The 95267-nt window shown below is 43.4% G+C and carries 84 protein-coding genes and 1 tRNA gene (1 of these 85 cut by a window edge); 25 read left to right on the forward strand and 60 right to left on the reverse strand.

The genetic code is table 11. The annotated features are described in order from the left end of the window. The 5 genes from dld to OH463_RS10300 form a co-directional block, all read right to left on the reverse strand. Nucleotides 1–139: the 5' portion of a D-lactate dehydrogenase gene (dld, locus tag OH463_RS10280; protein ID WP_269991212.1), read on the reverse strand. It extends 1568 nt beyond the left edge of the window; only the first 139 of its 1707 coding nucleotides appear in the window; the start codon lies at nt 137–139; its stop codon lies off the left edge, out of view. 447 nt (nt 140–586) lie between these two features. Next, nucleotides 587–1489, reverse strand: a complete 903-nt coding sequence (locus tag OH463_RS10285; RefSeq protein WP_269991213.1) for a LysR family transcriptional regulator — start codon at nt 1487–1489, stop codon at nt 587–589. Nucleotides 1490–1707: 218 nt separating this feature from the next. Then, nucleotides 1708–1781 (reverse strand) — tRNA-Cys (locus OH463_RS10290). 231 nt (nt 1782–2012) lie between these two features. Further along, nucleotides 2013–3467, reverse strand: a complete 1455-nt coding sequence (gene viaA, locus OH463_RS10295) for an ATPase RavA stimulator ViaA (RefSeq protein WP_269991214.1) — start codon at nt 3465–3467, stop codon at nt 2013–2015. A 9-nt stretch (nt 3468–3476) separates the two neighbouring features. Beyond that, the gene (locus tag OH463_RS10300) at nt 3477–5138 is read right to left on the reverse strand and encodes an ATPase RavA domain-containing protein (RefSeq protein WP_269991215.1); all 1662 of its coding nucleotides are present in this window, start codon (nt 5136–5138) and stop codon (nt 3477–3479) included. Nucleotides 5139–5409: 271 nt separating this feature from the next. Between OH463_RS10300 and OH463_RS10305 the strand changes: the two genes are divergently transcribed. From OH463_RS10305 to OH463_RS10325, 5 genes are all read left to right on the forward strand, one after another. Further along, nucleotides 5410–5925 carry an NUDIX hydrolase gene (locus tag OH463_RS10305; RefSeq protein WP_269991216.1) on the forward strand — a complete coding sequence of 172 codons (516 nt, stop codon included), beginning with the start codon at nt 5410–5412 and terminating at the stop codon, nt 5923–5925. A gap of 24 nt (nt 5926–5949) precedes the next feature. Further along, a complete protein-coding gene (ltaE, locus tag OH463_RS10310) occupies nt 5950–6954 on the forward strand; it encodes a low-specificity L-threonine aldolase (protein WP_009696116.1) in 1005 nt (334 codons plus the stop codon). Nucleotides 6955–7032: 78 nt separating this feature from the next. Next, nucleotides 7033–7359, forward strand: coding sequence for a c-type cytochrome (locus tag OH463_RS10315; protein ID WP_269991217.1), 327 nt, complete (start codon nt 7033–7035; stop codon nt 7357–7359). Between the two features lie 218 nt (nt 7360–7577). After that, nucleotides 7578–9110, forward strand: a complete 1533-nt coding sequence (gene yfcC, locus OH463_RS10320; protein WP_005443800.1) for a putative basic amino acid antiporter YfcC — start codon at nt 7578–7580, stop codon at nt 9108–9110. A gap of 146 nt (nt 9111–9256) precedes the next feature. Then, a complete protein-coding gene (locus tag OH463_RS10325; RefSeq protein WP_269991218.1) occupies nt 9257–10252 on the forward strand; it encodes a succinylglutamate desuccinylase/aspartoacylase family protein in 996 nt (331 codons plus the stop codon). Between the two features lie 112 nt (nt 10253–10364). On the opposite strand, the gene OH463_RS10330 is transcribed toward OH463_RS10325, so the two are convergent. Continuing rightward, nucleotides 10365–11486 carry a multidrug effflux MFS transporter gene (locus tag OH463_RS10330; RefSeq protein WP_269991219.1) on the reverse strand — a complete coding sequence of 374 codons (1122 nt, stop codon included), beginning with the start codon at nt 11484–11486 and terminating at the stop codon, nt 10365–10367. Nucleotides 11487–11622: 136 nt separating this feature from the next. Here OH463_RS10330 and OH463_RS10335 point away from each other — a divergent pair, with 136 nt between their 5' ends. Then, a complete protein-coding gene (locus OH463_RS10335; protein WP_269991220.1) occupies nt 11623–12402 on the forward strand; it encodes an AraC family transcriptional regulator in 780 nt (259 codons plus the stop codon). 17 nt (nt 12403–12419) lie between these two features. Here the strand turns inward: OH463_RS10335 and OH463_RS10340 are convergent, their stop codons facing one another. The 7 genes from OH463_RS10340 to OH463_RS10370 all read right to left on the reverse strand — a co-directional run bounded on the left by OH463_RS10340 (nt 12420) and on the right by OH463_RS10370 (nt 17520). After that, nucleotides 12420–12941: a lipocalin family protein gene (locus OH463_RS10340; RefSeq protein WP_045401649.1), complete on the reverse strand. Its 522-nt coding sequence runs from the start codon at nt 12939–12941 to the stop codon at nt 12420–12422. Between the two features lie 56 nt (nt 12942–12997). After that, nucleotides 12998–13525 carry a histidine phosphatase family protein gene (locus OH463_RS10345; RefSeq protein WP_069687593.1) on the reverse strand — a complete coding sequence of 176 codons (528 nt, stop codon included), beginning with the start codon at nt 13523–13525 and terminating at the stop codon, nt 12998–13000. Between the two features lie 27 nt (nt 13526–13552). Further along, the gene (locus tag OH463_RS10350) at nt 13553–13981 is read right to left on the reverse strand and encodes a hypothetical protein (RefSeq protein ID WP_017818789.1); all 429 of its coding nucleotides are present in this window, start codon (nt 13979–13981) and stop codon (nt 13553–13555) included. Next, entirely contained in the window at nt 13968–14621 is a 654-nt protein-coding gene (locus OH463_RS10355) for an amino-acid racemase (protein WP_017818788.1), read from the reverse strand. The genes OH463_RS10350 and OH463_RS10355 overlap by 14 nt, the downstream gene beginning before the upstream one ends. Before the next feature lie 70 nt (nt 14622–14691). Beyond that, nucleotides 14692–14937: a hypothetical protein gene (locus OH463_RS10360; protein ID WP_005446994.1), complete on the reverse strand. Its 246-nt coding sequence runs from the start codon at nt 14935–14937 to the stop codon at nt 14692–14694. 170 nt (nt 14938–15107) lie between these two features. Continuing rightward, a complete protein-coding gene (locus tag OH463_RS10365; protein WP_047515874.1) occupies nt 15108–15650 on the reverse strand; it encodes a (d)CMP kinase in 543 nt (180 codons plus the stop codon). Between the two features lie 184 nt (nt 15651–15834). Then, nucleotides 15835–17520 carry an immunoglobulin-like domain-containing protein gene (locus OH463_RS10370; RefSeq protein WP_269991221.1) on the reverse strand — a complete coding sequence of 562 codons (1686 nt, stop codon included), beginning with the start codon at nt 17518–17520 and terminating at the stop codon, nt 15835–15837. Between the two features lie 375 nt (nt 17521–17895). Between OH463_RS10370 and OH463_RS10375 the strand changes: the two genes are divergently transcribed. Next, nucleotides 17896–18276, forward strand: coding sequence for a cystatin domain-containing protein (locus OH463_RS10375; RefSeq protein WP_009699049.1), 381 nt, complete (start codon nt 17896–17898; stop codon nt 18274–18276). Between the two features lie 88 nt (nt 18277–18364). On the opposite strand, the gene OH463_RS10380 is transcribed toward OH463_RS10375, so the two are convergent. The 27 genes from OH463_RS10380 to tagH all read right to left on the reverse strand — a co-directional run bounded on the left by OH463_RS10380 (nt 18365) and on the right by tagH (nt 53416). Continuing rightward, nucleotides 18365–21421 carry an AAA family ATPase gene (locus OH463_RS10380; protein ID WP_269991222.1) on the reverse strand — a complete coding sequence of 1019 codons (3057 nt, stop codon included), beginning with the start codon at nt 21419–21421 and terminating at the stop codon, nt 18365–18367. 9 nt (nt 21422–21430) lie between these two features. Then, nucleotides 21431–22570, reverse strand: a complete 1140-nt coding sequence (locus OH463_RS10385; protein WP_269991223.1) for an exonuclease SbcCD subunit D — start codon at nt 22568–22570, stop codon at nt 21431–21433. Between the two features lie 137 nt (nt 22571–22707). Beyond that, nucleotides 22708–22956 carry a hypothetical protein gene (locus tag OH463_RS10390; protein ID WP_269991224.1) on the reverse strand — a complete coding sequence of 83 codons (249 nt, stop codon included), beginning with the start codon at nt 22954–22956 and terminating at the stop codon, nt 22708–22710. An 82-nt stretch (nt 22957–23038) separates the two neighbouring features. Further along, on the reverse strand, nt 23039–23413 hold the full coding sequence (locus tag OH463_RS10395; RefSeq protein ID WP_005447018.1) for a hypothetical protein: 375 nt from the start codon (nt 23411–23413) through the stop codon (nt 23039–23041). Nucleotides 23414–23516: 103 nt separating this feature from the next. After that, on the reverse strand, nt 23517–24230 hold the full coding sequence (locus tag OH463_RS10400) for a GAD-like domain-containing protein (protein WP_269991225.1): 714 nt from the start codon (nt 24228–24230) through the stop codon (nt 23517–23519). 224 nt (nt 24231–24454) lie between these two features. Then, nucleotides 24455–24811, reverse strand: coding sequence for a hypothetical protein (locus OH463_RS10405; protein WP_005447021.1), 357 nt, complete (start codon nt 24809–24811; stop codon nt 24455–24457). A gap of 1 nt (nt 24812) precedes the next feature. Beyond that, on the reverse strand, nt 24813–29051 hold the full coding sequence (locus OH463_RS10410) for an RHS repeat-associated core domain-containing protein (protein ID WP_269991226.1): 4239 nt from the start codon (nt 29049–29051) through the stop codon (nt 24813–24815). A 9-nt stretch (nt 29052–29060) separates the two neighbouring features. After that, nucleotides 29061–29876 carry an NAD/NADP transhydrogenase beta subunit gene (locus tag OH463_RS10415; protein WP_269991227.1) on the reverse strand — a complete coding sequence of 272 codons (816 nt, stop codon included), beginning with the start codon at nt 29874–29876 and terminating at the stop codon, nt 29061–29063. Nucleotides 29877–29885: 9 nt separating this feature from the next. Continuing rightward, the gene (locus tag OH463_RS10420; protein ID WP_005447025.1) at nt 29886–30176 is read right to left on the reverse strand and encodes a PAAR domain-containing protein; all 291 of its coding nucleotides are present in this window, start codon (nt 30174–30176) and stop codon (nt 29886–29888) included. 11 nt (nt 30177–30187) lie between these two features. Then, nucleotides 30188–32023: a type VI secretion system tip protein TssI/VgrG gene (gene tssI, locus OH463_RS10425; protein ID WP_005447027.1), complete on the reverse strand. Its 1836-nt coding sequence runs from the start codon at nt 32021–32023 to the stop codon at nt 30188–30190. Between the two features lie 50 nt (nt 32024–32073). Continuing rightward, on the reverse strand, nt 32074–32553 hold the full coding sequence (locus OH463_RS10430) for an Hcp family type VI secretion system effector (protein WP_005447029.1): 480 nt from the start codon (nt 32551–32553) through the stop codon (nt 32074–32076). Between the two features lie 207 nt (nt 32554–32760). Then, on the reverse strand, nt 32761–35316 hold the full coding sequence (gene tssH / locus OH463_RS10435) for a type VI secretion system ATPase TssH (RefSeq protein WP_172580947.1): 2556 nt from the start codon (nt 35314–35316) through the stop codon (nt 32761–32763). 10 nt (nt 35317–35326) lie between these two features. After that, nucleotides 35327–36292 carry a type VI secretion system baseplate subunit TssG gene (gene tssG, locus OH463_RS10440; RefSeq protein WP_005447032.1) on the reverse strand — a complete coding sequence of 322 codons (966 nt, stop codon included), beginning with the start codon at nt 36290–36292 and terminating at the stop codon, nt 35327–35329. After that, nucleotides 36289–38112 carry a type VI secretion system baseplate subunit TssF gene (gene tssF, locus OH463_RS10445; RefSeq protein ID WP_017190826.1) on the reverse strand — a complete coding sequence of 608 codons (1824 nt, stop codon included), beginning with the start codon at nt 38110–38112 and terminating at the stop codon, nt 36289–36291. The genes tssG and tssF overlap by 4 nt, the downstream gene beginning before the upstream one ends. Beyond that, a complete protein-coding gene (gene tssE, locus OH463_RS10450; protein ID WP_017190827.1) occupies nt 38109–38573 on the reverse strand; it encodes a type VI secretion system baseplate subunit TssE in 465 nt (154 codons plus the stop codon). Before tssE ends, tssF begins: the two co-directional genes overlap by 4 nt. An 8-nt stretch (nt 38574–38581) precedes the next feature. Continuing rightward, nucleotides 38582–39379 (reverse strand): type VI secretion system accessory protein TagJ, encoded by a 798-nt coding sequence (locus OH463_RS10455; protein WP_053052480.1) that lies wholly within the window; start codon nt 39377–39379, stop codon nt 38582–38584. Between the two features lie 9 nt (nt 39380–39388). Further along, a complete protein-coding gene (tssC, locus tag OH463_RS10460) occupies nt 39389–40900 on the reverse strand; it encodes a type VI secretion system contractile sheath large subunit (protein WP_269991228.1) in 1512 nt (503 codons plus the stop codon). A gap of 57 nt (nt 40901–40957) precedes the next feature. Continuing rightward, nucleotides 40958–42451, reverse strand: a complete 1494-nt coding sequence (gene tssC, locus OH463_RS10465) for a type VI secretion system contractile sheath large subunit (RefSeq protein ID WP_005447040.1) — start codon at nt 42449–42451, stop codon at nt 40958–40960. Nucleotides 42452–42453: 2 nt separating this feature from the next. Further along, a complete protein-coding gene (tssB, locus tag OH463_RS10470; RefSeq protein WP_009699036.1) occupies nt 42454–42981 on the reverse strand; it encodes a type VI secretion system contractile sheath small subunit in 528 nt (175 codons plus the stop codon). Between the two features lie 15 nt (nt 42982–42996). After that, nucleotides 42997–44118, reverse strand: a complete 1122-nt coding sequence (gene tssA, locus OH463_RS10475; RefSeq protein WP_061066463.1) for a type VI secretion system protein TssA — start codon at nt 44116–44118, stop codon at nt 42997–42999. Then, nucleotides 44111–44905, reverse strand: a complete 795-nt coding sequence (locus tag OH463_RS10480) for a PP2C family protein-serine/threonine phosphatase (protein ID WP_017818775.1) — start codon at nt 44903–44905, stop codon at nt 44111–44113. The genes tssA and OH463_RS10480 overlap by 8 nt, the downstream gene beginning before the upstream one ends. Before the next feature lie 10 nt (nt 44906–44915). Further along, on the reverse strand, nt 44916–45611 hold the full coding sequence (gene tagF / locus OH463_RS10485; RefSeq protein WP_047515901.1) for a type VI secretion system-associated protein TagF: 696 nt from the start codon (nt 45609–45611) through the stop codon (nt 44916–44918). Continuing rightward, nucleotides 45593–49111: a type VI secretion system membrane subunit TssM gene (tssM, locus tag OH463_RS10490; RefSeq protein WP_269991229.1), complete on the reverse strand. Its 3519-nt coding sequence runs from the start codon at nt 49109–49111 to the stop codon at nt 45593–45595. Before tssM ends, tagF begins: the two co-directional genes overlap by 19 nt. A 14-nt stretch (nt 49112–49125) precedes the next feature. Continuing rightward, nucleotides 49126–50418, reverse strand: a complete 1293-nt coding sequence (tssL, locus tag OH463_RS10495; RefSeq protein WP_017190835.1) for a type VI secretion system protein TssL, long form — start codon at nt 50416–50418, stop codon at nt 49126–49128. Nucleotides 50419–50432: 14 nt separating this feature from the next. Further along, nucleotides 50433–51758, reverse strand: a complete 1326-nt coding sequence (gene tssK, locus OH463_RS10500) for a type VI secretion system baseplate subunit TssK (protein ID WP_074051443.1) — start codon at nt 51756–51758, stop codon at nt 50433–50435. A gap of 20 nt (nt 51759–51778) precedes the next feature. Further along, nucleotides 51779–52234, reverse strand: coding sequence for a type VI secretion system lipoprotein TssJ (tssJ, locus tag OH463_RS10505; RefSeq protein ID WP_009699029.1), 456 nt, complete (start codon nt 52232–52234; stop codon nt 51779–51781). Nucleotides 52235–52243: 9 nt separating this feature from the next. After that, complete coding sequence (gene tagH / locus OH463_RS10510; protein WP_269991230.1) at nt 52244–53416, reverse strand: type VI secretion system-associated FHA domain protein TagH; 1173 nt, start codon at nt 53414–53416, stop codon at nt 52244–52246. Between the two features lie 318 nt (nt 53417–53734). On the opposite strand from tagH, the gene OH463_RS10515 reads away from it, so the two are divergent. The 4 genes from OH463_RS10515 to OH463_RS10530 all read left to right on the forward strand — a co-directional run bounded on the left by OH463_RS10515 (nt 53735) and on the right by OH463_RS10530 (nt 58108). Continuing rightward, nucleotides 53735–55879: a serine/threonine-protein kinase gene (locus OH463_RS10515; protein WP_269991240.1), complete on the forward strand. Its 2145-nt coding sequence runs from the start codon at nt 53735–53737 to the stop codon at nt 55877–55879. 122 nt (nt 55880–56001) lie between these two features. Continuing rightward, nucleotides 56002–57546 carry a response regulator gene (locus OH463_RS10520; protein ID WP_239924807.1) on the forward strand — a complete coding sequence of 515 codons (1545 nt, stop codon included), beginning with the start codon at nt 56002–56004 and terminating at the stop codon, nt 57544–57546. A 3-nt stretch (nt 57547–57549) separates the two neighbouring features. Continuing rightward, nucleotides 57550–57888 carry an Hpt domain-containing protein gene (locus tag OH463_RS10525; protein WP_005447056.1) on the forward strand — a complete coding sequence of 113 codons (339 nt, stop codon included), beginning with the start codon at nt 57550–57552 and terminating at the stop codon, nt 57886–57888. A 40-nt stretch (nt 57889–57928) separates the two neighbouring features. Continuing rightward, complete coding sequence (locus OH463_RS10530) at nt 57929–58108, forward strand: hypothetical protein (protein ID WP_005447058.1); 180 nt, start codon at nt 57929–57931, stop codon at nt 58106–58108. 140 nt (nt 58109–58248) lie between these two features. On the opposite strand, the gene OH463_RS10535 is transcribed toward OH463_RS10530, so the two are convergent. Next, on the reverse strand, nt 58249–58626 hold the full coding sequence (locus tag OH463_RS10535; protein WP_269991231.1) for a MazG nucleotide pyrophosphohydrolase domain-containing protein: 378 nt from the start codon (nt 58624–58626) through the stop codon (nt 58249–58251). Between the two features lie 290 nt (nt 58627–58916). On the opposite strand from OH463_RS10535, the gene gloA reads away from it, so the two are divergent. Further along, nucleotides 58917–59303: a lactoylglutathione lyase gene (gloA, locus tag OH463_RS10540; RefSeq protein WP_009701492.1), complete on the forward strand. Its 387-nt coding sequence runs from the start codon at nt 58917–58919 to the stop codon at nt 59301–59303. Nucleotides 59304–59314: 11 nt separating this feature from the next. Then, nucleotides 59315–60415: an alkene reductase gene (locus tag OH463_RS10545; protein ID WP_047515907.1), complete on the forward strand. Its 1101-nt coding sequence runs from the start codon at nt 59315–59317 to the stop codon at nt 60413–60415. A 149-nt stretch (nt 60416–60564) separates the two neighbouring features. Here OH463_RS10545 and OH463_RS10550 read toward each other — a convergent pair whose 3' ends face one another. Next, nucleotides 60565–60840 carry a nitrogenase-stabilizing/protective protein NifW gene (locus tag OH463_RS10550; RefSeq protein WP_005441361.1) on the reverse strand — a complete coding sequence of 92 codons (276 nt, stop codon included), beginning with the start codon at nt 60838–60840 and terminating at the stop codon, nt 60565–60567. Nucleotides 60841–61096: 256 nt separating this feature from the next. Between OH463_RS10550 and OH463_RS10555 the strand changes: the two genes are divergently transcribed. Further along, nucleotides 61097–62944, forward strand: a complete 1848-nt coding sequence (locus OH463_RS10555; RefSeq protein WP_269991241.1) for an acyltransferase family protein — start codon at nt 61097–61099, stop codon at nt 62942–62944. Nucleotides 62945–62991: 47 nt separating this feature from the next. Here OH463_RS10555 and OH463_RS10560 read toward each other — a convergent pair whose 3' ends face one another. From OH463_RS10560 to OH463_RS10570, 3 genes are all read right to left on the reverse strand, one after another. Then, nucleotides 62992–63462, reverse strand: coding sequence for an RES family NAD+ phosphorylase (locus OH463_RS10560; RefSeq protein WP_269991232.1), 471 nt, complete (start codon nt 63460–63462; stop codon nt 62992–62994). A 1-nt stretch (nt 63463) separates the two neighbouring features. Further along, the gene (parS, locus tag OH463_RS10565; RefSeq protein ID WP_005426938.1) at nt 63464–63916 is read right to left on the reverse strand and encodes a type II RES/Xre toxin-antitoxin system antitoxin; all 453 of its coding nucleotides are present in this window, start codon (nt 63914–63916) and stop codon (nt 63464–63466) included. A 113-nt stretch (nt 63917–64029) separates the two neighbouring features. After that, complete coding sequence (locus OH463_RS10570) at nt 64030–65571, reverse strand: glutamate synthase-related protein (RefSeq protein ID WP_269991233.1); 1542 nt, start codon at nt 65569–65571, stop codon at nt 64030–64032. A 129-nt stretch (nt 65572–65700) separates the two neighbouring features. On the opposite strand from OH463_RS10570, the gene OH463_RS10575 reads away from it, so the two are divergent. Then, entirely contained in the window at nt 65701–66180 is a 480-nt protein-coding gene (locus OH463_RS10575; protein ID WP_009699021.1) for an aminoacyl-tRNA deacylase, read from the forward strand. Between the two features lie 96 nt (nt 66181–66276). Here OH463_RS10575 and OH463_RS10580 read toward each other — a convergent pair whose 3' ends face one another. Continuing rightward, on the reverse strand, nt 66277–67245 hold the full coding sequence (locus tag OH463_RS10580) for a ribonuclease Z (RefSeq protein WP_269991234.1): 969 nt from the start codon (nt 67243–67245) through the stop codon (nt 66277–66279). A 468-nt stretch (nt 67246–67713) separates the two neighbouring features. Between OH463_RS10580 and OH463_RS10585 the strand changes: the two genes are divergently transcribed. Together OH463_RS10585 and OH463_RS10590 are read left to right on the forward strand one after the other, a co-directional pair. After that, the gene (locus OH463_RS10585; RefSeq protein WP_269991235.1) at nt 67714–69000 is read left to right on the forward strand and encodes an outer membrane protein transport protein; all 1287 of its coding nucleotides are present in this window, start codon (nt 67714–67716) and stop codon (nt 68998–69000) included. Nucleotides 69001–69045: 45 nt separating this feature from the next. Next, nucleotides 69046–71763: an SO2930 family diheme c-type cytochrome gene (locus tag OH463_RS10590; protein WP_269991236.1), complete on the forward strand. Its 2718-nt coding sequence runs from the start codon at nt 69046–69048 to the stop codon at nt 71761–71763. Between the two features lie 144 nt (nt 71764–71907). Here OH463_RS10590 and OH463_RS10595 read toward each other — a convergent pair whose 3' ends face one another. After that, nucleotides 71908–72366, reverse strand: coding sequence for a hypothetical protein (locus tag OH463_RS10595; RefSeq protein ID WP_009699017.1), 459 nt, complete (start codon nt 72364–72366; stop codon nt 71908–71910). 110 nt (nt 72367–72476) lie between these two features. After that, nucleotides 72477–72668, reverse strand: coding sequence for a hypothetical protein (locus OH463_RS10600; protein WP_005447081.1), 192 nt, complete (start codon nt 72666–72668; stop codon nt 72477–72479). A gap of 486 nt (nt 72669–73154) precedes the next feature. Here OH463_RS10600 and OH463_RS10605 point away from each other — a divergent pair, with 486 nt between their 5' ends. After that, the gene (locus OH463_RS10605; protein WP_009699015.1) at nt 73155–73547 is read left to right on the forward strand and encodes a hypothetical protein; all 393 of its coding nucleotides are present in this window, start codon (nt 73155–73157) and stop codon (nt 73545–73547) included. On the opposite strand, the gene OH463_RS10610 is transcribed toward OH463_RS10605, so the two are convergent. Then, nucleotides 73544–74548 (reverse strand): metal-dependent hydrolase, encoded by a 1005-nt coding sequence (locus tag OH463_RS10610; protein ID WP_239924816.1) that lies wholly within the window; start codon nt 74546–74548, stop codon nt 73544–73546. The two genes, OH463_RS10605 and OH463_RS10610, sit on opposite strands and share 4 nt — an antisense overlap. 249 nt (nt 74549–74797) lie before the next feature. On the opposite strand from OH463_RS10610, the gene OH463_RS10615 reads away from it, so the two are divergent. Both OH463_RS10615 and OH463_RS10620 read left to right on the forward strand, forming a co-directional pair. Further along, on the forward strand, nt 74798–75589 hold the full coding sequence (locus OH463_RS10615) for a CLCA_X family protein (protein WP_009699013.1): 792 nt from the start codon (nt 74798–74800) through the stop codon (nt 75587–75589). Nucleotides 75590–75703: 114 nt separating this feature from the next. Next, entirely contained in the window at nt 75704–77035 is a 1332-nt protein-coding gene (locus OH463_RS10620) for an MFS transporter (protein ID WP_269991237.1), read from the forward strand. A gap of 91 nt (nt 77036–77126) precedes the next feature. Here OH463_RS10620 and OH463_RS10625 read toward each other — a convergent pair whose 3' ends face one another. Beyond that, nucleotides 77127–78431: a ferredoxin reductase family protein gene (locus OH463_RS10625; RefSeq protein WP_239990448.1), complete on the reverse strand. Its 1305-nt coding sequence runs from the start codon at nt 78429–78431 to the stop codon at nt 77127–77129. A 266-nt stretch (nt 78432–78697) separates the two neighbouring features. Between OH463_RS10625 and OH463_RS10630 the strand changes: the two genes are divergently transcribed. Further along, complete coding sequence (locus OH463_RS10630; protein ID WP_017818757.1) at nt 78698–79030, forward strand: PepSY domain-containing protein; 333 nt, start codon at nt 78698–78700, stop codon at nt 79028–79030. Between the two features lie 138 nt (nt 79031–79168). Here the strand turns inward: OH463_RS10630 and OH463_RS10635 are convergent, their stop codons facing one another. Continuing rightward, the gene (locus OH463_RS10635; protein ID WP_049537542.1) at nt 79169–79645 is read right to left on the reverse strand and encodes a YHS domain-containing (seleno)protein; all 477 of its coding nucleotides are present in this window, start codon (nt 79643–79645) and stop codon (nt 79169–79171) included. A 108-nt stretch (nt 79646–79753) separates the two neighbouring features. Between OH463_RS10635 and OH463_RS10640 the strand changes: the two genes are divergently transcribed. Next, nucleotides 79754–80584, forward strand: coding sequence for an AraC family transcriptional regulator (locus tag OH463_RS10640; protein WP_033007359.1), 831 nt, complete (start codon nt 79754–79756; stop codon nt 80582–80584). Nucleotides 80585–80896: 312 nt separating this feature from the next. On the opposite strand, the gene OH463_RS10645 is transcribed toward OH463_RS10640, so the two are convergent. The 6 genes from OH463_RS10645 to OH463_RS10670 form a co-directional block, all read right to left on the reverse strand. Further along, nucleotides 80897–81229 (reverse strand): hypothetical protein, encoded by a 333-nt coding sequence (locus OH463_RS10645; protein ID WP_005447096.1) that lies wholly within the window; start codon nt 81227–81229, stop codon nt 80897–80899. A 30-nt stretch (nt 81230–81259) separates the two neighbouring features. Next, a complete protein-coding gene (locus tag OH463_RS10650) occupies nt 81260–81532 on the reverse strand; it encodes a DUF3601 domain-containing protein (protein ID WP_101905296.1) in 273 nt (90 codons plus the stop codon). Nucleotides 81533–81774: 242 nt separating this feature from the next. Further along, nucleotides 81775–82125, reverse strand: coding sequence for a DUF3147 family protein (locus tag OH463_RS10655; RefSeq protein ID WP_005447099.1), 351 nt, complete (start codon nt 82123–82125; stop codon nt 81775–81777). A gap of 141 nt (nt 82126–82266) precedes the next feature. Then, nucleotides 82267–83592, reverse strand: a complete 1326-nt coding sequence (locus tag OH463_RS10660) for a sensor domain-containing diguanylate cyclase (RefSeq protein WP_050938235.1) — start codon at nt 83590–83592, stop codon at nt 82267–82269. 443 nt (nt 83593–84035) lie between these two features. Further along, on the reverse strand, nt 84036–84881 hold the full coding sequence (locus tag OH463_RS10665; protein WP_005447102.1) for an enoyl-CoA hydratase/isomerase family protein: 846 nt from the start codon (nt 84879–84881) through the stop codon (nt 84036–84038). Nucleotides 84882–85171: 290 nt separating this feature from the next. Beyond that, complete coding sequence (locus OH463_RS10670; RefSeq protein WP_017818753.1) at nt 85172–86317, reverse strand: AI-2E family transporter; 1146 nt, start codon at nt 86315–86317, stop codon at nt 85172–85174. Between the two features lie 320 nt (nt 86318–86637). Here OH463_RS10670 and OH463_RS10675 point away from each other — a divergent pair, with 320 nt between their 5' ends. Beyond that, nucleotides 86638–87183 carry a sugar O-acetyltransferase gene (locus tag OH463_RS10675; protein WP_005447106.1) on the forward strand — a complete coding sequence of 182 codons (546 nt, stop codon included), beginning with the start codon at nt 86638–86640 and terminating at the stop codon, nt 87181–87183. 99 nt (nt 87184–87282) lie between these two features. After that, entirely contained in the window at nt 87283–88806 is a 1524-nt protein-coding gene (locus tag OH463_RS10680; RefSeq protein WP_152164323.1) for an AGE family epimerase/isomerase, read from the forward strand. 70 nt (nt 88807–88876) lie between these two features. Here the strand turns inward: OH463_RS10680 and OH463_RS10685 are convergent, their stop codons facing one another. Next, a complete protein-coding gene (locus tag OH463_RS10685; protein WP_269991238.1) occupies nt 88877–90436 on the reverse strand; it encodes a methyl-accepting chemotaxis protein in 1560 nt (519 codons plus the stop codon). A gap of 428 nt (nt 90437–90864) precedes the next feature. Between OH463_RS10685 and OH463_RS10690 the strand changes: the two genes are divergently transcribed. Beyond that, nucleotides 90865–91437, forward strand: a complete 573-nt coding sequence (locus OH463_RS10690) for a YceI family protein (RefSeq protein WP_005447112.1) — start codon at nt 90865–90867, stop codon at nt 91435–91437. A gap of 83 nt (nt 91438–91520) precedes the next feature. Here OH463_RS10690 and OH463_RS10695 read toward each other — a convergent pair whose 3' ends face one another. Both OH463_RS10695 and OH463_RS10700 read right to left on the reverse strand, forming a co-directional pair. Next, on the reverse strand, nt 91521–92120 hold the full coding sequence (locus OH463_RS10695) for a cytochrome b (protein ID WP_050938240.1): 600 nt from the start codon (nt 92118–92120) through the stop codon (nt 91521–91523). Between the two features lie 135 nt (nt 92121–92255). Then, nucleotides 92256–95144 (reverse strand): Ig-like domain-containing protein, encoded by a 2889-nt coding sequence (locus tag OH463_RS10700; RefSeq protein WP_269991239.1) that lies wholly within the window; start codon nt 95142–95144, stop codon nt 92256–92258. Between the last annotated feature and the right edge of the window lie 123 nt (nt 95145–95267).

Consider the following 95267-nt stretch of genomic DNA (forward strand, 5'->3'; position numbering starts at 1 on the left):
TAGGAAAAACCACCGCCAACGCCGTGCCGCTTCCTGAGCGAAAACCGCTGCGATAATACTTGGTTTTGATTTGATCGGTAAGGACATTTTCTTCCCCGACAATGGTGACAAACGCGTCGATGAGCTGCTTCTGTTTCATATCCGTATCTCTAGTTATTATGCCCAGCCAATATAAGTAGTCCGAATCTGAACGTCCATGCCACCAAAGTCCGATAACGACGCCCAGATCAAGTTAACTACATTAATTACCCATACATTCAATCACTTAAAATTCTTAGAACTGTAAAATCAACAAAGAAACTTATCGTTTCCAAAAAGAAACAATAGCAAAGTACATTGTTAACAAATGTACACGATATCGAAGAACAAGAAAGTTAAAAGGGATGACAAGGCTTTGTATTCCTGACCTTGTCAGAATATTGATTCAGAACAAAACCACAACATGTGAATACCATGACGTTATAGCAGCGTTATATGGCTGTGACATTGCCGATCAGTGAAGAAAATAGTTAGAGTGGAGAGTTTAAAATTTAGAGCAAATCCCTTCAATCAAAGGAGAATCACTCCTTTGAGAAAAGTTGAGTCACTAGAATTGATGGCTACGACTTTGAAAGCACTGATAGAGATGCTCGATAAAGATCTTAATCTTTTCTGGTTGCTGGCGGGTGTATGGGTACACGGCATAAATACCCAAGCACTTAGCCGTTTCGTCTTTAAACAACTGAATCAGTTTACCTTGCTGTAAGTCTTCATAAACCAGCACCCGAGGCACATAAATAATACCTTGCCCTAGCAAAGCGACGTTACGTAACGCAGATGAGTTATTGGTACATAGATTCCCATCTACCTTAACCTGATACACCTCATCATCACGCTTGAAAACCCACTCACGTGCACCTGTTTCTTGATAGGCGTAAACCAAACAGTTGTGCTTAGTGAGATCGTCCGGCGTTTTTGGTTTGCCATGTTTGGCTACGTACTTGGGCGATGCACACACAATCCAGTTTGCATCAACAAGCTTGCGTGCGATTAGGCTTGAGTCTGGTAAAACCCCAGTACGAATGGCTAGGTCAAAACCTTCGTTGACGATGTCAGCAAACCGGTTGTCCAGTTCCATATCAATGTTGATATCAGGGTAAGCTTGGTTGAATTCAGAAATAACCGTAGGAAGGATAAGTTCACCAGAGATGGTCGGAACGGTAATCTTGATGTTGCCGGATAGGCTCTTACCTAAACCAACAATGGATTCTTCTGCAGTTGCGACGGCTTGGTAAACGCTACGCGCATGTTCGAAGAAGGATTGCCCTGCTTCTGTCAGTTTTAGCGTGCGAGTGGTTCGATAAAGCAGTTGAACGCCTATCTCCTGCTCTAATTTGGCAATACGCTTACTGACGACCGACTTAGTAAGTTCCATTTGTCTTGCTGCGGCGCTGAATGAACCTTGCTCAATCAAATGATAGAAAATAATGTAGTCGTCGGTATTTCTCATGTGTCTTCACTGCTTCCTTGTTGAAGAACATATTGTAAAGGGCTTTAAAGCTAAATGCTGGCTGAGAAGTCACACTTGAGAAGCGCATCTTTCTGTATGCAAACACTCAACGAGTGCTTGTTCAGCTTGCCAAGCATCAGATACAAAAAAACCAGCTTTCGCTGGTCTATTGGTGATGCTTTCGCATCTGGATATCGCCATTGCCATACCCAAAAATATGGAGGCGCCTCCCGGAGTCGAACCGAGGTCCACGGATTTGCAATCCGCTGCATAGCCACTCTGCCAAGGCGCCAAATTTTTTACGCTTAAAGGCTCTGCCCCGCTGCGTTGGTTGCTACTTTACGGATTCAGGAAATATAGTCAAACAAAAATCCAAAATTTCTGTTTGTTTGCTTTGTTTTAAACCAATCCGATGTTAATTCGACCTAAACCGTCCAGATTTACTCGCTTTGGTTAAAGCAAATCAAAGATAGGCAAAAGAAAAGCGGCAATCAGTGCCGCTTTTCTCTCTTAAATCTCGTGGTTAACCGTTGGCAACGCGTTTAAACAAGCGTCCTACTACGTTTGGATGGTAAGACCAAGTGTGGTCAAACATCGACATTAAGGCTGGGTTGCCGTACTTAGATAAGCTAATGGCATGGAAGCGGTTCTTCTTCGCTTTTAACGCATCGACTTTTGCAAGCAGTTCATCTTGCTGTTTTGGCGCAATGAAGTCTGAAATAACAACCATATCGGCGTTTTTGTATTTGTCGCTGTTCATCAAATCGATGGATTTAATCAACGTTGGCTCCAAATCCGTACCACCATGGAAGCTGTAAGTTAAAAAGTCGGCGGCTTCACGTAAGCCATCCTGACGAGTTAACTCGTAAGTAATGTGCTCCGTGGAGAAGATGATCACGTAGCAATCTCGTTGTTCAGCCAGAGCGATTTGCATCAGTGCATAAGCCATAGCTTTGGCACATTGCTCTGGAAAGCCACTCATCGAGCCTGACGCATCAACACAAACAATAAACGGTCCTTTTTCAACGTCTACCTCTTTATGATCGGGTTTGTGCGCTTTCACTTTACGCAGTGTGCGAGACTTACCTTGCGTGCGGTAGTTCATCAAGCGTTTATCAACCAAATGCTTGTAGAACACCACTTCCAGCTCTGGGTACGCCAAAAACATGGTTTCGTTAGGTAGCAGTTTGTTGAGATCATCACTTTCATGAATACCGACGATATCGTCTGTCGCTTCGTCACTCTTTTCCTCAACCATTTGCAGCTCTTCTGCTGGCGCGCGGTTGAGGTCAGGATCATTCACTTGCCCCGCCATGCGACCAAGCTGTTCTGCGATTTCTTGCAAGCCTTTGTGCTTTTTAAGGAACTCTGCGTGACGCTTCATCACGGTTAAGTCTGTTTTACTCAACTTAGCTGACGCCATATCCCATAAGCGCCCTACGCTTTCTTCGTCACCAGACTCCGTCACTTTATCCATGTTACGCATGGTTTCCATACGCTGATAAAGGTCGTTGAGGACTTTTTCTTTGTTCTCTTCAAGCTCGGAAACTTGTGCTTGTTTGATTGCTTCTGCAAGGCTTTGATACCACTGGTCACAGAAGTAATGAGGGAACATTGGGTTATTCACGCCCTTGTTCTTCTCCATCATGCGACGCGCTTGCATGTAAAACGCCGAGTGCCATTCAAGCTTCTTGATCACGTCATCAATGCGTTCAAAGAACTCGTTCTCATCCCAATAGATGACTTCTTGGTAGAGTGCGAGTTCCTGTTGAAAACGCTCTGTCTCACAGACTTTCGTCATGCGCTTTTTCACGTTGCCACGCCATTTAAGCAGATGGTTTTTCACGGAGGATTTCATGCCTCGGTTTTCTGCCATCATCATGACTTGTGAACGCGCCATTAAATCGTTAACCGCACTATCAATGATGCCTGAATCCGCCACCATGAGCGCTAAGTTGAGTCCGTCTGCACCTAACATGTCGTCTCCTTAAGAGAAAAACTGATGTAAGTTTTTGAAGCGTTGAATGATCTTCTCGCTTTCACCTTGGATAGACTCAAGTCTCTGGCTCACCTGTTGCAGACTCGACTCCATTAGACGTGGTAACTCTGGATCCACGAAACTGTGTGGTAATGCGCCATGGAAGTTGGCTTTGACCTTACGCATATGATGTTCAGCTTCACTCAATTGGCTGACTGCTTTTTCGCTTTCTGCCAACCATTTTTGGTAAAGCTCAACGTCTAAACCTTGTTGGGTAACCAAGCTCACCAACACGCCTCGGTTAGCAATGTCACGGATCACTAGGTTGTTGGCTGCATCGACATCAAAACGCAGACGACACATATTGGTGTTTTGGTTCACGTAGCCATACACATCGCCATGACCTTCTTTGATCACTCGGTCAAGTTCGTCTTTTGGAACGTATACCCAACGGCTGTCACCCTTCTCTGATTCAGAAACCGACATGTTACTTTGCAGAATAACCAGCTTAACCAGATTCACCGCCGCGCCTACTTTGTAAATTTTCGCTTTGGATGTATCGAAGCTCATGGTTTCTTTGCGAAGCAGACCTGTTGCCGCTTCTGCGTTTAGCGTCATGCGATATTTGTCTTCAAGCTCATGCTGTACATCAACCAAAGATTCACGACAGTATTCGATCTCTTGTTCTGCTTCTTGCTGGTCGAAGGCATGCTTAAGAGCGAACTCTTGAATCACACCGCGAACGACATCGCGTGACTCAGGGCTGTTCCATAAACAATCTTGAAGTAGCAGAAGATCAAGTGGATTGATCTCGTCACGCCCATTAAAGAACGCACTTGCTTTAAGCAGCTTGACCGCTTTCTTCCAACGGCGGTCAGACACGTACATGTCTGTTAATGATGCGTCGCCAAACTCAGACTCGACTTTGGTTTCCAACATCGTTTTTAGTTGGAAAAGCTTTTCGAATGCGTTGTCGGTCAGAGTGAGTTTGTCGAGCTGCTGCTGCCAGCGGTGGTATTCTTCGTCTGTGATCGCCAAGCCCTCTGGAACTTGCGCTTCTTGAGACGTACCCACTGTCAGCATGGATTTGAAGTTTTGTTTGTCCTGAATGCGGTTTACAAACACGCGTACCAACATACGGTCGTAAAGTGCGTCTAAGCCGCTGTCTTCATCTGGCAGTTCATTTGATGCAGAAACCAAAAGGCGCATCGGTACACGTTCGATATCGCTGCCATTTTTAAATGTCTTTTCGTTCACAACGGTCAATAGCGTGTTCAGAATCGCAGGACCCGCCTTCCAAATCTCATCAAGGAAAACCACTTGCGCCGTTGGTAAGTAGCCTTGAGTAAGACGGACATAACGACCGTTGTCTTTTAGCTCTTGAATGCTCAATGGACCAAACACTTCTTCAGGTGTTGAGAAGCGTGTCATGAGGTATTCAAAATAACTGCTATTATCAAAAGCTTGGATAAGTCGTTTTGCGATTAAGCTTTTTGCGATCCCAGGAGGACCAAGAAGGAAGACGCTTTCGCCGGCAAGAGCGGCAAGAAGACAAAGTTTGATGGTGTGTTCGCGTTCGTAAACGCCATCAGTTAACGCTTTCGCTAGCTTGTTGATACGCTCTGAAAGAAGCGCCTTTTCTGCATTAGATGCGAAAGATGGTTGAATCATAGAAGCTCCGGCTGTTGAACTGAGGCTGTATATATAATTTTATACATTTGTTATCACTTTGTTACAAGTGTATTTTTTAATGAACCTCGTTTATACCAGATGCTCTTCGCGCGCGTGCGCGAGCAACCATAGTTTTCATTTATGAGACATAACTCACTGAATGCGCTGGTTTCGCAAGAGTATGAAACCATTTTCTTCTTTTGTTTCTGGTGGTTTGTGGTTAATGTGCAAAACATGTCAATGCGCGGTTACAGCTAGGATCCACAACTGCATGAGCAATACAATTCATAAATGGAAGCAGATTTCTCTGGTCGAAGAGGAAGTTAAACTACCAACTGGTCGGATGATTACACATACCACTATCCAACACCCCGGTGCTGCCGTTATCTTACCTATTACTTCAGATGGCAACATCGTTCTTGTTAATCAATTCCGTCCCTCTCTTAACAAATGGCTGCTTGAATTGCCTGCTGGCACACGTGAAGGCGATGAAGATCCATTGCATTGTGCTGAAAGAGAGTTGGAAGAAGAAACAGGATACAGCGCCGAAAAGTTCACATCGCTTGGTCAAGTTACCCCTCTTGCTGGTTTCTGTGATGAAATCCAGTACTTGTTTGTTGCCGAACAACTGAACAAAACCAATCGATACGAGTGTGACGACGACGAAGTTATTGAAGTAGTGACATTGTCACGAGAAGAACTCGAACAACAAATTATTCAAGGCATTATTACGGATGCCAAAACTATCGCTTGCCTAAGCAAAGCTCGTCTTTGCGGTTATATTTAGGTCTTTTCGACCGAGGAGAGAATTATGGACTTTCGATCAGATACCGTTACGCAACCTACCCAAGCAATGCGTGAAGCAATGTTTACCGCTCCTGTCGGCGATGATGTGTACGGTGATGACCCAACCGTTAACGAGTTAGAGCAATTTGCGGCTGAGCTTGCGGGCTTTGAAGCGGCAATGTTCACGACCTCTGGTACACAGGCAAACTTACTTGGCTTAATGGCGCATTGTGAGCGCGGTGATGAATACCTATGTGGTCAGCAAGCGCATAACTACAAGTACGAAGCTGGCGGCGCGGCGGTACTGGGTTCTATTCAACCTCAACCGATTGAGAACAACCCAGACGGTACTTTGCCGTTCGATAAGCTAGAAGCCGCTATCAAGCCAGATGACGCGCACTTTGCACGTACTCGCCTGCTTAGTCTGGAAAACACCATCAACGGTAAAGTGATTCCTCTTTCTTACCTTGCAGAGGCTCGTGAGTTCGTAAACAAACATAACTTGCAGATGCACCTAGATGGCGCTCGCGTATTCAACGCAGCTGTTGCGCTTGATGTTCCAGTCAAAGAAATTGGTCAGTACTTTGATTCAATGACTATCTGTCTGTCGAAAGGATTGGCAGCTCCTGTTGGTTCGCTACTGCTTGGTAGCAAAGAGTACATCGCAAAAGCACGCCGCCTAAGAAAGATGGTCGGCGGTGGTATGCGCCAAGCGGGTATTCTTGCTGCAGCTGGCAAACTAGCCCTTACCGAGCAAGTAGAACAGCTAAAACAAGACCACATCAATGCAAAAACCTTGGCGGAAGGTTTAGCGGAATTGCCTGGTTTCTCTGTTAATCCAGAGTTTGTTCAAACCAACATCGTCTTTGCCAAGCTTGATCCACAAGTGGATATCGCTGGTATTGCAGAAAAGATGAAGGAGCAAGGCATAACAATTACGCCAGGAAACCCAATCCGCTTCGTGACGCACAAAGATATTTCGGCACAAGACATCGATACCTTCCTATCTAGCCTTAAATCTCTGCTTTAACTTGATTTTGATCATTGAGCTTCCCCTAAGGGGAAGCTTTATTCTATGCGCTTTAAAGAACTACAATGAGTGCATTTCATGCTTAGATACGTGCTTCTAACGTCTCTTCTTATCTCTTCCTCTGTTGTGGCGAAACCTTTTGGTGACGTTGATAAAGGCAAACTTAAATCGCCAAGCTGTGTTTACTGTCATGGCTCGAACGGCATGACGACAAACGACGCTTACCCTAACCTAGCCGGTCAGAATGCTCAGTACCTGTATGATTCTATGAAAGCCTATCAAGATGGGATTCGCTTAGGTCCTTTGGCAGAAATGATGGCAGCCCAGTTACGCATGCTGAATGATGAAGATTTGCGCGATGTTGCCGCGTTTTATTCAGAACAAACTTCTCATGCAGAAAAGTGAATAATTATGGGACTTGTGAATCACCACAAGTCCTAATTCCGTTTTCATTCGCACAACATCTAATCAAAACAATTAACCATTAAATCATTGATAAGCAACTCAACCCTCTTCAGATCAAATTATTGATGAATTTATAGTTCATCAACTCAGTTAATATTGACTTTTTATTCTATTTTATCGATATTTCATGCTTTCTATAATTCGACGTGAAATAGGTTATGTCTCACACACACGCTCAGCCATCGGAATCGGCGGCAACCCCTAAATCATGGCAGATGCCTGATACCCTCATTTTGATCTTCATTGTTGGTATTCTTGCTGCGATTCTTACCTACTTAATTCCTGCTGGTCATTTCGATAGCCAACAGGTGACCTACATGGTCGACGGTGCAGAAAAAACTCGCACAGTTATCGATCCATCTTCTTTCTCTTATGCAACCGACGAAAACGGTGAATTGGTTTACAACAAAGTTGGACTGTTCGCTTCAGGCGGTGGCATTGGTCTAATGAACTTCCCATTCGAAGGTCTGGTTTCAGGCTCTAAATGGGGAAGCGCGATCGGCGTGATCATGTTCATGCTGGTTATCGGTGGTGCATTTGGTGTGGTAATGCGCACAGGCACAATCGATAACGGTATCCTTCGCCTTATCGATAAGACCAAAGGTAACGAAGCGCTATTCATTCCAGTTCTGTTCTTGCTGTTCTCTTTGGGCGGCGCAGTATTTGGTATGGGTGAAGAAGCCGTTGCATTTGCGATTATTATCGCACCACTAATGGTTCGCCTTGGCTACGATGGTATTACTACTGTAATGGTGACCTACGTTGCGACTCAGATTGGTTTTGCAACGTCTTGGATGAACCCATTCTCGGTAGCGATCGCGCAAGGTATTGCTGGTATTCCGGTTCTGTCTGGTATGACTGTACGTATGGGTCTGTGGGCTGGCTTTACACTTATCGGTATTGCTTTCACTATGATTTACGCAGCGCGTATCAAAGCAAACCCTGAGCTTTCTTACAGCCGTCGTACTGACAAATACTTCCGTCAGCAAGAGCTAGGTGACCACGATTCTCGTTGGAACCTAGGTGACACCCTAGTTATCCTTACGGTTATCGCAACGACAGTATGGGTTGTTTGGGGCGTAGTGGCTAACGCATGGTACATCCCAGAAATCGCATCTCAATTCTTCACAATGGGCTTTGTTGTTGCGATTATCGGTACGATCTTCCGTCTGAACGGCATGACGCTTAACTGTGCGGCTGACGCATTTAAAGAAGGTGCAGCAATCATGCTTGCCCCTGCTCTATTGGTTGGTTGTGCGAAAGGTGTATTGCTTATCCTAGGTGGCGGTACTACTGATGAAGCGAGCGTACTGAACTCGATCCTGAATAGCGCTGGTGGCGTAATCAGCGGTCTTCCTGACGTTGCTGCGGCTTGGTTGATGTATGTTTTCCAATCTATCTTCAACTTCTTCGTGACTTCAGGTTCTGGTCAAGCAGCGCTGACAATGCCTCTATTGTCTCCTCTTGCAGACATCGCTGGCGTTACACGTCAGGTAGCCGTTCTAGCATTCCAACTTGGTGACGGTTTTACTAACGTTATCGTTCCAACTTCAGCGTCGCTAATGGCAACACTAGGTGTATGTCGTATCGACTGGGGTGACTGGGCGAAATTCTGCTGGCGCTTTATGCTATTACTCTTTACCCTATCGAGCATTGTCGTCGTCGCAGCTCACGTGATGGGTTTTGCGTAAACTAATTACCAATATCCCCAAGCAACTTAAACGCGAAAGCGGAGTTTGGGTATAAAGAATAAGGCGAGACAAGGTTCTCGCCTTTTTTAATTCAAGCCGTATGGCAAACAAGCATCGAAGTAAGATGTTTTGGAGTGACAACTTTAATGGCAACACAATTTCTGGATGACGTAATTCAAGGTCATCAAGTCATTCAATCTCTTGACGTAACAGACTTGCCTGCAGGCGAGCATAAGTTTTGGTTCCGTATCGCAACCAACGCCCTCTCTCAATGGCAACATTTGCCTGTGTTGGTTTTCAAAGGCGAAAAACCGGGTAAGAAAATCATGATCACAGCAGGTGTTCATGGTGACGAATACAACGGTGTTTTAGCGGCGCAAAAGACCGCTCGTGAACTGATTGGTAAAGACATCGCAGGTACTGTAACTGTCGTTCCGACCATCAACCTGACGGGTATGCTGAACCACAGCCGTGACTTCTTCTCTACGGATCCAGATGCATCTCCTGCAAACTTAAACCGTTTCTTCCCTGGTGATGCAAACGGCAACGACGCAAACCGCTTCCTATTTGCTTTGTGGAATAACCTTCTTAAACCGAACGCAGAACTGGCGATTGATTTGCACACTCAAACCACTGGTGCTGCTTACCCGCTGTACGTGTTTGCCGATTTCCGTATTGAGCAATCTCTAGAAATGGCTCGCCTCATTAACCCAGATGCGATTCTTAACGATCCGGGTGACGCTGGAGTACTTGAAACCGTCTGGAACAACAGCGGCATTCCAAGCATCACCATCGAGGTGGGCATGGGTCGTTACACAGAACAAGAGCTGATCGACCGTACCATGACTGGCATCTTCAATATCCTTGCTCGTCATGACGTAGTGACTAGTGAAGTTGCAGAAATCACTCCTTGCTTAGAAGGCAAAGACATCATCAGCATTCGCGCTGAATTGGGTGGTTTTGTACTACCACAAGTGAAGATGATGGATAAGGTAGAGCAAGGTCAATTGGTTGCGATTCAATACGACAGCTTTGGTGATGAGATTCAGCGTTACACAGCGCCAACAGAAGGCACGGTACTGAGCCACAACATTGAATCGATCCGAGCGCCAGGTTCTTTGGTTGTTCGACTGATTAAGTAATACCTTTGAATTTAACAGTTCACAAATTCAAACTGTTAGACTCAAACCAATAACACAAAGCCCTGCATAACTTGCAGGGCTTTTCTTTGTTGCTCTCTTCGACATGCTTCAGCTAAACTTTGCGTGACAATGTCACTAACAAAACCAAAGCTGCACACGACATAAGAACAAATCCAAGGTTTTGAATCATTCCAGCTAAACCTAGACCCGAACCAATCATCAAGTAGTACATCAATCCTAGCAATGCCCCTGCACTGCCCGCTTGTTGCTTGTAATCAACCAAAGCGGTACTCAGTACATTTGGAATGGCGATACCAAATGCCATCACAATAAATAACATTGGCGCCAAGAACCAAATCGATGTTTGCAACATAAAAACACCGAAGCCTCCGATGATCAAAAATGCTGATGCGATCCAAAGCAGATGCGTTTGTGAGCGACCTTTTGCTAGCAATGACTTGTTCATCAAACTGCCGATTAAGGTACCCACGCCCAATATCACACCGCTGTATCCGAACTGCTCAGAACTCAGTCCGAGCTGCTCAAAAGTGAATGCGCCCAATTGGTAGTATGCGAATAAAGCAATGTTGTAGAGCGCAACCAACAACGCAGATTGCCAGATTTGAGCATCTTTCAACATTCGTCCAAGTAATGAACCTATGTTTAGCGGCTGCTTTTGAGTTTGTGTTTCAGGTAGATTAACCGCGTTATAGCACAGCAACACAAGCGCCAAAATAAACAACGTAAAGAACACAACCTGATAGCCACCGAGTGCTGTTAACTGACCACCGAGTAACATGCCAATCACTGGGCTAATGGAAATACCCATGCCCATAACGCTAAATACTTTGCTTAGCTCATCACCTGAAAAGCTGTCTCTTAGCATGGTTTGTGTCACGACCGACCCAACCGCGATACCAAAAGCACTGAACGCGCGAGCCATCATCATCACATCAAAGCTTTCTGTTTGCATAGCGACCAAAGCAGATACGCCGTAAACAAGCAACCCTGCCAGCATGGTTGGGCGTCTTCCCCACTTATCTGCCAAGATTCCCCAAACCACCACGCCAATAGCAAACGCAGAAAAATAGATAGATAGGGTTTGCGCCGCTTGCGAATACGTCACAGCAAATGACTGAGCAATGTTGCCAAGTGCTGGGCTGTATATGGTCTCCACAATTTGCGGAAACATCAGCATCACCACCATCAACCCAATAGAAGGTTTCGTTTTCATTTTTACCTCTCTGTCCCACCCCTGCCGATATTTCGTGGCTTAAGTGGGTAACGAACTTAACTTGGCGTGCAGTATAGAAGGCGTTATGCTTTACCCATTAACAACATTAAAACCAAAAACATCAAGATTCGGACAAATGGCAATTATTGAAGATAATACTCGATTCGATGCGGACGCGATTGCCGCGAGTGTAGTTGGCATCGCAGCAGATGTCGGCCAACATGATTCCGGTATGCACGAACACAAGAAAGGACAATTGCTTTATGCGCCACAAGGCTGCATGACTTTCGCACTCGATAACTCTATTTGTACCTTACCACCAACTAAAGCAGTGTGGATTCCTCCGCAGACTTCTCACAGAGCCGTCATGACCAACGTTGTAGCTTACCGTTCACTCTATTTCGATTGCAGTAAATACACCTGCCCTGATGAGATAGTGATGATTGAGGTGAACGATCTTTTAAAAGCACTGATCGACAAAATGGCATTGTGGGAGTGGGATATTGAAGAAACGAAAACCCAAGCAACGAGCGCTTTGTTTTGGGAAGAGTTTTACCAAGCGAAGCAGTTTGAGTTCTCTTTACCCTTGCCTTCTGATAGGCGTTTAACAGGGTTTCGCAAGGCAATGACCAAGGGTGATTTTATAGCTCCTGAGTTAAACCAACTGTCACAAACCGTTGGCGCGAGCAGCAAAACTATCACTCGCCTATTTAAGGCTGAGACTGGCATGTCTTATCAAGATTGGCGTCAACAATGGCGGCTACTTAAGGCTATTGAGCTCTTATGTGAAGAAAGACAAGTCAGTGATGTTGCCCATTGTTTGGAGTTCTCATCAGATAGCGCATTTATTGCGTTCTTTAAGAAACAAACCGGACAGACACCACTGAGTTTTATGAAGCACAGATCGTTGTTATAAGGCGATCATTTCGTGTGTTATTTGGTTTGGTCTACGAGAATTAATTCGTCCAACACAAAGCCTTTCTCTTTTGCTACTTGTTTGAAACGCTCGACCGTTGCTTTATCGACAGTTGGTGTGCGTGACAGTAGCCATAGGTAGTCGTGATTGAAACCAGAGATAAACGCGTAGTCGTAGTTCTCACCTAGCTCAAATACGATGTAAGACGAATAAAACGGACCGAAGAAAGACACTTTTAAATGCCCTGTGTTTTCACCATCAACGAAATACGCTTTGCCGTCTGCTTGTGTCCACTCTTTATCTTCTTCTGAATAACCTCGGTTGATAACCGTTACGCCACCATCCTCACGGAGCTCGTATTCAGCCGTCACATTTGATAAACCGCGCTCAAAAGAGTGATCAAGACGCGCAATTTCATACCACTTACCTAGGTATGGTTGAAGTTCAAAGTTGTTGACAGGCTCCACGCCGTCCGGTTTAGACGTACAGCCAAACAACGTTGCAAGGGACAAAAGTAAAAGTGTTTTAAGAGATTTCATACAGCAACCTGAAATTAATTTAGTGTCTGATTTTACTATAGAAGATAAAAATTCGATCAGAAATTAATGTATCGAAATTCTCCACAGGACAGTCCTACGTCTTGGAAACCTTGTAGTGCTTCAAACACATTAAAGTGGCTCACGACAACAACCTTTCGATATTGGCGGTAACGATCCAGCACCAACTCAGCCCGTGCTTTTAGCTCATCAACATGTTCGTAGCGATTATCGGTCATTGGAATACCCGCTTTTAACAGCTCTCGGTATTCGAGCCAGCGTCGGTCTCTCTCATTCAATGTAATGTAGCCGCCTTCTTTGTCAGCACGCCACTCTCTCAAGTCATGCTCAACAAACAAAGGCAAACCGCGGTGACGATTGAGAATTTCTGCAGTTTGAAGAGTACGCGTATAAGGTGAGCTGATGATGATATCGGCATCGTCAAATGCTACATGATTGAGTTTTTGTTGCAGCACGGGCAAATGCTCTCGGCAAAGCGGCGCATAATCCTTCTCAAGTTGGGTCATCTGTCGCTCATCCGCTAACGTAAAATCTGGCACGCCATGCCTTACAAATACAATATCCATATTGTGGTGCTCGTCCTTGTTAAATTGCTATTGAGAAATTGGAGTCAGTTTTAGATAGGAATGAACTTCTCCATTTTTGTATTCAATCGCAGAGTGGATCGAAGGTTCACGGTTTCCCACAACAGAAAGTTCATAAGTGTTTTCACCTTTGTAGATCGTGATATGAAGTACACCAGCCTCTAGCTCCCAATGTCCTTTGGTATGAAGGCGTCCAAACAAGGTGTATTCATCAAGTGAACCATCTGCATGCAAATGTACCTCTGTGATGTAGCCACCCGTGCAGCTCTTGATCCAGCAACGATCACTGACTTCTTCGAGGCGTATTTCTCTTTTGCTTGCCTTCCATTTTGAGAAACGTTCCGACTCAGCAAAAGATGCTTCGATATCGGAATGTTCTTTTATGGGCGTCCCTTCAAGCTCGCGCAAGCAAAGCTGAATCCAACTAGTTATTTGCATGGAATATCCTTAAGGTTTCAATTGCCCTTTTTACGCCTAAACGTGGGCTGCTTAATACTGGAATGTCGACATCAACTAATGATGCAGCACCTGACATCGAAGCTTGTGCCAGTACGATTACGTCATAATCACGAGCCTTTTGCTCTATTACCGCTTTTATCTTGTCGTAATAGCCTTGGTTATCTTGGTCGAGAAAACGCTCCCAAGCCCCTTCAACCACAAACGTATCTAACTGACGGATACAATTGCCCTCACTTGTCTCAAGTAACGCCAAGCTAGGTTCAATGGTTGTCGATAATGCCGCGAGTAACAACACTCGCTCATGAGTGACAGCTTGGTCACCCATCGCGCGGTCGATACGCTGAACATTGGTTCCCTGCTCCGTAAGTGATTCAGCAAAGCGACCAATTGAGGAGCAGGTACAAACCACCAAGTTTGCTTGTTCAGAAAGCTCGCGTACTTTGCCTTGTACGGATTGTTCCACCTTAGATTCGTCCTCCCCAGCAACCAGACGCTCTAACAAGCCAGCATCGGCAAAGTGTGCGACTTTTAAATCAGGTGCGAGCTCTGTCATCAGTTCGGAGAAAGGTGGAATGTGTACGGGTGAAGTATGAAGAAAATATAGGTCGTATGGCTTCATGCTAAGTTGTCGATTTTTAGTTCAATTTCGACAACTTAGCACAAGGCGATGGGAATTAATGCGATCAGAGTTACTGTTGTGCTTCCCAAAGACCAAGAAAGTACTTGCCGTAAACCACTTCGGTTTGTAGATGCATAATCAGTAAAAATGCAATTAAAGCTAATATAAAGCGATTGAAATAACGACTGACTTTGGTACGGATTTTTATATCGAATACACCGATATGGATACCAACATAGGCAAAGGGGTAAACCAACAAAACAGCGAGTAACCAACCTAGGTAGCCGGATATCGCCATTTCTTCGTAGCCGATCATAATACCTCCACAATGAATACGACGGGAACGTTATTGGGGTCTTTTAATCTCTCGAGCTGATTTTTGCAGCGAAAGGTCAACAGACCCTAGTATTCATCATCTAACGGAGGCGGAATGTCAGGATTTACACAGCTGCGAGCCGTTGCCAAAAAGTCACTTAAATAAGTTACTTATCTATTTATAAAATCTTGAGAACCAAGAAAATCTTGTGCCATTTTTGGTGAAGTGATGTGGATGAACTCGATAGGCGAACCTTTTAAGTCATCTTTCAATTTTAAATAACGCTTCCGATTCTTTCGGTAATTCTTAACCGACCACCAAATAATCGAGTCTGTACTCAAAAACGCTTTTCTAAAGCTTTCTCTATTGCCAGTTCCTTCCCAAAACTCTTCTTGAGTCCATGCCCTTTTAATAGCACGAATTATGGAACGATAAGTGGTGATAGAACGTGAATAATCGAGCCAGATGATGGTATCGACTCTTTGCCATTTGTATGGTTGTGTTCGGCTGTAATTCCCGTCGAGTACCCAAGCGTCTTGTTGAGTTACGTCCACGACTTTATCGAAGAACGTCTCATCATCGAGTTCTTTCCAATCGGGAAGCCAGAACAACCTGTCCATTTCTATGTACGTGACACCTAATTTCATTGCGAGTTGCTTTGAAAACGTCGATTTACCGCTTGCACTGCTGCCTACTACATTGATCCTTTTCATTAAATCCTCCTAGGTGACCGTACCAAATTGACAAAGAGCGACGCATTCCAACTATAGGTAAGTCTGGAAAATGCGGAGGCGGGATATTAATGATTACGCTTTAAAGTTCTAGTGTAGGTTCAATAAGATGTGAAGTTACGCGCATAAAAAAGCCTCCAGTGAAGGAGGCTTGCAAATGAACTAATTACAACTTATCCCATGCGTCTGACCAATAAACGGTTTCACCTGGCGCATAAGAAGGATTTGAACACCACCCCGTGTATGGCCATGGTTTACATTGATACAAGTTGCCATCTGAACCTGTGACAATGTCACCTGCTTCATACGCTTTTCCAGATTCATACGGAGGGTAACTGCTGCCATCAGAAACAATCACAGAGCGTTGAGCTGTCGTAGTTTGATTAGCACTGTCCGTTACGCGGTAAACCAAGTTGTAGACGCCTAGAACGTTCACATCTACACGGCCCTCTACACGAACTTGATCAGTCAAATCACCGTCTTCTGCATCCGTGGCTTTTACACCTGCCATTGGGTCAAATGCATCACCAAGCTGGATAGTTGTATCCGCGACACCTTCAAACTCAGGCACAAGACTGTAAACAACAACCGTTCTGCTTTGCTTGGTTTCATTGTTGTCGCTGTCTTTTACACTGTAAACCAAAACATAAGTGCCAACGGTGTTCACATCAACTGAACCTTCGACAGTAATGCTGTTAGTTAGGTCTCCATCTTCTTTATCAGATGCGGTAACACCTGCATACGGATCAAATGCACTACCGTGATGCACTCGAACATCGTTGATGCCGCTAAACACCGGTTCGCCTTCACTTGGCGGTGGTGGAGTCTGACCGTGGATAAACGGACCGTAATCCTTCACAAATTTTTCACCGTACGCCTGACCATTCTTGTTGGTGCCCATATCCCAGTTAACTGACCATGTCATTACGCCACGAAGTGCCTGCCCTTGCGCTTTAAGTTGGTCAAACGCGTCGTAAAGATCTTGAGGATCTTGTACAAAGCCCGTTGCTGCTGCATCAATGTTAGATGGAATACCAAACACCAATTTGTCATGCGGAATTTTATGGAAACCACGTGTACCGTTCGATAGAGAGTCTGAAATGTAGTAAATGAATTCTTGTTTTAGCGCATCATTGTTTTGTGCAATCCAACCCACACCTTCAACCCAAATACCATCACCACCTTGGTTGTAAAATTGAGGGTTGATCCAATCGTAGTACCCTTCTAATCCAGTAATATAAGGAACGTATTTGCCACCTTCTGTTAAGTATGGAAACTCAGGCGCCATCGTAATTAGGAAGTTTTTGCCCTGCTGTTGATAGTGTTCTTTTACAAGGCGAAGTGCAGCTGGGATTACTGTTTGGTTGTCTGACGCGGTTACTGCAGATTGCTCTAAATCGATATCCAGACCATCAAAGCCGAACTTATCAGTAAGGCGGATGATCTCTTGTGCGAATGCTTGCTCATCGCCAGTTTTCAGCTCGACGTGCGCATCTGCACCACCAAGCGCAATAAGAACGGCGCGTCCTTGTTGGTTTAGTGCGCTAATTTGATCAATAAATTGTTGTTCTGAAACACCAATATTTGGATCGAGCTTAAAGGTTGGAATGCGACCTTCGCTGGTATTGAACACCTTCATGAAGGAGACGTTAACCACATTGTACATTGGGTCAACTTCATCCAGCGTCACACACGGCGCATTACCGCCCTTGTAACCAGCCCCATCGCACCAGTTATGCCAATAACCGACTACAACACCGCCATCTGGATTCACCATTTCATTAGCGGATGCTACGTTTGAAAGACCACTCAAACCCAATGCTACTGCTAGATATAGCGCTTTTTGCTTCATCGTGTTACCTCTCATCCATTTTGCTTCATCACAACAATCATTCAGCACTTTATATTAGTGCCTAATGAATTTTTATTGGATTATATGGCTGTATTGCGAAAACAGATACACGTGCAAAGTTATGTTTTCCAAGTCTATTTTATAATTGTGATCTTAATTCACGACGCGAAATGAATAGGAAATTAGCGTTCGCTCTTAAGCGTGACTTACTAGCAAAATTAGGCAAAAAGTTAACCAAAATCTATTTTTTGGAGCTCGCTCGCAACGATTTAATCAGGATTTAACCCTGTTCATATAAAAAGTTTGCACAACGTAGACATTGGGCTGGAACGCCAACTTATATAATGCGGGCTTACATAAATAGAGGTTATTTTTATGAAATTAAAAACAGTGTCAGCTTGCGCAATCTTGGTTTTGCTTGTCGGATGTCAGCAAAAAACTCAAGATGAAGCGACACAGTCAACAACCTCGGCAGATGTATGTAATACACAAGGAAATATGCCAGGTGGGTGGAACGAATTCGATGCTACCCCAGACGCTCAAAAGGCAATGGCCTTTGTCCTAAACAAAATGGAAACTCTCGCTTCGTTTAAACAGATCTTGTCCGTTCATGCACAAATTGTGAGTGGTGTGAACTACGCGATAGAGTTTGAATTGAATGACGGATCGGTTTGGAACACGGTTGTTTATCGCAACCTTGATGGTGAATATGCGATTACGCAATCACCGAAAGAAGGTCGCTTCTGCGAACAATAAATGCTTCGAAACTGAGAACCAAAAAGCCCCGCTATTTTACACCGTAATTTAGTGGGGCTTTTTGTTTATTCATATTTTCCAGTACTGATTAAGAATCAAATGCCATCTGAGACTTCACAGAAACTGTAGAACCAAGTCGCGACGGTTCGACATCAATGCGTTGCGCCATTTGCTCTTTCAGCTCGGAAACGTGAGAAATCACGCCAATCATGCGACCCGTTTGTTGTAAGTCGACCAAGGTTTGAATCGCAAGATCCAAAGATTCCGGATCTAAGCTGCCAAAACCTTCATCAATAAACAGCGTATCCAAGCGAATACCACCACTGTAAGACTGCACAACATCAGATAGACCGAGCGCTAATGCCAACGCTGCCATGAAAGATTCACCACCTGATAACGTCGCAACATCGCGCGTTTTACCTGTGTAGCTGTCCTCTACTACCAAATCCAAGCCTCGCCCTGCCGCACCTTTGAAGCCTTCAGTTTTACGAGCCAAGATATAACGGCCTTTGCTCATCAGGCTTAAACGCTGTGACGCTTGAATCAACACGTCGTCTAATAACACACCAAGGACAAATCGGTGCAAACTGATACGGCTACCCGTTTTACCGCTTGCAACGTCATACAAGGTACCAAACACTTTGTATTCGTCTTCTAACTTAGTGTTCTTGTCATGTAGCGTCGCGATGTCATTACGGACTTTCTCTAGACGTTCAAACAAAGAGCGCGTGCTATCAAGCTGATTGCGCGCTTCAACGTAACTTTGCTGGACACTGTTTAATTTAACGTTAAACCCTTCTAAATCAGGTAACGACAGGTCTTTCAACGTGGAGCTCAAGTCTGCCAAGGTTTGTTCTAGCTTGATTTGAGTTTGTTTGAACGCATCAATTTCTTTCTGCCAAATCTGCATCTCGGCTTCATCAACTTTACTTGCTAGGAATTGTGCTTCATCCTCGAATGCGCTCGTCTGCAACGCTTGCGCCCAATCAGTTTTGGCTGCGTTCAAACGCTCTAGTGCCTCATTCAACCACTGTTGATTGGTTGTCAGTTGGCTTTCAATATTGGTCTTCGCCAGCACGGCTTGTTGTAAATGGTTTTGTGCAGACTCGAATGCGGTATTCAACTCCGTAATCTGTTTTTGAATCGCAACAATGTCTTGCTCAAGAACTTCAAGAGATGAGTACTTGGCATCTAACGAAGCAGACAGTTTAGCCAGTTGCTCTTGGTTCACTTTTATGGTCGATTCATTCGCTACCATCTGGTTTTGCAGATCATTGATCTTACCTTCCCCAGTAACACAACGCTGGTTTAACTCATTGACGCTTTGTTCCAGCTGAACCAAGTTAATCGATGACAATTGCTGTAAACGTTCATTGAGCTGCTGCATAGACGCTTGCAACGCGCCTAAATCCATTGATGCGTTTTGGCCAAGCTCAACGGATAGTTGCTCAATCTGCTGCTTGTATTGTCCGACTGCGATATTGTGCTGCTCCAATTGATTGCTTAATTGGTTAAGCGCAACTTGCCCTTCTCGCTCCGTATTTCGAGCACGCTGAACTTGCTCTTTTGTTACCTCTTCACCAACAAATTGAGCGGGCTGAGGGTGTTCTACACTACCGCACACCGGACACATTTCACCGGCTTGTAAGCGCTGAGCTAAAACCGCAGCTTGAGCATTGTGCCAGCTCAATTCAAGTGTATCTGCTGAGCGTTGAAGTTCTACGTATCGCGCTTTTGCTTGGTCAACCAAAGCTTGTTTGCTAGGCGTCAATGCATCCAATTTCGCTAGCTCTTGGTTTAAGCCAGTGAGCTTCTGTAGGTCTTGCATCAAACGTTGTTGCTGTTTTATCTCTGCCTCTACGGTGCCAATACTTGCAACATCGACTCGAGCTTGATCCAGTGACTTCTGACCTTGTTGCGCCTCTAGCGTTAACTTCTCTTTCAGAGCGATATATTTTTTAAGCGTTGCCTCAAACTCAGATTTTTGCGTCAAACCTGCATTAATGGCTTTCTCTAGCTCTGACTTTTCAACCAACTTTCCTTTCATACCTTCAAGTTGGTATTGCTGCTCTGTCAGTTTTGGCAATTGTGCGGCTTGTTCTTTCGCGGTTTGCAATACGCCTTCTTTGGATTTTACCGCGTCATTTGCCACAGTAAGATCTTGAGATAGCTTAGCTACTTTTTGCTCAAGTTCTTGCGTTTGCTTGGAGGCGCTTTGTAACGTGACATAAGGCAACTCAACCTTGCTTGCCTTCTTCGCATTGTCTAATTGCAATTGACGTGATGAGACAGCATCGCTCTGTTCCAAATGTTGCTTCAATGCAATTTCGGCTTGCTCGCGCTTTTTAAACTCATTGCTCAGCGCTTCTGCTTTTTGCAGTTCAGTTTTTAGAGCATTTAATTGCGCCAGAGATTCTTGCTCTTGCTTTTGTACAGATTCAAATTGAACAGATAAGGCTTCGCGCTGCTCTGTCAACTCCGCTTCAGAAGAAACACCAGCCACCTGCAGTGCGCCTCGAATTTGGTTATCAAACTCGTCTTTGGCTTTACTAATAGCACTCGCTTTATCTTTCAGCGCATATTCAATTTTCTTGTAGATATCCGTTTGGAATAGCTGACCAAAGATCTCTTCCCGTTCTTTGGACGTCGCAAGTAACAACTCTCGGAACTTACCTTGTGGTAACACCATCACTTGGCGGAACTGAGTTTCGTTCAAGCCAATAATATTGGTCACTTCTGTCTTTACTTGCGTTGTTTTGCTAGTGATGAGCTTTGCTTCGTCCGTAATCTCATACAATGCTGCGGTATGCTTACGCACCGTCATGCCCTCACCACGCGCTTTTGGCGCTTCTTGTTCTGGTGAGCGAATCACTCGATAAGACTTACCGTGCAACGAGAACTCTAGTGTCACTTCAGTCAGTAACGTTGGTGCTGCCATATCGCAACGCATTTGAATACCTTGGCGCTCATTACCCGTCGTTTCACCATATAGAGCAAAACAAATCGCATCGAGGATCGAGGTTTTACCCGAACCAGTAGGACCGTTGATGAGAAACAAAGGGTTAGTTCCCAGTTTGTCGAACTCAATCGTTTCTGTTTGAGCAAACGGACCAAAAGCCTGCATTGTCAGTTTAATGGGTTTCATGTTTGGTCCTTACTGAGCTTGCTGAGAAAGTTGTTTGATGATGTCACTGATCGCTTGATCTTGTTCTTGCGATAATTGGCTGTCTTGCGCTTCCGAAAAGAAGTCTCGGAACATGTCTATCTCACTTCTCGCCAACTTCGCTTGCGCCATCCCCTGCTCGACACCAATTAACATGCCCGGTTTTTCTAGGTGCAAAACATTCGGGTAAACAGTACGTAGCTTTTCCATTGGGTTTAAGATTGCGTGCTTATCCATCAAACGTACCAACAAGTAGTCTTCGTTTTTCGGGTCGGTTTTGCCCTGCTCTATTACTTGTTCAAGTTCACCTTCAACGATTCGCATCTCATGAGGTGCAGTAAGGTTAAAGTGCTCTGCCGAGACAAACCCGTTTTGGTCAATTTCCACCAGCGTGAAACCTTTCTTCTGATTTTGTTCACCAAAACTGTATTTCATCAATGAGCCAGAATAACGAATGTATTCTTCGCCTTTTTTCTGTGGCTGATGCAAATGCCCCAACGCCACATAGTCAAAGTTGAGGAAATGCTCGTGACTGACGCGGTCGGAACCGCCAATCGAAAGTGGACGCTCAGATTCAGACTCAATGGCACCATCGACAAAGCAGTGGCTGACTAACACGTTGCGTTGCTCTGATTGGAACTGCTCAGCGATTTTTTCTGCAAGTAACTTGTGCGCTTGATCGTGGGTCGAAACGGGTTCTTGGTAGGCAAAACGGACTTGCTCAGGGTCGTTATAAGGCATGCCATAAAAAGCCACTTGCCCTGCGCTTTCGGTTTCAAGAACAACAGGGGGAAGCATGTCTTCGAAGTTACTGATAATGTGAAGGCCCGCATTTTTCATCTGCTCAGAGCCAAATCCCAAGCGCTCTGCACCATCATGGTTACCAGAAATCAAAATCATCGGCGTGTTTAGCTCACCACAGATTCGCTTTACTACTTTGTTAAGTAGCTCAATCGCAATGGTTGGTGGGACAGAACGGTCATAAATATCACCAGCAACTACCACCGCATCAACAGGGTTGTTTTCAATGTATTGGATTAACTGGTCAAGAACGGCTTGCTGATCGTCAAGCAAAGAGACGTTATGAAACTGTCGGCCAAGATGCCAATCTGAGGTATGGATAAACTTCATTCGAATTCACTTTCTGCCATCTACATGGCGTTATCTTATTATCCCCCTAGGATATCGTGAGTTCGTAAGCTTTTCATGTGGTTTGTGGCGTATGCTGAAGTTAAAGTATAAACGAGCTAATTGTGCGTTCTTCAAATCTACCAACCATAAGCATCTGAGATTTGGCGATATAGTTCCTCATACGCATCTTCTTCATTTTGACATTCAGTTACAGACGTAATTCTTCCTTGACTGTTGTATACAACTTGCCAAGAATCATCTCGATTGACCACACACAAACACTCACCATTTTTTAGTCCATCTAGGCTATGGGATTGATGAGGTACTTTTTTCAATTTATCAGCATTCATAACAAAGCGAACTAGTGTAGAGTTTTCATTATTCATTTGCGTTTATATCCTTTGCCTAATTTATTTGCACAAACCCGCTCATTATTTAGGGGGAAAAGACATGCCCTAAGAACTCGGTTTACCTATCTAAAAATTCTACGTCCAACCGCTCGACACAGAGGCAAATAAACTGACCATCCAAATATGCATAATCAGACTCTAAAAAACCATCACAAATCTTAAGTCCAGCGTCTATGGTCCCACCGCTTAGTCTACCTAATAGCTTATAAGCATAGGTACTATCGACCCTTGTCATACTAGTTTCGTCTGCACTTTCCTGCTCTGTTAATTCAAAGTCCAACATTTCAAATGCAACGGGATATTCTTGCCCAATATACAATTCATAGGGGCACACCCCGGCAAAACAGGTTAATTCGACACCATTAACTTCAAGCGTAACTTCTTCTTCAATATCTGGGTTTAAGCTAAGAACTCTTGCCTTGTGTGTGATCACTATTCAGCCAAACTGATTGTTTAAAAGATATCTATCTAGATCGATACTGGGTAAACAAAAGAGCCCACAAAGCGTGAGCTTGAGTTTTGCTATGCAGGACGGGTTAATCTCTGTGACTTTTAAGGACATTGCCGACCATTGACGCCATATCGATAATTTCGGCTCCCCCTAAATCCGCCATAACCTGTAAAAATACATGTAGATCTTCTTTGGTCATAGCATCTGCGGACTTCTTGCCCCCCATAAATAGGTAAGGGGTAAACACCATCACTTCTTCTTTACCCACTGGACCATGTTTTTTAATCGCAGACGGAAAGAGAGGTTTTGAACTAACTTCTACGTCTATATATTCTTTATCTTGAAAACCGAAAAAGCTTTGAATTGCAATATTAGCATCGCCTTTAGAAATGTCTTTTGCGTGTCCTTGATTTGTCATTATCCAATTTAAGTGTGTCGCTATATCGAGTGACGCACCTGTTCGCTCTCCCCACAAATAGAGTTGACCATAGGCGCTTCGAGCGATCACATGGTAGTTGTCATAGTGTGCGAACTCTGTATCGTCGAGAAAAGATTCAAGCACATCTTCAAATTCTGCGGGATTAGTGATCCAGAATAGACCATCGTTAAAGCCAGAGAAACCGACCATTTGCCAGTATTTAAGTAGCTGATCTGGAAGTATGCCTCGATATGCTTCAACTTGTTGGTCAGTCGCCTGAATATGTTCGGTCGGCTTGCCAAACTCTTCTATAAACATTTCAAAATATTCGTCATTCAACTTATTTAATTCCACGTAATGGGCAGCGATCCAGCGAAACATTCATTTGGGTATCTGGTCCTAAAGTTTCGAATGCACGTTGCGCTTGCTCATCCGCCTGAGATAAGCGCGATTTTGTGCACCACTGAGATCCCCGCCGGATATCGTGAGTTCGTAAGTTTTTCATGTGGTTTGTTTTGGACGCAACTTTAAGAATACAAATTATTTCCCCGAAAGAAGTGGTATCCTGATTATCAAAATTTTCGCCCAGACACTGCTCGATTCAATTACACTCCCTTCCTAATTTCTTCTTTAAGCTGAACTAATGAGTTTACGTTAGCTAACTCCAGATGAAATGAGTAATCCATGTCAACCACTTGGAGAGGTATCATGAGCAGAGTTTTCAATTGAAGAACAAAATCTAGACTATTATCATCAATTCCATCGACAGTTATTGTTTCGAGGTCATCACTCAATCGAACAATGTAACTCTCATTATTTACAGCGTACTCTGCCTCAAAAACAGAGCCAATAAAATTTCCTTCTTTGTCATTTCTAACACCTACTATCTTTCTAATTTGTTGAACAACGGTATCTTTATCAAATTGTTCATTTTCACCAATAAATAGTAATAGTTTACTCATATCATCCCCCTCCTGACTCTTTGATTGATGTCCTAACAACCTTAACATGCCCTGGTATTTTATATTTTTCGATTAGTGACTGAAAATAAGGCTTTGCTAGAGGCTCATTAATTCTCACCTCCAACTTGTTAAACGGAACCTCAGAATCCTTTAAAACAGCTTTCAATCGTTCAAATTCATGTGCTTGCTCCTTGCGAATTTTTTCACGCAAAAATGGCGGAATCTTAGAGTCTTCAATAAAAGGACTTCTGCTCTTTTTATCAACAAACTTTGCTTCAAGAATTACAGTTCCTTCATAGCCATCAATGTCTATTGATGTCCCCCCTCCAAAGACTCGATAATTCCGAGGCCCAGTCTGTTCTATTTCAAACAGATTGGCAGGTCGGTTTGAAGGCGTGACTTTACTATAAAGCCGTGACACATAATCGTCTATATGCGTACTTACATTATCCGCGATATTATTGCCATGACCTTCAATTTTGTCGAGCTCACTGACATACTTAGTCGCCATAGCCCCTTGCCCGACAACAGGAACCATTGCAGAAAGTGACATTCCCGCGTTAACAAAGTCACCAGTTACTCCATACAAAAAAGTATTAACTGCGTCAGGAATAATTCCGACTCCGGGCAGCATACCCGCGGCATCGAGTGCCATATGAACATCGTTAATACTTAAAGCTGAATGATGCGGGGACGAATACGCATGTAGCTTGTAACTAGGTGAAGCTTGAGTAATTGTAGCTTGATAATTCCCCGAGCCCATTGCGTAGTACACCGACTTCTCAGGCGAATTATCGTTGCGCCCCGCTAGAACTGTATGCGACTCCTCTTTTGCACATAAACCCAAAGGATCAACCCACGAGACAGGGTTTGGTGCGAATTGATAGTGGTTAGTTCCACCAAGCAGCCCTAGGGGATCGGGTTGGATAAATCGACCTATTTGAGGATCATAATAGCGTGCTAAATTGTAATGCAGACCAGTCTCAATATCGAAGTACTGCCCCTGTAAGCGAAGGTTGTTTTTAACCGTCTCGATTTCAACGTGAGCAAATCCAAAGGTATCGTATGTTGCTTGCCAAACTACCTGCCCTTTAGAGTCCACCAAACGTTCTGGGGTTCCGATTTGATTACATTGGAAAAAATAACACTTGCCGTTTTCAATAAGAGCAAGCGGAACTACGCTGTTTGGTTGATATAGATACCACCGATAACCCGAACGCGAATACTCGCCGACTAGATGACTTCCTTGCCAAATAAACTCGGTGGTTCCATTTTCGCTGATTTGCTTCGTTCTGCGTCCTAGTGCATCATATTCAAATTGACACAACCGCCCTTCAGTCTCGACACTGATTAACTGTCCTTTTGCATCATAAGCACAATGCTGTTCCCACCCATTGCCTTGAGTGCGAATTCTATTGCCTAGCTCATCGTAGTCGTACCTTACGCCGTTATATTCAACCAGCCGATCATAGTCTAGCTGTGCACTTTCATCATTAAAATTACCAAAACTGTCAAAGGAATATGACTTTTCTAAAGTCTGTGTTTTTACTCTTTCTAATTGCCCAAGTTCATCATAACGGTAATGCAACGCCCCCTTTTCACTATCAACGATAAGAGACAATAAATGCTGCGCGTTGTAATGATACTTACGCTCGAAACCAGTCCATATTTGGCGCTTCAAGCGACCTATTCCATCGAACTCTCTTAGCTCTTTTCCCGCGCTATAAGTGATTATCGATAAACGTTGTAATTCATCGTATTCAAACTTAATTGAATCTTCTCTCTCAGAGCCGTTTGAATGAATCGTTAATCCACATACCGTGCCAAATTGGTCATGCTCATATAGCACCTCTGTTCCATCGTCATAGCGTTGAGAACGAAGTAAACCGTTATCTTGGTATTGATTGACGAAAGAAAAGCGTCCCTGCTCCTCACTCACCAATTTCGTGCCAGAATACGTATATGAAATATTAGAGAAACGGTTGTGCGCGCGAGTTAATTTACCACCTAGAGTATGTTGGTAATGGTTCTCTACACTTCGATTTTTGCCACTGGCTTTAACTTTTGCAACCTGTCCAAGCTCATCATATTGAAACGAGATCAGAATAGAGCAATGTGATATTTGACTTAACCTTTCAGCTCGGTCATAGGTGTAATTGGTTTTAATTCGATCGAAGTTAATTGTCTGGCTTATATGACCGTCAGGTGTGTACTCAAACTCATATTTGCAGCCATCCGAGCGCTCAATGCTCGTCAGGTTTCTTTCCGAATCATAAGAAAAAGAAAAAGCACTCTGATCTTGTTTCACTATCGCTGTTGGCTGGGCTAGATGCCCCCAAACAATATCTATAGAACCTCGTGGCGTGCAGATCTGTTTAACTCGACCAAAATCATCATATCCGTAACGATGCTCTCGAAATGTTTGATCTTTTTTACTTTGAAAATATAAACGGGTAAGTAAGTTGTTTTCGTGTCGCTCAAAACCAGCAATCAAATCATGGGGATAAGAGATACCATTGATACGTTCATATTCGTCATAGCTATAACGAACCAAACACTGGTTTACTTTCTTTGCTAGCAGCTGGTTTGCCTCACTCCACCACCATTGAGTACGAGTTCCAACATCGCTGTTCTGCTCTACTTGTCGACCGTGTTTATCAAACAACGAATGTTCTTTTAGCCCGTTTTTGTATTGGTGCATGACCAACTGACCTAAAGCATTAAACTCTCTTATCTCAACTTCACCGTCAGGAAAACAATGCTTTATACATTGACCAAATTCATTGTATTCAAAATCTTCGATCGCCCCTGAAGAATGCACTTTTTGCTTCATCAAGCCAAACTCATCGTAGAAGTGGAAAGTGTAGCTTTTATCCGGATTAGTCGTGCACGCTAACCTCCCCATAGAATCGTGCTCATATGCCATAAGTCTGGATTCAGGGCTTATGCATTCAAGCAATTTTCCATTTTCATCATGCTTATATTGCCATCGGTTTCCTAACGAGTCCCAGTAAGTTGACTCGTATAACCCGATATCAAACCGATAGTCATAGACGCCTTCATCCCCCCAATTTCGAACACATTTTGCATCTTTTCCTTCACCCAACCATTCAAAATAATGAGAAAAGCCAGTCGCTCGCGTTCGCTTAACCAGTAGGTTCGAGTCGTTGTATTGATACTTTTCTATGAGACCGTTTTCGTTCTTGGCACAGATTAAGCGACTACCTGCATCGTAATCATATTTTGCTAACACGTGGTTTGTTTTGGGGGTTCTGATTTCTACAAGCAATCCATGTTCGTCGTACTGAAGTTCAAGTTTTGGTTTCTGGTTGACACTGACTCCAACCACTCTGTGATTGCGAGAGTATTCAAGGTTCACGGTTTTCATGTGACCCAGACGAACTTCACGTGCGACCCACAACTCGTCTTTCAAATAAAACTTAATTTGAACTTCGTTTCTCAATGACACGAGTCGATAACCATTTTTGTGGAACAGGCAGCTTGCACCAGAATAAGCTTGACAACTAATTCCGCCGATCTCCACACTAGGAAATTGAATCGTGTCTCCTACTTCATCCATAAAAAGCCAACCTACCACGTTAGACTTTTCATCTAATACATCCATTAGCTCGTATTGAAATATATGCCTCCAGCCAAAGCCTAAAGATGTACTCGTATCACAGAGAGAAGAGCGATACGTACGTAACCACGTCAAATGAAAAGGTAATCTAACATCCACTAAAGATAAGTGTTCTTCACCTGTCACCATCGACACGGGATCGCCAGCTTTAACATGACGTTTACTGCTTTCATCTTGAGGAGAGAGACTTACAGAACTGCTCGCATTAACACGTTCAGAACGCGACAATACCCTCGCACCTTTTGACGCCTTTAGAGCGACAGGTTGTGGGATATTCGTTGGTGGATAGAATGTTTTAGGGAGTAACTTAGGCAGTTCTGATACAAACAAAACACGATCATATAACCCTTTAGCGAGTAGCTGGTCGAGCTCTTCTATGCCTTTATCTTCATACTCATGAGCAAATGACACTTCTTTACTCGTCCAAGAGGCGATTTCTCTTAGGTCATCCAATGATGCAAAATGAAATTGCTCAATAAAAACCGCTGCACAGTTTTCGGTGCCAAATTCTTTTTCAATACCAACATTTAAACGTTGATGAGAAAAGCAAAATACGGCACCACTTAACGCTTTAAGTTTGACAATCCGTTGTAAGTTCATCTCTTCAAGTTACTCATTAACCCAGCGATACAAAACGCCTACGGCATATCCATACCGTTCAACGTCAATTTGCAATCCGCAATAATTTGATATGTTTCTATTTGCTTGCTGCTGGTAAACACAGAGCGCTTTTAATAAACCATTACAAGGACCTAAGGGACCCGTGATCGAATCTATTAGCTGATAGGAAGCATCCGCTGTTATCCAAGGAGATAAGAACTGAATAGACTCCAGCCATACTGGCTCTTCTCCTTCTATAGACAGAGCGAGTTCGTCTAGAAGATGAGTACAAACAAGCCCCAATTGTTTGGTGATATTTGATGTCGCCGTATCAGTCCCTTCAAAGTCCAAATCAACAGCAACCTTGTAAGGACGTAGTCCTCTATGCCCCATGGAACAACGTGCCATAACTAACGAATCAAGACCATATCCAGAATCGATTGCGTTTATAGCGACGACCCACACTGAGTTATTTTTTTTGACCGAGCGTTCAATACTGTTAAGAGCCATCAAAAAAGAGGCATTACCATATGGATAAAGGGCAATTTTATCCGCCTCGACTTTGCTAAATATCGACAAAAACGAAGCGATAACTCTTCGCAGAATGTTCTTATCGGTGATATTTGGCAGCAACAAGAAAACATGACCTGAAATATCCCGCTTGCTCAGATAGTTAGAATAAGAATCAAGCGTATCAATAATAGAGAGAGAGTCGATCTCTTCAAAGTTCGATACAGAGAATTCTGACGGCTTTAACGTATGATTAGTGAGCTGCGATATTAAAAATTCTTGGTCTCCCAATAAACACAAGCTTGGCTGAAACATAAGCCCCATCTATCCACCAATGACTACCGTTGGGTTGCCGACTAAAATTTTACCGCCGTGAGATGTCGAATCCCCTAGCCGTGCTGCCGGTTTCCCGTTGATTTTCACGCTAGAAGACCCCGAAGAGATACTATCTGGTGGGCCAACGCAAATTAGCTTATCGCCTTTTCGTGCTGCAGGAAGACCTGTGATTTTTACGTTTGGAGACCCCATTATGACAGGTCCTCCGACGTGAGGAATTTTCCCTGTCTTTTTGGGACATATGTGAAAGCTACCTATTATTGCTGCTGGTTTTCCCATTTCTTCGCGCCTTAATTAAGAGAAATTTGCCCGGCTTTTAGTGCGATGGCAGAGCCATTAATCGAGATCTTATTGCCCTTAATATTGATCTCGCCAGAACTCGACATTTGAATCGACGCCCCACCAACCTTAATTTCAATACTTTTTCCTGCATTAATTGATAATGCCTTACCGACATCTAAAGATTGATTCTCACCTACTTTAAGGTCGGCACTTTTACCCACTTCTTGGCGCAATTCATTGGTGACTTTTTCTTTTTTATTGTTCTCTATAGAAATATCTGCACAGTCTTCGACTACCATTTGAAACAGCTTTTCTGCGTGTAAGTAGACATGCTCATCACCAGGCTTGTCTTCAAACCGAAGCTCATTGAAGTTATTTCCCTCTTTCTGTACAGAGCGAGATTTGTAACCACTTTGAGAAGCTTGGTCCGGTAATTTGTATGGTGTCTCTTGAGTTCCATTGTAAAGAGAGCCGGTAACTATAGGCTGATCCGGGTCGCCATTAACAAAATCGACAATGACCTCTTGACCAACTCTTGGGTGGAAAATACTACCCCAGCCATTACCCGCGCTCGCGTGCGCAACGCGAATCCAGCATGAGCTGTTAGCATCATATTTACCTTGTCTATCCCAATGAAACTGAACTTTAATTCGTCCATGCTTATCAAGGTAAATCTCACCATCCTCATTTCCAGTAACAATCGCGGTTTGAAGACCTCTAACTTGAGGTCTTCGAATATGAGTTTTTGGACGAAGCATGGTTTTTGAACCGACGCAGTGGAAAGACATTTTAAAACCTTGAGCTGACGTCCCACCTTGCCCGGTTTGATTGAGCACTGATGCAGACATGGAAATCGAAGAAAGGACAAACTCTTTACCTACACGGCTTACATCTTCATGTTTTTTAAATTTAAATAATTTACCAACAGTAAAGGTTCTGCAACTTGCTTCACCACTACATTGATAAGCATCTTGTTGTAACGATTCAATTGCATGCTTATTGCGTAAGGAAAAATCATCTTTAGTCTCAGTTTCCGCGAGATACTCATAGTGCTCACTAACTGGTACCGAAAAATATTCACTCTTTCCATTCGCTTGGTGCATCGGATGAGACAAAGGCTTAAGCATATCAAAGCCTGCTTTACATGTTTTTTTAGTCGTCAGTGTTTGGGTCTCATTCCATGAACTAATGTGGCTTACTTCACTCGTACCTGTTGAATGATTAACAAAGAACTCTTCCCCTGACTCGTAGTAATCAGCGTCATCAAAAAATTCAATAACATGGGAAGATTCTGTATGCGAAAAGCAATAAGCAACTCCCTCTTCAGACAGTAACCGCTCTATAAATGCCAGATCAGTTTCGTCATATTGAACTTTATACGCATACTTGGGGTAACTTCTTAGAGTTTTAAAACTGAACTCAACATCATGTTCTGATAAAATCAATGAAATTATTTCTTCTATGCTTTTATTTTGAAAAATACGGCAGTTAGTGCGGTAATCAGAAAATCGAATTTTAGGCTCGATATACAAATCTATGTTTTTGTAATTCTCACCATGCTCAACTGTAGTAACCCTTGAACCAGTTAATCTGGCTCTAGATACAACCCCATGAAAATAACGAGGTTTAGCGCTAACAGATGGATGATTATCCATCGTGATCAAGACCTCTTTTCCAATGATGTTATTCAATTCCTCATGTTGGTCGTTAAAATAAGCATGAGCATACAATGAAAAAAGTTGGGATGCAGTCTCTTTATATTCAAAGGAATTAAGAATTAACGTATCACTCCCAAATGGTGAAGAAATTCGTATAAAGTTATTTTTCTGAGATGCTTTTTTCATTAGATACTTCTTTATAAAATAGCGGGAAGAAAGCTCTTCCCGCAATACAATTACATTTGCTGACCTTTAACACCGCTGTAGCCATATACTAATGGCGCAGATGTGTTGTTCTTATCGTCAGTAGGTGTAACTGTCATCATCATTTCAGTGTAAGAAATAGTGATTGTTTCAATTGGACGATCGTCCTGGATTGACACAGAGTAATTTGAAATCATTGCATCGGTAAGTTCGATTTTCATGATCTCTTCTACCTTTTCACCTTGCTTGGTGATGTGGAATACCGCTGGTTTACCTTTACCAATGGTAGCTTCTTTAAATAGGTCCGGTGATGAACGGTCTTGAAGCTTAGTGATCGTCAAATCGTATAGACGTGTTGCACTTGCTTCGCGGTCCATCGCTGTACCAGTGTACGATGAAATTTCACGACCAACACTCCAATCTACAGATAGTAGAGTAATTAGATCCTTGTACTGTTCGGCTGTTGCCTCACCTTTAATATCTGCATATTTAAGATACGTGTTAGACTGCATGCTAATCTCCTATAGCATTATTAATGACATATTACATAGTAATTTTATATTTTAATCATCAATTAAAACTAATGATTAATGTATCAAAAACCAATTTTTAAATACGATATTTTATATCTTGTATTTAGATTTAATATAAGCGTTATTTTAAATGTAAAATGCTTATTACGAAGCAACTCTCATATTAATTTCATTTTGAAATAATTGTTATAAAAGTGAGACAGTTAAAGAATTAACTTCACCCTCGACCTTAATCTCTTTAAAATTCTTACCTTTAAGAATCGCCGTAAGGATTTCATGCGATATTTTAGGCAACAGTGTATTTTCAATGGTTGTTTGTATGACCCTTGCTCCACTTCCTGATTCATTACTACTAGCAACAATATTATTTATTAATTGATCACTCACTATCAGCTCTGAGGAATAGTTTTTTCTAATTCTATCTGAGATTTTTTTTACTTTTAGGTGAGTAATATTTTTTAATACTGTTTCGTCTAGTGGTAAGTAAGGTAGGACATTTACACGTCCCAAGAAAGCAGGTTTAAAGTCCGCAATTAAATCATCTCTCAACGCATTTTTTAGGGCGCCAACATCTGGAGCTAAGTCAGGGTCTTCAAACAATGACATTGTTGTATCTGTACCAGTATTTGCCGTCATAATGATAATGGTATTTTTGAAGTCAATGTCTCTACCTTCACCATCTTTGATCATTCCCTTATCAAACACTTGATAAAAGATATCTTGGACACCTGGGTGCGCTTTTTCCATTTCATCTAAAAGAATGACGCTGTATGGCTTCCTTCTCACCGCCTCCGTCAACACACCACCTTCACCATAACCGACATAACCAGGAGGAGAGCCTAATAGTAATGAGACTTTATGTTCCTCTTTAAACTCTGACATGTTGATCGTGGTAACGTTTTCTTCACTACCATACACCTTTTCCGCTATTGCTAATGCGGATTCAGTTTTACCGACTCCGCTTGGTCCAATAAGCAGAAACACCCCGTTTGGCTTCGATTCATCTGTAAGTTGGGCACTTGCCGTTTTAATCACTTCCGACATGGTTTCAAGAGCATGATTTTGCCCTACAACTCGTTTAATTAAACTCTCTTTTAAGTTCAATACTGCCTTAATCTCGTCATCTTGCAGCTTACCTAGCGGAATACCAGTCCAATCAGAGATTACTTCGGCGATCAATGCATCCCCTACATGAGAGAACACCAAAGGCTGAGCATTCGTACCGAGTTGTTCTTCAATCTCGATCAATTTTTGTTTGTCAGAATCTGACGGAGATAGGAGGATTTTATTACGTAAGGCTTTTGCATCTTCAACCCAAAGTTGTTCTTGTTGCCATTGCGCCTCAAGAGTAAGTACTGAGTGAGAGAGCTGGTCAATCTCGATTCGAATATTCTCTATCACATCACTATGGTCGCGACCAAATTGAGACTCTTTAATCAGTTGTTCTAATTCTGCTTGTTTTAGCTGCATTGCCTTTTTCTTGTTATCCAATACACCGGGTATTGAAGATTGACTTAAGGCTACGCGTGAACACGCTGTATCTAATACAGACACCGCTTTGTCAGGAAGTTGTCGACCATTGATGTATCGAGAAGACAGTTGAACAGCGGCTTCTAATGCTTGGCTGGTAATATATACGCCATGATGGTTCGACATCACATTCAATAAACCGCGAAGCATATCCACTGCAACTTCCGGAGTGGGTTCATCTACTTTGACCACTTGGAAACGCCTAGTCAGCGCTGCATCTTTTTCAAAGTACTTTTTGTACTCAGCCCAAGTTGTTGCAGCAATAGTTCTTAACTCACCTCTTGCGAGTGCTGGCTTTAAAATATTAGCAGCGTCACCTTGCCCCGCCTGACCACCTCCGCCAATCAGACCGTGAGCTTCATCGATAAAGAGAATAATCGGTGTATCAGATTGATTAACTTCTTTTATGACGTTTTTTAGGCGGTTTTCAAACTCACCTTTCATTCCTGCTCCGGCTTGTAGCAAAGCCATATCTAACGACTTAATAGCAACACCTTGCAATGCTGGAGGGACGTCACCTTCGACAATTTTTAGGGCTAACCCTTCTACTACAGCCGTTTTACCAACTCCCGCCTCCCCTGTGAGAATTGGGTTGTTTTGGCGTCTTCGCAGCAATATATCTACCATGAGTCGAATTTCGTTATCACGCCCAACAACTGGGTCAAGCTTTCCTGCTTTAGCTTGTGCTGTAAGATCAACAGTAAATTGATCCAAGGCAGTGCTAGTTTGTTTTGCTGCAGAAGTTGCTACCTGCTGCGATTCATTGAATGCAGGCAATGTCGTCACTTCAATTTTATTTAATTCAGGACAAGGTTGATTTATCGCATTCGCTAAGGAATCATCCGATAGATAAGCACTTAATAGATGGATACAGTTGAGTTCATGTGCGTCAAACTCTATTGTTGCTATCATCACTGCATTTTGCATCACAGTAACAGTGTGGGTTGCAAGTCCCGGCACCGATTCACAACCCGTTTTGTATTTTTCCAATTGCGACAATAACTGTGTTTCAACCAGTTTCGGGTTTACATTAAACTTCTTAAATACTTCAACATAAATCTCTGCGGGATGCTGGAGTATGGATAACAACCAGTGGGTCATCTCTATACTATGATGAGTACGAGAACTCGCCATTGCAGCCGCTTGTTCAAGCGTTTCTTTAGCGACAGGAGACAACCTTTCGACCAACGCTGAAAGTGATAGTAAAGCCATTGTGATTCCTTTAAATGGTGATAGTTATTTCGCGATCTTCAGTTCGCTTATGTTTAGATAAAACCGTACCAATCCCTAGTTGACCATGTCGTTTAGTAATGCACACCTTGGGCAAATACTTATGACGTGTAGTGAGCTTCCACTTAATGGACTTATGTTTGCCTACATACTCATGGACCAAAGACTTAACTGTGTTTATGTATGGGTTATTGGGCAGTAACTGACTGACTTGCTCTGTACTCGTTGGTATTAGTTCGATCATCACTGCTGCATTTATGTTCCACGCCTTTGCGCCTATAGATGCGCCTCTACCGACTTGAGCAAATTGTCCTTCCGGCGTCGACTTTCCACCTAATCTCGTCTGTTCTTCCTTTGATAAACGTAACCATTGCCCTTGAAGCTCGTGTAACCTAACGTCACACCCTGTTAGGTCTTCAATAATGGTTTTTAGTGCGCCTTTACTTCTGTTTCTCGATGCAAATAAGCCGGCGTAGTGATTAATTAGGTGGTCAGAGTGACCTGAAACAGCTTCTAGACTGTTTATGAGAGGGGAACGAGCCCCTTTAGAATGTTCATGTGCCTGAACTGATATCTGACTCAACTGCCAACTACGGTAATACAACGAAAGTAAACGGTGATTGAAAATATCGTAGAAATCCACCATCGCCCCGTCGCCTTCTTTTTGACGACTAATCGCAAGTTCACTGTAATGATGGGGTAACACGCCCTGTTCCCCTGTCAGACCAATTAAGTTTGTTTCTAGTATCAGCCTATCGTTGCCAGAGCGATGAACATTGGAAAGTTGTGCGTTTTCATAACCTAGCGTTGAGTTTACTTTTAGATCTACCTTTTCATTTTTAGGTAATGAATCGCTCCCTAATTGAGCCCCAGCTTTAAGTAATCCCAATTCAATGAGGTGAATCGCTTCAAACAATGGTCGCTTTTTCAATTGTTGAAAAAAATCCACCTCATTCATAACAATACCTTTTCACCAAGCATTGCAGGCCATCGATGAAATACTTTGTCCGTAGATTTCGTCTTTACCTCTAACTGTGTAAAAATATTTACCTCAGCAAATTGCGCAAAATACACTGAAAGTACGCATCCTAAGAAAAAGGTTTGCTCTTTAGATAGCATTTGATCAGAAACGGTAAGCACCAGCTTTACTCCATGAGCAAAACCAACTCTTCCCTGTTCATTAACCCTTCCTGTGGTTTGTTGATATTCTAATTTTACTAAGGCGTCGATAAGTGCTTTGGTCTCAGCTGTACCCGCAAATGCATAGAGTTTAAGTCGTTGTTTTAACGTTGCAAGACCAGTCTCATCAGTGAAGTGGGAAAGCGTTAATAATTTGGTTAGTTGCCAGCGGCTGCCTTCATCCATATCCGGTCTGATTGTTTCAGTCATTGAGACCAAACATTTTACTTGCTGAAAATTGTCACTTACTTTTGGTAGCAATACGTTTGGCAAACCGCCACCAAAAGGCAATTTTTGGGGCATGTTTCTATTACAACACTCTGCCTTAACTGAAAGTAACCAACTGTCATGGCTATCGAATTCAAACTGTTGATGTTTTTTATTAACAAAAGAAATATAGATATCCCTACCTGGTTCATCAAATCCCCCCGCCCAGTTCTTATCTTCTCGCCTCATTACCCAAAACAAATCACTTTTGTTCATATAATGGTTATGCTCGCCAGCGAAGTAACTGGGTAAGTTCTTATAAGACTTGTTCCAGTTATTCAAAGTAACATCCGTGATCGCAACTACTTCACTGCAATCAGCACTTTGATGCCCAGGAGACATCTGATACTCATACTCTGAAGCTTCTAACCGTGTTGGCTCCATCGTGCTTTCGTACAAGTTAATGATTGGAACACACCCTAAAAGCACACTTTCTTCATCTACTTGTTTTGGTAACCAGTCATCGTCGATATCAAAGTAAAAACTAATATCGAGCTCGCCTTCTACCTCTAATCTTTCAAGTGCGAGATCCTGCAGCTCAAAAAACATAAACTTTTCAGGAAAATGTAAATACTCCACTAACATCCTCGCGGATGAAAAGCTTCGCTTACTATAGGGAACGACTTTGTGAGAATCATGAAATCCCACTGCGTGTAAGTGGCGTGGTGTTAATGACGCAATTTCTTTGCCGTTTGCTGAAAGCGATATGCCTATCAGACTTTTGAACAGAAGTTGATATAGCCTTTGCGTGAGTTGAGTTTGACCATTCAGGTAAAAGCGCAGCGTCTCAACCCCCATTCCAGCAAATGTCGCCCCACTCTCATTTGAATTTAGCCTCAACTTAAGCATCGAGTGCGCATTTGTTTCCCAACGAGAACCTATCGATGCCAAAGGGGCATTATCAAAGCTTACTTGTGAAACGTCACAAGGGTAAATCTGTGTGTCATAACATGTTTTAAATTCGCACTCATCAAAACCGGGTGCACTGATCTTTACTTTTTCTCCAGCAGGTATATCAAAGGGGGATGACGTTGACCCATTACACTTCATTCTGATGATCGACATCGAGGGTATTGGAGCATGAAAGTCTGGGTGTAGTTGCCCCATTAAAGACTCAGTAAACTGCGGATAACTGTTATCCAAACTCTGGCGAATTCGCGCCGTCATGAACGCGCAACCTTCTAACAGCCTCTCTACATGAGGGTCATCTACTTGTTCTTCGTTAATACCCAAACGCGCAGCAATCTTTGGGTATTGCTCGCCAAACTCCTGCCCTTTGTGGCGCAAATATGCCAACTCGCGGTTATAGTACTTCAAGAACTCTTCGCTCATTTTGCTCTACTCAATTTCATGCCTAAATTTACGGGTTCAACTTCGGTATTAAACGTCACGTCGCGCTCACTATTTCCTATAAGGCACGTTGCATTTATCTGTAACCTTAAAGTGCGATCTGCCGCACTCTTTTCCTGCAGTATATTGACAACCGGCGACGATAAACGCGGTTCAAATTCACGAATGGCAGCTCTTACAATGCCGCAGAGCTGCCCTTGTCCTTGCTGGCTACTGAATGGCATTGAAGAGAAATCAGGCAGACCATAATTTAAGATTGATTTATTCGCTTCTTTTAACTCAAACGGGACTTCTCTCCACCCAATCCGACTGTTCAACATCGACTCTAAATCTCTCAATAAATTGTCTATCAGCAACTGTTGAGTGAGTGGAAAGTCTTTATCTTCTCGGGATTGAGGATCATTATCGATTAGCTTATCAAGTAAGGATGCTGCCAGTGCCATCTAAACCTCTATGCAAGCTCTGCGATGTCTGACAATTGGTTTAGCTCAAAAATAGGTACTGCTTTGTCCCCAACCAACCAACACTTTTGTCCTGAACCTACGAACAACTCGCTAGCGCCAAGTTGTATCCAATCCGTTTCTTTGGCAAGCTTTTGGGCGTCTGTAGATGAGTCTATGTATGTGAGTGGCATGTGCCCCTCTCCTTCACCTAAACCCTCAATATCAAACTCCACAGGTCGCCAAACATTTTCAAGTAATGAGCTTGGATCCTTCACTTCTAAATATTTAATATTTTTAATTGGGACAAGAAAGTAGTTTCCCGCAGTAGAAAACAGCTCGACATAACCAGACAAACGGTCGTCGATATCCCTTACCTCATCGGTCATACTTCCATTTTGAGAAAAGCGTTTAGTGGTTCTTCCTTTTTCAAGCTGCTGCGCCAACTCATAACCACTTTCATAGTCTTTATTTTTGATGGCAAGATTCAACTCGATGATCAACTCGTTAACCTTTGAATCACCTTCAACAAACTGCGCAGTTGCTGCCCCCTCACTAAAGTCTTTACGGGCTTGCGCCGCTTTTACAAGATGACGCAATTGACTCGCACCTGCCAAATATTCCGGAAATAGCTTGATCGATTGAATCAGTTGATCGTCCGCTCGCTCCAAATCACCGTTAATACAAAGCAGCTCAATGAACGAACTTCGCAAGCTTGCATCTTTCGGGGCAGACTTTATCTCTTCAATTAATAGAGTAATAGCTTGCTGCAATTGACCTTCAGATAAGGCTTTTTTCCATGTTGTCATCGTGTTCCCTTACACCACCTGCTCCGGTGATAACTCCGTAATTAATTTGACCGCCGAAACCATTTGATCGAGTTGAAAATGAGGTCTTAAATGCACTACTGAAAAGTAATGCCCTGGCGAATCGCGTTTTTCTTTAACTGTTATTTTTGCTTCGTTGAGTGGATACTTTGCTCTGAGTTCATCAGAAGCTTCATCAGAAGCAGTTGTATATTGGTGAAGCCATTGCTGAAAATCCCGCTGGATTGAATCAGAATCTTGATACCCACCAACCTTGTCTCTTCCCATTACCTTTATGTAATGTGCGATTCGAGATACACATAATGTATATTGCAGCATCGAAGTCAGCTTGGCGTTCATCGTTATGTTCTGGTCTTCAAATAACTTCGGCTTATGGATAGACACACTGGATATCATGCCGACTAAATCGGTTTCTGCGACAGGTGACATCGTAATGAAACCGCAATCGGATATCTCTTTCTCTTTACGCTCTGATACCTTCAGATTTAAAGGGCTCCTATCTCGTGTGTTTTTACTCATAAGCTGAACAGAACTTCTTGTTGGAGCTAGAATGGCTCCTTGGGTGTAATCCCCTTGCTTCACACCTCTCATGTGAGTAAACCAACCATGTTCTTGATAGGTTCTAATTGCGATGCCGGCGAAACAAAAAGCGGCGCTACCCCACAACAACTCTTGTTCTGATTCAACAATCGTCTCCTCGAACTCAAACGCCTCTATCCGAGAACCATCTTTGATATAAGGCTGCCTAAAAAGAACATTAGGCGCTGCAATACCTATAAACTTTGTATCTTCTGATTCTCTCAAGCGTTGCCACTTCCCATACTCAACTTGATCAAATTGAGAAGTAATGTCTGTGGTAGATGACAACTCCGAAAAACGATCAACCCCAAATACACTTGGTTGCGCAGACATGACAAAAGGACTAAACGCAGCTGCTGCTGTCTGGGCAATCTTACCCAATACCGACAAATCCCGATCAAAGTAGTTTTGGTTAGGGTCATGTCGAAGCTCATAATCACCAACTATCAGTCCAAATGGCTCACCTCCAGCCATGCCGTATTCATTTTGGTAAAGCAGTTTAAACAAAGCTGACTGGTCGAATTCGATTGCTTTTAAAGCATCTTTACTGACTTCTTCCCATGTCGACGATAAAAGCTTTATTTTTACCAATTCACCAGATTGACCGTCTGTTTGTTCACACAGATACTTAACCCCCACCCAAGATCGCTCCAACTGCTGATATCTCGGGTGATGAATGATTTCATTTAGTTGTTTCTGTAACAATTGATCTATTTGATTGATGGTCATAATCAAACTGCGACGAAATTCAGCAACACTTCTGCTTTTGGTTCCTTCTAACCAAATTTTTGCCGAGTGTATTGAATCTTCTGTTTCGACAAACCGAGTAATCCAGTAACTATTAAGTTCCGCACACCCAAGCGGACTAAACTCATGCTTTAGCTCGCTTGGGTCTAAGAAATTCAACGCTGTATCGTTAGTCATTTTTACACACCACAGGAGGGAAAGTGTGGTTGACCCATAAAGCCAACCACAATTCACTTAACCACCCGATTGAGGGATTTTTGCAACTAAGCGTAATGAAGTCGTAAGCTCTTCCATCTGTAACCAAGGCTTCAACCATGCTACTGCATTGTAAGAGCCTGGCGCGCCTGGAATCTCCTTAACCTGCACGCGAGCATCAGCCAATGGGTATTTCGCGCGGATTTCCTGACCGCCTCCTTCAGATGCGTTCACATAACTTAAGATCCAACGGTTCAACCATGATTCAACATCTTCTGCTTCCATGAAGCTACCGATCTTATCGCGAGCCATCACTTTCAAATAATGGGCAAAACGCGATGTCGCCATCATGTAAGGTAAGCGTGCGGAAATTGCAGCATTCGCTGTCGCATCCGGAGAGTCATGATTTGCTGGTTTCTGACAGGTTTGCGCACCAAAAAACACGGCATAGTTTGTGTTTTTGTAATGACATAATGGTAAGAAACCAAGTTTACCTAACTCCGCTTCTCTGCGGTCAGTAATACCGATTTCTGTTGGGCATTTCATATCAGGATCGCCATCATCACTCATGAAGAAGTGCGTTGGTAGATTGTCTACACGACCACCACCTTCTGCACCTCGAATCGCTGTACAGAAGCCATACTTTGAAAAAGCATCTGTGAGCTTCGCACCTAGTACATACGAAGAGTTCATCCAACAGTAGTCGTTGTGTTCTGCATTAGTCGCAATGCCGGAAACAGCGTCAACATCAAACTCCTCAAACCCAAACTCTTCAACTGGAGAAGTCGCTTGACCATAAGGCAAACGTGCTAGCACTTTCGGCATGGTTAGGCTTACAAAACGCGAGTCAGCACTTTCGCGGAAGGAACGCCATTGTGCGTATTCCAATGACTCGAATACCTTATCCAAATCGCGAGGTTTAGATAATTCCGTCCATTCATCAAAGCCAAACAAAGCCGGTGAAGCCGCCGAAAGAAACGGCGAGAAACCAGAAGCAGCAACGTTAGACATCAGGCGCAATGATTCGATATCTTCCGGATGGTTTGTAAACTCATAGTCACCGATAAGCGCACCATAAGGCTCACCACCAGCACTACCGAATTCAGACTCATACACCTTCTTAAAGATTTGGCTCTGATCAAACTCAACCGCTTTGCTTAAATCCTTATGAAGCTCTTTTTTCGTCATGCTGATCATGCGAATTTTCAATGCTGAACTTGTTTCCGAGTTCATCACTAAGTAATTTAAGCCTCTCCAAGAGCCCTCAAGTTTTTGTAGTTCTGGGTGATGCATGACTTCAGACAATTGTTCCGAAATCTGTTGGTCAAGAAGCGTGATTGCTTCACGGAACGTCACCGTTAGGTTCTTATTCCAGGAAACGGTACCTTTCATTGCTTCTTCTGTTAATGTCTTGATCAACTCTTCGGCACGAGAAGCTTCTGTTTGCTTTGTTGCACCAATCGCCTGCTCTAGGAATGATGACGTTTGTTGCTCTACCGTTGGATCAAGTTGTTTGTCAATTTGAGTCGTCATTACTATGCTCCCTCTGGATTATCTACAGAGCTTGACTCGCCCAGGTTTAACTCTCCAGCCAACTTTGTCAGGTTTTCCGTGTTGTTTAATACATCCTCTAGAATATTTTCTAACTCTTCTGAGCGGTCGACCTTCGTCATCAAGTCACGAAGTTTATTTCGGGTTTCCATCAGTTGGCGTAAAGGATCAACTTGATTAACAATCGCTGCGGGCTCGAAGTCCTGCATAGATTTAAAGCTTAAATCCACTTCAAATTGCGAGTCATCTTTCGCCAATTTGTTTGCGACTTTAAACTTCACTGATGGACTCATTTTTTTCAAAACATCATCAAAGTTGTCTCGATCAATCTGAATGAAACGTCGGTCTTTCAAAGGCTTTAACGCTTCGGTATTTTGTCCAGCGAAGTCGCCCATTACACCAACCACAAAAGGAAGCTCTTTTTTAAGCGTTGTTCCTTCGGTTTCAACATCATAGGTAATGTGAACACGAGGCTTCCTTACTCGTGACAGTTTCGAGTGAATACTCGTCATACCGTTCTCCCTTCCTTAATTTTCATTTTGTTCTGCTATGCCAACTAAACGGAAATAGCTTCTCTTTGCATCTCCGTCGGAGATCAATTCCGCCAGTAATTCCGGCAGAGGCATTCCACACCAACGAATAATCTGTTCGATGGAGTAAGAAACTGGTGAATGAGGCTCACTTTCTCTAAAGAAGTCTGCCACCTTTTGTAACTGTTCAATCGCTTGCTCGCGTGATTGCATATTTGTTATTAGCAATTCGCTGTTGTTAGCTGACTGGCTTGTGACCGTAGTCGGCTCGTTAGATTCCATATCAGCCTCTTCAATCACCTCTTTCGGTGCCTGAAAGCGGTCACCAAGCAAATGCTTTAATGCCGAGTGTATTGAATCAAGCTTTTTTGAGATGTAAGAACTTGGGGTAACGTCTCCAACAGCATCATCAAGCTTTTGACTAAATTGGTTAAATGCCCTTATGCCGAACTCAAGATCAGTGATCAAAGTCCTGTAAAACTCATCAGAGGTGGATTTAACGGTATCGCTGATTTTCGACAGTTCCACAGCACCTTGCTCGACTTTGTAACGTCGTTTATCTTCATCAAGTCGCTCTAATTCGATGGCTTGTTGGTATTCCCAAAATGCGTAAGCTTGCTCTACCCCCATATCCGTAAGCGGAATCGAAGCCAGTGGAAAAATTAAGGTACCTTCACTTTCGATACCGTTTAATCCAATGATTGCAGAAATACGAGTCTCGATTCCGTCTTCATCAGGCATGGGATGCAGCTGTTCCCAGAAATGCTCAATAAAGTGTGATGCTATCTCGTATCCGATCCCCATTCCGCGAAAGCCATAAATACGTGTCAGCGCCTCAATCAGCCAAGCGACAAGCTCCAAATCCTTTGACTGAGAAGTCAGAACTTCTGGAACTTCATCAATGAAAACACGCCAAAGGTTGGTGTGGCTGAGTATGCTTTCTTCTTCAATAATGGCGTTACGCTCTGTATTGCGCGCAGCCATCCTGTGGTCTTTTAATCTGTAATAAGCAGATTGAGGAGATACGTCCTCACGAGGGTCCACGCCCGTTGGTTGATCAGCAGAGACAGGTTGTAGTACTGGTTCTAACCACTCGAACGCTTTGATTAGGTCATCCACGCACTTTACTCCTCAAGAAAACAGGAATGGTCGCGTCATCTTGCTGATTTTCAGCTATTTCATTTTGATCACAGCATACTTTGACCAACGCGCATGTGACGTTGTCACTAGCACCTCGAACTAACGCAGAGTGCATCAAGGCTAACCCTGCTTGATTGACTGAATCAGCATAGAGCGTGTTGTGTATCTCGTCATTGGTCAGTTCTTTAGAGAGCCCGTCGCTACACAACAGAAATTGATCACCGTTCGAGAGCTGACCGGAGATTTGGTCTATCGTTACTATTTCATCGACACCTATCGCACGAGTTATGACGTTAGCTAATGGGTGTGATTCTGCATCCTCAATCGCTAATAACCCTTGTTCGACCAGATCCATAACTTGGCTGTGATCTCTTGTTTTTTGCGTGAAGCTCCCTTCTCTCAGTTGGTATATACGGCTATCCCCAACCCACAAACAATGAAAATACCCGTCCTGCATAAATAACAGTACAAGTGTTGTCCCCATCGTTTTACCTTCTAAATGCTCTTTTGCGTAATCAAAGATCTCTTTGTTTGCTTGCTGAATAACACCTCTCAACTCATCAATGTGGGTTGTCTTATTGTCTTTTGCATAGCGGGCAATCTTATCGACCAACATCTGACTGGCGATGTCTCCTGCACAATGCCCCCCCATACCATCTGCTACAACCCACAAACCAAGTTCGGACATATCAAGTAATGCATCTTCGTTATATGGACGGACCTTTCCTGGATGAGTCCTCGAAAAAGTAAAGTAATTCCAATTCATTCGCTGATACCTACCAGTTCCACTCTTGCCAGTTTCCATCTAACATTGCCGCATATTGACCTATTGAAGGCAGTCCCGACGTAATCAGCATACAGGGCGATATAGTTGCCGACCCTTCAGTCCACCAAAAACAAGGTTTTTTGTATTCCTTACCTAATATCTGGTTTAAAAGACCATTCGCAGATAACTGTGGGGTGTTCTCATAAATGGTTGAAAGTTTGCTTTTGTAATGTACTAACGGTACTTCTGCCGTAGGAACATCATCTAAAACTGTCTTATCCGAGTCAGTGAGTCTTCGAGCCCATGCATCAAATACAAAGTCGTCATTGAGTACAGCGACGGCAAGATCTTGACTATTTTGAGTCCACTGACTCTGTTCCCAATAATCCACAGCATTCCCTTCGACTGGTCTCACAACGGTGAAAAAGAAGTAGCGTCCCGCAGAGTCAACACTCGGTATGACACTCCCAATGTAAGTTGCGTCTTCCATGTAGGAGATATCCAGTGCAAAGTGCCAAATTGGAGCCGTGAGAAAGTATTGATGCCATCCTTCGCCCAATTGTTCTCGACTAACAGCTATTATTGCTTGCTGCCAATCATGCCATCGTTCAGTAAACTCTTGAGAAAGCCCATTTTTAACAAAATCCCCTTTCGCAGGCATTTTTCCAATGTAGCCCCAACAGGGTGTTATAGCGTTTGAGGACATCGAAAACTCTCCATCTCGTTAGACCAAAACGGGTTGATCGCACTTGAAGGGATGAGTTCCAGTTGAACTTTGTTTCCTTTCAAATCGATCATAACGATATTGTCATTTCGCGACTCTGGACGCGCTTTTAGCGATTGATCAAGTAATTTGAAAATACCCCACTCACCTTCGTAGGTATGTGCAATCTCGCGTTTTGATTCTGGTGGAGTAAAGACGATTCGAGTTTGGTCTTGCCCTGCGGGCCAGCTTAATGACTTCGCGCGAGCAGGACCGTGCTTATAGACTAAGTCTTGCCCACCCAACTCCAGTACAAAACGAGTAATATGCTGATCTAAATAAACAGGTTTCATTCCAAATTCGACGCGCAAAGAATTGTCCGGCTCAAAGAAAGTTTGTCTTATCCGTTTGGCTTTCTGGAATACTGCGAGTGTTTCTGGACGAACACCAATTTCTTTTTCAAGCTTCCAACGTCGAGTTGAAGTGTCTACAAATGGTTCTAAATACTCCTTAAAGAAGGCATCCATGGTTCCGCCGTAACCGAAAAACCGCTTAAAATCTTTGAGGCGAACTTCCTTCGAGGCATTAGGAACAAATGGATAGCGACCAGCAATTGAGCTTCGATATGGTTTAACCACCTTTGTTAACCATAATTGATTCAAGTGATCTTTAGACCCATTCTCTGCAAACTTAACTGACTCTTGAGACAGTTCTCCTAACCATTGATTAAATGGCTTTGGTAACAACTCCCTTGCACGTTCAAACGACGCAGCAACATCTTGGGTAACTGTTCCATCGAGAATGCTCTTGTATGCAATTTTTTGATTGTTACCCGAACTTGATAAATCAGACAGGTAAGAGCGCAAATTGACCATTGCTGTCTGAATATCTTCAAAATCTTGTTCATCCAAACGTAAGATTTCAGTAAAGTGGGATTCGACTTCTTTACCTGGCAAGGAAACATTAAAGCTATTCTCTTCAGGTAAATACATATCTAACTGGTCAGCGGTATTGGAAAACTTCACTTTAGCAACCTTCCCTGCCACCTCTGACGCCGCTTTTTGGTTCTCTGACAAGACAACTTTGGTCAAACCAACCTCTTTTTGAATCGCACGCAATAATGATTCAATTGGTCTCTCAACCCCCGACAACACTCTTGCTTGAGTAGAGGCTAGATCAAGGGTTGGCGCTTGCTTAAGCTGAATGTCTTCAATTAAGTTTTTCCACTCATTCACATAATCTTGGTAGTAACGTGCTTGTACACCCTGGATTGCACTTGCTTGGTCAATTTCATGCGCTTTTAAATCGTCTCCATATACCCAGTTCTCTTCCATTAACCCTTTCACAGTGCGGTTAATTTGAATTTGGAAAATGCTGTGAAACCCGTTATACGTGTAAAAACCGGAGATCCCTTGAGACAGTGGTTTACCGCTCATTCGCTCAAATTGTTCTAACCCTTTTGGTCCCAGAACGTCTGTTAATCTGAATGACGGCACATGACTTTTTGAAAATTGTAACTTCATGCGTTGGTAAGCACGCTCAGGCAAAGACATTTGAGTTAACACTTCTCGAGCACTCTCTACAGCTGAGTCATTAAATGAGAAGCCTCTTTCGTTGCTTTCCAGAAGGTTATTAGTGTGCGTCATTAGACGGTCTCTTAGTGATTCATTAAGAGCGCCTGGATAATGTCTTTCAAAATAAAAGCCAAACCACGCTAATACTTCTTCTTGTTGATACTTTTCTGGGTTAAACAACATTAGGTAAGTTTTAAGCGTTTCGTATAGATACTGACGATGCTCTTGGTTTCCTTCCATTTCTGAAATCAGGCTATCAAGCACCAGAGGAGCGAAGTGTTTGGTTAGAGCAGACGTGTAGGCGTTATTTGCCGCTTGAGAGACTTTGTCGCCCTGATACAAACCAAACTTCTTTATTGCATCCGAATTTCCGTAGTCGCTTTGCTTTCCCAAAGGTAAAGTCATGATTCGGTCGAGTGTTTCTATCGCGCTGATAATGTCTGATTCAAAATCTAAACTATCTGCACCGATCATTGCTTTTATATGATCCGTCTCTTTGTTGGTTTGGGTGATAAGTGTCGAGTTCCATTGATAACTCATAAACCACGTTCCAATCGCTCCGCATAACGCGACCGCACAGCCGATGTAAACGCCTCGATGGAGCCAACTGGATTGCTTTTGATAATGACGATTGACCGTCCCAAGCAGTTGCTCTTTGAAGATGACTTGATCAAACAAGCTTCTAACGAAATAGCTGTGAGATCCGTGGTGCTGAGCAGATAAACCTAACTTCCCTAGCCCTAGCCCGCTGCTCGATTCGTTCATTAGCCGGCTAACAGGGATACCGTCTTGAACCGAGCTAACCATAAACACGCCTCGAATAAGGGTGGGCTCTTCAAAGCTGTTCTGAGCAAATATTTCTGTAAGGAATTCATCTAGGTTTGCTTGAAGCACTCGAAGTTGCTTTGGAAATTCAAAGATCATCGCGCGCTTATCAAGATCATCCTCTGTTTCCAGAATGCGCAGCATTTGGGCGTCCAATCGCTCAAGTAGATGATGAAACTCTTTATTGAAAAGAGAAACGACACCGCGCTCATCTTCGCAATCTTTTGGGAACATAAAACCGAATAGCTCTTCACGCTCTTCTTTGCTCAGATCCGCGAAAAACTCATTAAACCCCGCCACCAGATCCATTTTTGTAAGAAGAACGTAAATTGGAAACTGCATACCCAGTTGGTTTTTTAGTTCCTGTAAACGAGACTTTATCGCCCTTGCATGCAGGCTCCTTTCCGTGCGTGTTTGCGACATAATGCTAGCTAAGCTGATTGTCACAATTGCGCCGTTAATTGGTCTCTGTGTTCGATATTTTTTTAACAGCCCAAGAAATCCATGCCATGCCTTAGCATCAACTTTTTCTTGGCTATCTTGTGTCGTATAACGACCAGCGGTATCAACAAGAACCGCTTTGTTTGCAAACCACCAATCACAATGGCGTGTTCCCCCAACACCTGCAACAGAGTCCGAACCTAATGAATCCGCTAACGGAAACTCCAACCCAGATTGCTTAAGAACTGTCGTTTTACCTGTACCAGGAGGACCAATCAGTACATACCAAGGTAATTCGTATAAGCTACGTTTACCTTTATGTGTTTTGGTAACCACTTTGATTGCCTGCTCTATTCTGTCTTGCAGCACATTAATTTCTGAGGCAGCTTCTTTATCAGATTGCGAATCCACCTCTAACAGGCTTTGAATTGTTTCGTCTTCTTTTACTTTTTGCTTATGTTGCTTTGTAAGATTGAACACACCCCAAACGAAAACTAATACCAGGATGCTAACCAAACGCTGAAAGTCAGTTTTTAAGGGCTCATATCCCGCAACAGTGATGAGGGGACCTACGACCCAAATAAAAATTGAGCACGCAGCAACACCGACTAAACCGATAAACCAACGTTGAGTAAATATTCTGCCTACTTCTCGGATACTCATTTATCTCACTTTCCTTAGTTTGCAACCATAAGGTCAATTTCGATTCGGCGGTTAAGCGCACGATTTTCATCAGTAGAGTTTTCAGCAAGGGGTCTTGCATCACCAAGCCCTTCAGGAAGGACTCTTCCTTCCAGTGCACTGTTCGCAATCAACTGTTCAGACATCGCCGTTGCACGAGCAAGGGAAAGATGCCAATTGGACGGATATTTACTGGTAAAAATAGGGTTATCGTCAGTATGTCCAGTGACCAAAATCTTCCCTTCGGTTGTTTCTAAAGTGCGAGACAACTTAGATATAACAGGTTGGATATATTCAACGACTTCCGCACTACCTGACTCAAACAAGTCTTGAGCTTTGAGAGAAATCCGAACTCTGTCGGATAGAGCCTCAACAGTCACCAGTTCTTTATTTATCTCGGTTGCTAGATACATAGAAACGCGTTCAGCAACTTTTATTACTTGAGAATCGGACGTAGGAGCCATCTCTGTTTGATTAGGTGAGATGAGATTAATTAAACTGGCAAAGGTTTGGTTTGAAGCCTTGTTAAGGTCATAGCTGAAGAACATAAAGATACAGACCAATATTGCCAATGTGACAGAGCAAACCACCCATAAAGGTGCACGTTCCGCCACTTGCGAACCATTTAACAAACGGCTTTCAATATTGTCGCTTAAGCGTTGCTGTAACCCTCGACCGTTTGACTTTAAAACGCTAACAACTTGCTTTCTCAAACGACGGTGTGTTTCCAGACCATTTTTTTCTAATCGATATTGCCCTACGAAACCTAAAGACATACACACATACATGAGTTCCAAGAGATCAAGCTGAGTCTCAGGGAATGACATGCATGTTTCTAAATGCTGAAAAAACGCCTCCCCACCTTGACTGCTAGAATAGAAAGAGGTCAGCAACGAGTCGTGACTCCATGTCGATTGGCTACCCCAATTTGTATTCAAAACTGCTTCATCGATTGCGCAGCATAAGCAGTAACGAGCGGTATCTATTGTTTCCAGATTTATGTTTTGTTGACGTAGTCGGTTTTCGTAGTCTCTTAACTTTTGTGCCAACGTTTCTTTTAAAAACAAGACGTCAGAGTGACTCGCTGTTGCTCGAATCTGTCCAATAATAGAAAGTATGCCATTAGCTTCAGCTAAAATCGGGTTGCTGCCAAATGCGACCACTGAGTCATTGTTGACCACTTCAGGATTCTTTGAGATCACAACTGTACTATCGGCAGATTTTGGTACTGAGATATTAGCGTTTGTTGGTCTTCCACCTGGTGTTGGCTTTATTATTGTCTGTTCCATAATGACGTAACCTGTTATTGGTTAATGCTCCATAGCTCTATGTCTGAATTCGGGAATTGACCAGATAGCTGAAGAGCAATACCGCCACTCTCTTGGAGACGAACCCAGAATGGTCCTTTCTTAATCACTTCAAAATACACATACCCCGTTTGATAAGGGATCTGTCGAGGAACAACATTGAGTGGTGCAACGTTAATACCGTTGATTTGATTATTTATAAGATCTCTAATTTGTTCTGCTGGTCCCAACTTGAGTTGAGCTGGTACCAAACGTCTAATCTCATCAGTACTTGTATCTGCTTTTACTGCCAAAACAAACTGGCTTGATTCAAGAAGTCGCTTATCAGGCAACGGTGTCACTCGAATACCAAGTTGTCGAACCTCCAAAGGAAGTTTATTAGCCGTCTGATCCAGAACAACACTCAGGTATTGGCTTAACACCTGATTAAGCTCTGAAATCGTAGAGGTCAGATTTGAGTGTTCATAATCAATAAGCAAAGGAGCGCGCTTATTTTTACTCGAAAAAGTCGACAACTCACCAACATATCCTCGTAATAGCGTGACAAACTCTAAAGGGTGAACTTGTTCTAACTGCCCCAGATGTCTAAGAATCGTTTCGTAGCGATTGAGCATTTGAAGCATGATGAAATCGACAGCTGAAGCAGATGCCGCTTTGCCTTGCACTAAACGTTGAGAAACCACATCAGCACGGATTTTTGTCATTCCCGTTACATTTTTTAGGCAAGCCAACATTGCTTGATCTTTAAGCACATTGAGATGTGGCGGCGTATACTCTTCATCAAGAAGAATTGCGCCTTCCGCAGTGACTTCTTTAATTTTAAGAATCGGTAACTCAACAAAACCTGACAAGTTGTCATTGCTTACTTTAAGCGCAACATTCAACGACGCCACTTGAATGCGCTCTTCATCCTGACCAGTTTGCACGTCTATAACGTCTAGATCGTTTAACACATATCTGCTGACAACACCTTCACTAACATCCGCAATCGTTTTTTCTTTAAGGCTCGATGAAGCAACGACCACTTTAACTAATGTGTTTTGAGTTCCCTTTTCAACCAGTAATGGCGGAAGAACTTCATTAACGTTCTGCAATTCAATAAGAGTCATATCAGGAAGAATCGCTTCGAGTTTCTCGATTTCTACCACGCCTTCTTTCAGACTGTTCGGGTTTATACGAACTTGATACACGCCCCAATTATAAGGCTGTTGAAAACGGTTCAATCCCTTAAACTCATGCTCAAATGCACGCTCGCTTTGCTGGAAATGTTGAGGACGTAAAAACATCCCCTCACACCATGCTGTGTGGGAGTAATCTGCCATTGTTTAGTCGCCAAGTGAGGTTATTTAACGAATATAGAAAGGTCGTCTAGGTGAATTTGGTAAGTGTTGTAACCGGTCTGGTCTACCTTAATCACCTGCCTCCAATTGGAGTTTTCGATGTCACGAAATGCCGCGACTAAACCTAAATACTGAGTTTTTGGTGACATGCTTGCGTGATAAATATCTTCCTGACCAGGCGTTAAAGAAATTTCATATTTGTTCACTAAATCAGGACCTAAAACCGTGTCATAGCTTTCGTACAGCGAAAAGAAATCCTGACTTTCAAAGACGGTTGAAGATGTCAATTCAAACACATAAATCACAACAGGCGACGGTCTGCCATTTGAATCTGGGTTGATATTATGTTTGGCGGTGAGCGCTAAATCAGCATAGGGATCAACTACTAGGTTTGCCGCTGAACAACCAACTAAAACTGCCGTAATAAATAGAAGTAAGGTCTTCATTATTGTTTTCATCATCATTCCTTAATTTTTACTTCTCAGTGCATTTTCATAATGCTTTGCAAAATCTTCCAAATAAAAAGGTGATTCCTTATTTATAATTTCATCCGTTAATTGATAATGAATACCTTCAAATTTCTTCCAGCTTTGAGCATATTTTCTTGCTGGAATTATTTTATTGAAGAAACTATCACTTGACATTGCATCGGAGTAAATACTTGATGGCTCAACTAACGACATAACACTTGAAACGGTACCTTCGACACCTTTCATCAACGCTTTTTCATGGTTTTCTATATCAACAAATGCTTCTTTAATTGCTATGTCTGCTCGCATAAAACTAGCAGTGTTTCGGTTGTATAAATTATGAATAGCATCTTCTAAATTAGCGGAAAACTTTAATGGATTATTTTCTGACTTTCGAAAAGCGGTATGGTTTAAACGATTATTTTGTTTAAACTCAGCTCGATTATGTAATGTTTCCATTAACCCCAGTAGCATCAAAGAAAACGACTGGCCTAGTTGCTCGAACCACTGTTCGCTATTTTCGTCTGGAACCATATTTGGGTTGATACCCAGACCTCTGACGAAGGCTTGTTGGTTTTTGCTTTCATTTTTTACCAAAGGCTTCGGAGCACTAATCGGGGTAGACGCATGAGGGGATACTTCTTCAACACTCGGCTCTTGTGCTTCTAAAAAGTCATCCATCAGACCAATATCAAGCTGAAATTCAGAAGGCGCACTGTCTCTTAACAGATCCGCTGCGTTCAACCCAAACTCATCATGAGTTAAATTTCGGTCAACATCACTAACAGCTAACTCATTGATAGTATTGTGTACTCTATTGCTATCATCGATAATTCTTTCTTCTAAACTTACTTGAATTTGATAATCGCCGAGGGCCACGACATCGCCATGATTGAGTGCCAATTCATTTCCTTGACCAACCGGCGTCACGGCATTATTTACAAAGGTACCATTCGTCGATAAGTCTTTAATCAAGTACTTTTCACCAAATTTGATCAGTTCACCATGCTTACTTGATATGACTCTTTCAGGGTCAGGCAATGTCCAATCACACTGTTCAGAGCGCCCAAAACTGACCTTGTCATGTTCACCTGTCGCATCAAAAACGAACTCAGTGTCAATCTCTGGAGTGAACTTATGAAAACTTGTAATGGTTAAAACCAACGTCATGTAAACCTCGCCAAAGGAACTGCTTAATATATAAATTTAGTTCTTAATAGTTAGGCAACCACTTATTAACACTAAGATTAATAATGCCTAATCAAATAATAATTGTATTTCACGAACGGAATAATGAATTAATTTCTCAGCAAAGCAATCTAGGATTATTACGCAGAACAAAATATACAACGAGGTTCAAATTTTTGACGCTTAACTTTTCATTCGTCAAAAAACCGATGTTAGCTTAACCGAGAAATCTTCATTTAATCATTTTTCATTAGCAGATGAGTTATATATTCACACCATCATTTTATATGGAGCCTCGTGATGGACGACAAAAATAAAGACAGTTCTATAAATAAAGAATGCAGTGGCGATAAAACCAAAATTGTAAAGACTCAAAAAAGAGAAAATACAAATGACAATAAGGGCAATATAAACAATGAAGGCTCTGCCCTAAATAATAATGAAACAAATACAAAAGTGTCTCAGAACCTAAACACAAATCCACCAGCAAATAAATTAGTGCGTAATATTGATAATGATGATAAGCAAACTCGATCTGATTCATTGCTCGGGGAGACGGTAAAAAACCGTTATGAAATTGAATCTTTGATCGGCCATGGTGGTTTATGTGACGTCTTTTTGGCGAAAGACAAAATTCTTGAATCTTCTGGAGCAGATGTCCCCTATGTAGCATTAAAGGTACTACAAAAAGAGTATGCGTCTCAGCCAGAAACCGCCCGCATGCTGATTCGTGAAGCACAACAAACTCAGAAGCTTAGTCACCCCAACATCATCCGAGTCTACGATTTTGGAGTAGACGGCGAAATCTATTTCCTCGTGATGGAATATGTTGATGGGGAGACATTAGAAGGACTTATTCAACGCTCTAGACCGGACGGGTTAAAGTACAACGCCACCCTTTCAATTCTGAACCAAACGTTAGATGCATTATCGTATGCACATTCACTTGGTGTGGTCCATGCAGACTTAAAGCCCGCAAACATCATTCTCACTTCGGAAGGTAAAGTGAAGTTGCTGGACTTTGGCGTCTCTAAAACGCACCAACTGAAGCATGACCAATATGCAGCAAAACGAAAATCACAAGACACTGACACGCTGGGTTATACACCGAATTATGCCTCACTTGATATCTTGTCGGGCAAAGAACCGAAACAAAGTGACGATCTGTTTGCGTTTTTCTGCATTACTTTCGAGTTGCTGAGCTGCAAACACCCATATGGACGAACCCCAGTCAACGAAGCGCTTAAAAAAAGCGTTAAAGTAAGCAAGCCATCTCACTTTCCATTTTCAAAGTGGCGCATCTTCTCTAAAGCTTTTGCTACTGGTGTCGTCCCTTCTCAGCTCAGCGCTACTGATATCAAGCACCTGTTGAATAAGAACCGTTGGTCACTTTATTCAGGTATAGCCGCCAGTCTTGCCTTAATGGGTTTGTTAGGTACGTTCTATCAACAACAGCAAAATACCATTAACCAACTCAACCTTACTCTCATAGAAAAAGATCAAGCCATCGAATCTGCAGAGCAACTGTTAAATACGCTTCCGGAGCAAACCAAAGCGTTAATTGACAACAAACAAGGGATACACCCAGTGATTGCTGCTGGTTTCCTACGTTTGTATAAACCGCATATCCTTGGAGAATTTGAAGCAAAGATCGATGACGTACTTAACTCTGATGTAACGACTTATCCAAACTACAAACAGATTGAATCCATCTTACAGCAAGCAAAAAACTATTACCCAGACTCCCATAAAATCGAAGTTTTGGCATTGGATATTCAATCAAGCAAACACTCTACTCTGCTTTCTATTGCGAGACAGATAAACAGCCACTTAGAAAAATCCTTGTACACCCAGCAAGACGAGGCTAAATCTATTTACGATCTCAAAAAGGAACTCCATGAAATACATAAAGAGTACCCTTTCACTCCTAGCTCGTTGGCAAGCGAAGTCTTTGGTCAACACCTCAATGAAGCGCTAAAAATGCGCGATGCAGCAGCTTTAGTCACACTCATCAAAGTTGGAAACTCCTTTTTTGCTGAGTCTGAAGAACATCAGCAAAATTTGGCGATTAGCAATACGATGAAAGATGCGGTATTGGAAATGAAACTTTACGAGACCGCAAAAGAGAGCTCAACGCCGTTGCCTTTCCCTGCTGATGCTGCACGATTGTTGTATCAGGAAGAGTTTGAAGGACTGCACTACCGACTCAACCAAGCTCGCACAACGGTTAACCTAGATAAGCTCGTCAAAGATATTGATGCATTTTCTGAAAATTTCCCGCCGGGTTTCCAAGATATTAATGATCTGCGATTCCAAACCGCCGATAAGTACCTACAGTTTTCTGACATTCTTTTAAACAAGCGGAAGTCTAAAAGTGCGAGGCGTGCGATGAAGAAGGCAAACGAGCTGTTAAAACGCGTCGAAACGGAAGCTGAACAGAGTTAATGACTACAAAAGTTGATGAGGGGCATATCGCCCCTTATTTTAACGTAAAAGCGCTTGCCTTTATGCAAACTGATGACTAATTTTATTTTAGAGTGTGCTAATCCGTATAAATAGGTAGAAGTTTGACCACAGGGAAGATCGAAGTCGATAACATCAGCATTTTAGTCATTGATGACTGTTCAACCTCTTCAACGTTGATCAAGCATCAACTCGTCTCGCTGGGAGCCAAAATATCCAACATTACCTGCGTTAACAATGCGCAGCAGGCGTTGAGTGCTACTAAGACTCGCTTTTACTCGTTCATCATTATGGATTATCACCTGTCTTCTAAGTTGACCGGGCTTGATCTAATTAACCTGATGAGTCGAGCGAAATTGATATCAGACACAACAGCCGTGCTTATGATATCTGGTGACGCTACGCAAGAAACCGTGCTCACTGCGCTTTCTGGTCGTGTTAGACATCTACTTACTAAGCCGCTTCAGACAAAAGCACTACAAACTAAAATGCTCACTGCTTTACAAGAGCAGCATCACCTTGCTGAAGTAAAACAATACCTTAGCAAAGTTTCAGTGCTTTCTCTCAATGACGTTGCGCAACTGCATAAGAAATACGCGACCAGTGTTTGTGTTGAATCACTCTTAATTGATACTTTGATTGAAGCGAAACAGTTTGAGGTACTAGAGAACTTCCTTCCTTTTTGCAACGACAAAGAACACGCGAGTCGAATTTGTGCTGAAGCATTCCTACTTCACCAAAAAGGTAAGATCCGTGAAGCTGTTGAAGTCCTTGCAAATTACGTCACACACAATCCGCTTTGCTTAAGGGCTATCGATAATCTTGTCGGGCTTTATGAAACCTTAGGGCAACACAATAACGCCTCTATACTTGCAAACCGAGCCTTTGAACTCACCCCTAGTAGCAGTGCAAGACTGGTTACTGTATCTAGGGTTCTGTCAAAACTCGCTCAGTTCGAGCGACTGTACGACGTTGGTTACCTTTACGCATCCAATGTTTCATCCACGGATACTCAGTGGCTCGCTGCGATGAATACTTATGTCGACTTGATTAGTGAACATTTTAAGACGCTCATTAATGCAAATGACAAAAAGAAAGTACTCCTAAAGCTCAATGAATTTTGTTTGCTCGCTGAGAAACAACTCAATCGTAACCAACAAGTCGATTTAGCCGCTTTTAAGCAGATGATGCAATGTAAGCTTCTTTTACTAGAATCACGTCCGGAGTACGCTCATAGAAAGCTAATGCACTCACTTAGCTACTACTACGCAACGCCGAACAAAGCACCTTTACTGCTATTAAAACAAGCTATTCCTTTGATGGACTTTTTCGGCGAGTTTGCTATCAAGCGTTGCTTGTTAACCTTACTTGCAGCGAAGTCAGGAACCGCTTTAAAACTCAGCGAACAAAAGAACTCCGATGAAGAGACGTTAGGCAAAAGATACCCTTTCTCAGTCGAGATGCGCCTCAAGCGGCTATCGGATAACAACATTGAAGCGACAGACATCATTTTGGATGAGAGCATTGAATTCCTTTCTCAGCGTCCACTACCACCAAATTGGTCTAACTGGCTCAAAGATTATCTTTCGGGATCGTATTCGACCCAGTTACCAATACCTTTTAACTTACAAGCCACACAGTGGAGATGAATAATGATCAATTTCGAAGTGTTGAATACCTACATGGACAACGATGTCGACATTATCTTTGCTGTTTTCTCAACTTACATGGAAGACTACGAAGATGGATTAGAAAGAATCAACCAACTCAACGCAGAGCAGAACTGGGGGGACTTATTCTTATTATCACACAGCTTAAAAGGCATCCTTTCTAGCTTTGGAGAAGAGTCAGCTGTAACCGCATTGAGCAACATTGAGGAGCACACAAGAGACAATATCGCACCGGATAGCGGGGATCTAGCTATAGTTAATAAAGAGCTGGTGACGATAAACCAGCAAATAACAGATTACTTATCTAACATGGATCAGTAACAACACTATAAAAAATATACGTTAATTGGAATGCTAGGCTATGAATAACACGAATTTTAAAGAGTTGATAGATTCACTTAAGGATCTGACTCCAACTCAAAAAAAATACTTAATAAGTCAAACTCAACTCTCTTTGGACGAAAGCGAACTTCTTAAAAACAAGGACTTACTTACACCCGAAGAGCTTGAGCTTTTGCTTGCAGTGACAAACGCGAAGTGAAAGCGAGACGTTAGAAGCTAACCTACTCATTAGTTTACTTTAATGCTCTAGTTCACTTTGATTTCTAACTAGGGGTAAGCGAGCCTTACCCCTAGTTTTTATCAAATAGACACCCATCTTGAGGTTACTTGGGTATAGGCTTAATTTTCATTCATCTTGCCTTGGTATTCTTGCTGTAACTTTTCCTTTTGATCTGCTTTTACTTCCGCCCAGCTTCCGTTGTTTTCAATCGCTGTCACCCGAGCTTGGTATTTCTCTACTGCTCGATTTAAAACAGAATAAGGGTCAATGCGCTGCTCTTTTTCTAACGCCATCAGGATATTTAAGTAGTTCCACAACACATCGCCAAGTTCATCTTCTAGATAACACAGACGCTCTTTAGCGATCTCTTCGCTGACTTCTTCAAGCTCTTTGTGTAGCGCATCAAAATACGTTTCTGAGCCTCTATACCAAGTGTTGTTCTTGTCGTATTCAGCTTTGCGCTGAGCAATGTCAAACAAGGCTTTAAAGCTCTCCATTGCTTTCTCCTCTTTACACCAAGATTTGTGCTTTCAATTAGATAGTCACTCACTCTAAGTAATTTAAATTCAAAAAGAAAGCATCCGTTATTCACCTCATTTTTTTCAGTATCATCACAAACAAAGTGAACTTAAAGCCTCTCATTAATAACAATATGTTATGCAATCAATAACCAATGATAATTTCATGTTTTCAAGGTTAGCCATTATCTTAATCCCAATGACGTTGTTTGTTGGGGCACGGTTGTTGTTCGAACAACACCTAACAAGCCGAGATAAGAAGGTTAAATATGAAATTTCTTCACACTATGATCCGCGTTGCTGATCTAGATAAGTCCATTGAGTTTTACACCAAAGTTCTTGGTATGAGCGAGCTTGATCGCTTCGAAAACACGGAATACCGCTACACGCTCGTATTTGTGGGCAACGCAGACCAACCAGACAGCGCGACGATTGAGCTGACTTACAACTGGGACACAGACAGTTATGACCTAGGTAATGCGTTCGGTCACATGGCATTGGGTTGTGAAGATATTTACGCTGCATGCGATAAGATCAAAGCACTTGGTGGCAATGTCACACGTGAACCTGGTCCAATGAAAGGCGGTGAAACTCACATCGCATTCATCAAAGATCCTGACGGCTACCAAATCGAATTGATTCAAACAAGCAAATAACGAGGTTAGTCATGAAAGATACATTGTTTCAACCTGTACAACTTGGTTCTCTAACGCTTCAGAACCGTATCGTTATGCCACCAATGACTCGCTCTCGTGCAAGCCAGCCTGGCAACGTCGCAAACGACATGATGGCTGAGTACTACGCACAACGCGCATCTGCGGGTTTGATTGTTGCAGAAGGCACACAGATTTCACCTATGGGTCAAGGTTACGCTTGGACTCCGGGTATTTACAGCCAAGAACAAATCGCAGGTTGGAAAAAAGTCACTGACGCTGTACATGCAAAAGGCGGAGCGATCTTCGCTCAGCTTTGGCACGTAGGCCGTGTAACTCACCCTGACAACATAGGTGGTGAGCAACCAATTTCTTCTTCTGCACTAAAAGCAGAAAACGTGAAAGTGTTTATCGATAACGGCACGGATGAACCTGGTTTTGTTGACGTGGTAGAACCACGTGAGATGACGAAAGAAGACATCAAAGTGGTTATCGAAGAGTACCGTCAAGCGGCATTGAATGCGATCGAAGCGGGCTTTGATGGTATCGAGCTGCACGCAGCAAACGGCTACCTTGTAAACCAGTTCATCGATTCTGAAGCAAACAACCGTACAGATGAATACGGTGGTTCAGTTGAAAACCGTCTACGTTTTTTGGGTGAAGTGGTTGAAGCGATGACTCAAGCGATTGGTGCTGATCGCGTTGGTGTTCGTCTTGCTCCGTTTACGTCACTAAACGGTACTGTAGATAAAACACCAGTAGAAACTTACACAGCTGCTGCGACACTGCTTGATAAGCTAAACGTTGTTTACATGCACATTGCAGAGGTAGACTGGGATGACGCACCAGATACGCCTGCTGAGTTCAAAACAGCCGTTCGTGAAGCTTACAAAGGCACTATCATTTATGCTGGTCGCTACAACACAGAGAAAGCGGCTGAAGCTCTAGAAAGTGGCTTGGCAGATATGGTTGGCTTTGGTCGTCCGTTCATCGCGAACCCTGACCTACCAAACCGCATCAAAAACGATTACCCGTTGGCAGCTCACGATCCTGCGACGCTGTTTGGCGGTAACGAAAAAGGTCTGTTGGATTACCCAACTTACCAAGCAAACTAAATTGCTTCGCTTGCCTAGTTCAGCCGACTTATTTGAATAGGCAAGTTGAATAGACAAAAACCCCGCAGATGCGTTTGAGTGCATCTGCGGGGTTTCTTTTTTTGCGCCCAGAGTTGTCTGACATTATGGTTTGAGTATTGAAATGCGTTCTAACGACGCTGACAAGAAGTGCAACCACGACAAGCCGAGCGTGTGGTTTTATCCAACAAACTACGCTGCACTTTGCAATATGCGTTCTTTAATGCACGGCGAGCCGCAAACCAATCTTCAGGCTTAGTCAGAATCAAATAGCCATTGAAGCGCTTCACTAACTCCACTCTGTGTTTATCAATAAAGCGGCTGTCAAAACCAATATCGAAGTAATCCAAAGCTTCTTCGATACAAGTAAAGCTAGCAATCTTGGCTTGAATATCGTTTTGGCTCATAGCCTCGTTTCTGAAGTTTGTTCACTTAGCTTTCAGTATAAAAACTTCCGTTCAATCGTTCTTTGATTTACATCCGTAGCACGTCATTTTGCTAGAAACCGCCGAGTTTTAAATTTTCAAAATGAAAATCAATATAAGAAGTCACCCTGTAAAACTCTTCTCATCTGCAGAATAACTTTTAACTCACTGATTTTATAAGCCTAATTTTTGGTGCGTATTTTGCGTTAGTGAGTTTGTTGACTAGGGAGAGATGATGATGACTTACCGAGCAGAAATAGATGGATTAAGAGCGATTGCGGTCCTATTGGTGATCTTTTTCCATGCAGACATCAAAGCGTTTTCTGGTGGCTTTATCGGCGTAGATGTGTTTTTCGTGATCAGTGGCTATTTAATTACCACAATTGTGATAAACGATTTGGATAACAACCAATTCAGCCTTGCTGATTTCTACGAGCGCCGTATTCGTCGAATTCTACCCTTACTGCTGTTGGTTATTGCAGTATGTTATCTACTCTCTTGGTGGTTGTTCCTTCCCCACGCACACAAAGAGGTGGGCGAGTTTTCTGTGTCTTCCATTCTGTCCGCTTCTAATGTTTTGCTTTACCTCAAAGGGCACAATTATTTTGGGCTGGAAGAACAAGCCAATCCGCTCTTTCATACTTGGAGCTTAGGTGTAGAAGAACAATACTACATTGTGATCCCTCTTCTGCTTATGCTTCTGGCACGTGGCAAACTCATGTCTTACCTCACCTTCTTCATTGCGGTGTTTGCACTAAGCCTGATGACTATTTGGTACGCCAGTGGTGATCCTGATTTCGCCTTTTACATGATTTTCTCTCGTGCGTGGGAACTGGCGGCGGGCTCTCTGATTGCCCTAGTGATGCGCAAAACCGTCATCAAACCCAACAACACCATAGGCATGATTGGTTTAACGCTAGTTCTCGCCTCTGCTTTGTTGTTTGATAAATCAAAAGATGGCGCTGGGATCATGCTGTTAATCCCTGTGGTTGGCACCGCACTTATCATTTTGTTCTCATCCAAAGACAACACGCTGGGTAAAGCTCTAAGCCTCAAATCGGTGGTTTTTGTTGGGTTGATCAGCTATAGCCTTTATTTATGGCACATACCATTGCTGGTTTTTTATCGCTACGTACTTACTGCAGGACAAGAGTTCAGCCTAGCTTTTTATCTTGTCGCTCTAATTGCTTTTTCTTATCTAACTTGGCGCTTTGTTGAAAAGCCTTTCCGTAGCCGCAAGAAAATCGGCATGAGCACACTTGCTGCATCACTTGTGTTAGTCACCCTGCCGCTGCTTGCTTTTGGTGTCGTCGGTCATAAAAATGGAGGCTTTCCCGACCGTAGTGCGTTTTTCGAAGCCATGCGTGTAAACAATGGCTATGGCATTGCATGTAATGGTAATACAACCATCAACGAAACTTGTTCATCATCTTCAGAACCTACTGTCGCAGTGTTGGGTAACAGTCACAGCATGGTCTTTGTTCAGCAGCTCTCAAATGACACACCTACGGGAGTTGTCCAGCTTACACAAGATTCTTGTGCGGTGGGTTATGTCGACATGATTGCAGGAGTCACTAGTCTATCTTGTCGAAGCTTCTTTATCGAAGCAGTCGAAACCATTCGGAATACGCCTTCAATTCGACGTGTGGTGATTTCTTCTAACTTCAATAAAGAGCTCTCTAAGCAGGACTACCAAGCTTCGCTCACCCATCTATTGAACGAGTTAGAAGACAGAGAAATCGTTGTCTTTGGCCCAACACCTTCTGCACCGCATGCTATTGGCGAATGCTTATGGAAAGCACAATTATTTGGTGACAACAAAGGCAATGAATGTGACTTTTCGCCAAAGCAGTCACACCCGCATCACGTAGCAACACTAGCAGCGTACTTTGACCAATTTGAACATGTGGAGTTTGTCGACCTTACTAACTACATCTGCCAACAGGGCAAATGCGCCATGAAAGTGGGCAGCAACAATGCCATGTACACCGATGCAAGCCACCTCTCTTACAAAGGCGCAGAAATTGTATTGAGTAGCTATCAGAAGGAGTTGAATGACAATCAACAGCTGACTGCTCAGCATTAACGCAATGACAAAAGAAAGCTCAGCGTGAATTCAAACGCTGAGCTTTTTTATTTGAAGATTCGTGGGTCGAAAGCAAAATCAAGCTTCTCTGCTTTCTTCAGGATGTCTTTCATCTTGGGATGGTTTGGATTGACGACGTAGTTGTTGTCACGAGGAGAAATCGTTGAAGGCACTTGCAGTACAGCGAACTCAGGATGCGGATCGTTGAGAAACTGGTCGCCAATGTATTGTGTGGATTCACTAGCAGGAATAGAGCGCCAAGTGACCGGCAGATCTTCTTCATCCAGTGCAGCAATTAAGTATTCCGGCATATCGATACGATACAAATCGTAAAGCTTGGTAATCGCCGGATCGTTGTTTACATGCACGAAAACTTCTAACGAGCAAAGAGATTCGGATTGAGAAAAGTACAGTGCTTCGGTTCCTTTAGAGTTCCATCGCCCGCCGTATAGCTTGGCACCGATTGGGCTAAATGGAGACTCAGAGAACTTCTTTTGAGTCAGTCGATAGAGCTTCATATTACGAGAATACCCCGTGCTCTAGTCGTCCAATCAAATCTTTGACGATTTCAAAATCAACCGTGGTTGAAACCATGTCTAGTGGGCGCTTTCCACCCAAACCATAAACATTTTCCCGCATCCAACCTAGTGCGCGTTCTTCATCATCAAACAGTTCTGTTGCTAGCTTAAGTAGCATCGCTAAACGATAGATGGCATCACTCTCTTGCGTGTTGAAGCGCTCTTCGTTTTTGAGTCGACGTTTGATGGTGCTCACCGGGATCAATGTAACGTGTTGGAATTCACTTTGAGAAAGCTTCACACGCTCGACGATATTACGGTATACCTTTGGCTCAAAGCCTTTATGAACCGCATCGGTACGACCGGTTTCGGCATCTTCAATGCCCAGCATAAACCAAAAGTTTGCCTTATGAGGCAGCTTGGGTTTAAAGCTTTTTAATGTTGCCGTTGCCATACTTAGCTCCTATGGACCAAATGGTCTTAACATTATGGTCCATATGAGCTTAATTATCAATCGTACAAATTGCAGCCACAGTAAAACAGGCGCTAATCAGAGAAAGAGAAACGTTAAGGCTTGTCTACGCCTGCGTATTTCACCCCAGAAAGCAACGCCATATCGCGATTCCAAGTGGCGAGGTCGTGTTGATTGAACTTGCTGAGATCATCGTGACCACACGCCCTTGCCATCACTTGCATCAACTCAACCGAGGCTTCAAAGAAGTTCTTCAATTGAACTGAGGCTTTATCCACATTCAACCGCTGTCTTAAGTCGGCTTTTTGCGTTGCAATGCCTGCTGGACAATTGTTGGTATTGCACATTCTCGCGGCTACACAACCTATCGACTGCATCGCACTGTTAGAAATCGCAACGCCATCTGCACCGAGCGCCATCGCTTTTACAAAGTCCATTGGAACACGCAGTCCACCCGTGACAATTAACGTGACACGGTCACTCACACCTTGTGCATCCAGATAACGTCTTGCTCTAGCGAGAGCGGGAATAGTTGGCACGCTGATGTGATCACGGAACATAGCAGGCGCTGCGCCCGTACCTCCTCCACGACCATCCAAAATGATGTAATCCGCACTGGCATCGAGTGCGAATTGAATATCTTCTTCGATATGGTTTGCACTGAGCTTGAAGCCTATCGGGATACCACCTGTCACTTCACGTACCCGATCTGCAAACTTTTTAAAATCTTCTGCGGTATGCAGATCTTTAAACGTCGGGGGTGAAATCGCAGATTGCCCTTCGGGAATGCCACGCACTTGCGATATTTTACCCACATTTTTATTGGCTGGTAGATGACCACCAGTCCCTGTTTTTGCTCCCTGCCCACCTTTAAAGTGGAAGGCTTGAACATTGAGCAACTTAGATTCGTCGTAACCAAATTGCGCACTCGCCAACTCATAGAAATAACGCGAGTTCGCTGCTTGCTCTTCTGGCAGCATGCCACCTTCTCCGGAACAGATTCCGGTTCCGGCTAACTCCGCACCTTTCGCAAGTGAGATTTTGGCTTCTTCTGATAGCGCGCCAAAGCTCATGTCAGAGACAAACAACGGAATTTTTAGTACCAGCGGCTTCTTCGCTTTTGGACCAATTACCAATTCAGTTTTGACTAGCACATCCTCCATCAGAGGTTTGGTTGCCATTTGTGCGACCATTATTTGCAGTTCATCCCAATGTGGCAATTGGTCTCTCGGCACTCCCATCGCCGTCATCGGTCCATGATGCCCTAACTTTGATAGCCCTTCTCTTGCCAATTGGTGAATATACTCAACTGTGGGTTCTTCTTGCGTCGCCACTGCAATTGGGATTTCGTTATGTCCGGCTTGGATATCCGGACCTTCTTGTCCCACTTGCTCAGAGGTAAACTGCTTATGCGTCCCATCACAGAAAGGCGCATTTGCGGTGTGTTTACACTGGCACAGATACGCATCTTCATCCTTTTCAGCGACAAAGCTCATGGGTTTAAAATCGGTTCCGGCATGGGAGCCATCACAATAAGGTTGGTTCTTAGATCGCCCGCATCGACAAAAGTAATATTCTTGCCCTTGCACAAGCTCAACTTTGATGGGTTTGTTATCCGCTATTACTGGTTTGCTCATTTTGCTTCCCTTTTTCAATGCCATACTCTGTGGTTGGCTTTCAGTAAGCGTAGAACAGCTCAAGTAAAGCGTCAGGGGAATAGAGATTTACCTATACTTTATGTGGGTCTCAACACTCTGGAGGCTAACATGACCATGTCAACCCGGCTCGACCACTATTTGACTGAGCACCATATTCACTTTCAAACCGTGAATCACAGTCATAGTAATAGTTCGCTGCAAAGCGGTGTTGCAGCGGGTATCCCTCTCAATAACTTGGCAAAAGGCGTGATTTTGGAAGATCACCAAGGTCGTCATATGATGGCTGTCTTGCCTGCGAATAATAAAATCAGCTTGTCTCGATTGAATGACGAGCTCAACGCCTCTTTCCATTTAATCAAAGAAAGAGAAGTCTATCGTTTGTTTACCGATTGCGATAACGGCGCGATACCTCCGGTGGGTAGCGCTTATCACATGGCAACCATTTGCGATGAAATGCTCGCCAATTTAGAGCATGTGTATTTGGAAGCAGGCGATCACGAAACATTGATTAAGTTGGATAAAGAAGCGTTCCGTGAACTGATGGGAGAAAGTCGTTTTCTACGTTTTAGTAGTCAAGTATTTCATTAGTCTTAAGCTGCAATGAATGCAGTGCCTAGAACAAGTTGGCTCTTGTTGTGACGATTTCATTTTGAATTGCTTTCGCGACAAGAGCCTTTATTCGTCCTAATCCTTGGTGTCTTTAATCTCCTCAACCAAACCCGACCTGTCAATTCGATAATGTGCAAGATCGTGAGCAAGAAAGATATGACCAGAGTAAGCGGTTTGAGCTTCTTGTCGAATCTGCTCGATCGACACTTCCGCTTCAGGGCTGAATTGATAGCGAGGGCTAAAATGAGTGAGAATCAAGCTCGGAATTTGCTTTGTCTGAGCATAACTGGCGACTTGTGAAGAATAGGCGTGACCGACTTCTCCTGCTCGCTCTTTCATCGCTTCTGAGTACGTTGATTCGTGTACCAACAGATGCGCGCCTTCAATTAGACTATCGAGCTTCTCTGGCTTGTCGTTATCACCACAAATAATCACTTTTCTCGGTGGATGTGCAAGCTTAGTAAACGCCTTACTCATTAAGGTTTGACCTTGGTACTCCACATCATTACCCCGCACAAGTTCTCCCCAGATAGGTCCCCTCGGTATGTTCAATTGCTCAAGCTTATCGATGTCTGGATACATACGAATGGTTGACTCTTCCAAACAGTAAGCAAAGCTAGGAACACGATGGGAAAGTGCAGTTGCGGTAATCGTAAACTGACCAATTTCAATCGAATCAAACTGCTCAACTTCGATGAAGTGAAGTTCAAATGGTAGATAGAGTTTGGTGAACGCCTGAGTCGCTTCAAACCACTGTTTAATCCCCTCTGGCGCAATGATCGTCAGAGGATCTTTGCGGTTATTCATGCCTGCACTGGCGAGCAAGCCCGGTAAACCATAGCAATGGTCACCGTGAATGTGAGTAATACAGATAGCTCGCAAGTAATTCAGTGATAACGGAGTGTGTAGCAATTGGTGTTGAGTCGCCTCTCCACAGTCAATCAGAAACCACCCTTTCCCCTTGCTCTCCAGCAAAGCAGTCGCAGAAACATTACGGGATTTAGTTGGAACCCCAGAGGACGTTCCTAAGAAATACAGCTCCATATGACTTCCCATTCCTTAAGTAAAAGCTCTAATCACTCATAAAGTTTAGCATTCGATTCAGTGATAAATTGCATGATTCTGACCGATTTTAACACTAAGCTTTAAATATCAATTAAACACCCGTTTAAAACAATCGTACCAAAACACGCTGATTACCATTTACCATTCTATAACACTTAAGCCATATTTTTTGAGTGGACATCAAACACCATAAGGCTATTTAGTAAAACATACGCAATATAAAAACTGAGCTTAACTATAACATTTACAGATATTTACACCCAAAACTACAAACCATTAGTTATATGAGATGGTAATAACAAATCCTGAAATTCAATGTTACAACTATGTTAATTGTTTTTATGCTTGAGTTGAGTGTTTAGCAAATAACCTACTCATCCCCTGTATAGGTTATTAGGCACTTTTATTTAAAACGCATCCTAAAAACACATGGAGTTTCAGAGTGATATGAAGACAAGGAATGCAAAACTCGCGCTTGCAATAGGTATAGCGCTCAGTTCCCCTAAGTTATACGCCGCTGGATTTCAATTATCCGAACATTCAGCCGCTGGTCTAGGGCGTGCCAATGCTGGCGAAGCCGCCATAGCAGACGGTGCATCAGTAGTCGCACATAACCCTGCAGCCATTACGATGTTCGATTCTTATCAATTGTCCGTAGGTGCTGCTTACATCATGCCAGAGGTTCGCGTAACCGGTAACGGACCTTCAGAATCCTTCAATAATCAGCTAACCAACAATGACGTCGTCGACAATGTGGTTGTGCCATCTTTTTATATTGCAGCCCCAATCAATGACTCGTGGTCATGGGGGCTTGGCATCTTCACTGACTTTGGTTTAGCAACCGAATACCCTGATGACTACTTAGCCGGACCGATTGGTGGGGAAACCAGTTTAGAAACGATTAATTTTAACCCTACCATCGCCTACCGAATCAACGACGAGTTCAGTGTTGGTGTTGGCGCTAGCATTGTTTATGGTAAAGCCAAGCTAACACGTACGTTGGGTATTCTTGCCGATGCGATTAATGCTGATACGGGTGCAAACTTTGCACGCACAGATATTGCAAAGTCACTCGATGGTGATGGCTGGGGTTACGGTTTTAACCTCGGCGCACTTTGGGAGCTCAACGAGAAGCATCGTTTTGGATTAAGCTATCGCTCTAAAGTGGATGTGGATTTCGAAGGCGATTATTACTCAGACATCCCAAGTGCGATTTCGATGCCGGGTGAAACCGTGACGGGTGACCTAACCCTAAATCTGCCGAGCATTACTGAGTTCTCTGGTTTCCATCAGATTACCGATCCACTAGCTATTCACTACAGTGTGATGATGACGGGTTGGGATGTGTTTGAAGAAATCCGCGCCACCGTAGATGGGCAAGAAGTTCTGCAAAAGGATGAGAACTTCGAAAATGCCTTCAAATATGCGTTTGGGGCAACTTACCAACTTAACCCATCCTTCACTCTGCGCGCGGGTATTGCTTACGACGAAACGCCTAACGTGAATGACAAGAGCATCAGCTTGCCAGATTCCGACCGAATCAATTACAGCTTTGGTGCCACGTACGCCTTCAATCAAAACAGCCGAATCGACTTTGGATTCACCTTTATTGATGCCGAAGAAGTCACGTTCACTGAGCCGCTTGAGCCGCACGCTCTACCGGGTGTGGATATCGCCTATCGCTCTGAAGGTGATGCCTACATATACGGAATCCAATACAACCACTCTTTCTAATTATTCCTGACTGAGTCAATAACACTAATTACAGGGAAGCAAATCATGCACGGAATAAACAAAACGGTTGTCGCTGCACTCATCAGTTCCAGTCTTTTGATGGGTTGTAACAGTGACGATTATGACGAACCGCAAACCTCTAGCGGTTATGAATTATCTGAATACGGTACACCAGAATTATGTGGCAATGGTCAGGAATGGGCGAGCGCGGAACAAGTCACCGCGATTGAAAACCTGGTCGAACTTGCCGAAGACAACAGCGTGGTAACACTGCCCGCTGGTTGTTTCAAAATGAACAATCAATTGACGGTCGATTCGAAGAATAACCTCGTGTTATGTGGTGCTGGTATCGACCAAACCTACCTCGACTTCAGTGACGTGGATGGCAAAGATGGTATTGCCATCAGTGGTGGTTCGAACATCACCGTATCCGATCTCCAAATTGCGGAAGCTTCTAAAAACGGTCTTAAAGCAGACGGGGTTGAAGGCATCATTATTCGTGATGTCGCGGCGGTTTGGCTCGAAGTGCCTCGTGCACGTGACGAAGATGGCAACCTACGCGGTACTTACGGCATCTATCCAGTAAAATCTCAAAACGTCTTGATTGAAGATACATGGAGTTACGGCAGTGCCGATGCAGGTATCTATGTGGGTCAAACCATCGGTGCGGTTATCCGTGACAACGTAGCGGAAAAGAACATCGCAGGTATCGAGATTGAAAACAGTTCGAATGTGGATGTCTACAACAACTTAGCGCTAGGAAACACGGGCGGTGTGCTGCTGTTTGACCTACCGGGCGCCACCACTATTGGTCGCTTAATTGATGATGTACGCATCTTTGATAACGTCATTCGTGATAACAACTTAGAGAACTACGTTGATACCACCTGTCAAAATGGACTAGGTGGCTGTGGCGTGGTGGGCATCGTCCCTCCTGGTACTGGCGTCGTCATTCTGTCCGGACGTAATAGTGAGTTCTTCAACAACACGATTACTAACCACGACTCGATGGCACTTGCGATGACGAGTTACTTGTTGGTGAACGGCGATCCCAACGCTTACAGCCCACTCAATGGGACATCTGAAGGCAATGCCGTTATGCAGGGCTGGAACCCTGTTCCGACCAACATGTATTTCCACGACAACACCATTACCAACACGGGCGCCAATCCAAATGGTTCTCTCATTGAAGATATGATTTTGGCATACACGTTAAATCATCAAGCCTTCCCTGCTCTGTTTTACGATGGCGCAGGTGAGTCACTGATTCGTTCACAAATGTTTGCACCATTGCGTGATGCGCTCAACGGTATGACAGGAACAACCAACTGGAATTACCTTACTGAGTTTACCGATGCAGACAGCAACTGTTTAGTGAACAATGGCGCAAGTGTCGGTGTATTGGTTGATAACATGGACCCAACCGCAATTGGTCGTTATGCAGAAAACCCAGCCAATGCAGATTTCTTATACGAGAAAGAGCAAACAACGCTACTTACCGCTGGTTGTGATTCTAAGACGCCATTAGACATCAATACCGTCACAATTAATGGCGTTGTGTATGGTTACAATCAAACCGAAGACGGAGCGACGGATCCTGATAACCCAGATACACCAAATGGCATCATTGGCAACGCAAGCTGTACCCTAGACGACGTGGCGGGTATTAACTGGGATGCGATTACACGTGAAAGCGCGACATACGGTGAAAACTGTGTGAGCTTGTCGCAATACAACCTGTTTGAAGACGCGAAAGATCCAACACAAAACCTCAATTTAGCGGCATCTGCGAAAGGTACTTTGTATGAGATGAACGTTGAACTCTTTACTGACTATGCACGCAAATACCGCTTTGTTGTGATGCCGAACGAAGCCTCTGCAAGCTATCGTGAGCAAGAGGTGTTCGACTTCCCAGTAGGTACCGTGTTGATTAAAACCTTTGCGCTACCTTCGAGTACTGAGAATGCTCGTGGTGAAAACGAAGAGCTCATTGAGACTCGCCTATTGATTCGTCGTGACAGCGGTTGGATTGCCTTGCCTTACGTATGGAATGAAGACAAAACCGACGCTTACCTGACTGCCGTATCGGTACCCTTTGAGCGCAGCGTAGAACATAACGGCGAAACGCTTAATTTCACTTATGAAGTACCAAGCCGAAATGAGTGTACCTTGTGTCACAAAGTAGAATCTGATGTCTCCGATCCTACTGGTAACACACAGCCAAAAGGTTTCTCTCCTATTGGTCCTAAAGCTCGTAACCTAAACAGTGTTCAAGATGTCTCTGATGGCTCGCCAGTCAACCAACTTGTACATTGGGAAACGCTGGGGCTATTTACAGAAGCTTTACCAGATACACCAGAGAACTTACCTAAGACCCCTGTCTTTGATACCGAAGCGGGAGCAAGTAATCTAACGGATACTGAGCTACTGGATTACGCCAAAGCGTACCTTGATGTGAACTGTGCGCACTGCCATCGCACCGAAGGTAAAGCGGCGAGTAATCCATTCAAGTTTGAATACTGGCGTGAAGGGATCAGTGAAATGGGTATTTGCGCTCGTGGTATCACCTTCCACAAAGGTCCATCTCCGTATGTGATTGTACCGGGTGATCCAGAAAACTCTGTGCTGCACTACCGCATCAATGTCGACAACGGAAATATGATGCCAGAACTAGGCAGACACGTTGTTCACGATGAAGGTGTTCAGTTAATTGCCGATTGGATTAACTCAATTGATACCACGGGCTGGAGCTGTGTAGAGTAATAATATCAATGGCTACCAAGTGTTTAAGTAACCATTAACTTACTTCAACTAGCCGTATTAAAGGCAAACGAAATAGAAGAGCATATGAAAAGTCTCCAGCTATGCCGGAGACTTTTTGCGGTTTTATGCTTAATCCAAATTGATTTAGTCTTGTGGATTCTCTTTCGCGTTGATTTCTGCGTAGGTGTGAAGAAGCTCAGTTAGCGTTTTCACCCATGCAAAAACATCGTTTGGTGTATTTTCTAATAGCTTTTCAACTTGCGCGCAGTGCGTTTCAAGTGTGATAGCTTCTTCTAAACGGAATGAAATCGCGTAGAAATGCCACAGCACAAGCCGAGTCATTCGCTCACTGTTCTGCTTCGCATTATCGGATTCATCAAATGCTTGCTGAATTTCGCTTAGCGCGATTGCAGTCATACGTAACATTGCATCTAGGCGCGCCGATAACATACGGTCTTCGCTGTCTACTTCTTCTTGATCAAAGGTAAACAGCTCGTTCATCACATCTTCTGGCACCATTTTACTGATCATGCGAGCACTGAACTCTTCCAGTTCATGGCGAGGCATAGTCACAAGACAATCGAACGTGTAATCACGAAGCATAAAATCACTCTATATCAGTTATAACTTTTAGAGTGCGCATTCTAAGGGCTGTGATTTCAATTGCCAGTGTTTCTTTTGTTGGATGTCCAACGAATCTTGTTCACGTCGCCTTAGTCGGTAGATTTGCTCTTCTTAAAATACTGGAACACTTTCCAAACAGCGAACGCTGCCACACCAACGATCAATGCAGAGCGAAGGAGAATGGGCGCATCGTGTTCGAGTTGGGTTGCGTGAGGGACAATGCTTGCAAACAACCTACTGGCAAAAAGCAGCCCCATCACCAACATAATAACCTTGTTCATACGCGCTACCTTTCAAAGTCGAGTCCCACGCACCAAACGCAGTTATCGAGTTGTTTGCTAAATAAGAGCCTTAGCCCTGAGTGAGCTTAAAAGAATGCGCGCCATGATTGTCGTCGTCAACACCACCGAGGTCTGAAAGTCGGTAAGCTAATATTGCATATTTGAGGAAGCGCCAAGTGATGCCAATCAATTACTCTCTAGCTGCCAACCTTAACCCCCGAAGAACACATTCTGTCCCTTATTTGACCATAAATCGTAGTTCTTCATGACTTTGGAGAACTGGGAGCTTTGAATGTACCCGTGCAACCTCGCATTTAACTTTGGGTAAGGGCTTTATAGAGATCACGAATTTTCATTTGAAATTCCATTACTTTCAAAAAGAGGAACTTGCCTCCATCAAAGTTCACCGCATTTAGTACGGCTTCCTGTGTTTACAATATTTATGAAATCAACAGCTTTCAAACGTAACACTCAGGAGGCTCACCTATGAACAACGAGGCAAAACAACTTTTTCACCATCTGTGTCATCAATACGACGAGCTGTCTCAAGACTTAGCTACTCGCCCTTTTCCTGAGCTATCGGAAACCATCCGTCACCCACTAGGTTATTGCTTTGTTCGTTGCTCTATCGGCAGTCAACGTTTTTCAATAGTGTCGATCAAGTTTGATCCTTCGGTACGAGGTCAAGGTGTGCTAACGGCTTTTATCAACTACATCAAAAGCAATCCACATCAATACCAAGGCGTTGAAGTTGCAATCATCGAAAACCAAAATTTAGCGAAAAGGTTGCTGTCTCTTGGGTGGGAATACAAATCCTTGTTTAGCAAACTTTTCTTCTCCAAAAAGCCCACGCTCGTTAAAGACTTTCAATGCGCCTAGTCGTCGCCTTTTAGCATATCGATAAATGCTCGTCTTGATTCAGCAGACATATCACGATGTGTCGTGTATGCCACATGAGCATTTTCCTTAGCAGCTTTCGTAAGCTCAATGCTCCACAAGGCATTTATCTGGTTTGGCACTAGTGAGTAACGTACGTCAATGATACGCCGTTCATTGTTGGGATCTCGTACGACAAAGCCATCAGAAAACCATCGGAATCGCTCAATATCTGCGGCTTGCTGTGATGTACGGCTTAACCAAGGAAAATCTTTGCTGACATCTAATTTAGTCACAGATTCACCAGTATAGATTTTTATGTACGTCCCTACTCTTATGGCGTCCACATAGTAGTTACCATCAGCTTCGTAGATGACTTTCCAAACCAGAATGTTTGCGAACGTGGGTTTAGCTTCTAATCGCAACGGCACATGTTGTCTTGCTTTAGCCACCTTCCATCCAGCCTCTTCTGCTCTTTCTCTTTGAATCACTCCGAAGGAGAGATAAGCGAGTGCCCAAATTAAAGCGATTCGCCCGTACCAAGGGTTACGTTTCCAGAACGCAAACAGAACACCAATTAAAATTGGAAGCGTAAAGAGAGGATCGATAACAGAAACCGTATTCCACGAATAACGAGCATTGGTTAGCGGCCAGAACAGTTGAGTGCCGTAACTGGTGCACGCATCCAGTAAACCATGTGTCGCGTAACCAAGTGCGCAATACCACCAGCTTTGTTTGAACGATAACCCAAACCTTTTGCCGAGCATTGGGTATAAAGCCAATGCACAGAGCAAACTACCAATAGGAATGAACACCAATGAATGGGTGAATTGTCGGTGGTATTCAAGAAACAACAGCGGGTCGCTCGAAGACTGAATCAGAATGTCTAAATCTGGCGCCATGCCCGCAAGCATTCCAAGCACACCTGCCGCCACTAAATGCTGTTTTTTACTTGCCGACTGAGACAAAGATGCCCCAACGAGTCCTTGAGTTAACGGGTCCATCGGCTATGTTCTTTATTTTGTCTAAAAACCAGAAAGGTTGGCTGCATAAAATATCCGTATTTAGTGAACTCGAGAAAGGAACGACATAGCGCATCAAAGTGATTGAATCTCTGAGTTATTTGCACAAGAGCACTACCTTTAGTGTAGAAGGAGTCAGTTACTTCCGCCTCTATTACGCTATAATCTGACACCTTACCTTTTGAGTATAAGTTTGAGGAAACTCAATCAACGCCAATTCCGAGGAATGCCTTGCAATTAACCAGCTTTAAATACAAAACGCGAAAAGGTCCTGACTATCGTCATGGGGAGCAAGTGTCGTTCATCGATATTAAAGAGACCTTTGGCATTGGTGGTATCCGGATTGGCAAATGGGTTAATACGGAGGAAAAAGATCTCGCTGCAAACTTGATCTTTGATTCTTTGGCTGACTTAGCTTATCTCTTAGCGTTGCCACCTTCCGCCATAGGGCTAAGAGGCAATTTGAACCTCGCCTTCGGTACAGGTGGAAGTAAAGGTGTTCAAGCGCATTATGCACCGAATCAACGCGAACTTGCTTTAGCTAAGAATGCAGGTGCTGGTGCACTTGCTCATGAGTTCTGGCATGCGTTCGACCATTACATCGCAGAAAAAGCGTTTGATATTGGTGATAGATCAGGTCCACAACGTAAGACGATATTTGCCAGTGATTGCTGGCTGCATAACGCAGAGCATTTCCCTCACCCATTAAACGAGCGACTGCTTAAGATTTTCGATACAACTTTGCTCAGTGCCGACGGACAAGATAAGCACGATTACGTGACTCGAAGCGTTAAAGCGGATAAAGCAATGGGCGCTAGTTACTTTTCTCAACCTACGGAGATGATGGCAAGAGCATTTGAAGCCGTCGTAGAATCTTGCTCGGGCATCGAAAACTCTTATTTGGTTTCCGGCACAACTAAGGCGGACGCCATTATCGTCTATCCAGACATTGCTCATCGCCAAGTCATTCACCAGGCACTGCAAGCTTATTTCAGACCGCTTGGTGAGGCATTGAGCCGATAGCAAAGAATAGCGACTATGCGCCACGAGATATCATGATTTCCCAGTACAGACCTTTACCACAGAACTAAAAAAGGTTTATACATAAACTTATATTATTCAAAGTGCTGATATTTCATGACGCTAAAACAAATTCTGCAAATCCGTAATGTCCGCTGCTTCTTAATGTTCCGAAGCAGCTACTTTGCGCGATTCTACTATCCAGTGTTCACTCTACTCTATTTAGATTACGGCTTAACACTGTCTCAATTTGCGATGCTCAACGTGGTTTGGGCTGCAACCATCGTGCTAGCTGAAGTCCCTTCCGGTGCATTTGCCGACACATTAGGACGCAAACGACTAGTGGTGCTATCTTCGATAGTGATGTTCATCGAAATTGCAATGATCGCCTTTGTCCCTACAGGAAATCCCACTTTTGTTTTCATTGTATTTTTGATTAACCGAGTGTTGAGTGGCTTAGCTATGGCACTGGCAAGCGGCGCAGATGAAGCGCTGGCTTACGACACGCTAAAAGAGCAAGGCAAAGAAGATTTGTGGCCACGAGTGCTGCAAATCCAACTTCGACTGTCTTCGAGTATCGGTATAGTCGTCACCCTTTTGGGTGCAGCCATGTACGACGTCAACTTTATGGCAAGCGTTTATCATTTCTTAGGATTCGCAGAGCCAGAGTCTACACAAGACATCATGAGAATCCCCGTCTATGCGACCTTGTTTGTAGCAATGATTGCTATCTACTCGGCATTCAGCATGAGAGAAGCGAAAAAAGTCATCCCGAGCAACAGCAGTAAGTTAGCGTCCACGATGGAGAGTATGAAGCTGACCCTCAACACGGCAAAATGGGTATTGTCGACGCCTTATGTATTGTTCATTCTTCTCTACTACAGCTTGTTTGAGCATACATCACGTATGTTTTTAACCATGAATAGCCAGTACTACCGTGCCATTGATATTCCGATTATTTACTTTGGTTTTATTGGTGCAGGCATCAGTGTGTTGCAGATTCTGTTGGCAGAACAAAGTCGTCGTTTAGCAGAAAGCATGGCTCCGAAAACGTTCATTGCAATAATGGGGTTTGCGAGTATGGCGACGTATTATTGGATTAGCCTTGGATGGTCTATTTACGGCGTCATTCCGGCGTTGATCCTTATCTTCATCATTATGACGATGAACATTTTCATTAGTTATCATCTCAACAAGAAAACGGAATCTCACAACCGAGCGACGGTACTTAGCTTTAAAGGTTTAATGTTTAACCTAGGCTACGGCTCAATTGGTATTCTTTATGCCTATTACTACAAGTTGATCTCGCAAAACTATACGCAAGAACAGATCGCACAGCACATCGATTTCATCGCTTCGCTATCTTCATTCTTTTATTACTTTACGTTCTTGTTTATCGCCATCAGCGTATTTTTCTACTTTAAAGATAAGAAGCAGACCATTTTCTAACCGCAGATATTGGCGATTCAACCCCATCTAAAGATACCAAATAAGGCGAACCAAACGGTTCGCCTTTGTGTAAACAGATAGCGATTTCTAACTACCTCAATTCAAACAACTCTCGATGAAATGACTTCGCCGGTAAACCTAACCTTACAAATGCTTTCTCAAGTGTCTTGCCTAATTCTGATGGTCCGCAGTACCACACACTGCAATGTCTAGTACCTTCTACACACTCTGTGACTTCTGCATTTCTGAATCGACCTTGTACACTTGTGTTCTTCGTATATAGCGTAACACCAGCCTTCTTTGCTCTTTGTTTTAGCTCGTCCAAAAGTGGCTTATCTTCTTCTCGATAGCTGTAAAACAAGTACACCGTTTTGCTTGCACCAACTGTCTCTATCGCAGTTAAAAATGGCGCAATACCAATGCCTGCGGCAAACCAAACTTGTCGTTCTGCATTATCTTGAAAATTGAACCGTCCATACGGTCCTTCAATACGCGCAGCTTGTCCAACCTTTAATGAACCTTTCAACGCAGAGGTGTAATCGCCATTCGCTTTGATCATGAGCCTTACTTCACCATTTTGATGGTAAGCGGAAGCTAAACTAAAAGGGTGTGGGCGCTCGTTATCACCAAAATCGACAAAGGCAAATTGACCTGGTTGATAAACAAACTCCGCTGAATCAACTTTGAGCATGACTTCAATGCCATTACTGATCGGCTTGATACTTTGTACTTTGGCATCATGGCATTTCTTCTTACCATTCAAATTAAAGATGGTCATGAAGCACCCTACCGTTGCTAACCCACTCACACATAAGAGAATGGCTCCAGAAGGGGTTAGCCATAGACTCGCCTCAAAAAACATCACCATGTGTAAAACTAAAAATAAGTATAAATACGGAAGCACTTTGTGGGTGAGTTGGAAGACGTTGTGCTTAAACTTTTTAATCCATGCGATCAGAACAAACGCAGCGGAAAGGTAAAAACCATACTCACCAATAAGCTGAGCAGGGTCGCCCATTGCATCTATTAGTTTCCAAAACGGGAAAGTCTCATCCTTTGGTTCGACAAAACCAAAATCCATAGCGAAATCATCACTTAAAAATGCGCCCCAATGAAACAACGCCGAAAACACGGCAGAAATACCAAGGTACTTATGCAATCGATATTGTTTATCTAACCCTCCTAACCAGCGCTCTAAAGGCCAATGTTTAACAGATAAAATCACGCACAACGACATAAACAACATTGACACAATGCCACTGTAGTTAACCAAATAAGTGCGCGCCTGCCAAAATAGGGACCATTCAAGAGTTGGAGTTCCAATTTGCAACACAGCATAAGGGACAAGTAACGTAATGAGTACAACACCAAAATTGAGCATCAAATTTCTATTCATACAACGAGTTCAATCCAATCATGACTTTAATCGTCACTAAGCTATCAATAGAAGTGTGAAAAACTTGTATAGCTCGAACCCTCCAGACCAACAGGGATGGGTTGAACGCTAAAGTTCGTTAACGCAGCGATAGACGCAGTACGACTATTCTATCGGGACGAGCTTGTTCAATGCCGTATTCACATTTCTTTTACACCGTCACCTACACTATGGAGACGACAATAAAAGACCTCTCTCAGATGAAATTAGCGCTTAAGGAGAACTCAATGAAAAAACTCATATTATGTATCGCCCTAACCGCTTTTGGTGTGTTAAGTCTGCCAAGTTATGCTGCCGCCGATGCAGAAATCATCAGTCAAGAAGATGCCATTAAAGCAGCGCTAGGGGCGTTAGATGTTGAGGTGCTAGGCATTCGTCACGATGAACCTGATACCCAGTGGGATGTGTTTATTAAGCGTGGAGATAAAGCGTACGAAGTCGAGGTTGATGCTCTCACAGGTAAGATTGTTGCGGCGGAAGAGGAAAGTCTAGCCGAAGTTCAAGCAGAACTTTCTGGCGATCTTTCACATGAAGGCGTGATTGGCGATGTCGATAAATAACGAGTGAGTTAAGGGCAACATAAACCGCTCCTATTAATCTCACTTTGTGTATTCCGCCCTTCTAATAGCCCATCGAAAAAAGGCGAACCAAATGATTCGCCTTGGGCGGACAGTAGGAAAGGAATTTATCGAAGACAGTTACAGCTTATCAGCGTCAACGACTTTTATGGTTGTCCAATTAGAGTTGGCATCTTGGATGAAGCCTTGTGTATCTTCCAACCAGCGCTTTTGCACCGATTTATCAAGATTCAGATATAGTTTGCCGTCTTCAATTTTCCACGCTTGAGGGTCAGTTTCGAACTTTTTACCCATCGCTACACCAAATGCACAGTAACCACCGTATTGTGGTGCGTAAGCTTTTGGATCCGTTTTGAATTGATCACGGTTTGCCGCATTAGCAAAGTGGTAGATAGCATTGTTGTAAGTGGCTGAATATTCAGGCTTGCCTTGCACTGCGCCATTATCTGTAAAGTACGCAACTGGGTCATATCCCTTGATCGCAAGATCATTAGCATCAACGCTCATGCCTACATCCGCAGCCATTAATGAAAAACTGGTTCCGAGTAAAGCGGTCATTAAAGTGAGTTTTCGACCAGTTGATTTAATGCGTGACATAGTAAGCTCCTTGTCTGTTTGTTTACCTTGTGTGAATAAATTAGCGGACTCTCCCGGTCTAAAGAGGGACTAATGACCAAAAAAATACGCAAATCGTTCGGAGGTAAAATGGACTTGTTATCACAGCTGATGGAACACTTCTCAATAAGGACTGGTGTTTTCTATTCCGGGCATTTGTGTGGCATTTCTTCATTTCAATCAGATCACCACAACAGAGGCCACCTTCATGTACTTAATGCGGGTGATTTAATCTTGACGCCTGCAGGAGAAAATCCAAAACGGCTCACACAACCTTGCGTTATTTATCTGCCGAATAATACCCCTCATCGATTGGAAGGAGGTGAAGACAGTAAATTGGTGTGTGCAAACGTGGATTATAGAGGTGGTCAGATAAATCCTTTGTTGTCCGTATTACCAGACGTGATAGTCATCCCCTTTGAAGCTGCGCCAAACTTAACACCGGTATTAGATATGTTGTCTCAAGAAGCCAGCAAGAACTCAGTAGGACAGGAGTTTTTGATGGACAAGCTAAGCGACACTCTGATGGCTTTGATCTTCCGTCACTTAATTCAAGAGCAGAAAATCGAGCACGGTCTATTTGCCGCCCTTTCCCACCCTCGCCTTGCCAATGTCATTACTGAAGTGCATCAATTACCACCTCGTCACTTTCATATCAATGAAATGGCGTCCATCGCTGCGATGTCTCGGACTCAATTTATCGAGACCTTTAAACAAGTGGTTGGTGAAACTCCGGGGGATTATGTACAAAAGTGGCGAGTATCGGTCGCGCAATCGATGTTATTGCAAAATAAGCCGTTGAATTGGGTCTCTGATGAAGTCGGCTACAGTAGCTATTCTGGCTTCTCCCGCGCTTTTCAAAATGTCTCAGGAATGTCACCACGTCGCTGGTTACAAGAGCAAAAGGATGAAGTTGTTTGACGCAGCCATTTGTTTGACTAAAAAAGCGAGTCAAAGACATGCTCCCAAAGGGCACTCTTTGCAAATGTAAGGACCTTGGCTTGTATACTTTGTTGCCGATTCTTGATTTAGACCCACTAAACCTTTAAATCGCCGCCGCGTCTACAAACCAAGTCATTCTCGCTGAACCTAGCATCTCGAGGTTACTTGGGTATAACTACCAGAGCTGAAAAAACGGCTATCGTCTCCCTGCGTACAAGTCCCTACCACCGAGCCATGCACTGATAAAGCCGTAAAGAGCAAGATAAGGACAAACAACAGCATCTTATGCTTTCAATCCTCGTCAATCTGAGAAGTGACAAATTCATCGATAAACAACTTTCCTGCAATCGAATCGATCGCGGCGATGGCTCCTCCCGAACCGTGGTAGGTTTCAGCATATAGATTGAATACTTGACCACAGGTTCGACAGGCAAAGTAGTTACAGATTAAATCATTCCACCCTTTCCGATTTATCATCTGAGAAAAAGGCTCACCCCAACTGCCGTAACCCAAGTATTTAAGCGTTTTAGCCTCCGTTCTTTCATTGAGAAAGCACATTGCATTCGCCAAATCTTTAGGGTTGTTTATTTTTCTCGCGGCATCTGAACAATCTTCACAACTCATTTTGGTTTTCCAGTTCACCTTTAACTAAATTTATTGCTGTCGTTCAAAATAAGTACCTAGCTTATGAACGATGTGTTGTTGTAAGCCCTCCCGATTGCAAAGCATGATCTGAAGGTCTCGGTTATGTGTTCGGAAAAAGAGTGATAAACCACTTTCATAAGGAACGAAGTTATGGTCAATAAACACCATTTCCTCATCAACTTGATACCGCTCACCGTTATAATCATAAAATTCTTTTTTGACTCGGTAGCGAACACCAGGATGTAAAACACTAAAACTCTTATTTTGACAAGTGTTGTTCATTTTTCTCAACGACCCTATTCTGTGGCGTTCAACCTAATATAAGTAATCCTGCGACCTAACCGCTAACAACGGAGCCAATAAATACCGTATGTTTCGGGTCATTGTTGAAGTCGATGATTGAAGTGCGATGCGCTTGTGTTGTTATCAGTAAGCGTTGCATTTGTTTCACGCTTTACCACAGCAGATAGCGAATCTATTAAGGTAAACGCTGGTATGTCAGGTTGGGAGCCAGAAAAACCTTGTCACAGCAAATTGATTCCGAATTGCTTTGCTACTAAGTTTGTCAAAGCAAAACAAGCTACCGATACTACGCAGCTGATTAATAGCGTCAGCCAAAAGGAGTATTTGGTTAGCAAATACGGGAAGAGTAAAAACATTGGCAACGTCGGCACGACAAACCAAAACGTGTAGAAAGCGTGGTTGGACAGTTTTTCTGTGCCTTGACCTTCAATATACATCCATACCAACGCCAAAATAGTCACTGTTGGTAAGGCAGCTACCAAGGCACCAAGTTTGTCACTTCTTTTCGCCACTTCAGAAATTAATACGACGATTGCCGCCGTGGTTAAGTACTTGGTCACTATCCATAGCATTGTATTGCACCTTCAATTCACTTCGATCCGCTCTTAAAGTTAAACAAAAACAAGGCTTTGTTTACAAGCTGATAACCTAATATCTGTGAGTCTTCTCAGACATCAAGTAAAGCTATAGGCATACTATTTGAGACTTCATTCTTAACGAGTCCAACACACTTGATTTCGCCCTGAGTTTTTCGCTTTGTATAACGCTCGGTCCGCTTCTCTTAATGCGTCTTTTAGAGAGTCTGTGCCGTCAAAATAGGCGACCCCAATACTTACCGTGATATCAATGTACATATCATTGATAAACACGGGCGTATTCGCCACTGTTTTTCTTACTCGCTCGCAGTATAGGTATGCTTGTCGAGCGTTAGTGTTTGGCATCAACAACATAAATTCCTCACCACCGGTGCGAGAAAGAGTGAAATCATGGCTCGTGTTTGCTTCGCATAGCTTAGAGAACTGAGCTAATACGATGTCCCCCACCTCATGACCATAAGTATCATTAATGCTCTTAAAAAAATCGATATCAAACACAGCAATTGAGCCTGCCGTATTCTCTTTTCTTAACACCTCAAACTTAGTCTCAAGACCACGACGGTTTAGGAGTCCAGTTAAGTAATCGGTATGCGCTTCATTTTGCAGGCTATCTCGCTGCATTTCTGAATGACGAAACTTGTTGAAGTACCTCACCGGTGTTGTCACCAATATTAGTAGCGTCAACAAAGTGGCAAAAATAACCACTCGTGGGATCAAGCCACTGTCCTCTGGCGATATTGAGATTTGCCAATTGGTGTTAAAAATCGTCACGACGCCAGTATGAATGTCACAATCAATCTCACCTTTAGAGCTGATCACTTTGTCATAATAGTTGCTGTTATCAGGATCATAGCCAACAACAGAGTAACGATTCACGTGGTTTTGGTTTAATACTTGCTCTAGTTTGCTAACGATTGATTCTAAATAGATAACGGAAGAAGAAAAACCAATGAAATTCGCATCGTCTGAGATACCTTTTCTGAGGATGAATGCTTGCTTACCATTTTGAACTAAGGTGACGGGACCTATAATCGTGTTTTTCTTGCAGTTTACAGACTGGTTTGCCCCAAGTTTTCGTGTTTGGTCTTCAAGAACGTTGTGACCAACTGCCGCTTTATGCTCGTCGTAGGGATAAGCATATTGCACGACCCCTTTTGGAAGGTATAACAAGGCATCCACATTGGTATAAGTGGATAAAAGCTTACGACTAAGTTTATTAAACTCTGCTGATGACATGTCATGGTTCTTAGAAAGCACCACAACTTCTTTCAATACTTCAGCCGTAATCAATGCGTCATTAAAGATGACTTTCATCTCTTTATTGATAGCACTGATAACTTGTTCAGATTCTTTTTCGTTATTGATGGCGGTTAGTTTTGTGGCGAGTAATTCCGTTAGCAATAATACCGAAATTAAAAATACTACTTTGATGCCCCAACTCATTACAACTGTCCTAGATTAACCCACTCTCCCTATCCCTAATTCAACAACTAAAATCCGTTTAGCTTTCATTCACTGCAATTCTGATCAAGATTTGAACTTGATGCATTTAAGAAGCGGCGATTATACGCATAATTGTATACTGTTCGATGATCAAAAGGTGTCGTTACGGATAAATATTTTTATCAATCAACAGTAAATTTCTATCGATCGATTTGATTGATCGACACAATCGATTCTATTAATTAAAAATATTGACCGACACGGCAAAAACTTAATGCCTAAACTGATGAATTTTCAAACAAATCTAGCCATTTTCTAGAATTGTCACTGATAATCGTCTGGTTTACATGAGCGACAGCAAGCAGAGCCAAATTTACTCGTCAATTGAAGGCGAGCCAAAAAACTCGCCTTTAATCTTATATCGACAATCAAGCTATGAATGATCAGTTAATGTCTTGCACCTTCATAACCAGTTCTTCCCAGTTTCTTTGGTTTTCGATATCGTGCTCTAAACCTTGGTCATCGGCAATTTGGAAGCGCTTAACCGCTGGCGTTTTACTGGTTGCTTGGTAAAGCCAGTAAGCTTCGGCTTTCAACGCTTCATCGATTGGCTTATCGATTGACTCGTACACCATTTGCTTACATGCATTAATAGATTCAGCTGGGAACTTAGAAATTCGCTGCGCTAACTCATCAACATAAGGACCAATCTCATCAGGCTCCAACGCTTTGTTTATGGTGCCGTACGCTTCTGCTTCGTCCGCATCGAAGTCGCGAGCACTCAAGATGATTTCTAGAGCACGTCCTAAACCAACCTGGCGTGCCATCCGAGATGCGCCACCACCGCACGGTAAGATGCCCATGCCAACTTCCATCTGCATAAATTTGTATTTACCGCGTGCGGCAAAGCGCATATCACATGCCAATGCAAATTCATGACCACCACCACGGGCAAATCCCTCCAACTTAGCAATCGTTGCTTGTGGTAGCTTGCTGATCCTTTCTAACACTGATTGAAGGTCAAGCAATTTCGCTTCTTCACGAGAAACTGCTTCTGTCGACATTTCTTTCAGCAATTCGGTGTCGTAATGACAAACCCAAATTTCTGGGTTAGCAGATTGGAATACAACCACTTTCACGTTGCGGTCACGTTCCAGACGTAGCGCTAAACCGTTCAAATCCGTCAACATTTCCTGCCCTTGTACGTTTACCGTTCCAAAATCAAACGTAACATAAAGAACGGCTTCTTCTTGTTTTGCAGTAAATGTTTTGTAGCCTTCGTAAGCCATATCCATTTCCTTTTTCCAATAAAAACATAACGTTGCAATTTACTTGAGCAACGCAATTAACGTTACGCCTCTGAAAAACATCAAACAATGATTTATAAATTGAAACAGTATTTACGAAAACTAAAAGGTTGTTTGTTCGCTTACGACTAGTCGTTAAGTTTCTAGCGCTGATTATTTGCATTCACAAGCAACTAGAACAGCGACCTTCTAGTTGCTCGAATGATTATCAACAAGCGCACTTCACATGGGCTTGTGCGATCCCACGGTCTAACTGCCTATTCATAACTAACTTAATCCTTGGACTCTTTAGCTTCTGTTTTCTCTTCCTGAAACTCTTCACTCTCTACGACATCAACAACGTCCTGAGTTTCCGTATCGACCCACTTCATAAACACCTGATAACCAGCAGCTAAGAATGCAGCGCCAATAAACATACCCAGTATACCGCCAGACATCATGCCGCCAACGGCACCAATAAGGACAATAGGCATCGGGACTTCTAACCCTCGCCCGAGAATCAATGGTTTTAAGAAGTTATCAATCAAGCTAGCGGCGATCAGTAAGATGGTAAAGATCACGTTATGAACCGTTCCGCTGTCCCCCGCCCACAACAAACCAACGGCGACTAAAGCAATAATAGTGACCGGAAGTTGAACGATAGCGAAGACTAGTGCGATAAGTGTAAACAAGGCTGCGGCAGGTACGCCGGATAATGCAACGACACCGCCAAATGCCATTGCTGTTAAGAAAGCAATACCAATGATGCCCACGGCGACTTGCCTGATAGTTGCAGTGGTAAGTTGGTGCAAATCCGGACCTCTTACTTCATCGGTAAAACTAATGAAGATCTTACGTATCGACCTAGCCGCAGGTTGTGCCCAAGCAAGCATGATCCCCGCAATAATAATCGCACCAATCAGCATAAACACACTTTTCGCCGCACCTGTCGCACTGTCAACAAACCAACTAAAGAACCCTTTAATTTGTGGCTGACGCTTTTCAATAAAAGTTGGTAGATCGTCCGCTGCTTCATACCAAACCGCATGAACTTTTTCACCGACCAACGGCCAGGTTTTCACACTGTCTGCTGGCTTGGTGATTACCAAAGTGCCATCTCGGTAAGACTCAAACGCACCTAAGGTTTTAGAAGCAAAAGAGTTGCCCACCATTGCTGTTGGCGTGCCGAGAATCAGCACACCAATAATCGCGATCAATGTTGCCGAGCGCGCGGAGCTTAATCCGAGTTTTCTTTCAATAACAAGTTTGACTGGATAAAGCGCAATAGCAAGGACTAACGCCCAGAGCAAAATAGGTAAAAAAGGTAAGAATGCCCACCAGCACACAATAACGATAAGCGTCGTGATTGAGAATCGTATCAAAGATGTGGTGAACGCTTTCGCCAGTATTTTCTCAAGATTTTCATTTGAATTATTCACTGTTTATCCCTTTGGTTTCACGTCATATTCCCATCATCTGATGATGGATAACGTGTCAATTTTTCCAAGCACAGTCATTGTCCGCGCATTACACAAGTGGATGTTTTAGAGCCCCACTCTGCAACGCAAAGCTCACATATAAAACCTAGTACAACCTCCCGTACGTTCAACGGTTTAATGGTGAGTTGTTTATGAAGTCGATGTTAAGAAGCGTTATTAAGTGACCATATTCTGATTTTGCGGTTCTCTATTTCCACTTGTATAACGCGCGCTTTATATTGCTCACTTTGTTGCACTATTTAAGCAGTAAGGGCAAAAAGATGTCAGCACTCGAACTTATGCGTTCAGGAAAGGTTTATAACTGTCTGGACGAAGAACTTCAGCTCATGCGGGAGCGCACATGTGAGCTCATTTTCAACTTCAACCATGAACCCAATGCAGCAAAGCGTCATGCACTTCTCGTTGAAATAGGCGTCAATCTTGGTGATGGTGCTTGTATCCAAGCCCCGTTGCAATTGACGTATGGATGCAACCTTTCAGTGGGCTCGCATACTTACATTAATTGGGATGCCATCATCATAGACAACGGACAGGTAACTATTGGCGCGAACGTGATGATTGGTCCGCGAGTTCAAATCTACACCGCTGCGCATGCTTTAGAGACAGAGCAACGCCTTGCTGGTGATGAAACTGCAAAACCTGTAACCATAAAAGATAAAGTATGGATTGGTGGTGGTGCGATCATTATGCCGGGCGTGACGATTGGAGAAGAAGCTGTCATTGGTGCTGGATCTGTCGTAACGAAAGATGTGGCTCCGAGAGACCGCGTTGCTGGTAACCCCGCTCGCTCCATCAAAAAAGACTGACAAGCTTGTCAGCAGAGGGAATGGAAAACCGGAGAGATTCAACGGTTTGTAGAGGTCACCAACCGATATACTCTTTCTTTTCTTTCAAGGACTTGCTTTATGTCTTTTTCGACAAAGTCGTTAATAATAGCGTTCTCTCTCGCCACCAGTTCGGTGTCACTGGCGGCGACAATTGAAAACTCAGCTTCAAACGAAACTGTTTCCCAAGACGCGATTGCAAATAATGCGGCATCAACGACCTTTCCATCTACACAGACATGGCTAAACCACATCACAACAGGCTTAGCCCCTTACTGGATGGATGAGAAAGCTTACGGAGAACCTGTTGGAAACTTCCCCACTTTCCGCTGCAACGATGGTCGCAAACTGAATACAGCCAATGTTTGTCCTGAGTTAGATCGAGGTTGGATTACTCCTTATTTTGGTCGTGAATATACGCGGATGAAGTCGCGCCAAACCTACGCCTATGGGGTGCTTTTCCACCTAACTGGAGACACGCAAGCCCTTGAACTAGCGAAACAAGGGGCTTATTACCTAATCAATGAATTGCAAGACAAAGAGCGTGGCGGCTTTATTTCGTTCACGCAAAACAAACAAGCTGGTTTAAAGTGGACACAGAGAACTTCGCAAGACCAAGCTTACGCACTCGTTGGACTTGCAATGTATTACTACCTAACGGGCGATCCTCTGGTAGAAAAAGTACTTATTGATCAGCAAAAATTTATCTTCGATAACTACAGACTAAACGATGAAGTAGGACTTGCTTGGGTTTTACAAGATGGAGATGAGCAAAGTGCAAAACAGCATGAGTTGGTTGCACAATTAGACCAAATTAACGGCTATATGCTTTTGGTCGCTCCCCTATTGCCTGAGCCACATCGAACGAAGTGGCTCAGTGACCTGACCTGGTTAACAAATACATTAGTTCAACATTATCACTCAGATAAAGAGCAACGCTTCTACGGTGCCATTCATCATAAAGCCGTCATGCAGCCAAACGCCAAACATAACGATTTCGGTCACACCATTAAAGCGTATTGGATGACTTACCTTGTCGCAGAACAAATAAACAATGCCGATTGGAAACAATTTGCGAAACAAGGCATGCGAACGACATTAGAGCGAGCACAATATCAACAACAGTTTGAACCAGTTAGCGCTTTTTTTTCTCCCGAACTGCAGAGCGAATGGGCGAATCAATCCATCCCTGCTTGGCAAAGCCGCCCTTATTCTAACGGCAGCTCTTCTTGGGAATGGGCAGAGCTTGACCAATCAGCAATGACACTTGCCATTTTAGATAGCAAGGTGGGAAATGTACTGCCATACACCACACGTACTTTTATGGATGCATGGGTTGATCATCAATATGGGGGCGTCGGTCTCGATCCAAAGTCAACCAAAGCGTTTCATTGGGGCAATGGTTATCATCAATTCGAGCACGCATTGATTGGCACCTTAACGTCTGGCGCACTAAACCATCAACCAGTAACTTTGTATTATGCAAATGCGAGCAAAGTGCAATCCGATTTCACGCCTTATTATTTCCAAGGCAAAGTGGATAACGTCGAACGAACGGCGCAAGGCGAAATTCAAGCAGTGACCTATAGTAACATCACCCCATAACCACACTTTGGATACATATGGGCAAACAAAAAGGCGACTCGATGGTCGCCTTTTGCATGCTTGTTGTGGGTTAGATCCTGAACGAGCCGACGTAATGATCAAGCGTTTGCGAGAGCTCAGCCAGTTGTTGACTCGATTGCTCTAATTGCTCACTTGCATTTAGACCGAGCTTCACTGAATTGCTCACCGTATCCATGTTCATGTTGATCTCGTTGGCTACCGTCGATTGTTGTTCTGTTGCCGTTGCAACCTGAGTATTAATATCCAGTATGGTCATTACCTGTTTAGAAATCGCTTCTAGTGCTTGTCGAGCTAGCTCCGTCTCCGTAGTTCCTTCTTCGATCAGAGCTTTACTGTTCCCCATCGAGTTCACGGCATTTTGCGCTTCGTCTTGCAAGCGTTTGATCATCAGGTCAATCTCATCGGTTGACTGCGCGGTTTTCGTCGCAAGATTACGCACTTCGTCAGCTACCACCGCAAAACCACGGCCTGCATCCCCTGCACGAGCGGCCTCAATTGCAGCATTAAGTGCCAATAAGTTCGTCTGTTCTGAGATACCTCGAATCACCTCAAGGATTGAACCGATCGATTGAGTATTATCTGCCAAACTTACGATGATGCTGGACGTGCTGTTCATCTCGGTTTCAAGGTTTGTGATTGCCGTAGTGGTCTTTTGCAGCGTCTTGTAGCCTTCTTGCGTTTCATCCGTTGCAGTACTTGCCGCACTCGCTGCACCTGCTGCATTCGATGCAATTTCATTTACCGTCGCAATCATTTCATTCATTGACGTCACCACCAGCATGGTTTGCTCGTTTTGCTCCTGCCCACGAGTCAACGCCTGTTGAGATTGCTCACGTAAGGCAGTTGCAGAGCCATTCAATGCAACACCAGTGCTCACCACTTGCGAAATAATGCCATGAACCTTTTCGACAAAGACATTAAATGCTGATGAAATCTGAGCCACTTCATCATTACCTTTTGTTGGCAAACGAACAGTCAGATCGCCTTCCCCTTGGGAAATGTCATGTAGTGCATTTTTCAATACAGATAACGGCTGCATTAAGTGGCTTAGCAGAAGTGAAAGTAATAGCACGCAGAGTACAAATATCACGGTCATTGAACCAAGTTGGTAGCTAATAATACCGTTCGTTGCTTGGCTCACTTCCGTAATTGGAATACCGATATCGAACGTGCCGTAGAGTTGACCATTCACGTAGATTGGAGCCATGATATCGAACACCCACACTTGCTGCACATCCGCGTACCACTTCGAGTATTGCTGCACACCTTTGGTTGCTCCTTCGACCGTGTAATCGTCTTCGTATGTTTTGTTGAGCTTCTGCTTGTCACTGTGTGCAACCGCCGTAACATTGCTATCGATTACAATCGCATAGCTAACATCTGAACGTTGCTTTAAACCGTCAACAAGGGTTTGTAGATCTTCTAATGGCTGTTGTGAGTTCTCTAGAATATAACCCGCATTCTCAGCTAAGAACTCAGCCTGAACCTGAGATTTGTGCAAGATGATGTCATCGATTTTCTGACTGGAGATAAAGTAGGTAGACGCCATACTCGCCATGACAGCAATGCCAAACATGGCACAAACGGCTAATAGGATTATTCTTTTCATTATGGTTGTCTCAACGCAAGCGATTAATTTCTATCAACGGGGTTAATTAAGCCGATGACTTGGCATTACTCTCTTTGCCAACCCATTCTCCCGCGACACTGGTTTTAACTATTCAGTTACGTTATCCGCATCAAATGCAACAACTTTAATAAAATGAACCGTTTTTATATCAGTATCACACTTTTATAGAATAACCATGTAAGCCGTGTAGATTTACCAACACCTAAATAAGCCATTGCTAATTAGCAAGTTTCTGACAAATAATACGCTCTCATAATCATTCAAATTGATATTCGAACATCATTAATGCACAGTTAATCACATCGAAAAAATCACCAAAATTAATCGATTTAATTCCTTATTAACTTTTATAAATCCGGACTAGTATCAAGGGGAACAACCGTTCAACGTATATAAGGCTAATAATAATGAAAAAGACTTTATCCACCCTAAGCATTGCGCTGGCGCTGTTTTCTAGTGCTTCATTTGCTGCTGACAACTACACATTAGATTCAAACTTTTCTTCAGTAAGCTTTGCTACCATCAAGAACCAGTTTGTTGTCGAGCCAGCGACCATCAATACTCTTTCCGGCACGTTAGACAGCAATGGCAAATTTGATGTTGCTATCGATCTAAATAGCATTGAGACAGGTATCCCTATTCGTAACACCCGTCTTAATGAAATCTTCTTTGAATCTGCGAAACACGCACCAGTAAAAGTGACAGGAAAAGTTGATTGGGCTTCTCTGGGTGAAGGCTCACACAAGGTAAAAGTACCCGCTGAAGTAACGCTGTTTGGTAAGACAAAATCCGTTGAGTTTCCAGTTGTTATCCTAAACGCTGGCGATACGGTAATGGTGAGCTCAAGTGCGCCTGTGATTATTGGTGCTGCTGACTTTGGTATTCCTAGTAAGAACTTAACTGACCTCGCGGCAACAGTTGGCGGGATTAAGATTTCTGATCGAGTTCCACTCACTTTGAATCTAACCTTTAAAAAATAGTTAGATTAAGTGGACACAAAGGCTTGGAGGCTCACCAAGCCTTTTTTCTTTCTACACGCCTTCAACCAACCGCACTGTGCGGCTTACGACGACTGACTTTGCTTAGTCACATTAAATGCCATACTCCGCAATACGTCGTTCTTATTCACAAAATGATGTTTCAACGCTGCTAACGCATGTAGCAACACCAAGCTTGCGAGTGTGGCACAGCCAAAACGATGAACCATAAAAAAGAACGCATTCACTTCGGCATTAGAAATTGGGTTTGGAATGGTAAACAGCCAAAAGAATGGATACTCATGTTTAAGCATCAGAAAACCACTAACAAACACTACAAACATCACCAAATAGATAGCGCCATGCGTGAGTTTAGCGATGCTTTTCTGGGTATGAGAAACCGATTTTGGTAACTCTGGGGCTTTACGAAAGAATGACCACCCCCAACGTACAATCAATAACACGGAGGCGATGGTTGCAAACGACATATTGAGCGTAGATAGAACATGGAACACCTGCGGCATATCCATAACGAATAACATGCCGTAGCCTGCAAGCGTTGCATAAATGATAATCACCGCCATAGCCCAATGTAGCCATTTACTGAACGCATCGTAGTGTTGAGTGGGGGTATTTTGGACGCACGGAATCGCTTTCTGGTGCTGACCAGAATCTAATCTCGACATATTGTCACCACTGAATTAGTTTGAGATTTACATGGGAATACGACGAGAGAAGGCTTTCCCATGATGAAGATTGAAGAAATAACGGAAGGCATTGAGCCTTCCGTCGTTCAAGTAGATTACAAGATGAGGTAGGTACTACTTACTTACATTGATCATGTCGTTAAAGTAGTCAACTTGTTCTGCCATACTCAAACCTTGGTTGTTTGAACCCAACGTCCACATGAAGAAACCACCATAACCGTTATCTTTCTGCCATTTAGCACGGTCTAGGTTGTTCTGACGCGTTTCAACAAAGTTACCACCTGGTGCCCACTGACTGTTGATCGTGTTACCTAAAACAATCTTCGACTTGTCTCCAATATATTCAGCATAGTTCGCCATCGCGACATCGTATAGGAAGTTTCGACCAGCGTCGTATGTCATGACGTTGAAGAAATCAAAGTCATTTTTAGTCGCTTTGAGTAGATCTATGACTTCACCATGATGCGATGAACGACCAGATGGCTCAACATAAGAACAATTTTCGAATACGTTTGCATTCATACACTCGACAGGGTCGGCACCTACGTGATAAGTGGTCAGGGACAGCACTTTGGTGTTGCCGACTTTCTCACGGATCAGTTTGATCAATGCCGTTAAGTCTTGGTTCTCTTTGTCTGTGATTCGAGCGGCTTTTTCGAAGTCGAAATCCAACCCATCAATATGCACATAACCAGCTAACTGATACTTGCTGTAATCACAGCTGCCATCTGGTTTTGATGCAAGACACTCACCTTCCATCTCTTCAGGTTTCAGGTTCTTCTTGTACACAGGGAATGGCGTGTGGACCAATTCAACCAATCCAGTCGCGACCGCTTCACGGCTTTGTGGGGTGCTGATCGCCGACCAAATACTTTCGTAAGTTTGCCCCCCGAACGCTACCATCATCGTGACGTTTTCATTGTCATGCTTAAGAGTTGACCAAGCGAGGTACTGCGTTGGCATCCAATCTGGGTTGTAATCCGGCGGTGTGAGCATGCCGTCAGAGATCGTGATATTACCGCTTGAATCCCACTTACCAAATGACAATAGGTAACCGTCTCCTTCTGAGTTGAACAACTGCTCGTAGTCATTTAGACCCCAAGATGTTAGGTAACTGATAGAACGATCTGGGTTATCAACTAAACCGCCACCGCCCGTGCTTTCTTTAACTGTAATGTTAGATGTCGCTGAGGTTTGCTCTTGGCTTGCTGTGTTTACCGCTTTTGCCGTGATCGCATAAGCCCCCTTCTGCGCACCTAGCCATTCATATTCGTATGGCGTTTCGGTGTCTTTGAACAGTTCGTTACCATTGGCGATAAAGCTTACAGAAGTAATATCACCTTCGTAGCTCTTTGCATCCGCTTTGATAGAAATCGCACGACCTTCGAAGTAGCTAGAACCATCGACAGGAGATGAAAGCGAAACCACCAAGTCCTTGTCAGTGATAGCCAAAGAAATTGGCGCAGCTTCTGCACTCGCACCTTGATCATCGTATGCAATAACCGTCAATGTGTATTGACCTTCAACTTGAGCAGGAACCGTGATGGTATAAGTATCGCCCTGTGAAGGTGTGCCTGAGGTTGCTACCACTTGTCCATTCAACTGAACGTCAACGCGAGCAACTTCGGTATCATCCGTTGCATCAACTACCACATCGAATGCTTGGTTTGGTGCGATTTTTTGTCCATCTTGAGGGGACTGAACCTTAACAACTGGCACAGGGTTCGGATCACATTGCCCTACTTCATTCCATGCGTCTTTCCACGCATCAGGATAATCAGGGTGGCCGGTGCCCGGTGTCCAAACCGGATTACCACACCAACCCGCGACGGTACATGAGTAAATATTGCCAATATTCGTGACTTCATCGCCTACTTTGTATGGCACACCATCTTCGTACTGAGGAATATCGCCACAACTTTTGCCCGTGTCTGTGACCGTAATGGTTAGGCTCTTGCGTGAAGTATGCTGCTCGTCATCCTGAGCTTCAGCGCGAAGCGTTGTTGACCCCGCAGTGTGTGCCGTCCAATCACATGAGAAATCTTGAGTTGCTTTCGCGTCTAACTGACATACTTCAGCATCGTTGGCGAAGAATTTGACGGTTGTTAAATCATCATCTGCATCAGAGACATTGGCCGAGATTGTAATGGTGTCACCTTTTTGGTGAGAAGAGCCAGCGTCTGGTGAGATAAACTCAATCACAGGTGGATTTGGTGCGGTAGATTCCGATTCAACCGTTACTTGAACCGTTTGTTCTGTCAGTTTCTTTCCACTCTCATCGAATGCCATGACCGCAATCGATGCTGCGCCAATAGTGTCAGGGAGCCAAGCCTGTTGATACTCTGTCGTGCCTTCTACAACAGGTTGCTCTCCCAATTTGATGTTGTTTACCCAGAACTCTAGTTTGGTTGCACCTTCACCCGCAATATCCGTGATGATGTCTACATTTGTGCCAGTATAAACCACTGAGTTTTGTGCAGGAGCCAAAATATCGAGCGAGAACTCAGGTGGAGGAACGACTTCACCATCGACTTTCACTACCACTGAATTTTCAAACGCATTCAGATCCGTCAACTCTCCACCGAAAGAAATCGTCAGTGCCGCAGATTCTCCAGAAGCAAGCTCGCTATCTACCCAAGATCCTTGCGGAAACTTCAGCGAGACAGAGTTCAGTACACCGTTAGATTGTGTCGTATGAGAGATTTCCCATGACGGATACGAAAGGTGATTTGACGCCCAACCGATGTCATTGATTGCAACAGGCAATACGAACTCAATGACAGCTTCACGCATGTCTGCCGTTTCAGAACCTGTGTTCTTGATATCTAGCTTATAAGTGCTCCAGTATTCACTTTCTGATTGAGCAACCGCATCAGTACTAAACTCCGCAGCCATGGCTTGTGAAATAGGATTCAATAATAAACCGGAGCAAAGCATTGTTAGCCCTAGCGTGCGATAACCAATGGAGTTTGTCTGCGTAGCACTGCTCTTTCTTAGATACATAATAAAGTCCTTAGTCTTATATTAATTATTTAGGTACTGCACAAAGACCTGCAATTAATGTTTCATTTGTGTTTTGCAAGCACACTTAATTTATAAATAAAAATAACCAAGGCAAAAATTCAT

Origin of the sequence: Vibrio sp. NFR, from assembly GCF_027587095.1 — a bacterium.
In the GTDB taxonomy this organism is placed as follows: domain Bacteria; phylum Pseudomonadota; class Gammaproteobacteria; order Enterobacterales; family Vibrionaceae; genus Vibrio; species Vibrio harveyi.

Excerpts from the sequence above, each read along its gene's own strand:
- OH463_RS10285 (WP_269991213.1), bottom strand. The coding sequence starts at position 1,489 with ATGAGAAATACCGACGACTACATTATTTTCTATCATTTGATTGAGCAA.
- viaA (WP_269991214.1), bottom strand. The coding sequence starts at position 3,467 with ATGTTAGGTGCAGACGGACTCAACTTAGCGCTCATGGTGGCGGATTCA.
- OH463_RS10300 (WP_269991215.1), bottom strand. The coding sequence starts at position 5,138 with ATGATTCAACCATCTTTCGCATCTAATGCAGAAAAGGCGCTTCTTTCA.
- OH463_RS10305 (WP_269991216.1), top strand. The coding sequence starts at position 5,410 with ATGAGCAATACAATTCATAAATGGAAGCAGATTTCTCTGGTCGAAGAG.
- ltaE (WP_009696116.1), top strand. The coding sequence starts at position 5,950 with ATGGACTTTCGATCAGATACCGTTACGCAACCTACCCAAGCAATGCGT.
- OH463_RS10315 (WP_269991217.1), top strand. The coding sequence starts at position 7,033 with ATGCTTAGATACGTGCTTCTAACGTCTCTTCTTATCTCTTCCTCTGTT.
- yfcC (WP_005443800.1), top strand. The coding sequence starts at position 7,578 with ATGTCTCACACACACGCTCAGCCATCGGAATCGGCGGCAACCCCTAAA.
- OH463_RS10325 (WP_269991218.1), top strand. The coding sequence starts at position 9,257 with ATGGCAACACAATTTCTGGATGACGTAATTCAAGGTCATCAAGTCATT.
- OH463_RS10330 (WP_269991219.1), bottom strand. The coding sequence starts at position 11,486 with ATGAAAACGAAACCTTCTATTGGGTTGATGGTGGTGATGCTGATGTTT.
- OH463_RS10335 (WP_269991220.1), top strand. The coding sequence starts at position 11,623 with ATGGCAATTATTGAAGATAATACTCGATTCGATGCGGACGCGATTGCC.
- OH463_RS10340 (WP_045401649.1), bottom strand. The coding sequence starts at position 12,941 with ATGAAATCTCTTAAAACACTTTTACTTTTGTCCCTTGCAACGTTGTTT.
- OH463_RS10345 (WP_069687593.1), bottom strand. The coding sequence starts at position 13,525 with ATGGATATTGTATTTGTAAGGCATGGCGTGCCAGATTTTACGTTAGCG.
- OH463_RS10350 (WP_017818789.1), bottom strand. The coding sequence starts at position 13,981 with ATGCAAATAACTAGTTGGATTCAGCTTTGCTTGCGCGAGCTTGAAGGG.
- OH463_RS10355 (WP_017818788.1), bottom strand. The coding sequence starts at position 14,621 with ATGAAGCCATACGACCTATATTTTCTTCATACTTCACCCGTACACATT.
- OH463_RS10360 (WP_005446994.1), bottom strand. The coding sequence starts at position 14,937 with ATGATCGGCTACGAAGAAATGGCGATATCCGGCTACCTAGGTTGGTTA.
- OH463_RS10365 (WP_047515874.1), bottom strand. The coding sequence starts at position 15,650 with ATGAAAAGGATCAATGTAGTAGGCAGCAGTGCAAGCGGTAAATCGACG.
- OH463_RS10370 (WP_269991221.1), bottom strand. The coding sequence starts at position 17,520 with ATGAAGCAAAAAGCGCTATATCTAGCAGTAGCATTGGGTTTGAGTGGT.
- OH463_RS10375 (WP_009699049.1), top strand. The coding sequence starts at position 17,896 with ATGAAATTAAAAACAGTGTCAGCTTGCGCAATCTTGGTTTTGCTTGTC.
- OH463_RS10380 (WP_269991222.1), bottom strand. The coding sequence starts at position 21,421 with ATGAAACCCATTAAACTGACAATGCAGGCTTTTGGTCCGTTTGCTCAA.
- OH463_RS10385 (WP_269991223.1), bottom strand. The coding sequence starts at position 22,570 with ATGAAGTTTATCCATACCTCAGATTGGCATCTTGGCCGACAGTTTCAT.
- OH463_RS10390 (WP_269991224.1), bottom strand. The coding sequence starts at position 22,956 with ATGAATAATGAAAACTCTACACTAGTTCGCTTTGTTATGAATGCTGAT.
- OH463_RS10400 (WP_269991225.1), bottom strand. The coding sequence starts at position 24,230 with ATGTTTCGCTGGATCGCTGCCCATTACGTGGAATTAAATAAGTTGAAT.
- OH463_RS10405 (WP_005447021.1), bottom strand. The coding sequence starts at position 24,811 with ATGAGTAAACTATTACTATTTATTGGTGAAAATGAACAATTTGATAAA.
- OH463_RS10410 (WP_269991226.1), bottom strand. The coding sequence starts at position 29,051 with ATGAACTTACAACGGATTGTCAAACTTAAAGCGTTAAGTGGTGCCGTA.
- OH463_RS10415 (WP_269991227.1), bottom strand. The coding sequence starts at position 29,876 with ATGTTTCAGCCAAGCTTGTGTTTATTGGGAGACCAAGAATTTTTAATA.
- OH463_RS10420 (WP_005447025.1), bottom strand. The coding sequence starts at position 30,176 with ATGGGAAAACCAGCAGCAATAATAGGTAGCTTTCACATATGTCCCAAA.
- tssI (WP_005447027.1), bottom strand. The coding sequence starts at position 32,023 with ATGAAAAAAGCATCTCAGAAAAATAACTTTATACGAATTTCTTCACCA.
- OH463_RS10430 (WP_005447029.1), bottom strand. The coding sequence starts at position 32,553 with ATGCAGTCTAACACGTATCTTAAATATGCAGATATTAAAGGTGAGGCA.
- tssH (WP_172580947.1), bottom strand. The coding sequence starts at position 35,316 with ATGGCTTTACTATCACTTTCAGCGTTGGTCGAAAGGTTGTCTCCTGTC.
- tssG (WP_005447032.1), bottom strand. The coding sequence starts at position 36,292 with ATGAATGAGGTGGATTTTTTTCAACAATTGAAAAAGCGACCATTGTTT.
- tssF (WP_017190826.1), bottom strand. The coding sequence starts at position 38,112 with ATGAGCGAAGAGTTCTTGAAGTACTATAACCGCGAGTTGGCATATTTG.
- tssE (WP_017190827.1), bottom strand. The coding sequence starts at position 38,573 with ATGGCACTGGCAGCATCCTTACTTGATAAGCTAATCGATAATGATCCT.
- OH463_RS10455 (WP_053052480.1), bottom strand. The coding sequence starts at position 39,379 with ATGACAACATGGAAAAAAGCCTTATCTGAAGGTCAATTGCAGCAAGCT.
- tssC (WP_269991228.1), bottom strand. The coding sequence starts at position 40,900 with ATGACTAACGATACAGCGTTGAATTTCTTAGACCCAAGCGAGCTAAAG.
- tssC (WP_005447040.1), bottom strand. The coding sequence starts at position 42,451 with ATGACGACTCAAATTGACAAACAACTTGATCCAACGGTAGAGCAACAA.
- tssB (WP_009699036.1), bottom strand. The coding sequence starts at position 42,981 with ATGACGAGTATTCACTCGAAACTGTCACGAGTAAGGAAGCCTCGTGTT.
- OH463_RS10480 (WP_017818775.1), bottom strand. The coding sequence starts at position 44,905 with ATGAATTGGAATTACTTTACTTTTTCGAGGACTCATCCAGGAAAGGTC.
- tagF (WP_047515901.1), bottom strand. The coding sequence starts at position 45,611 with ATGTCCTCAAACGCTATAACACCCTGTTGGGGCTACATTGGAAAAATG.
- tssM (WP_269991229.1), bottom strand. The coding sequence starts at position 49,111 with ATGAGTATCCGAGAAGTAGGCAGAATATTTACTCAACGTTGGTTTATC.
- tssL (WP_017190835.1), bottom strand. The coding sequence starts at position 50,418 with ATGGAACAGACAATAATAAAGCCAACACCAGGTGGAAGACCAACAAAC.
- tssK (WP_074051443.1), bottom strand. The coding sequence starts at position 51,758 with ATGGCAGATTACTCCCACACAGCATGGTGTGAGGGGATGTTTTTACGT.
- tssJ (WP_009699029.1), bottom strand. The coding sequence starts at position 52,234 with ATGAAAACAATAATGAAGACCTTACTTCTATTTATTACGGCAGTTTTA.
- tagH (WP_269991230.1), bottom strand. The coding sequence starts at position 53,416 with ATGACGTTGGTTTTAACCATTACAAGTTTTCATAAGTTCACTCCAGAG.
- OH463_RS10515 (WP_269991240.1), top strand. The coding sequence starts at position 53,735 with ATGGACGACAAAAATAAAGACAGTTCTATAAATAAAGAATGCAGTGGC.
- OH463_RS10525 (WP_005447056.1), top strand. The coding sequence starts at position 57,550 with ATGATCAATTTCGAAGTGTTGAATACCTACATGGACAACGATGTCGAC.
- OH463_RS10530 (WP_005447058.1), top strand. The coding sequence starts at position 57,929 with ATGAATAACACGAATTTTAAAGAGTTGATAGATTCACTTAAGGATCTG.
- OH463_RS10535 (WP_269991231.1), bottom strand. The coding sequence starts at position 58,626 with ATGGAGAGCTTTAAAGCCTTGTTTGACATTGCTCAGCGCAAAGCTGAA.
- gloA (WP_009701492.1), top strand. The coding sequence starts at position 58,917 with ATGAAATTTCTTCACACTATGATCCGCGTTGCTGATCTAGATAAGTCC.
- OH463_RS10545 (WP_047515907.1), top strand. The coding sequence starts at position 59,315 with ATGAAAGATACATTGTTTCAACCTGTACAACTTGGTTCTCTAACGCTT.
- OH463_RS10550 (WP_005441361.1), bottom strand. The coding sequence starts at position 60,840 with ATGAGCCAAAACGATATTCAAGCCAAGATTGCTAGCTTTACTTGTATC.
- OH463_RS10555 (WP_269991241.1), top strand. The coding sequence starts at position 61,097 with ATGACTTACCGAGCAGAAATAGATGGATTAAGAGCGATTGCGGTCCTA.
- OH463_RS10560 (WP_269991232.1), bottom strand. The coding sequence starts at position 63,462 with ATGAAGCTCTATCGACTGACTCAAAAGAAGTTCTCTGAGTCTCCATTT.
- parS (WP_005426938.1), bottom strand. The coding sequence starts at position 63,916 with ATGGCAACGGCAACATTAAAAAGCTTTAAACCCAAGCTGCCTCATAAG.
- OH463_RS10570 (WP_269991233.1), bottom strand. The coding sequence starts at position 65,571 with ATGAGCAAACCAGTAATAGCGGATAACAAACCCATCAAAGTTGAGCTT.
- OH463_RS10575 (WP_009699021.1), top strand. The coding sequence starts at position 65,701 with ATGACCATGTCAACCCGGCTCGACCACTATTTGACTGAGCACCATATT.
- OH463_RS10580 (WP_269991234.1), bottom strand. The coding sequence starts at position 67,245 with ATGGAGCTGTATTTCTTAGGAACGTCCTCTGGGGTTCCAACTAAATCC.
- OH463_RS10585 (WP_269991235.1), top strand. The coding sequence starts at position 67,714 with ATGAAGACAAGGAATGCAAAACTCGCGCTTGCAATAGGTATAGCGCTC.
- OH463_RS10590 (WP_269991236.1), top strand. The coding sequence starts at position 69,046 with ATGCACGGAATAAACAAAACGGTTGTCGCTGCACTCATCAGTTCCAGT.
- OH463_RS10595 (WP_009699017.1), bottom strand. The coding sequence starts at position 72,366 with ATGCTTCGTGATTACACGTTCGATTGTCTTGTGACTATGCCTCGCCAT.
- OH463_RS10600 (WP_005447081.1), bottom strand. The coding sequence starts at position 72,668 with ATGAACAAGGTTATTATGTTGGTGATGGGGCTGCTTTTTGCCAGTAGG.
- OH463_RS10605 (WP_009699015.1), top strand. The coding sequence starts at position 73,155 with ATGAACAACGAGGCAAAACAACTTTTTCACCATCTGTGTCATCAATAC.
- OH463_RS10610 (WP_239924816.1), bottom strand. The coding sequence starts at position 74,548 with ATGGACCCGTTAACTCAAGGACTCGTTGGGGCATCTTTGTCTCAGTCG.
- OH463_RS10620 (WP_269991237.1), top strand. The coding sequence starts at position 75,704 with ATGACGCTAAAACAAATTCTGCAAATCCGTAATGTCCGCTGCTTCTTA.
- OH463_RS10625 (WP_239990448.1), bottom strand. The coding sequence starts at position 78,431 with ATGAATAGAAATTTGATGCTCAATTTTGGTGTTGTACTCATTACGTTA.
- OH463_RS10630 (WP_017818757.1), top strand. The coding sequence starts at position 78,698 with ATGAAAAAACTCATATTATGTATCGCCCTAACCGCTTTTGGTGTGTTA.
- OH463_RS10635 (WP_049537542.1), bottom strand. The coding sequence starts at position 79,645 with ATGTCACGCATTAAATCAACTGGTCGAAAACTCACTTTAATGACCGCT.
- OH463_RS10640 (WP_033007359.1), top strand. The coding sequence starts at position 79,754 with ATGGACTTGTTATCACAGCTGATGGAACACTTCTCAATAAGGACTGGT.
- OH463_RS10645 (WP_005447096.1), bottom strand. The coding sequence starts at position 81,229 with ATGAGTTGTGAAGATTGTTCAGATGCCGCGAGAAAAATAAACAACCCT.
- OH463_RS10650 (WP_101905296.1), bottom strand. The coding sequence starts at position 81,532 with ATGAACAACACTTGTCAAAATAAGAGTTTTAGTGTTTTACATCCTGGT.
- OH463_RS10655 (WP_005447099.1), bottom strand. The coding sequence starts at position 82,125 with ATGCTATGGATAGTGACCAAGTACTTAACCACGGCGGCAATCGTCGTA.
- OH463_RS10660 (WP_050938235.1), bottom strand. The coding sequence starts at position 83,592 with ATGAGTTGGGGCATCAAAGTAGTATTTTTAATTTCGGTATTATTGCTA.
- OH463_RS10665 (WP_005447102.1), bottom strand. The coding sequence starts at position 84,881 with ATGGCTTACGAAGGCTACAAAACATTTACTGCAAAACAAGAAGAAGCC.
- OH463_RS10675 (WP_005447106.1), top strand. The coding sequence starts at position 86,638 with ATGTCAGCACTCGAACTTATGCGTTCAGGAAAGGTTTATAACTGTCTG.
- OH463_RS10680 (WP_152164323.1), top strand. The coding sequence starts at position 87,283 with ATGTCTTTTTCGACAAAGTCGTTAATAATAGCGTTCTCTCTCGCCACC.
- OH463_RS10685 (WP_269991238.1), bottom strand. The coding sequence starts at position 90,436 with ATGAAAAGAATAATCCTATTAGCCGTTTGTGCCATGTTTGGCATTGCT.
- OH463_RS10690 (WP_005447112.1), top strand. The coding sequence starts at position 90,865 with ATGAAAAAGACTTTATCCACCCTAAGCATTGCGCTGGCGCTGTTTTCT.
- OH463_RS10695 (WP_050938240.1), bottom strand. The coding sequence starts at position 92,120 with ATGTCGAGATTAGATTCTGGTCAGCACCAGAAAGCGATTCCGTGCGTC.
- OH463_RS10700 (WP_269991239.1), bottom strand. The coding sequence starts at position 95,144 with ATGTATCTAAGAAAGAGCAGTGCTACGCAGACAAACTCCATTGGTTAT.